The organism is Microbacterium sp. Root280D1 (assembly GCF_001428975.1).
GTDB lineage: Bacteria > Actinomycetota > Actinomycetes > Actinomycetales > Microbacteriaceae > Microbacterium.
In genome coordinates this window covers 1,069,773-1,182,250 of sequence record NZ_LMJK01000002.1, presented here as the reverse complement: position 1 = coordinate 1,182,250, position 112,478 = coordinate 1,069,773, and the positions used below count along the sequence as shown (strand labels likewise).

At 67.7% G+C, this 112,478-nt stretch carries 108 protein-coding genes and 3 tRNA genes (2 of these 111 cut by a window edge); 81 read left to right on the top strand and 30 right to left on the bottom strand.

Features of this window, described 5'->3' with window-relative positions:
• Positions 1–176, top strand: partial view of a cytochrome c oxidase subunit 4 gene (locus ASE34_RS11950; protein WP_053096714.1) — the 3' portion only. It extends 259 nt beyond the left edge of the window; 176 of the gene's 435 nt are visible here — the last part of the coding sequence; its start codon lies off the left edge, out of view; the stop codon is at positions 174–176.
• 58 nt (positions 177–234) lie between these two features.
• Here ASE34_RS11950 and ASE34_RS11945 read toward each other — a convergent pair whose 3' ends face one another.
• The 7 genes from ASE34_RS11945 to ASE34_RS11915 form a co-directional block, all read right to left on the bottom strand.
• Positions 235–654, bottom strand: coding sequence for a rhodanese-like domain-containing protein (locus ASE34_RS11945; RefSeq protein ID WP_056278949.1), 420 nt, complete (start codon positions 652–654; stop codon positions 235–237).
• A gap of 85 nt (positions 655–739) precedes the next feature.
• On the bottom strand, positions 740–1,243 hold the full coding sequence (locus ASE34_RS11940; RefSeq protein ID WP_056278948.1) for a GNAT family N-acetyltransferase: 504 nt from the start codon (positions 1,241–1,243) through the stop codon (positions 740–742).
• Positions 1,240–1,653, bottom strand: a complete 414-nt coding sequence (locus tag ASE34_RS11935; protein WP_056278947.1) for a RidA family protein — start codon at positions 1,651–1,653, stop codon at positions 1,240–1,242. The genes ASE34_RS11940 and ASE34_RS11935 overlap by 4 nt, the downstream gene beginning before the upstream one ends.
• A gap of 94 nt (positions 1,654–1,747) precedes the next feature.
• Complete coding sequence (locus ASE34_RS11930) at positions 1,748–3,562, bottom strand: cytochrome b (protein ID WP_053096706.1); 1,815 nt, start codon at positions 3,560–3,562, stop codon at positions 1,748–1,750.
• Positions 3,559–4,635 carry a ubiquinol-cytochrome c reductase iron-sulfur subunit gene (locus ASE34_RS11925; protein ID WP_042538395.1) on the bottom strand — a complete coding sequence of 359 codons (1,077 nt, stop codon included), beginning with the start codon at positions 4,633–4,635 and terminating at the stop codon, positions 3,559–3,561. Before ASE34_RS11925 ends, ASE34_RS11930 begins: the two co-directional genes overlap by 4 nt.
• 36 nt (positions 4,636–4,671) lie before the next feature.
• On the bottom strand, positions 4,672–5,475 hold the full coding sequence (locus tag ASE34_RS11920) for a c-type cytochrome (RefSeq protein WP_053096702.1): 804 nt from the start codon (positions 5,473–5,475) through the stop codon (positions 4,672–4,674).
• Positions 5,476–5,495: 20 nt separating this feature from the next.
• On the bottom strand, positions 5,496–6,152 hold the full coding sequence (locus ASE34_RS11915; protein ID WP_053096700.1) for a heme-copper oxidase subunit III: 657 nt from the start codon (positions 6,150–6,152) through the stop codon (positions 5,496–5,498).
• 189 nt (positions 6,153–6,341) lie between these two features.
• Here ASE34_RS11915 and trpD point away from each other — a divergent pair, with 189 nt between their 5' ends.
• Both trpD and ASE34_RS11905 read left to right on the top strand, forming a co-directional pair.
• Positions 6,342–7,406 (top strand): anthranilate phosphoribosyltransferase, encoded by a 1,065-nt coding sequence (trpD, locus tag ASE34_RS11910; RefSeq protein WP_053096699.1) that lies wholly within the window; start codon positions 6,342–6,344, stop codon positions 7,404–7,406.
• 8 nt (positions 7,407–7,414) lie between these two features.
• Positions 7,415–8,401 (top strand): PHP domain-containing protein, encoded by a 987-nt coding sequence (locus ASE34_RS11905; RefSeq protein ID WP_056278946.1) that lies wholly within the window; start codon positions 7,415–7,417, stop codon positions 8,399–8,401.
• Between the two features lies 1 nt (position 8,402).
• On the opposite strand, the gene ASE34_RS11900 is transcribed toward ASE34_RS11905, so the two are convergent.
• Entirely contained in the window at positions 8,403–9,338 is a 936-nt protein-coding gene (locus tag ASE34_RS11900) for a 5'-3' exonuclease (RefSeq protein WP_056278945.1), read from the bottom strand.
• A gap of 203 nt (positions 9,339–9,541) precedes the next feature.
• Between ASE34_RS11900 and rpsA the strand changes: the two genes are divergently transcribed.
• The 12 genes from rpsA to ASE34_RS11840 all read left to right on the top strand — a co-directional run bounded on the left by rpsA (position 9,542) and on the right by ASE34_RS11840 (position 22,949).
• The gene (rpsA, locus tag ASE34_RS11895; RefSeq protein ID WP_053096692.1) at positions 9,542–10,996 is read left to right on the top strand and encodes a 30S ribosomal protein S1; all 1,455 of its coding nucleotides are present in this window, start codon (positions 9,542–9,544) and stop codon (positions 10,994–10,996) included.
• A gap of 133 nt (positions 10,997–11,129) precedes the next feature.
• Positions 11,130–11,981: an ABC transporter ATP-binding protein gene (locus tag ASE34_RS11890; RefSeq protein WP_056278944.1), complete on the top strand. Its 852-nt coding sequence runs from the start codon at positions 11,130–11,132 to the stop codon at positions 11,979–11,981.
• Positions 11,978–13,024: an aliphatic sulfonate ABC transporter substrate-binding protein gene (locus ASE34_RS11885; RefSeq protein WP_056278943.1), complete on the top strand. Its 1,047-nt coding sequence runs from the start codon at positions 11,978–11,980 to the stop codon at positions 13,022–13,024. Before ASE34_RS11890 ends, ASE34_RS11885 begins: the two co-directional genes overlap by 4 nt.
• Positions 13,021–13,881, top strand: a complete 861-nt coding sequence (locus ASE34_RS11880) for an ABC transporter permease (RefSeq protein WP_150115086.1) — start codon at positions 13,021–13,023, stop codon at positions 13,879–13,881. The genes ASE34_RS11885 and ASE34_RS11880 overlap by 4 nt, the downstream gene beginning before the upstream one ends.
• Before the next feature lie 2 nt (positions 13,882–13,883).
• Positions 13,884–15,884, top strand: coding sequence for an acetate--CoA ligase (acs, locus tag ASE34_RS11875; RefSeq protein ID WP_056278942.1), 2,001 nt, complete (start codon positions 13,884–13,886; stop codon positions 15,882–15,884).
• Positions 15,881–17,185, top strand: coding sequence for an O-acetylhomoserine aminocarboxypropyltransferase/cysteine synthase family protein (locus ASE34_RS11870; RefSeq protein WP_056278941.1), 1,305 nt, complete (start codon positions 15,881–15,883; stop codon positions 17,183–17,185). The genes acs and ASE34_RS11870 overlap by 4 nt, the downstream gene beginning before the upstream one ends.
• Positions 17,182–17,766 (top strand): CoA-binding protein, encoded by a 585-nt coding sequence (locus ASE34_RS11865; RefSeq protein ID WP_082586608.1) that lies wholly within the window; start codon positions 17,182–17,184, stop codon positions 17,764–17,766. The genes ASE34_RS11870 and ASE34_RS11865 overlap by 4 nt, the downstream gene beginning before the upstream one ends.
• A gap of 32 nt (positions 17,767–17,798) precedes the next feature.
• On the top strand, positions 17,799–18,398 hold the full coding sequence (coaE, locus tag ASE34_RS11860) for a dephospho-CoA kinase (RefSeq protein ID WP_056278940.1): 600 nt from the start codon (positions 17,799–17,801) through the stop codon (positions 18,396–18,398).
• Positions 18,395–19,606, top strand: a complete 1,212-nt coding sequence (locus ASE34_RS11855; RefSeq protein WP_082586632.1) for an MFS transporter — start codon at positions 18,395–18,397, stop codon at positions 19,604–19,606. Before coaE ends, ASE34_RS11855 begins: the two co-directional genes overlap by 4 nt.
• Before the next feature lie 67 nt (positions 19,607–19,673).
• Positions 19,674–20,459 carry a GNAT family N-acetyltransferase gene (locus ASE34_RS11850; protein ID WP_056279123.1) on the top strand — a complete coding sequence of 262 codons (786 nt, stop codon included), beginning with the start codon at positions 19,674–19,676 and terminating at the stop codon, positions 20,457–20,459.
• 65 nt (positions 20,460–20,524) lie between these two features.
• Positions 20,525–22,597 carry an excinuclease ABC subunit UvrB gene (gene uvrB, locus ASE34_RS11845; protein ID WP_053096678.1) on the top strand — a complete coding sequence of 691 codons (2,073 nt, stop codon included), beginning with the start codon at positions 20,525–20,527 and terminating at the stop codon, positions 22,595–22,597.
• 19 nt (positions 22,598–22,616) lie between these two features.
• Positions 22,617–22,949 carry a TfoX/Sxy family protein gene (locus ASE34_RS11840; protein ID WP_230100727.1) on the top strand — a complete coding sequence of 111 codons (333 nt, stop codon included), beginning with the start codon at positions 22,617–22,619 and terminating at the stop codon, positions 22,947–22,949.
• A gap of 59 nt (positions 22,950–23,008) precedes the next feature.
• Here ASE34_RS11840 and ASE34_RS18165 read toward each other — a convergent pair whose 3' ends face one another.
• Positions 23,009–23,251, bottom strand: a complete 243-nt coding sequence (locus ASE34_RS18165) for a hypothetical protein (protein WP_053096676.1) — start codon at positions 23,249–23,251, stop codon at positions 23,009–23,011.
• Between the two features lie 45 nt (positions 23,252–23,296).
• On the opposite strand from ASE34_RS18165, the gene ASE34_RS11835 reads away from it, so the two are divergent.
• From ASE34_RS11835 to ASE34_RS11760, 16 genes are all read left to right on the top strand, one after another.
• Entirely contained in the window at positions 23,297–23,740 is a 444-nt protein-coding gene (locus ASE34_RS11835; protein ID WP_053096674.1) for a MarR family winged helix-turn-helix transcriptional regulator, read from the top strand.
• Between the two features lie 20 nt (positions 23,741–23,760).
• Complete coding sequence (locus ASE34_RS11830) at positions 23,761–24,492, top strand: DUF4129 domain-containing protein (protein WP_082586607.1); 732 nt, start codon at positions 23,761–23,763, stop codon at positions 24,490–24,492.
• The gene (locus ASE34_RS11825; RefSeq protein WP_157538214.1) at positions 24,489–25,016 is read left to right on the top strand and encodes a hypothetical protein; all 528 of its coding nucleotides are present in this window, start codon (positions 24,489–24,491) and stop codon (positions 25,014–25,016) included. The genes ASE34_RS11830 and ASE34_RS11825 overlap by 4 nt, the downstream gene beginning before the upstream one ends.
• A gap of 10 nt (positions 25,017–25,026) precedes the next feature.
• Positions 25,027–25,992 carry an AAA family ATPase gene (locus tag ASE34_RS11820; RefSeq protein WP_056278936.1) on the top strand — a complete coding sequence of 322 codons (966 nt, stop codon included), beginning with the start codon at positions 25,027–25,029 and terminating at the stop codon, positions 25,990–25,992.
• Positions 25,989–27,248, top strand: a complete 1,260-nt coding sequence (locus ASE34_RS11815) for a DUF58 domain-containing protein (protein ID WP_056278935.1) — start codon at positions 25,989–25,991, stop codon at positions 27,246–27,248. The genes ASE34_RS11820 and ASE34_RS11815 overlap by 4 nt, the downstream gene beginning before the upstream one ends.
• Entirely contained in the window at positions 27,245–27,775 is a 531-nt protein-coding gene (locus ASE34_RS11810) for a hypothetical protein (protein ID WP_157538213.1), read from the top strand. The genes ASE34_RS11815 and ASE34_RS11810 overlap by 4 nt, the downstream gene beginning before the upstream one ends.
• A gap of 58 nt (positions 27,776–27,833) precedes the next feature.
• Positions 27,834–30,722, top strand: coding sequence for an excinuclease ABC subunit UvrA (gene uvrA, locus ASE34_RS11805; RefSeq protein WP_053096663.1), 2,889 nt, complete (start codon positions 27,834–27,836; stop codon positions 30,720–30,722).
• Positions 30,722–32,635, top strand: coding sequence for an excinuclease ABC subunit UvrC (gene uvrC, locus ASE34_RS11800; RefSeq protein WP_056278933.1), 1,914 nt, complete (start codon positions 30,722–30,724; stop codon positions 32,633–32,635). Before uvrA ends, uvrC begins: the two co-directional genes overlap by 1 nt.
• A gap of 31 nt (positions 32,636–32,666) precedes the next feature.
• Complete coding sequence (gene rapZ / locus ASE34_RS11795; protein WP_053096659.1) at positions 32,667–33,539, top strand: RNase adapter RapZ; 873 nt, start codon at positions 32,667–32,669, stop codon at positions 33,537–33,539.
• Between the two features lie 68 nt (positions 33,540–33,607).
• The gene (whiA, locus tag ASE34_RS11790; protein ID WP_056278932.1) at positions 33,608–34,585 is read left to right on the top strand and encodes a DNA-binding protein WhiA; all 978 of its coding nucleotides are present in this window, start codon (positions 33,608–33,610) and stop codon (positions 34,583–34,585) included.
• A 187-nt stretch (positions 34,586–34,772) separates the two neighbouring features.
• Entirely contained in the window at positions 34,773–35,399 is a 627-nt protein-coding gene (locus ASE34_RS11785) for a superoxide dismutase (RefSeq protein ID WP_042540783.1), read from the top strand.
• Between the two features lie 115 nt (positions 35,400–35,514).
• Positions 35,515–36,525, top strand: a complete 1,011-nt coding sequence (gene gap, locus ASE34_RS11780) for a type I glyceraldehyde-3-phosphate dehydrogenase (protein WP_053096657.1) — start codon at positions 35,515–35,517, stop codon at positions 36,523–36,525.
• 10 nt (positions 36,526–36,535) lie between these two features.
• Entirely contained in the window at positions 36,536–37,750 is a 1,215-nt protein-coding gene (locus ASE34_RS11775) for a phosphoglycerate kinase (protein ID WP_056278931.1), read from the top strand.
• Entirely contained in the window at positions 37,741–38,532 is a 792-nt protein-coding gene (tpiA, locus tag ASE34_RS11770) for a triose-phosphate isomerase (protein WP_053096653.1), read from the top strand. Before ASE34_RS11775 ends, tpiA begins: the two co-directional genes overlap by 10 nt.
• An 81-nt stretch (positions 38,533–38,613) precedes the next feature.
• Positions 38,614–38,862 carry a preprotein translocase subunit SecG gene (gene secG / locus ASE34_RS11765; RefSeq protein ID WP_053096652.1) on the top strand — a complete coding sequence of 83 codons (249 nt, stop codon included), beginning with the start codon at positions 38,614–38,616 and terminating at the stop codon, positions 38,860–38,862.
• A complete protein-coding gene (locus ASE34_RS11760; RefSeq protein ID WP_042540778.1) occupies positions 38,862–39,215 on the top strand; it encodes an RNA polymerase-binding protein RbpA in 354 nt (117 codons plus the stop codon). Before secG ends, ASE34_RS11760 begins: the two co-directional genes overlap by 1 nt.
• A gap of 73 nt (positions 39,216–39,288) precedes the next feature.
• Here ASE34_RS11760 and ASE34_RS11755 read toward each other — a convergent pair whose 3' ends face one another.
• Positions 39,289–40,491 carry a hypothetical protein gene (locus ASE34_RS11755; protein WP_056278930.1) on the bottom strand — a complete coding sequence of 401 codons (1,203 nt, stop codon included), beginning with the start codon at positions 40,489–40,491 and terminating at the stop codon, positions 39,289–39,291.
• A gap of 113 nt (positions 40,492–40,604) precedes the next feature.
• Positions 40,605–40,678, bottom strand: a tRNA-Gly gene (locus ASE34_RS11750).
• A gap of 109 nt (positions 40,679–40,787) precedes the next feature.
• On the opposite strand from ASE34_RS11750, the gene ASE34_RS11745 reads away from it, so the two are divergent.
• From ASE34_RS11745 to ASE34_RS11690, 12 genes are all read left to right on the top strand, one after another.
• Positions 40,788–40,861: transfer RNA gene (locus tag ASE34_RS11745), tRNA-Pro, on the top strand.
• Positions 40,862–40,923: 62 nt separating this feature from the next.
• The gene (gene tig, locus ASE34_RS11740) at positions 40,924–42,444 is read left to right on the top strand and encodes a trigger factor (RefSeq protein ID WP_056278929.1); all 1,521 of its coding nucleotides are present in this window, start codon (positions 40,924–40,926) and stop codon (positions 42,442–42,444) included.
• A gap of 82 nt (positions 42,445–42,526) precedes the next feature.
• Positions 42,527–43,021: a tetratricopeptide repeat protein gene (locus ASE34_RS11735; protein ID WP_056279120.1), complete on the top strand. Its 495-nt coding sequence runs from the start codon at positions 42,527–42,529 to the stop codon at positions 43,019–43,021.
• Between the two features lie 81 nt (positions 43,022–43,102).
• Complete coding sequence (locus tag ASE34_RS11730; protein ID WP_053096644.1) at positions 43,103–43,699, top strand: ATP-dependent Clp protease proteolytic subunit; 597 nt, start codon at positions 43,103–43,105, stop codon at positions 43,697–43,699.
• Between the two features lie 20 nt (positions 43,700–43,719).
• Positions 43,720–44,361 (top strand): ATP-dependent Clp protease proteolytic subunit, encoded by a 642-nt coding sequence (locus tag ASE34_RS11725; protein ID WP_042540774.1) that lies wholly within the window; start codon positions 43,720–43,722, stop codon positions 44,359–44,361.
• 157 nt (positions 44,362–44,518) lie between these two features.
• Positions 44,519–45,454: a sugar-binding transcriptional regulator gene (locus ASE34_RS11720; RefSeq protein WP_056278928.1), complete on the top strand. Its 936-nt coding sequence runs from the start codon at positions 44,519–44,521 to the stop codon at positions 45,452–45,454.
• The gene (deoC, locus tag ASE34_RS11715; RefSeq protein WP_056278927.1) at positions 45,451–46,452 is read left to right on the top strand and encodes a deoxyribose-phosphate aldolase; all 1,002 of its coding nucleotides are present in this window, start codon (positions 45,451–45,453) and stop codon (positions 46,450–46,452) included. Before ASE34_RS11720 ends, deoC begins: the two co-directional genes overlap by 4 nt.
• Before the next feature lie 10 nt (positions 46,453–46,462).
• Positions 46,463–47,905, top strand: a complete 1,443-nt coding sequence (locus ASE34_RS11710; protein ID WP_053096638.1) for an aldehyde dehydrogenase family protein — start codon at positions 46,463–46,465, stop codon at positions 47,903–47,905.
• A complete protein-coding gene (locus ASE34_RS11705) occupies positions 47,902–48,753 on the top strand; it encodes an aldehyde dehydrogenase family protein (RefSeq protein ID WP_053096636.1) in 852 nt (283 codons plus the stop codon). The genes ASE34_RS11710 and ASE34_RS11705 overlap by 4 nt, the downstream gene beginning before the upstream one ends.
• 50 nt (positions 48,754–48,803) lie before the next feature.
• Complete coding sequence (locus ASE34_RS11700) at positions 48,804–49,238, top strand: DUF4304 domain-containing protein (RefSeq protein WP_056278926.1); 435 nt, start codon at positions 48,804–48,806, stop codon at positions 49,236–49,238.
• Between the two features lie 561 nt (positions 49,239–49,799).
• Positions 49,800–51,068 carry an ATP-dependent Clp protease ATP-binding subunit ClpX gene (clpX, locus tag ASE34_RS11695; RefSeq protein WP_053096617.1) on the top strand — a complete coding sequence of 423 codons (1,269 nt, stop codon included), beginning with the start codon at positions 49,800–49,802 and terminating at the stop codon, positions 51,066–51,068.
• Complete coding sequence (locus tag ASE34_RS11690) at positions 51,065–51,601, top strand: NUDIX hydrolase (RefSeq protein ID WP_056278925.1); 537 nt, start codon at positions 51,065–51,067, stop codon at positions 51,599–51,601. Before clpX ends, ASE34_RS11690 begins: the two co-directional genes overlap by 4 nt.
• A 22-nt stretch (positions 51,602–51,623) precedes the next feature.
• On the opposite strand, the gene ASE34_RS11685 is transcribed toward ASE34_RS11690, so the two are convergent.
• Entirely contained in the window at positions 51,624–53,675 is a 2,052-nt protein-coding gene (locus tag ASE34_RS11685; RefSeq protein ID WP_056278924.1) for a M3 family metallopeptidase, read from the bottom strand.
• A gap of 155 nt (positions 53,676–53,830) precedes the next feature.
• Here ASE34_RS11685 and ASE34_RS11680 point away from each other — a divergent pair, with 155 nt between their 5' ends.
• Both ASE34_RS11680 and ASE34_RS11675 read left to right on the top strand, forming a co-directional pair.
• Complete coding sequence (locus ASE34_RS11680) at positions 53,831–54,454, top strand: ArsR/SmtB family transcription factor (RefSeq protein WP_053096611.1); 624 nt, start codon at positions 53,831–53,833, stop codon at positions 54,452–54,454.
• Positions 54,451–54,669, top strand: coding sequence for a hypothetical protein (locus ASE34_RS11675; RefSeq protein ID WP_056278923.1), 219 nt, complete (start codon positions 54,451–54,453; stop codon positions 54,667–54,669). The genes ASE34_RS11680 and ASE34_RS11675 overlap by 4 nt, the downstream gene beginning before the upstream one ends.
• Before the next feature lie 66 nt (positions 54,670–54,735).
• Here the strand turns inward: ASE34_RS11675 and ASE34_RS11670 are convergent, their stop codons facing one another.
• Positions 54,736–54,951, bottom strand: a complete 216-nt coding sequence (locus ASE34_RS11670; protein ID WP_056279118.1) for a hypothetical protein — start codon at positions 54,949–54,951, stop codon at positions 54,736–54,738.
• The gene (gene valS / locus ASE34_RS11665) at positions 54,951–57,545 is read right to left on the bottom strand and encodes a valine--tRNA ligase (protein ID WP_056278922.1); all 2,595 of its coding nucleotides are present in this window, start codon (positions 57,543–57,545) and stop codon (positions 54,951–54,953) included. Before valS ends, ASE34_RS11670 begins: the two co-directional genes overlap by 1 nt.
• A 201-nt stretch (positions 57,546–57,746) precedes the next feature.
• On the opposite strand from valS, the gene ASE34_RS11660 reads away from it, so the two are divergent.
• From ASE34_RS11660 to ASE34_RS11645, 4 genes are all read left to right on the top strand, one after another.
• Positions 57,747–59,357 carry an ABC transporter substrate-binding protein gene (locus tag ASE34_RS11660; protein WP_056278921.1) on the top strand — a complete coding sequence of 537 codons (1,611 nt, stop codon included), beginning with the start codon at positions 57,747–57,749 and terminating at the stop codon, positions 59,355–59,357.
• 103 nt (positions 59,358–59,460) lie between these two features.
• On the top strand, positions 59,461–60,402 hold the full coding sequence (locus ASE34_RS11655; RefSeq protein WP_056278920.1) for an ABC transporter permease: 942 nt from the start codon (positions 59,461–59,463) through the stop codon (positions 60,400–60,402).
• Positions 60,399–61,211: an ABC transporter permease gene (locus ASE34_RS11650; RefSeq protein WP_056278919.1), complete on the top strand. Its 813-nt coding sequence runs from the start codon at positions 60,399–60,401 to the stop codon at positions 61,209–61,211. The genes ASE34_RS11655 and ASE34_RS11650 overlap by 4 nt, the downstream gene beginning before the upstream one ends.
• The gene (locus tag ASE34_RS11645; RefSeq protein WP_056278918.1) at positions 61,208–62,716 is read left to right on the top strand and encodes an ATP-binding cassette domain-containing protein; all 1,509 of its coding nucleotides are present in this window, start codon (positions 61,208–61,210) and stop codon (positions 62,714–62,716) included. Before ASE34_RS11650 ends, ASE34_RS11645 begins: the two co-directional genes overlap by 4 nt.
• Here the strand turns inward: ASE34_RS11645 and ASE34_RS11640 are convergent.
• Positions 62,706–63,356 (bottom strand): pentapeptide repeat-containing protein, encoded by a 651-nt coding sequence (locus ASE34_RS11640; protein ID WP_056278917.1) that lies wholly within the window; start codon positions 63,354–63,356, stop codon positions 62,706–62,708. The genes ASE34_RS11645 and ASE34_RS11640 overlap by 11 nt on opposite strands.
• Before the next feature lie 334 nt (positions 63,357–63,690).
• Between ASE34_RS11640 and ASE34_RS11635 the strand changes: the two genes are divergently transcribed.
• The 5 genes from ASE34_RS11635 (at position 63,691) to ndk (ending at position 70,463) form a co-directional block, all read left to right on the top strand.
• Positions 63,691–64,500 carry an endonuclease domain-containing protein gene (locus ASE34_RS11635; protein ID WP_056278916.1) on the top strand — a complete coding sequence of 270 codons (810 nt, stop codon included), beginning with the start codon at positions 63,691–63,693 and terminating at the stop codon, positions 64,498–64,500.
• Positions 64,501–64,920: 420 nt separating this feature from the next.
• On the top strand, positions 64,921–68,286 hold the full coding sequence (ileS, locus tag ASE34_RS11630; protein ID WP_056278915.1) for an isoleucine--tRNA ligase: 3,366 nt from the start codon (positions 64,921–64,923) through the stop codon (positions 68,284–68,286).
• Entirely contained in the window at positions 68,283–69,635 is a 1,353-nt protein-coding gene (locus ASE34_RS11625; protein ID WP_056278914.1) for a bifunctional folylpolyglutamate synthase/dihydrofolate synthase, read from the top strand. The genes ileS and ASE34_RS11625 overlap by 4 nt, the downstream gene beginning before the upstream one ends.
• Entirely contained in the window at positions 69,623–70,045 is a 423-nt protein-coding gene (locus tag ASE34_RS11620; protein WP_053096593.1) for a DUF4233 domain-containing protein, read from the top strand. Before ASE34_RS11625 ends, ASE34_RS11620 begins: the two co-directional genes overlap by 13 nt.
• A gap of 1 nt (position 70,046) precedes the next feature.
• Positions 70,047–70,463 (top strand): nucleoside-diphosphate kinase, encoded by a 417-nt coding sequence (gene ndk / locus ASE34_RS11615; protein ID WP_029261664.1) that lies wholly within the window; start codon positions 70,047–70,049, stop codon positions 70,461–70,463.
• Between the two features lie 67 nt (positions 70,464–70,530).
• Here ndk and ASE34_RS11610 read toward each other — a convergent pair whose 3' ends face one another.
• Positions 70,531–71,148, bottom strand: a complete 618-nt coding sequence (locus ASE34_RS11610; protein WP_053096588.1) for a vitamin K epoxide reductase family protein — start codon at positions 71,146–71,148, stop codon at positions 70,531–70,533.
• A gap of 281 nt (positions 71,149–71,429) precedes the next feature.
• Here ASE34_RS11610 and ASE34_RS11605 point away from each other — a divergent pair, with 281 nt between their 5' ends.
• Positions 71,430–73,967 (top strand): Rne/Rng family ribonuclease, encoded by a 2,538-nt coding sequence (locus tag ASE34_RS11605; protein ID WP_056278913.1) that lies wholly within the window; start codon positions 71,430–71,432, stop codon positions 73,965–73,967.
• Here ASE34_RS11605 and ASE34_RS11600 read toward each other — a convergent pair.
• Positions 73,932–74,198, bottom strand: coding sequence for a DUF4031 domain-containing protein (locus tag ASE34_RS11600; protein WP_053096584.1), 267 nt, complete (start codon positions 74,196–74,198; stop codon positions 73,932–73,934). The two genes, ASE34_RS11605 and ASE34_RS11600, sit on opposite strands and share 36 nt — an antisense overlap.
• Before the next feature lie 211 nt (positions 74,199–74,409).
• Between ASE34_RS11600 and rplU the strand changes: the two genes are divergently transcribed.
• The 11 genes from rplU to ASE34_RS11545 all read left to right on the top strand — a co-directional run bounded on the left by rplU (position 74,410) and on the right by ASE34_RS11545 (position 82,199).
• Positions 74,410–74,718, top strand: coding sequence for a 50S ribosomal protein L21 (gene rplU, locus ASE34_RS11595; protein WP_072591411.1), 309 nt, complete (start codon positions 74,410–74,412; stop codon positions 74,716–74,718).
• A 19-nt stretch (positions 74,719–74,737) separates the two neighbouring features.
• Entirely contained in the window at positions 74,738–74,995 is a 258-nt protein-coding gene (gene rpmA, locus ASE34_RS11590; protein WP_028501603.1) for a 50S ribosomal protein L27, read from the top strand.
• A gap of 107 nt (positions 74,996–75,102) precedes the next feature.
• The gene (gene obgE / locus ASE34_RS11585; protein WP_053096582.1) at positions 75,103–76,605 is read left to right on the top strand and encodes a GTPase ObgE; all 1,503 of its coding nucleotides are present in this window, start codon (positions 75,103–75,105) and stop codon (positions 76,603–76,605) included.
• A complete protein-coding gene (gene proB / locus ASE34_RS11580; protein WP_053096581.1) occupies positions 76,602–77,387 on the top strand; it encodes a glutamate 5-kinase in 786 nt (261 codons plus the stop codon). The genes obgE and proB overlap by 4 nt, the downstream gene beginning before the upstream one ends.
• Before the next feature lie 9 nt (positions 77,388–77,396).
• On the top strand, positions 77,397–78,650 hold the full coding sequence (locus ASE34_RS11575) for a glutamate-5-semialdehyde dehydrogenase (protein ID WP_056278912.1): 1,254 nt from the start codon (positions 77,397–77,399) through the stop codon (positions 78,648–78,650).
• 66 nt (positions 78,651–78,716) lie between these two features.
• Positions 78,717–78,941, top strand: coding sequence for a hypothetical protein (locus ASE34_RS11570; protein ID WP_053096577.1), 225 nt, complete (start codon positions 78,717–78,719; stop codon positions 78,939–78,941).
• A 6-nt stretch (positions 78,942–78,947) separates the two neighbouring features.
• Positions 78,948–79,550 (top strand): nicotinate-nucleotide adenylyltransferase, encoded by a 603-nt coding sequence (gene nadD, locus ASE34_RS11565; RefSeq protein WP_053096575.1) that lies wholly within the window; start codon positions 78,948–78,950, stop codon positions 79,548–79,550.
• Positions 79,547–80,743, top strand: coding sequence for a hypothetical protein (locus ASE34_RS11560; protein ID WP_056278911.1), 1,197 nt, complete (start codon positions 79,547–79,549; stop codon positions 80,741–80,743). The genes nadD and ASE34_RS11560 overlap by 4 nt, the downstream gene beginning before the upstream one ends.
• Positions 80,743–81,126: a ribosome silencing factor gene (rsfS, locus tag ASE34_RS11555; protein ID WP_042537705.1), complete on the top strand. Its 384-nt coding sequence runs from the start codon at positions 80,743–80,745 to the stop codon at positions 81,124–81,126. The genes ASE34_RS11560 and rsfS overlap by 1 nt, the downstream gene beginning before the upstream one ends.
• Position 81,127: 1 nt before the next feature.
• Positions 81,128–81,817: an SDR family oxidoreductase gene (locus tag ASE34_RS11550; protein WP_056278910.1), complete on the top strand. Its 690-nt coding sequence runs from the start codon at positions 81,128–81,130 to the stop codon at positions 81,815–81,817.
• Between the two features lie 97 nt (positions 81,818–81,914).
• A complete protein-coding gene (locus ASE34_RS11545) occupies positions 81,915–82,199 on the top strand; it encodes a hypothetical protein (protein WP_053096570.1) in 285 nt (94 codons plus the stop codon).
• A 61-nt stretch (positions 82,200–82,260) separates the two neighbouring features.
• On the opposite strand, the gene ASE34_RS11540 is transcribed toward ASE34_RS11545, so the two are convergent.
• From ASE34_RS11540 to ASE34_RS11530, 3 genes are all read right to left on the bottom strand, one after another.
• Positions 82,261–82,443, bottom strand: coding sequence for a hypothetical protein (locus ASE34_RS11540; protein WP_053099155.1), 183 nt, complete (start codon positions 82,441–82,443; stop codon positions 82,261–82,263).
• A 133-nt stretch (positions 82,444–82,576) separates the two neighbouring features.
• Positions 82,577–83,659, bottom strand: a complete 1,083-nt coding sequence (locus ASE34_RS11535) for an AI-2E family transporter (RefSeq protein WP_230100734.1) — start codon at positions 83,657–83,659, stop codon at positions 82,577–82,579.
• A gap of 261 nt (positions 83,660–83,920) precedes the next feature.
• Positions 83,921–83,993, bottom strand: a tRNA-Ala gene (locus ASE34_RS11530).
• 107 nt (positions 83,994–84,100) lie between these two features.
• Between ASE34_RS11530 and ASE34_RS18285 the strand changes: the two genes are divergently transcribed.
• From ASE34_RS18285 to ASE34_RS11510, 5 genes are read left to right on the top strand one after another with little or no spacing between them, the layout of a single operon-like run.
• Positions 84,101–84,232 (top strand): hypothetical protein, encoded by a 132-nt coding sequence (locus tag ASE34_RS18285; RefSeq protein ID WP_268778161.1) that lies wholly within the window; start codon positions 84,101–84,103, stop codon positions 84,230–84,232.
• A gap of 9 nt (positions 84,233–84,241) precedes the next feature.
• Complete coding sequence (locus ASE34_RS18160) at positions 84,242–84,541, top strand: GNAT family N-acetyltransferase (protein ID WP_268778169.1); 300 nt, start codon at positions 84,242–84,244, stop codon at positions 84,539–84,541.
• 41 nt (positions 84,542–84,582) lie between these two features.
• Positions 84,583–85,647, top strand: coding sequence for a flavin-containing monooxygenase (locus ASE34_RS11520; RefSeq protein WP_056279114.1), 1,065 nt, complete (start codon positions 84,583–84,585; stop codon positions 85,645–85,647).
• Between the two features lie 57 nt (positions 85,648–85,704).
• Positions 85,705–86,361 (top strand): SDR family oxidoreductase, encoded by a 657-nt coding sequence (locus ASE34_RS11515; RefSeq protein WP_056278909.1) that lies wholly within the window; start codon positions 85,705–85,707, stop codon positions 86,359–86,361.
• A gap of 4 nt (positions 86,362–86,365) precedes the next feature.
• Positions 86,366–87,553, top strand: a complete 1,188-nt coding sequence (locus ASE34_RS11510; protein WP_056278908.1) for a glycoside hydrolase family 3 N-terminal domain-containing protein — start codon at positions 86,366–86,368, stop codon at positions 87,551–87,553.
• 22 nt (positions 87,554–87,575) lie between these two features.
• Here the strand turns inward: ASE34_RS11510 and ASE34_RS11505 are convergent, their stop codons facing one another.
• From ASE34_RS11505 to ASE34_RS11495, 3 genes are read right to left on the bottom strand one after another with little or no spacing between them, the layout of a single operon-like run.
• Positions 87,576–88,445, bottom strand: coding sequence for a hypothetical protein (locus ASE34_RS11505; protein WP_053096562.1), 870 nt, complete (start codon positions 88,443–88,445; stop codon positions 87,576–87,578).
• A gap of 7 nt (positions 88,446–88,452) precedes the next feature.
• On the bottom strand, positions 88,453–89,478 hold the full coding sequence (locus tag ASE34_RS11500) for an App1 family protein (RefSeq protein WP_056278907.1): 1,026 nt from the start codon (positions 89,476–89,478) through the stop codon (positions 88,453–88,455).
• 4 nt (positions 89,479–89,482) lie between these two features.
• Positions 89,483–90,154, bottom strand: a complete 672-nt coding sequence (locus ASE34_RS11495) for a DedA family protein (protein WP_056278906.1) — start codon at positions 90,152–90,154, stop codon at positions 89,483–89,485.
• 41 nt (positions 90,155–90,195) lie between these two features.
• Between ASE34_RS11495 and ASE34_RS11490 the strand changes: the two genes are divergently transcribed.
• From ASE34_RS11490 to ASE34_RS11480, 3 genes are all read left to right on the top strand, one after another.
• On the top strand, positions 90,196–91,521 hold the full coding sequence (locus ASE34_RS11490) for an anthranilate synthase component I family protein (protein WP_056278905.1): 1,326 nt from the start codon (positions 90,196–90,198) through the stop codon (positions 91,519–91,521).
• A gap of 33 nt (positions 91,522–91,554) precedes the next feature.
• On the top strand, positions 91,555–94,131 hold the full coding sequence (gene leuS, locus ASE34_RS11485) for a leucine--tRNA ligase (RefSeq protein WP_053099152.1): 2,577 nt from the start codon (positions 91,555–91,557) through the stop codon (positions 94,129–94,131).
• 107 nt (positions 94,132–94,238) lie between these two features.
• Entirely contained in the window at positions 94,239–94,844 is a 606-nt protein-coding gene (locus tag ASE34_RS11480) for a ComEA family DNA-binding protein (protein ID WP_056278904.1), read from the top strand.
• 48 nt (positions 94,845–94,892) lie between these two features.
• On the opposite strand, the gene ASE34_RS11475 is transcribed toward ASE34_RS11480, so the two are convergent.
• Complete coding sequence (locus ASE34_RS11475) at positions 94,893–96,167, bottom strand: FAD-dependent oxidoreductase (protein ID WP_056278903.1); 1,275 nt, start codon at positions 96,165–96,167, stop codon at positions 94,893–94,895.
• 360 nt (positions 96,168–96,527) lie between these two features.
• On the opposite strand from ASE34_RS11475, the gene ASE34_RS11470 reads away from it, so the two are divergent.
• Together ASE34_RS11470 and holA are read left to right on the top strand one after the other, a co-directional pair.
• Positions 96,528–98,819 (top strand): ComEC/Rec2 family competence protein, encoded by a 2,292-nt coding sequence (locus tag ASE34_RS11470; RefSeq protein WP_056278902.1) that lies wholly within the window; start codon positions 96,528–96,530, stop codon positions 98,817–98,819.
• A 40-nt stretch (positions 98,820–98,859) separates the two neighbouring features.
• Positions 98,860–99,897, top strand: coding sequence for a DNA polymerase III subunit delta (gene holA / locus ASE34_RS11465; protein ID WP_053096547.1), 1,038 nt, complete (start codon positions 98,860–98,862; stop codon positions 99,895–99,897).
• 127 nt (positions 99,898–100,024) lie between these two features.
• Here holA and rpsT read toward each other — a convergent pair whose 3' ends face one another.
• The gene (rpsT, locus tag ASE34_RS11460) at positions 100,025–100,285 is read right to left on the bottom strand and encodes a 30S ribosomal protein S20 (RefSeq protein WP_053096545.1); all 261 of its coding nucleotides are present in this window, start codon (positions 100,283–100,285) and stop codon (positions 100,025–100,027) included.
• 236 nt (positions 100,286–100,521) lie between these two features.
• On the opposite strand from rpsT, the gene ASE34_RS11455 reads away from it, so the two are divergent.
• Positions 100,522–101,787, top strand: coding sequence for an MFS transporter (locus ASE34_RS11455; RefSeq protein WP_056278901.1), 1,266 nt, complete (start codon positions 100,522–100,524; stop codon positions 101,785–101,787).
• On the opposite strand, the gene ASE34_RS11450 is transcribed toward ASE34_RS11455, so the two are convergent.
• The 5 genes from ASE34_RS11450 to ASE34_RS11430 form a co-directional block, all read right to left on the bottom strand.
• Complete coding sequence (locus ASE34_RS11450) at positions 101,738–102,505, bottom strand: alpha/beta fold hydrolase (protein WP_056278900.1); 768 nt, start codon at positions 102,503–102,505, stop codon at positions 101,738–101,740. The two genes, ASE34_RS11455 and ASE34_RS11450, sit on opposite strands and share 50 nt — an antisense overlap.
• A gap of 83 nt (positions 102,506–102,588) precedes the next feature.
• A complete protein-coding gene (locus tag ASE34_RS11445) occupies positions 102,589–104,301 on the bottom strand; it encodes an ABC transporter family substrate-binding protein (RefSeq protein ID WP_053096539.1) in 1,713 nt (570 codons plus the stop codon).
• Between the two features lie 117 nt (positions 104,302–104,418).
• Positions 104,419–106,350 (bottom strand): ABC transporter ATP-binding protein, encoded by a 1,932-nt coding sequence (locus ASE34_RS11440; protein ID WP_053096537.1) that lies wholly within the window; start codon positions 106,348–106,350, stop codon positions 104,419–104,421.
• Positions 106,347–107,270: an ABC transporter permease gene (locus ASE34_RS11435; protein ID WP_053096534.1), complete on the bottom strand. Its 924-nt coding sequence runs from the start codon at positions 107,268–107,270 to the stop codon at positions 106,347–106,349. Before ASE34_RS11435 ends, ASE34_RS11440 begins: the two co-directional genes overlap by 4 nt.
• The gene (locus ASE34_RS11430) at positions 107,270–108,253 is read right to left on the bottom strand and encodes an ABC transporter permease (RefSeq protein WP_053096532.1); all 984 of its coding nucleotides are present in this window, start codon (positions 108,251–108,253) and stop codon (positions 107,270–107,272) included. The genes ASE34_RS11435 and ASE34_RS11430 overlap by 1 nt, the downstream gene beginning before the upstream one ends.
• Before the next feature lie 240 nt (positions 108,254–108,493).
• On the opposite strand from ASE34_RS11430, the gene lepA reads away from it, so the two are divergent.
• From lepA to hrcA, 4 genes are all read left to right on the top strand, one after another.
• Complete coding sequence (gene lepA, locus ASE34_RS11425) at positions 108,494–110,347, top strand: translation elongation factor 4 (protein ID WP_053096530.1); 1,854 nt, start codon at positions 108,494–108,496, stop codon at positions 110,345–110,347.
• Positions 110,348–110,416: 69 nt separating this feature from the next.
• Positions 110,417–111,070 (top strand): DUF1990 family protein, encoded by a 654-nt coding sequence (locus ASE34_RS11420; protein WP_053096528.1) that lies wholly within the window; start codon positions 110,417–110,419, stop codon positions 111,068–111,070.
• 16 nt (positions 111,071–111,086) lie between these two features.
• Positions 111,087–112,304 (top strand): radical SAM family heme chaperone HemW, encoded by a 1,218-nt coding sequence (gene hemW, locus ASE34_RS11415; RefSeq protein WP_056278899.1) that lies wholly within the window; start codon positions 111,087–111,089, stop codon positions 112,302–112,304.
• 106 nt (positions 112,305–112,410) lie between these two features.
• Positions 112,411–112,478, top strand: partial view of a heat-inducible transcriptional repressor HrcA gene (gene hrcA, locus ASE34_RS11410; protein ID WP_053096524.1) — the beginning only. It continues 964 nt past the right edge of the window; only the first 68 of its 1,032 coding nucleotides appear in the window; the start codon lies at positions 112,411–112,413; its stop codon lies beyond the right edge, outside the window.

The window sequence follows — 112,478 nt, the reverse complement described above, 5'->3', positions numbered from 1 at the left end:
AGCTCGGCGAGTTCAGCCCCTGGTCCTGGTGGCCGATCGTCCTCGCGGGTTCCGCTGCCGTCTTCGTCGTGGGACTGGCCGTCGGACACTTCCTGCTTCCGATCGGCCTGGCGATCTTCGTCGTCGCGATCGTCGGCTGGGTCTACGAGTACTACCGCGGGAACTTCGCCCGCTGATCTGCATGCAAAAAGCCCCTGGGATCTCCATCCCAGGGGCTTTCTGCATGTCCTGTCGCTACGCGCGGCTGCGGACACGGGCGATGCCCGTCAGCGGGTCGACAGGCCGACGGTGGACGCCGTCGGCGTCCTCCACGGGATAGCCCTCCCTGACCCAATACTCGAACCCGCCGATCATCTCGCGAACGGCGTAGCCGAGCTTCGCGAGCTCCAGAGCGCCCTTCGCGCCGGCGTTGCACCCCGGGCTCCAGCAGTAGACGACGACGGCGGCGTCGAGGGGGATCTCGGCAGGAGCGCGGCTCGCGATCTCGCTGTAGTGCATCTGTGTCGCTCCAGCGACGCGTCCCTGCGCCCACGCTTCCTCTGAGCGGACATCGATGATGACGATGTCGTCTTCGGAGCGGAGAGCGGCATACACATCGCTCGCATCGGTCTCGTAGGTGAGCTTGGCGGCGTAGTAGTCAGCGCGATCGATCATGCGCTCAGCCTAGGCAACGGCGCGAGGTCCCGCCGTCATCATCCGGACGGCGGCGCACTGGAATCCGCCAATGTGGACTGCAGGCTCAGAGCTCCACTGTCATCTGGACGCGGCGTCCGTATCGGTCGAGGCCGAGGGAGGCCTCGGTCTCCACCAGGCCGCGCTGGAACGGCGTCTCGGGGATGCTCTCGAGGAACCCGCACGACGAGTAGAAGGGCGCGTTCCACGGGATCTCGGCATAGGTCCGCAAGGTCATGCGCGTGTAGCCGCGATCCCGCGCCTCATCGAGTGCAGCGCTCACAAGGCGGCGACCGAATCCCTGTCGTCCCACGGTGGGGAGGACAGACAGCTGTTCGAGGTGCGCATGACCGTCGGAGTCCAGGACATGGACGAAACCCACAGGGGAGGAGCCCTCTGACTCTTCCAGAACGAGAACGAATCCCGGCTCGGCGAGGCGTTCGGCACCGTTCGCAGCGGGAGGCCAGACTGGCGCCCCCAGGCTGTCGATCAGGAGAGCGTCAGCCTGGGCCTCGATGGCGGTCAGGAGCTCCGCATCCTCGGACGTGGCGGGCCTGATCGCAGCGCTCATCGGTTCGCCTCCGCGATCGCAGCGACCGCTTCGATCTCCACCAGCTGGTCGTCGTACCCCAGCACGGTGACGCCCATGAGGGTGCTCGGTACGTCGTGCTCCGCGAAGGCCTCGTGAACGACGTTCCATGCCGTGACCAGATCAGCCTGAGACGACGACGCCACGAGGACCCGCGTGCTGATGACGTCGGCGATCGTGGCGCCACTGGCGCGCAGCGCGAGATCGAGGGTCTCCAGGCAACGTGACGCTTGCGCGGCGTAGTCGCCGGGGGCCGTGGTGGTTCCGTCGTCCTCGAGCGGGCAGGCGCCCGCGAGGAAGATGAGTCGGGAGCCCGCCGGAGCAGTGGCGGCGTAGGCATAGGGGGCGGCAGCGAGATCGGCGGATCGGATGAGTTGGACTGCGGAGGTCATGGCACGATCCTTCCACGTTCATTTGAGAGCCTCCCGGACATGAAGAAGGCCCTGTCCGAAACGGACAGGGCCTTCTTGCGGGGGAGCGGCGATGTTACTCGTCGTCCTCGGACTTCTTCTTGCGAGGCTTCTTCACCGGCTCGGTCGCGATGACCGTGCTGGGAGTGTTCGCCGTCTCGTCGACGTGCGTCTCGCTGACGGTGATCGGAGCGTCGGGGACGCCGGCGCGCTCATGGGCGCCCTGGATCTCCGCCGCCTCGGTCTCATCGTTCTGAGCCGTGACGTGGTGCTGGTGAGCGTCCGCAGCTTCGATCTCCGCCTGCGTGAGCGGCGCGAGCCGGTCCTCGAAGAACCACCGTGAGATGGAAGAACGGAGGTTCTCCGTCCACGAGATTCGTCCCTTCGCGTTCGGACGCACGACCAGAGGCTCGTAGTTGTCCACATCGATGAGCTTCCAGCGGTCGTACGTGTCGACCGGCTGGTGCACCTCGATGAACTCGCCGCCGGGAAGGCGGACGATGCGTCCGGACTCGAAACCGTGCAGCACGATCTCGCGGTCCTTCTTCTGCAGCGCGAGGGCGATCCGCTTGGCGATGAAGTAGCCGAGGACCGGTCCGACGAACAGCAGCGCCTGGAGCGCGTGGATCACGCCCTCCATGGTCAGCATGAAGTGCGTCGCGATGAGGTCGGAGGATGCTGCAGCCCACAGGACGGCGTAGAAGATCACGCCGGCGACGCCGATCGCGGTGCGGGTCGCCGCGTTGCGCGGACGCTGAGCGATGTGGTGCTCGCGCTTGTCTCCCGTGATCCACGCCTCGATGAAGGGGTAGATCGCGACGAGCACGATGAAGAGCCCGAGGACGACCAGCGGCAGCAGGATTCCGAACGACCAGGTGCGATCGAGGAAGACCACGTCGAGGTTGGACGGAGCGAGGCGCAGGGCGCCGTCCGCGAATCCGATGTACCAGTCAGGCTGAGTACCGGCGGAAACGGGGGAGGGGTCGTACGGGCCGTAGTTCCAGATCGGGTTGATCTGGAAGAACGTCGCGATCAGCACGATCGTGCCGAAGACGATGAACAGGTAGCCGCCCATCTTCGACATGTACACCGGCATCATCGGGTAGCCGACGACGTTGTCGTTCGTACGGCCGGGGCCGGCGAACTGCGTGTGCTTGTTGACGATCATCAGCATGAGGTGCACGGCGATGAGACCGATCACCAGCAACGGCAGCAGCAGGATGTGCAGCGTGTACAGGCGTCCGACGATGTCCGTACCCGGGAACTCGCCGCCGAAGAGGAGGAACGAGGTCCAGGTGCCGATCAGCGGGATGCCCTTGATCATGCCGTCGATGATGCGGAGGCCGTTGCCCGAGAGCAGGTCGTCGGGAAGCGAGTATCCGGTGAAGCCCTCGGCCATCGCCAGGACGAACAGCACGAAGCCGATCACCCAGTTGAGCTCGCGGGGCTTGCGGAACGCGCCGGTGAAGAACACGCGCAGCATGTGCACGCCGATTCCCGCGACGAAGACGAGTGCGGCCCAGTGGTGGATCTGGCGAACCAGGAGACCACCGCGGAGGTCGAACGAGATGTGCAGCGACGACTCGAGTGCCGCCGACATCTCGATGCCGCGCATCGGAGCATAGGCGCCCGTGTAGTGCGTCTCGACCATGGAGGCCTGGAAGAAGAACGTCAGGAAGGTTCCGGACAGGAACACGACCACGAAGCTCCACAGCGCGATCTCGCCGAGCATGAACGACCAGTGGTCGGGGAAGATCTTGCGGCCGAGCTCCTTGACGAAGCCGGAGATGCTGGTGCGCTCATCGATGTAGTTCGACGCGGCGCCGACGAATCGGCCGCCGAGAGGCGCCTTGTTGTCCTTGTCCTCTTTGGACAGCGTTGCGGTGCTCAATGGCGCTCCCAGAAGCTCGGGCCGACGGGCTCGGTGAAGTCACTGCGTGCGACGAGGTAGCCCTCGTCGTCGACGGTGATGGGCAGCTGCGGCAGCGGACGCGCGGCAGGTCCGAAGATGACCTTGGCGTGATCCGTGACGTCGAACTGCGACTGGTGGCAGGGGCAGAGGAGGTGGTGCGTCTGCTGCTCGTAGAGTGCCACCGGGCATCCGACGTGCGTGCAGACCTTCGAGTACGCGACGATGCCGTCGTACGACCAGTCCTTGCGGTCTTCGGCCTCGATGAGCTGCTCGGGGCGCAGGCGCATCATCAGCACGATGGCCTTGGCCTTCTCCTCGAGGTAGCCGTCGTGGTGGCTGAGCTCTGCGAGATCCTCGGGGATCACGTGGAATGCGGATCCGAGGGTCACATCCGCTGCGCGGATCGGGGTGCCGTCGGGGTCGCGCACGAGACGCTGGCCCTTCTCCCACATGGTGTGCTTCAGCAGCGTGACCGGATCGCCCGCGGTGGGGTCGTCGGGTGTGCTGTGCGGAGCGAGACCGCGGAAGAGCGTGACACCGGGGATGATCGAGGCCACGATCGCCGCGAACAGCGAGTTGCGGATCATCGTCCGTCGTCCGAAACCGGACTCCTCGTTGGCCGTGGCGAACGCCTCGACGACGGCCTCTCGCGTCGAGTCCTTGCCCCGGGTGGGGTGACGGTGCTCGATGTGCTCCTTGTCGCTCATCAGCGCCTTGGACCAGTGGATCGCGCCGATGCCGATCGAGAGCAGCGCGAGTGCGATGCCCAGACCGATGAAGAGGTTGTTCTGACGGATGTCGATGAGCGCGCCGCTCTCGATGGGGAAGAGCATGTAGGCGGCGACCGCCCAGATGCTTCCTGCCAGTGAGAGATAGAACAGCGTGTAGACCGTGCGCTCTGCAGCCTTCTCAGCGCGCGGGTCCTTGTCGGTCATCCGCGCGCGGTGCGGCGGCAGCCCCGGGTTCTGCACGGGATCGCTGACTGCGACACCCAGCCCCGGAGAGGGCTGGTAGGCCCTGTCAAGAGCCTGCGAGTCGTCGTCGTGTGCCATGGTGCTCCTCGTACGTTCCTCTTCGATGAATAAGCGTCAGTTGGACTTCGCCGTGATCCACACGGTGATGGCGACGAGCGCGCCGATGCCGAAGATCCAGACGAACAGGCCCTCGGAGACGGGACCGAGCGAACCGAGCGAGAAACCGCCGATCTGCACGGACTGCTGCTGGTAGAGCAGAGCCGAGATGATGTCGCGCTTGTCTTCGTCCGACAGGTTCATGTCGCCGAAGACGGGCATGTTCTGGGGGCCGGTGACCATGGCTGCGTACATGTGCAGCGCGCTGGTCTCGGTCAGTGCGGGGGCGTACTTGCCCTCGGTGAGTGCTCCTCCGGCGGCCGCCACGTTGTGGCACATCGCGCAGTTGACGCGGAACAGCTCCGCGCCGTTGGCGACGTCGCCTTCACCGTCGAGGATGTGGTCCTCGGGGAAGGTGGGGCCGGGAGCCGACTCCTGCACGAAGGAGGAGATCGCGAGGATCTGCTCCTCGGTGAACTGCGGCTCCTTCTGCGGCGCCTGGGGCCCCTGCATCTGCAGCGGCATGCGGCCGGTCGACATCTGGAACTCGACCGCGAGCTCGCCGACGCCGTAGAGGCTCGGTCCGTTCGCCGTGCCCTGCAGATCGAGACCGTGGCAGGTGGCGCAGTTGGCCGTGAACAGCTTCTCGCCGTCCTCGACGGTGAGCGTGCTCGCCGCGGTGGTCTGGGTGTCGGTCGCAGCGAAGGCTGCGGACGTTCCGGCGTACACGGCGCCGGTGATCATGAGGCCTGCTCCGATGAGGGCTGCCGCAGCCAGGGGACTGCGACGGCCATTCGAACGGCGCTTCTTCTCTCGTGCCATCTCGGGGATCAGCTCCGCTCTTATTTCAGGAAGTAAATGACGACGAACAGCACGATCCAGACGACGTCGACGAAGTGCCAGTAGTAGGACACCACGATCGAGGAGGTCGCCTCCTTGTGCCGGAAATTCTTGACGGCGTACGCACGGCCGATGACGAGGAGGAAGGCGATCAGACCGCCGGTGACGTGCAGGGCGTGGAAGCCGGTCGTCAGGTAGAACGCGGATGCGTAGGAGTCAGCGCTGATCGGCATGCCTTCTGCGACGAGCTGCGCGTACTCCCAGACCTGCCCGGAGACGAAGATCGCGCCGAGGGCGAAGGTGAGGAAGAACCACTCGACCATGCCCCAGCCGAACAGGCGACGGCGGCCGGCGCCGTTCTTCTGTCCCTTGGCGATGCGGTACGGCTGCAGGTCCTCGGCCGCGAACACGCCCATCTGGCACGTGAACGAGGAGAGCACGAGGATCGCCGTGTTCACGAACGCGAACGGGACGTTCAGCAGTTCGGTGCGGTCGGCCCAGAGCTCGGGGGAGGTGCTGCGGAGCGTGAAGTAGATCGCGAAGAGTCCCGCGAAGAACATCACCTCGCTGCCGAGCCACACAATGGTGCCGACAGCTACCGGGTTGGGGCGCTTGATCGTTCTTGCCGCCGGGGCATACGTCGCTGAGGTCGTCACCATTCCATTATGGCCGATCTCCGGGCGTGATTCTCGCACCGGAGGCCCTCGTTTCGCCCGCGAACGACTTAGGGGACCCTAAGAAAACGCTGCGAATCCTCGGTGAATACGCGGGAAACGAGGGATGATCGACGCCCGGCGCCCGTTCTGCAAGAGTCTGCACGTTTTCCCTGCGCCGATAGGATCGCACACATGGCTGATTCCCTGACCTGGTCCGACGTGCTCACCACTCTTCTGGAGCGTCGCGACCTCAGCGTCTGGGAATCGACGTGGGCGATGCGTCAGATCATGCGCGGCGACGTAACACAGGCGCAGCTCGCCGGTTTCCTCGTCGCCCTCCGCGCCAAGGGAGAGACGATCGATGAGATCGTCGGATTCCGTGATGCGATCCTCGAGGCGGCGGTCCCGCTGCCCGTGTCGCCCGACGTCCTCGACATCGTCGGCACCGGCGGTGACCGTGTCGGCACGGTCAACGTGTCGACCACCGCGGCGGTCATCATCGGGGCGACCGGCATTCCGGTGGTCAAGCACGGCAACCGCGCAGCCAGCTCCGCCTCCGGCTCATCCGACGTGCTGAGCGCGCTCGGGCTGGAGCTCACCCTCGATCCCGCGGCGGTGTCGTCGATCCTCGACCGCACGGGCATCACGTTCGCCTGGGCGGGCGCCTTCCACCCCGGGTTCAAGCACGCGGGCGCCGTCCGTGCCGAACTCGGCGTCCCCACCGTCTTCAACATGCTCGGCCCCCTCTGCAACCCGGCTCGGGCCGAGGCGAACGCCGTCGGGGTGGCGCAGCTCGAGCGCGTCCCCCTCATCACGGGAGTGTTCCGGACGCGGGGCGCCACGGCCCTGGTGTTCCGCGGAGACGACGGACTCGACGAGCTGACGACCACGGGGCACAGCCGCATCTGGGAGGTCACGCGCGGTGACATCCACGAGCACGATCTCGATCCTCGAGATCTCGGGATCCCGATCGCGGACCTCGCGGATCTGATCGGCGGAACGCCCGACCACAACGCGGCGGTGCTGCGCCGGACGCTCGAGGGGGAGACGGGCGCGGTGCGAGACATCGTGCTCCTCAACGCGGCGGCCGGGATCGTCGCCTTCGAGCTGTCCCAGGACGCGACTCAGGTACAGCGACCGATCCTCGAGCGTCTCCGCGAGGGCTACGAGCGGGCAGCCGCGGCGGTCGACGACGGTCGCGCCATAGCGAAGCTCGACGAATGGATCGGCGTCAGCCGCGAGCTGGCATCCGCATAGGAGATGTGATGGACCCGATCGCCGCCCTGCTCGAGATCGCCTCGCTGCTGGAGCGGGAACGCGCGTCGCGGTACCGGGCGAAGGCCTTCCGTCAGGCAGCTGCGACCCTGCAGCACCTGCCGGAGGACGTGCGCTCGGATCCGACGAGGCTGCGCGCGGCGAAAGGGATCGGCGAATCGACCTTCGGAGTCATCCGACAGGCGCAGAGCGGAGAGGTTCCCGACTATCTCGTGGAGCTCCGAGGCGACGTGGAGCCCGAGCGCGTGTCGGCCCTGAGAGCGAAGCTCCGAGGGGACCTGCACGCGCACACCGACTGGTCGGACGGAACCACGCCTATCGGCGTGATGGCGTCAGCGGCGCGGGCTCTCGGTCACGAGTATCAGGCGATCACAGATCATTCCCCGCGTCTGCGGGTCGCCCGCGGACTCTCCGCGGAGCGGCTGCGCGAGCAGATGCCGCTCGTGAGGGCGGAATCGGGTGACGGGTTCACGCTGCTGGCGGGGATCGAGGTCGACATCCTCGAAGACGGCGCGCTGGATCAGGAGGACGCCCTCCTCGGGGAGCTCGACATCGTGGTCGCATCCGTCCATTCGAAGCTGCGGATGGACGCCCGGCCCATGACCGCACGGATGATCGCCGCCGTGAGCCACCCGCGCGTGAACGTGCTCGGGCATTGCACCGGACGGCTGGTGCAGGGGGACCGAGGCACTCGTCCGGAATCGCAGTTCGATGCCCGTGCCGTCTTCTCCGCATGCGCCGAGAACGGCGTCGCGGTCGAGATCAACTCCCGGCCGGAGCGTCAGGACCCGCCCGACGATCTGATCGCGTTCGCCCTCGAGGCCGGCTGCCTCTTCTCGATCGACTCGGATGCGCACGCACCGGGTCAGCTCTCGCTCCTCGATCACGGTGCCGAGCGTGCCGAGAAGGCGGGGGTGCCTGCCTCCCGCATCATCACGACCTGGGGTCTCGACCGACTGCTGGCCTGGGCGAGCTGAGTCAGGCGTCGATCGTCGCGATCGCGGCGACGGCCCTGGTCATCGAGCCGCCCAGGTTCCACCGCTCAGCCAGTGCGGTCGCAGCATCAGCCTCGGACGGGTCGAGCGGACGCAGCGGGTCGCTCGGCGAGGTGATCGGGAGGTCGGTCGCGACGGCGACGACGGTGGGGGCGACCTCGAGGTACGTCGCGGCGGCGAGCACCTTCGCCCGGACCCCGGCGCTCATCCCCTCACCCGCCTCGGCAGCCGCGCGGATGCCGGCGAGATCGCCATGGGCCTGCAGGAGCGTGGCCGCGGTCTTCTCGCCGACGCCGGCCACGCCGGGAAGTCCGTCCGATGCGTCGCCGCGCATCGTCGCGAAGTCGGCGTACTGGCTCGGCAGCACGCCGTACTTCGCGACGACCACGGCATCCGTGACGATCTCGAGATTGCTCATGCCTCGTGCGGTATAGATGACGCGCACGTTCCTCGCGTCGTCGACGAGCTGGAACAGGTCTCTATCGCCCGTGACGATGTCGACCGGCATGGTGGCGTGCGTCGCGAGCGTGCCGATCACGTCGTCCGCTTCGTGCTCCGCGACGCCGATGATCGGGATGCCGAGCAGGGCGAGAGTCTCGCGGATGAGGGGGATCTGCGCCTCGAGGGGGTCGGGGACCTCCTCGACGTCGGGCCCCGCGGGCACGACCTCGACGACACGGTGCGCCTTGTAGCTGGGGATCAGGTCGACTCGCCACTGGGGTCGCCAGTCGTCGTCCCAGCACGCGACCACATGGGTCGGCTCGTACAGCGTCACCAGCTTCGCGATGATGTCGAGGAGTCCTCGTGCGGCGTTGATCGGGGAGCCGTCCGGCGCCGTGACCTTGTCGGGCACCCCGTAGAACGCACGGAAGTAGAGGCTTGCGGTGTCGAGCAGGAGGAGCTTGTCGGCGCGGGGCATGCAGACAGTCTGTCAGCGCGCCGAACGCGGATGGTATCGAGTCCGTCATATCGTCTCGGGATCTGATAACCTTGACTGTCACTCGTGGCGTGCCTATGCATGCCCGGGAGGCAGAAACCAATCAATCGCTGCAGAGCTCATGATCGGCCGTGCGCGGCCGGAGCCCTCAGCCCGAGTCTCCATTCACAAGGACAACCCACTACATGACTACCGCAACGACCGCCCCGGCCACCAAGCAGGTCGCCATCAACGACATCGGATCTGCTGAGGACTTCCTGGCCGCGGTCGAGAAGACCCTGAAGTTCTTCAACGACGGCGACATCATCGAAGGCACGATCGTCAAGATCGACCGCGATGAGGTCCTCCTCGATGTCGGATACAAGACCGAGGGCGTCATCCCCTCGCGCGAGCTCTCGATCAAGCACGACGTCGACCCGAACGAGGTCGTCAAGGTCGGCGACGAGGTCGAGGCCCTGGTTCTCCAGAAGGAGGACAAGGAAGGCCGTCTGATCCTCTCCAAGAAGCGTGCTCAGTACGAGCGTGCCTGGGGAGACGTCGAGAAGATCAAGGAGAACGACGGCGTCGTCACCGGTACGGTCATCGAGGTCGTCAAGGGTGGACTCATCGTCGACATCGGCCTCCGCGGCTTCCTGCCGGCCTCGCTCATCGAGCTGCGCCGCGTCCGCGACCTCACGCCGTACCTCGGCCAGGAGATCGAGGCCAAGATCCTCGAGCTCGACAAGAACCGCAACAACGTCGTGCTCAGCCGCCGTGCGCTGCTCGAGCAGACGCAGTCGGAGTCGCGCACCACGTTCCTGAACAACCTGCACAAGGGTCAGGTCCGCAAGGGTGTCGTGTCGTCGATCGTCAACTTCGGTGCATTCGTCGACCTGGGCGGCGTGGACGGCCTCGTGCACGTCTCCGAGCTGTCCTGGAAGCACATCGAGCACGCCTCCGAGGTCGTCGAGGTTGGCCAGGAGGTCACCGTCGAGATCCTCGAGGTCGACCTCGACCGCGAGCGCGTCTCCCTGTCGCTGAAGGCTACGCAGGAGGACCCGTGGCAGGTCTTCGCCCGTACCCACGCGATCGGACAGGTCACGCCGGGTAAGGTCACCAAGCTCGTTCCGTTCGGTGCGTTCGTTCGCGTCGCAGACGGCATCGAGGGCCTCGTCCACATCTCCGAGCTCTCCAGCAAGCACGTCGAGCTGGCCGAGCAGGTCGTGTCGGTCGGCGAAGAGGTCTTCGTCAAGGTCATCGACATCGACCTCGAGCGTCGTCGCATCTCGCTCTCGCTGAAGCAGGCGAACGAGGCAGTCGACGTCAACGGCACCGAGTTCGACCCGGCGCTCTACGGAATGCTCGCCGAGTACGACGAGGCCGGCGAGTACAAGTACCCGGAGGGCTTCGACCCCGAGACCGGTGCGTGGAAGGAAGGCTTCGACACCCAGCGCGAGGCATGGGAGCAGGAGTACGCTGCAGCCCAGGCTCGCTGGGAGGCGCACAAGGCTCAGGTTGCCAAGGCAGCCGAGGCCGAGGCGGCCGCTGGAGACGACTTCGGTGGTCAGGTCTTCTCGAGCGAGGCCGCAGGCGCGGGCACGCTCGCGGATGACGAGGCTCTCGCGGCTCTCCGCGAGAAGCTCTCGGGCGGCAACGCTTAAGCATCACGCTCTGAACGGGCCGTCATCCTTCGGGATGGCGGCCCGTTCTGCGTCTCGACGCGTCCTCGGATCTCCATGACCGATCATTACGCTCGCATTCGTCACATTCCGGCGGGTTGGACAGCATGGGGACATGACCTCTCTGCTCTCGGCGCCCTCGACGGCCGGCGCGTCGGCGATCGCCGGCACCGCACAGCCGGTGCGCCTGCAGGGGGTGGAGCGCAGCTTCACGCTCTCCCGCGGCCGGCGCGACGTCCTCCGCGCGGTCGACGTCGACGTCGCCGCCGGTGAGATCATCGCCATCGTCGGTCCCTCCGGGTGCGGCAAGTCGACGTTGCTGCGGCTCGTCGGGGGACTGGATGCGCCGACCGGCGGCAGCATCCGCATCCAGGACACGCGCGTGGCCGACGTCGACGAGCGCACCGCCGTCGCGTTCCAGGAGCCCCGCCTGCTGCCATGGCGGACCATCGCCCAGAACATCGAACTCGGTCTGCCCCGTGGCACCGCGCGCCGCGAAGGCCGGGAACGTGTGCGGGAGCTCATCGAGCTCGTCGGCCTCGAGAAGGCCGCTGATCAGCGGCCACGCGAAGTGTCGGGTGGCATGGCGCAGCGCGCCTCGCTCGCACGCGCCCTCGCTCGCAATCCCGGCGTGCTGCTGCTCGACGAGCCGTTCGGTGCGCTCGATGCGCTCACCCGCCTGCGGATGCACGATCTGCTCCTCAAGATCCATGCGGCTGAGCCGACCACCGTGCTCCTCGTCACGCACGATGTCGAAGAAGCCCTCTATCTCGCCGATCGTGTGCTGCTGCTGCGCACGCTCGGCGACGCCGACACGGAAGCGCCGTCCATCGTGCGCGCGATCACCGTCCCCGGCATCCGACCCCGGGACCGCGCCGATCGCGGTCTCGCCGACCTCCGCGCAGAGCTCCTCGAAGGACTCGGCGTGGACACCCACCACCGCACCGCCACCGAGGAGACCCGATGAGCACCATCACCCGACGAATCATCCCCGCGATCACGATCGCAGGGACGATGATGCTCGTCGCCACCGGCTGCGTCGCCGGTGAGAACGCCACCGCCTCGGACTCGTCGTCCGACGACGCGGCAGCCTCGGGGGAGTGGTCGGCGGACACTCTGTCCATCGACTTCGCGACCTACAACCCGCTCAGCCTCGTGATCCGCGACCAGGGGATCCTCGAGGAGATCCTCGGCGACGACGTCGAGGTCGAGTGGGTGCAGTCCGCGGGATCCAACAAGGCGAACGAGCTGCTGCGCTCCGGCTCGATCGACGTCGGCTCCACGGCCGGCTCGGCGGCACTGTTCGCCCGATCGAACGGCTCACCGATCCAGGTCATCGACATCTTCTCGCAGCCCGAATGGTCGGCGATCGTCGTCGGCCCCGACAGCGACATCACCTCGGTCGAGGACCTCGCGGGCAAGTCGGTCGCGGCGACGAAGGGAACGGACCCCTATTTCTTCCTGCTCCAGTCTCTTGAGGAAGCAGGCCTCTCGGTCGACGACGTCGAGGTCCAGAACCTCCAGCACGCCGACGGCCGTGCCGCTCTCGACAGCGGCTCGGTAGACGCGTGGGCGGGCCTCGATCCCATCATGGCCGCGGCCGAGGTGGAATCGGGCGATGAGCTCATCTACCGCAACGTGGACTTCAACACCTACGGCTTCCTCAACGCCACCGAGGACTTCATCGAGAACCACGCGGACCTCGCGCAGGCGGTCGTCGACGCATACGAGCAGGCGCGCGAGTGGGCCCTCGAGAACCCCGACGAGACCGCGGCGCTGCTCGCCGAGGTCGCAGGGATCGACCCCGCGGTCGCGACGACCGTCATCGAGGAGCGGTCGAACCTCGACGTCAGCGGCATCCCCGGTGAGGCGCAGATCGCCGTGCTCGAGAAGATCGCGCCGGTGCTGGTCGAATCCGGAGATGTCCAGGGTGGCGAGGCTTCGGTCGAGAAGGCTCTCGACTCCCTCATCAACGCCACCTTCGCCGAGAAGGCGGTCGGCGGCGAGTGATCACTCCCGACCAGCGCGTGGTGGTGCCCGCGGATGCGCAGGATGCGATCGACGCGGCGCGCGGAGTCCGGCGTCGTGACGAGGCCGGTGCCCGTCATGCCTGGGATCGACCCGCGGTGCGTCTCGTCGGCGGACTGCTGCTTCCGCTCATCATCGTCGGTGCCTGGCAGCTGGTCACGACCACCGGGCTCGTCGCGCCCTACCTGCTCCCTTCGCCGGCATCCGTCTTCACCGCGGGGGTCGAGCTGGCCGAGCGCGGCACGCTGTGGACGCACGTCGCCATCTCGGTGCAACGGGTCCTGCTCGGGTTCGCGGTCGGTTCTGTCATCGGACTCGCGGTGGCCGGCATCGTCGGTCTGTCACGGGTCGGCGACGTGCTGCTCAGTCCGACGCTCTCCGCGATCCGAGCGGTGCCGTCGCTCGCCTGGGTGCCGCTGCTGATCCTGTGGATGCAGATCGGCGAGGAATCCAAGGTGACGCTGATCGCCATCGGCGCGTTCTTCCCGGTCTACACGACTGTCGCGTCCGCACTCCGCCACGTCGACCCGCAGCTGGTAGAGGCGGGACGCTCGTTCAGTCTTCGCGGATGGTCTCTCTTCCGCACGGTGCAGCTGCCGGCCGTCGTGCCGTCGGTCGCCGCGGGGCTCCGGCTGGCGCTCGCGCAGGCGTGGCTGTTCCTCGTCGCCGCCGAGCTGATCGCGTCGTCGATGGGACTCGGCTTCCTGCTGACCGACTCGCAGAACAGCGGCCGCGTCGATCGGATCATCCTCTCGATCGTCCTGCTGGCGCTGCTCGGCACGATCACCAATGCGATCCTCGTGGTGGTCGAGAAGTACCTGCTCCGTCGGTGGATGTGACGATGACCGAGGCGCGCCTGCACGAGACCCGTGCGTACCCGGCCCCTGCTGCGTTCGCCGCTCAGGCGAACGTCGCCGATGAGGCGTATGCGAGGGCCGCCGCGGATCCCACGGCCTTCTGGGAGCAGGCCGCGTCCCGACTCGACTGGGCAGAGCACTGGCACACGGCCCACGAGTGGGATCCGCCTGCGGGCGATGCCGTCCCGGCGGCGCGCTGGTTCGTGGGCGGGCGCCTCAACGTGGCGTACAACTGCGTCGAGCGTCATGTCGACGCCGGGCGCGGGGACAAGATCGCCCTCCACTTCGAAGGAGAGCCGGGGGACAGGGCTTCGGTCACGTACGCGGACCTCCAGCGTCGCGTCTCGCAGGCGGCGAACGCGCTGACCGCGCTCGGCATCGAACCGGGCGACCGGGTGGTCGTCTACCTGCCCGTGCTGATCGAGACGGTCGTGATCACGCTCGCATGCGCACGGATCGGCGCCGTGCACTCACTGGTGTTCGGCGGCTTCTCGGCCGAAGCGGTGCGCTTCCGTCTGATCGACACCGGCGCCAAGCTGCTCGTCACGAGCGACGGGCAGTTCCGCCGCGGCACCGCGACCGAGGTGAAGTCGACGGCCGACATCGCCGCAGCGGATCTGCCGGACCTCGAGCATGTGCTGGTCCTGCGGCGCACCGGCCAGGACGTGCCGTGGACCGACGGCAGAGACGTCTGGTGGCACGACACGGTCGGCACAGCCTCGTCCGACCACATCGCGCAGGCGTTCGACTCCGAGCATCCGCTGTTCATCATCTACACATCGGGGACCACCGGAAAGCCCAAGGGCCTCGTGCACACCTCCGGTGGCTACCTGACGCATGCGAGCTGGGCACACTGGGCGCACTTCGACGCGAAGCCCGACGACGTGCACTGGTGCACGGCGGATCTCGCGTGGGTGACCGCTCACACCTACGAGATCTACGGGCCTCTCTCCAACGGGCTGACCCAGGTGATCTACGAGGGAACGCCGGACACCCCCGATCGCGAACGTCATCTCGAGATCATCGAGCGGTACGGCGTGACGGTGTACTACACGGCGCCGACGCTGATCCGCACCTTCATGACCTGGTTCGGGCCCGAACTCCCGTCGGGTCACGATCTCTCGACCCTCCGTCTGCTCGGGACCGTCGGCGAGGCGATCAATCCGGAGGCCTGGATCTGGTTCCGCCGGAACTTCGGGCGCGATGAGCTGCCGGTCATCGACACCTGGTGGCAATCCGAGACCGGGGCGGCGATGATCGCGCCGCTGCCCGGGGTCACGACCCTCAAGCCGGGGTCCGCGTCCGTGCCGCTGCCCGGCATCGATGCGACGGTCGTCGACGCGGACGGCCACGAGGTCGCTCCCGGCCGGTCGGGCACGCTCGTGGTGCGCCGCCCGTGGCCGGGTATGGCGAGGACGGTGTGGGGCGACCCTCAGCGCTACCGCGATGCGTATTGGTCCGCCTACGCCGGGCACGGCGAACACGGCGGCTACTACGTGGCGGGCGACGGTGCGACGAGAGACGCCGACGGCTACATCTGGATCCTGGGGCGGCTCGATGACGTGGTGAACGTGTCGGGCCACCGGCTGTCCACGATCGAGATCGAGTCGGCGCTGGTGGCGCACGAGACGGTGGGCGAAGCGGGAACGGCCGGCGTCGCAGACCCCATCACAGGCCAGGCGGTGGTCGCCTTCGTGACTCCCTCCGGACGATCCGAGGTGTCGGTCGCCGCGCTGCGGTCGCAGGTGGCGGCTGCCATAGGTCCTGTCGCCAAGCCGAAGCACATCGTCGTGGTCGCCGACCTGCCGAAGACCCGCTCGGGAAAGATCATGCGCCGACTTCTCGCCCAGCTGTGGGAGGCCGAGCAGGATCGTCGCTCGGGACGAGCCCCAGCTCCGCTGGGAGACACGACATCGCTGCAGAATCCGTGGGCCGTCGGCGAGATCGCCGCCGTGCTCGAGAACGCTGAACTGAGGACATCATGACGGAAGAACATCGCTTCGGGTTTCGCACGAGGGCGCTGCATGCCGGCGGGACTCCCGACGCAGCGACCGGCGCCAGGGCCGTGCCGATCTACCAGACGACGTCGTTCGTGTTCGACGACGCGGCGGACGCCGGCAACCTCTTCGCCCTCCAGAAGTACGGGAACATCTACTCGCGCATCGGCAACCCCACCGTCGCCGCGCTCGAGGAACGCCTGGCCTCGCTCGAGGGCGGCATCGGCGCGGTCGCGACCGCCTCGGGGATGAGCGCGGAGTTCATCACGTTCGCGGCGCTCGTCGGAGCGGGCGACCATGTGGTCGCCGCGGCGCAGCTGTACGGGGGCACGGTGACCCAGCTCGACGTGACCCTGCGTCGTTTCGGCGTGGAGACGACGTTCGTCGCGTCGACCGATCCCGCCGACTATGCCGCCGCCATCCGTCCGGAGACCAAGGTCGTCTACGTGGAGATGATCGGCAATCCCTCGGGTGAGATCGCCGACATCGAGGGGCTGGCCGAGGTCGCTCACGCCGCAGGTGTGCCGCTGGTCGTGGACGCCACGCTCGCCACCCCGTACCTCGCGCGCCCTCTGGAGCACGGCGCGGACATCGTCATCCATTCGGTCACCAAGTTCCTGGGCGGACACGGGACGACGCTCGGCGGCGTCGTCATCGAGAAGGGCACCTTCGACTGGGGCAACGGCCGGTTCCCGCAGATGACAGAGCCGGTCGAGTCGTACGGCGGCATCAAGTGGTGGGACAACTTCGGCGAATACGGCTTCCTCACCAAGCTCCGCACCGAGCAGCTGCGTGACATCGGCCCGGCGCTGAGCGCGCAGTCGGCGTTCAACCTCCTCCAGGGAGTCGAGACGCTGCCGCAGCGGATCGATGCGCACCTTGCGAACGCGCGGATCGTGGCCGAATGGCTCGACTCCGACCCCCGGGTGGAGTATGTGACGTGGGCGGGTCTCGAGCATCATCCGCACCACGAGCGCGCAGCGAAGTATCTGCCGCTCGGTCCTGGTTCGGTGTTCGCGTTCGGGGTCAAGGCCGACGACGGTCGCTCGGCGGGCGAGACGCTCATCGAGAATCTTCAGCTGGCATCGCACCTCGCGAACATCGGGGACGCGCGCACGCTCGTCATCCACCCGGCATCGACGACCCACCGTCAGCTCACGGAATCGCAGCTCGTCGCGGCGGGCGTGCGACCTGACCTCATCCGCATCTCGGTGGGCCTCGAGGACGCAGAAGACATCATCTGGGATCTTGACCAGGCCCTCACGACAGCGACAGGAGCCACTCGATGAGCGGAATCGAGACCACCGGCGCCGACGCCTGCGCGCTGCCGACCGCCCAGGATTCTGCGGCCTGCGCCCTGCCCGCATCCGCGCCGGCGCACCCGGATCGGACCTGGGAGGGCCCCAGCCAGCAGCAGCGCTTCGGCATATTGCGACGCGCGAAGTCGGTCGCCATCGTCGGCGCGTCGAACAATCCCGCGCGCGCCTCGTACTTCGTCGCGACGTACCTGCTCTCCAGCACCGCATACGACGTCTATCTCGTCAACCCGCGGGAATCGGAGATCCTCGGTCAGCCGGTCTACTCCTCACTGTCCGACCTGCCCGTGGTTCCGGACATCGTCGACGTCTTCCGCCGCCATGACGACCTGCCCGGCGTCGCCCAGGAGGCGATCGAAGCCGGGGCGCAGACCCTGTGGCTGCAGCTGGGATCGTGGAATGAGGATGCCGCGGCGATCGCCGAAGGCTCAGGGCTCTCCGTGGTGATGGATCGCTGCATCAAGATCGAGCACGCCCGGTTCCACGGAGGCCTCCACCTGGCCGGTTTCGACACCGGCGTCATCAGCTCGCGACGGCAGCTGCTGGCCCGCTGATCCACGATCTCAGCCCCGTTTAGACTGGCGAGATGCCTCTCATCGCGCTCACCGGCGGCATCGCCTCGGGCAAGTCGACCATCGCACGACGACTCGCAGAGCTCGGCGCGGTGGTCGTCGACGCCGATCAGATCGTCCGCGACGTGCAGTCGCCCGGCTCCGAGGTTCTGGCTCGGATCGAGGATGCCTTCGGCGCGGACGTCATCTCGGCGGACGGCGCACTCGACCGCGCCGCCCTGGGGGCCAAGGTCTTCGCCGATCCGGAGCAGCTGGCACGACTGAACGCGATCGTGCATCCGGCCGTCCGTGCCGAGTCGCAGCGACGATTCGAGGCGGCAGCGGCCGCCGAACCGGGCGGTGTGGTCGTGTACGATGTGCCCCTTCTGGTCGAGGCGCGCGTCGATGACCCCTGGGACCTGATCGTCGTCGCCCATGCGCCTGCCCAGGAGCGCAGACGGAGGCTCGTGGAATTGCGCGGCATGGCGGAACAGGCTGCGCAGGAGCGGATCGATGCGCAGGTCTCGGACGAGCGTCGGCTGGCGATCGCCGATGAGGTCGTCGACACATCCGGATCCCTGGAGCAGACGATGCTGCAGACCGATGCCCTGTGGGAGCGGATCCGCTCGTCGTGACCTTCACCGGTCACGCACCCGGATCCCCTGCCTATCGGCGTCTCATCGTCGGGCTCTTCTTCGCCGGCATCGCGACATTCGCCCAGCTCTATTCGCCGCAGGCCGTTCTGCCGCAGCTCTCGTCCGATCTCGGGATCACGCCTGCCACCGCGGCACTCGCTGTATCGGCCGCGACGCTCGGTCTCGCGGCGGCGGTGATCCCGTGGTCGATGGTCGCGGATCGCATCGGCCGAGTGCCGGCGATGGGGACCGGCATCCTCGCCGCTACCGTTCTGGGTCTGGTCGCTCCGCTCAGCACCGGCATGGAGATGCTGCTGGCGCTGCGCCTGCTCGAGGGCATCGCACTCGGCGCCGTGCCGGCCGTAGCGCTCGCGTACCTCAGCGAGGAGGTGAGTGCGCGGCATGCCGCGGCGGCCGCGGGGAGCTACATCGCCGGGACGACCGTGGGTGGTCTGCTCGGTCGCGTCGTGTCCGGATTGGCGGGCGAGCAGTGGGGGTGGCGTGCGGGAATCTGGGTCGTGGCCGGTGTCTGCGCGATGGCGGCCGCTCTCTTCCTCTGGCTGACGCCGAAGGCCCGGGGGTTCGTGCCCGGTCGGCTTCGCCAGGGTGCGACAAGCGGGATGCTCGCGCGTCTCGTGTCGCCGATGCGCTCCGCACCGCAACTCGCCCTCTACGCGCAGGGCTTCCTTCTCATGGGGGCGTTCGTCGCGGTGTACAACTACCTCGGATTCCACCTCATCGACGCGCCGTTCTCTCTTCCGAGCTGGCTGGTGACCCTGCTCTTCCTCGCCTACCTCGCGGGCACCGTCTCGTCACCGACCGCCGGTGCTCTCGCATCTCGCTTCGGTCGGTACCCGGTGCTGCTGTGCTCGATCGCGATGATGGGCATCGGAGCGCTCGCCATGCTCAGCCAGGCCGCGCTGCCGGTGGTCCTCGGACTGCTGCTCTTCACGGGCGGCTTCTTCGGCGCACATGCGGTTGCGTCGGGGTGGGCTCCGGCCGCTGCCACGCCGGACAGTCGTGCGCAGGCATCGTCGCTCTACTACTTCGGCTACTACGCGGGCTCGAGCCTGTTCGGATGGGCGCTGGGAATCGTGTTCGGCAGGGCGGACTGGGCGTGGTTCGTGGGCGCGATCATCACGATGTGCGCGGTGTCGGCGGCACTCGCGGCGCGCGCGCTCCGGTCGTCGCCGACTGGACGCATATGATCGCGAGGCGGCACCGCCGCGCAGCCGCTCGTCGGCGCGACCGACCCGAAGGACCAGCACCATGCGCATGAGGCATCTTGCAGCGTACGACCACGAGCTGCGCACGGATGCGGAAGTGGTGCATGCCCTCGATGTGGCGACGCACGGACCGCTGCGTCTCGCCGCCTTTCCGGGCGGGCGCGGGTTCGTGTCCTACGCCGATCTCGGCGGGGTCGATCAGGGCGGCATCGAGGCGCTCGTCGATGCCGCGCTCGCGCACTTCGGGAGGCGGAGCGACATCGACTCGATCGAGTGGAAGACGCGCGGGCATGACCGGGCACCGGGGCTCGGCGGGACTCTCGAAAGCCGAGGCTTCGTGCCGGAGGAGACGGAGTCGGTGATGATCGGCGAGGCGGAGCTGCTCGCCCAGCCGGTGTCGCTCCCCGCCGGAGTCGAGCTTCGGCGCGCGCGAACGGAGACCGAGGTGTTCGCGATGGAGGAGATGCAGGGCAGGGTGTTCGGCGATCCCCGGTGGCGGGTGCGGGTCGAGACGACGCTGCAGCGCATCCGCGAGGACGACACGGTGGAGCTGTGGACCGCCGTCGCCGGAGACGAGGTGATCAGCGCTGGACGGCTCGAACCGGTCACGGGCACGCGATTCGCCGGTCTGTGGGGAGGTGCGACGCTGCCCGAGTGGCGGGGCCGCGGCGTCTATCGGGCTCTGACGGCCCAGCGGGCGCGATCCGCCCTCGCCCTCGGCAAGGTGTATCTGCACTCGGATTCCACGGAGTTCTCGCGGCCGATCCTCGAGCGGGCCGGGCTCGTCACGGTCACGACCACCACTCCCTACGTGTGGACGCGGTCGACTGACTGACGGGCAGGGATTCCGCTGGGGGCTCTCGTGGCCCCGATGTCGGTGGCCCGGCATACGCTGGAGGTATGCAAACCACGCGCAGCGTCCGTCCTTTCGAGGTCATCAGCGAATACGCGCCCGCCGGCGACCAGCCGAAGGCCATCGCCGAGCTCGCGTCGCGCATCAACGCCGGCGAGACAGACATCGTCCTGCTCGGTGCCACGGGTACCGGAAAGTCCGCGACGACCGCCTGGCTGGTCGAGCAGGTGCAGCGTCCGACGCTCGTCCTCGCGCACAACAAGACTCTCGCCGCGCAGCTCGCCAACGAGTTCCGCGAGCTGATGCCGAACAACGCCGTCGAGTACTTCGTCTCCTACTACGACTACTACCAGCCGGAGGCGTACGTCCCGCAGACGGACACCTTCATCGAGAAGGACTCGTCGATCAACTCCGAGGTCGAGCGTCTTCGCCACTCGACGACCAACTCGCTGCTGAGCCGTCGGGATGTGATCGTGGTCTCGACGGTCTCCTGCATCTACGGTCTGGGTGCGCCGGAGGAGTACCTCCGGGCGATGGTCGCGCTCCAGGTGGGGGAGCGCTACGACCGGGACGCGCTGATCCGACAGTTCATCTCGATGCAGTACAACCGGAATGACGTCGACTTCTCCCGAGGCAACTTCCGCGTGCGGGGAGACACCATCGAGATCATCCCCGTATACGAGGAGCACGCGATCCGCATCGAGCTGTTCGGCGATGAGATCGAAGCGCTCTATTCGCTGCATCCGCTCACCGGAGAGGTGATCGAGAAGCTCGACTCCGTGCCGATCTTCCCCGCCTCGCACTACGTCGCCGGCACCGACGTGATCCAGCGCTCCATCGGCACGATCGAGCACGAGCTCGAAGAGCGGCTCAAGGAGTTCGAGCGTCAGGGAAAGCTCCTCGAGGCCCAGCGCCTGAGGATGCGCACCACGTTCGACCTCGAGATGCTGCAGCAGCTCGGGTTCTGCTCGGGCATCGAGAACTACTCCCGGCACATGGACGGGCGCCAGCCCGGCGAGCCGCCGCACACGCTGCTCGACTTCTTCCCTGACGACTTCATGCTCGTGATCGACGAGTCGCACGTGACGGTGCCGCAGATCGGTGCGATGTACGAGGGCGACGCCTCCCGCAAGCGCACGCTCGTCGAGCACGGCTTCCGGCTTCCGAGCGCGATGGACAACCGGCCGCTGCGCTGGGACGAGTTCAAGAACCGAATCGGACAGACCGTCTATCTCTCTGCGACACCGGGCAAGTACGAGATGGGGATCGCCGACGGCGTGGTCGAGCAGATCATCCGCCCGACCGGACTCGTCGACCCGCACATCATCGTGAAGCCGTCGAAGGGGCAGATCGACGACCTCCTCGAGGAGATCCGGCTTCGGGTCGAGCGTGACGAGCGTGTGCTCGTCACGACACTCACGAAGAAGATGTCCGAGGAGCTCACGGACTTCCTCGGCGAGCACGGCGTACGCGTGCGATACCTGCACTCGGACGTGGACACTCTGCGACGGGTCGAGCTGCTCAGCGAACTGCGTGCCGGGGTGTACGACGTCCTCGTGGGAATCAACCTGCTCCGAGAGGGGCTCGACCTGCCTGAGGTGTCCCTCGTCGCGATTCTCGACGCCGACAAGGAAGGCTTCCTCCGGTCAGGCACCTCGCTCATCCAGACGATCGGTCGCGCGGCGCGAAACGTCTCCGGCGAAGTGCACATGTACGCCGACAAGATCACCGACTCGATGGCGAAGGCGATCGAAGAGACCGATCGCCGCCGCGAGAAGCAGGTCGCGTACAACCTCGAGAACGGTATCGACCCCCAGCCGCTGCGTAAACGGATCGCCGACATCACCGAGGTGCTCGCGCGTGAGGGCGCCGACACCGCTGAGATGATGTCCGGGCGCGGGAGAGCGACCGGCAAGGGCAAGTCGCCGACGCCGAACCTGCGGCGCACCGGCATCGCCGCAGAAGGAGCTCAGCAGCTCGAAGCGGTGATCCAGGACCTCTCGGATCAGATGCTCGCGGCTGCCGCCGAGCTCAAGTTCGAGCTCGCCGGGCGGTTGCGCGACGAGGTGCAGGACATGAAGAAGGAACTGCGCGCGATGGAGAAGGCCGGCCACGCCTGAGAAGCTCGGAGGCACCAGGATGGATGCAGCGGGCGAGGAGCTCGCCGATCGAGTGCGAGCGCTCCTCACACTCGATGAGAACGTCGAGGAGAAGCGCATGTTCGGCACGCGCGCCTTCCTCCTCGATGGGCACATCCTCGTCGGAGCGCGCGCGGGCGGGGTTCTGCTCGTCCGGGTCGATGGCGAGCACGGTGACTCGCTGATCACCCGCCCCGGGGTGGCGGTCGCGGTCATGGGTGCGCGGACGATGGGCACCAGCTGGCTCGATGTATCGCCGAGCGTGCTCGTCGACGACGACGATCTCGCCTCGTGGCTCGACGTCGCACGCCAAGACGCGCAGCGCGACGACTGAGAGCGAGAGTCTCCGCTGACGCGCGAGGGCGAGTCTCAGCCGACGGGTGAGAGCCTGTGTCAGGGGCAGTGAACGAGGGTCTTCGGACCTGAACGGTCGATCTCGTGCTCGCTCATCGGCGCACCGCACAACGGGCAGGCGCGCTCCGCCCGCTCGGACGGGCTCGGCGGGGGAGTCTTTTCGTAAGGGCCGACGGAGGCGGGGCCCGCGAAGCGGATCAGATTCGAGTTGATCCACGCGTACAGTCCTCCGGCCTCGCGAATCCGAGTGCGGAGCGGAGGTCGATCGTCAGAACTGGCCATGTTGCTTAGTGTACTAACTATTAGGGTCAATGTATATTCGAAGCCGTGACCGCATCGGACGACCTGCTCAAACTCGACAATCAGCTCTGCTTCGCCCTGGTGACCGCAGCGCGCAACGTCGTGGCGATCTACCGGCCGATCCTCGAGCCGCTCGGGCTCACGCATCCGCAGTATCTCGTGATGCTGGCGCTCTGGGAGCGTGCTCCGCGTCCCTTGAACGATCTTGCGGCTGACCTCGCTCTCGAGCCGGCGACGGCGTCTCCCCTGGTGAAGCGTCTGGAAGCCGATGGGCTGGTCGCCAGACAACGCAGCGTCGAGGACGAGCGCCGTCTCGACATCACCCTCACGGACACGGGTCGAGCTCTGCGAGATCGCGCTCTCGACGTTCCTCGACAGGTGATGGCCGCCGTGGGGATGGATCTCGAGCAGGTAGCCACACTGCGCGACGGGTTGTCGGCATTCGCGGGTCGCCGCCCCGCCATGGAGTGACCGCACCGTAGGGTGTGGGCATGCCGAGCGAACCCCAGACGCGTCTTGCGCGCCGGAGCGTCGATCGCATGGTCCTCTCGACTCTCGTCGTGGGACTCTTCGTCGTGGCCATGATCGCTGCGGCGATCCAGGGCGCGCCGACGTTCCGCCCCGCCGCGCCGATTCCTCGGGGGACAGCGGAGCCGCTGCCATCCAGTGATCCGGGTGCCACCGGGGTTCCCGAGCCGATGGAGATCGACTCCACCGCCGCCGCGGTCGTTCAGACGCTCGCCGTGATCCTCATGGCGCTGGTCGCTGCGGGGCTCATCGAGCTCCTCGTGATCGCCGCGAGAGCCCTGCTGCGAGCGTGGCGGGATCGCCCGCTGGGCCGTCGTGACGCGGCGGCGGTCGCATCCGAGGTCGATCACCTCACCTCGGCGCCGGAACCCGAGATCGCCGTCGCTGTGATGCAGCGCGGGATCGCCGGGGCGCTCATGCAGATAGACGAGCGCGCCCGAGCGTCTGATGCCATCGTCGCCGCGTGGATCGGCCTCGAAGAGAGTGCCGCAGACGCAGGGGTGAAGCGAGCGGCGACCGAGACTCCCGGCGAGTTCGTGGTGCGGATCATCACTCTGCGGCCCGGGGTGGCCGGCGACGCCGCGTCGCTGCTGCGTCTCTACGAGAGCGTCCGATTCGGAGCCGGGTCGGCCGACGAGGGCGACCGGGCCTCGGCGAGAGAGGCCCTGCGACGCATCGAGGAGGTGTGGCGGTGACTGTCCGCAGAACGCTGGTCGCAGCGGGGGCGGCGGTCCTCGTCGCTCTGGCGCTCCTCGGCTTCGGCTTCACCTGGCCGTTCGTGATCGCATGGGGTCTCCTGATCGGTGCGGTCGGTCTGCTCGCGCAGCTCGCGATGCCGCTCGAGCCGGGGTTCGACGCGCCGCGCATAGACGTGGAGCCGGATCGACGACCTACCGAGATCTCTCGCATGGCGTGGGCACTGAACACACACACCGGCATCGCGGGAGCGCAGATCACGCGCCGTGTCGGGGTGATCCTGCGTCAGCGGCTGATGCGCCACGGAGTGGATCCGGATGACCCTGCCCACCGCGACCGACTCCCGCGGCTGATCGACCCGGGAGTCTGGGAGCGCCTGACGGGACCGGAGACGACGATCGTCGACGTCGAGAGGGCGCTGGACGCGATCGATCGACTGGATCCCACCTCGCCGGACGAACCGTCACCCCGGTTGCACGTACCGACCCCCGACCACGGGCGGCCCTCGCCGCCGCGTCGATGAAGGAGATGCCATGACGAGCCCCGCAGAGATCGCCGCCACCGGAGCCCGGATCCTGGCTGCCGTGCGAACAGTCGTCGTGGGCATGGACGACCCGGTCGAGATCGCTCTGGCCTCGATCCTCGCCGGCGGTCACGTGCTGTTCGAGGATGTGCCGGGCCTGGGGAAGACGCTCGCCGCGCGCAGCCTCGCCTCGGCGCTGGGGCTGTCGTTCCGGCGCTTGCAGTGCACTCCGGACATGCTCCCCGGCGATGTCACGGGGTCGTACGTCTACGCTCCGGACTCGGGGGACTTCGTCTTCCGGCCGGGGCCGATCTTCACCGGACTGCTGCTCGCCGACGAGATCAACAGGACCACGCCGAAGACGCAGTCGGCGATGCTCGAGGCGATGGCGGAGCGTCAGGTGACCGTCGAGGGCAACAGCTTCGCGCTGCCCGCGCCGTTCCATGTGATCGCGACGTCGAATCCGATCGAGTACGAGGGCACGTACGCGCTGCCCGAGGCACAGCTCGACAGGTTCATGGTGCGGCTGTCCGTCGGCTATCCGGCGGCGGAGAGCGAGGCCCGCATCCTGGAGAACCGCGTGAGCAGGCGCCAGGAGGCTGCTCACATCGCTCCGGTCATCGACGCCGCTCAGCTCATCTCCCTGCAGGAGGCCGTCGAGGCCATCCACGTCGACCCGGACATCTCGCGCTACTGCGTCGAGATCGCACGCGCCACCCGGACCGCGGCCAACGTCGAGGTCGGTGCGTCGCCGCGCGGTTCTCTGGGGCTGCTGCTGCTGGGACGAGCGCTCGCGGCTCTGGATGGCCGCGACTTCGTCCGTCCGGACGACATCAAGCGGATCGCCGTGCCCGTGCTGGCGCATCGTCTCACGCTCACACCTCAGGCGTGGGCCCAGGGCGCGTCGGCATCCGATGTGGTGCGCTCGGTCGTCGGACAGGTGGCTGTTCCGCCGACCGTCGGAGTGCTCGGATGACGGACGGACCCGACGCGGGGCGTCGCGGTCCTGTGTTGTCCGTGGCGATCGGAGGCGCTGCCCTGCTCGCCGCGGTCGGCCTTCTCGCGGGAAGACCCGACGTGGTGGCGATGGGGCTTCCTCTGGCCATCTGGAGCGGTCTCGCGATCGCGCGGGGCACATCCGGCGCGGTGGCGAAGATCGCGATCGACCCGGTGCCCGGGCGCGATGGCGAGCTGCTCACATCGATCGCGGTGGACAGCGATGCGGATGCCGTCGAGGTGGTGGTCGTGCAGTCGGAGCGTCGCAGCAGACGCGTGATCGTGCCCGGCGGTGGCTTCACATTCACTGCGCGGAGCAAGGTCCTGCACTCCGGTCCGACGATCCCGGTCCAGGCGGCAGCGAGGGGGTTCTCCTTCGAGGGAGCGGCGCTCTCGTCGACGTCGGACCTCGCCGCCATCAGGCGTCAGGTGGCCCCGCCCCGCCGATCACTCGACGCGCTCCCGCTGCCGCGACGACTGACGGGGTCGCACGGCGCGCACGAGGGGCGTCGGGCGGGTCAGGGCGGCGACTTCCGGGACATCCACCCCTTCGCGCCCGGCGACGAACTCCGCCGCGTGGACTGGCGGGCGACGGCGCGGATGTCCCGTCGGCCAGGCGATCTGATGGTCCGTCGGACCAATACGCTCAGCGACTCGTCGGTCGTGGTCGCCATGGACACGTCTGAGGATCTGGGTGAGGTCGTCGCCTCGTGGGGGAGCGGCGACCGCGAACGCAGCGGCGTGACCTCCCTCGACCTCGTGAGGGAGGCTGCGCGAGCCATCGCCGACTCGGCCATAGGCGAGGGCGACCGCGTCGCACTTCACGTGCTCGTGCACGGCGGCCGGTCGTTGAGGAGCGGCGGCGGCTCGAGGCACCTGGCACGGGTCATGGCGGCCATCGCCGCGACGGGCCAGGCGAGAGACGACGCGACTTTCCGTCGCACTCCTCCCGTGCCGCACGGCTCGGTGGTCTTCGTGCTGTCGACCTTCTTCGAGGGCGCCGCCGCTCGGACCGCGCTGATGTGGAGGGCCAGCGGCCACAGAGTCGTCGCCGTCGATGTCCTCCCTCCGCTCGACCGTGCTCGGCTCACCCGTGCGCAGCTGATCGGCTTGCGCACCGTGCTCGCAGAGAGGGGGAACGTGTTCGCGGATCTCCACGGCGCCGGAGTCGACGTGGTCTCGTGGGCCTCGGACCCGTCCTCGGCGATGCGTGCGATCGCGAGGGCCGGGCGATGAGAGCGAACGACACGCTACGGACGGGTCCTTCCGTCCCGGGACTCGTCGTGAGGGGCGCGCTCGTCGTCGCCGTCGCCGCGGGTGCTGCGATGCTGTGCCCGTTGCTCGGATGGCAGGTGGCGGCAGTCGTCCTGGCGATCATCGCCGCCGCTCTTCCGCAGACCTTCGCGGCCTGGGGGTCGATCGGATGCCTCGTGATCGGGATGCTGATCTCGGAGCCCGACGTCGGGCGCGCGATGATCGCTGTGCTCGCGGTGCAGGTGATCCATGTCCTCATGTCGCTCTCCCTCGTGATCCCGGCCGGCTCCCGCGTGATCGTGACCGTCCTCCGTCCGAGCCTGGTGAGGCTGATCGTCGTGCAGGCGATCGCCCAGCCGATCACCGTGGCCGTCATGGTGGTCATGCGCATCGACACCCCCGCGTCGCTGCCGACAGTGCCCTGGGCCGCTGTCGTCGGGGCCGGAGCCGTGGTCGCACTCGTCGCGACCCTGCTCACGCGGGCGAACCGCGGTACTCGAGAGCACTGATCGCTTCCCTGTGAGCCCTCACGGAGCCAATGTCGGTGGCCACTCGTAGACTTGATCAGTGCCTATCGTCCCGGTTGCAACCCCAGGAAAACTCAGTGTCCGCGGTGCCCGCGTACACAATCTCAAGAACGTCGACATCGACATCCCACGCGACTCCCTCGTCGTGTTCACCGGCCTGTCCGGATCGGGAAAGTCCAGTCTGGCCTTCGACACGATCTTCGCTGAAGGACAGCGTCGCTACGTCGAGTCGCTGAGCGCCTACGCGCGTCAGTTCCTCGGTCAGGTCGACCGACCGGACGTCGACTTCATCGAGGGCCTCAGCCCTGCGGTGTCGATCGACCAGAAGTCGACCAACCGCAACCCGCGGTCCACGGTCGGAACCATCACCGAGATCTACGACTACATGCGTCTGCTGTGGGCGCGGATCGGGATTCCGCACTGCCCCGAGTGCGGTGCGCGCATCCAACGTCAGACCGTCCAGCAGATCGCCGACCAGCTCATGGAGCTGCCCGAGCGCACCCGCTACCAGATCGTCGCGCCCATCGTCTCGCAGAAGAAGGGCGAGTTCGTCGACCTGTTCCGCGAGCTGGGGGCCAAGGGCTACTCGCGCGCGATCGTCGACGGCGACCTCATCCAGCTCGCCGAGCCGCCCACGCTCAAGAAGAGCTACAAGCATGACATCGCCGTCGTCGTCGACCGCCTCGTCGCGGCAGACGACATCCTCGGTCGAGTCACGGACTCGGTCGAGACGGCGCTCGGGCTCGCCGGCGGCGTGGTGCAGATCAACTACGTCGACGCAGAGGGCGACGACGCGTGGCAGTCCTTCTCCGAGAAGCTCGCCTGCCCGAACGGCCACGCGCTCACCCTCACCGAGATCGAACCACGCACGTTCTCGTTCAACGCGCCCTTCGGTGCCTGTCCGGCCTGCTCGGGTCTCGGCACCCGCATGTCCGTCGACATCGACCTGATGCTCGGCGACGAGGAGCTCTCCATCCGCGAGGGCGCGATCATCCCGTGGACCACTCAGGGCAAGGGACTCTTCCAGTACTACGAGCGGCTGCTCGAGGGATTGGCCGACGACCTCAACTTCTCTCTCGACACCCCGTGGCAGGATCTGCGCGTCGACGTTCAGGACGCGATCCTGCGCGGCGACAACTACAAGGTCACCGTCAAGTTCAAGAACCGCTATGGGCGCGAGATGCGCTATGCATCGGGGTTCGAAGGCGTCGTGCCGTACATCGAGCGGCAGTACGCCCAGGCCGAGTCCGACACGCAGCGCTCGCGCTGGGGCGAGTACCTCCGCGAGGTCCCCTGCCCGGTGTGCGACGGCAACCGACTCAAGCCCGAGGTGCTCGCGGTGCAGGTGCACGGGCATTCGATCGCCGAGGTGTCGCACCTGAGCCTTGCCGACGCGCGGTCGTTCATGGAGACCCTCACCCTCACCGATCGTGAGGCGAAGATCGCGGCTCAGGTGCTGCGTGAGATCCGCCTGCGACTCGACTTCCTCCTGCAGGTCGGGCTCTCCTACCTCAACCTCAGCCGGTCCGCCGGGTCGCTCTCCGGTGGAGAAGCGCAGCGCATCCGGCTGGCGACGCAGATCGGCTCCGGGCTCACCGGCGTCCTCTACGTCCTCGACGAGCCGTCGATCGGTCTGCACCAGCGTGACAACCGTCGTCTGATCGACACCCTTCTGAAACTTCGCGACCTCGGGAACACGCTCATCGTCGTCGAGCACGACGAAGAGACGATCGAAGCCGCTGACTGGGTCGTCGACATCGGACCGGGTGCCGGCGTGAACGGTGGAGAGGTCGTGCATTCCGGTCCGTATTCGGCTCTGTTGAACGAGCCGAACTCGATGACGGGCGAATACCTCTCGGGTGCGCGCGAGATCCCCACTCCGGCGAAGCGTCGCAAGCTCGACAAGAAGCGCATGCTGAGCGTGGTCGGCGCCCGCGAGAACAACCTCAAGAACGTCAGCGTGAACTTCCCGCTGGGCGTTCTCACGGCGGTGACCGGCGTGTCGGGTTCGGGCAAGTCGTCGCTCGTCAACGACATCCTGTACCAGGTGCTGGCCTCGCGGCTCAACGGCGCCCGCACGGTTCCCGGAAAGCACACGCGTGTGTCAGGGCTCGACAACCTCGACAAGGTCGTGCACGTCGATCAGGCACCGATCGGCCGCACGCCGCGGTCCAACCCGGCCACCTACACCGGCGTGTTCGACCGCATCCGCTCGCTGTTCAGCGAGACCCCCGAGGCGAAGGTCCGTGGCTATCAGCCAGGGCGATTCAGCTTCAACGTCAAGGGCGGCCGCTGCGAGGCGTGCTCGGGCGACGGCACGATCAAGATCGAGATGAACTTCCTGCCCGACGTGTACGTCGACTGCGAGGTCTGCCACGGCAAGCGCTACAACCGCGACACGCTGTCGGTGCACTACAAGGGCAAGAACATCGCCGAGGTCCTCGAGATGCCGATCGCGGAAGCGGCCGAGTTCTTCGAGCCCATTCAGGCGATCCACCGCTACATGAAGACCCTCGTCGACGTCGGGCTCGGGTATGTGCGCCTCGGTCAGTCGGCGACGACTCTCTCCGGCGGCGAGGCTCAGCGCGTCAAGTTGGCCACCGAGCTCCAGCGGCGCAGCAACGGTCGCAGCATCTACGTCCTCGACGAGCCGACCACCGGTCTGCACTTCGAGGACGTGCGCAAGCTCCTCGAGGTACTGAACGGACTCGTCGACAAGGGCAACACGGTGATCGTCATCGAGCACAACCTCGATGTGATCAAGTCCGCGGACTGGGTGATCGACCTCGGGCCCGAGGGCGGCTCGGGCGGCGGCGAGATCCTGGCGACCGGCACTCCCGAGCAGATCGCGCGAGTCGAGGACAGCCACACGGGTCAGTTCCTCGCCGAGATCCTGGGTGAGGGGCGCTCTGCGCGGAAGGCCAGCTGATGGCCGACGTCCTGCCGTACAAGCCGCGGGCTGGTGAGATCCCCACGAACCCCGGCGTGTACCGCTTCCGCGATGCTGATGGACGCGTGCTGTACGTCGGCAAGGCCAAGAACCTGCGCCAGCGACTGTCGAACTACTTCGCTCCGCTGCGCACGCTCCACGAACGCACGCGGCGGATGGTCACCACGGCGTCGTCCGTCGAGTGGACCGTCGTCTCGACGGACGTGGACTCGCTTCAGCTGGAGTACATGTGGATCAAGGAGTTCGATCCGCCCTTCAACGTCCGCTACAAGGACGACAAGTCCTACCCGTTCATGGCCGTGACCCTGGGTGATGAGGCGCCGCGCGTGATCGTGACCAGGAACCGCAAGATTCCCGGTGCCCGCTATTTCGGTCCTTATCCCAAGGTCTGGGCGGTGCACGAGACGATCGACCTGATGGTCAAGGCATTCCCGATCCGCACCTGCAGCGACTCCAGCTACAAACGCGCGATGCAGACCGGCCGGCCGTGCTTTCCCGGGCAGATCGGCAAGTGCGGCGGGCCGTGCTCGATGACGGTGACGATCGAGGAGCACCGTGCCATGGTCGACGACTTCGTCGCCTTCATGGCGGGCGGCGATGAGCGCTTCACCCGAGAGCTGACCAAACGGATGCTGGCGGCGTCGGCCGCGATGGATTACGAGGCCGCCGCCAGATACCGTGACAAGCTCACCGCGATCGAGGCCGTGCTCGGCAAGAGCGCGCTCGTGCTCGCGACCGACGAGGATGCCGACCTCTTCGGCATCGCGGAAGACGAGCTGGCTGCCGCCGTGCAGCACTTCGTGATCCGCGGCGGGCGCGTCCGCGGTGTTCGCGCGATGACGATCGAGAAGGAGATCGACATCTCGACAGCCGATCTCGTCGACCAGGTGCTGCAGCGCGCGTACGGCGATGCGCAGGATGTGCCCCGGCGGATCATCGTGCCGACCCTTCCCGACGACGCGGCCGAGCTCGAGGTCTGGCTGCGCGAGCGGCGAGGCAAGAAGGTCGAGATCGCCATCGCCCAACGGGGGCAACGCGCTGATCTCATGCGCACGGCGACCCTCAACGCGCAGCAGGCCCTGATCAGGTACAAGACCCGTCGTACGAGCGACTACGTCGCACGAACCCAGGCTCTGACCGATCTGCAGGAGGCGTTGGGGATGTCGGAGGCGCCGCTTCGCATCGAGTGCTTCGACATCTCGCACCTCGGTGGCACGAACGTCGTCGCCTCGATGGTGGTCTTCGAAGACGGACTTCCCCGCAAAGACCAGTACCGGTCGTTCAACATCGCCGAGACCACCGACGATACGGACTCGATGTACCAGGTGCTGCGTCGTCGACTCGCCTACCTCGATCGTCCGGAAGAGATCGATGAGCCCGCATCTGCAGCGGTCCCCGTGGAGGCGGGAGACGAGTCCGATGACGTCGTCGTGGAGGTCAAGCGCAAACCGCGCTTCGCCTATCCGCCGCAGCTGCTGCTGGTCGACGGCGGACAGCCCCAGGTCGAAGCGGCGGCACGGGCACTGCGAGACGCCGGGCACACCGAGATCGCCGTGTGCGGCATCGCCAAACGGCTCGAGGAGATCTGGCTCCCGGGGGAGGACTTCCCGGTGATCCTGCCGCGCACCAGCGAGTCGCTCTACCTGCTGCAGCGGCTGAGAGACGAGGCCCACCGGTTCGCGATCACGCACCAGCGCAAACGACGCAAGAATGACATCACATCGATCCTGGCCGAGGTGCCAGGCCTCGGCTCCTCGAGGATCAAGGTCCTCCTGAAGCACTTCGGCTCCGTCACCGCGCTGCGCTCCGCACCTCTGGAGGCGATCCAGGAGGTGCAGGGGATCGGTCCTGTCCTCGCACAGAACATCCATACGCATCTCTCCACTCGCTAGGCTGGAGCCAGCGGGGGGAGAAGGAGTAACCATGACTGACGGGGACAAAGGCGAGTTCCTCATCGTCACGGGCATGTCGGGCGCAGGGCGCACGACGGTAGCCAACGCACTCGAGGACCTCGGCTGGTACGTGGTCGACAACCTGCCGCCGCAGATCCTCCGACCGCTGCTCGACCTCACGGACATGGGCGGTGACGCTCTGCCGAAGGTCGCAGCGGTGGTCGACGTTCGCGGGCGCAACCTCTTCGACGACTTCCCGGGCGTCGCGAGGGCGCTGAGATCGCGTGGTTCCGTCCGCGTGCTGTTCCTGGACGCGTCGGACGATGTGCTCGTGCGTCGGTTCGAGGCGGTTCGCCGACCCCACCCGCTGCAGGGGGACGGCACTCTGCTCGACGGCATCCGCGTCGAGCGCCAGCGACTGGCGCCGATCCGCGAATCGGCCGATCTCGTGGTCGACACCTCCGCACTCAACATCCATCAGCTCGCCACCCAGGTCTCCGACCTCTTCTCGGAAGCGGGCGCAGCGAGGCATCGTGTGACGCTCATGAGCTTCGGTTTCAAGTACGGTCTCCCGACCGACGTCGACCTGGTCGCGGATATGCGCTTCCTCCCGAACCCGTTCTGGAACGAAGAGCTGCGGGGCCTGACCGGTCAGGACGAGTCCGTCAGGGACTACGTGCTGTCACGCGAGGGCGCCGCCGAGTTCCTCGATTCGTATTCGGCGGCACTCACTCCGGTGCTCGAGGGGTATCAGCGCGAGAACAAGAGCCATTCGACCGTCGCGATCGGCTGCACCGGCGGAAAGCACCGCTCCGTGGCCATGGCGGAGGAGCTGGCCCGTCGGCTCGCCTCCGTGCCGGGAGTGGCCGTCAACGTGCGTCACCGGGACCTCGGCAGGGAATAGCAAGAGCCTCCGTCAGAGTAGGCTGGAGGTTTGCGCCGCGATCCGGCGCGTGAGCGTAGAGGAGTGTCGTGGCACTAACGACCGACGTCAAGGCTGAGCTGGTCAGCATCCGTAATGCACCCCCGACGGTGCGTGTCGCGGAGGTCACCTCGATCCTCCGGTTCGCCGGCGGACTGCACTCCATCGCCGGGCGGGTCGCCGTCGAGGCGGAGGTGGATGCCGAGATCCTCGCGCAGCGTGTCGCGCGAGACCTCGCCGAGATCTACGGGGTCCGACCGGAGATCGCACAGGTGCAGTCGAGCACGGTGAATGACGGCGCGCGATGGGCTGTCCGGGTCATCGCCTCGGGGGAGACCCTCGCACGCCAGACCGGTCTGCTCGACCAGCGTCGGCGTCCGGTCCGCGGACTCCCCAACCGTCTCACCACTGGCTCTCGCGCTGAAGTGGCCGGTCTCTGGCGGGGTGCGTTCCTCGCCGCGGGAACGCTGAGCGAACCCGGCCGATCGGCCATGCTCGAGGTCGCCTGCCCGTCATCCGAGGCCGCCATGGCACTCGTGGGCGCGGCGCATCGCCTGGGTGTCGCCGCCAAGGCGCGCGAGGTGCGAGGCATGCCGCGCGTCGTCGTGCGTGAGGGCGAGGCGATCCGCACCATCCTCAGCGAGATGGGTGCTCAGAAGACCGCGGTCGCCTGGGAGGAGATGCGCCAGCGTCGCGAGGTGCGTGCGGGCGTCAACCGTCTCGTCAACTTCGACGATGCCAACCTCCGTCGCTCCGCGCAGGCCGCCGTCGCCGCCTGCGCGCGCGTCGAGCGGGCCCTGGAGATCCTCGCCGACGAGGTGCCCGACCACCTCAAGGTCGCGGGTGAGCTGCGTCTCGCGCACCGCGACGCGAGCCTCGACGAGCTGGGTCACCACGCCGATCCGCCCATGACCAAGGACGCCGTCGCCGGCCGCATCCGCCGTCTTCTGGCGATGGCGGACAAGCGTGCCCAGCAGGAGGGCATCCCGGGAACGGAAGCAGCCGTGCCCGCGGGTCTCGACGTCTGACCACAGCGAACGACATCAGCGAGGCGATCCCTGTCAAGGGGTCGCCTCGCTTCGTCATATGGGGGAAGGATCAGGGTCGGCGACGCGTTGTCGTCACTAGGATGAGTTACGTCCGCTCTACGTCGCACATCGGCGGCGCAGAGGATCGGCAAGCGCCGCGGCGCGGCGCGGATTGGATGAAAGCGACATGGCGACCTACACGCTCCCCGACCTTCCCTACGACTTCGCAGCCCTCGAGCCGCACATCAGCGGCAAGATCATGGAGCTGCACCATGACAAGCACCACGCGACCTACGTCGCCGGCGCCAACACCGCCCTCGAGCAGCTCGCCGAGGCGCGCGACAGCGGCAACCTGGCGAACGTGAACAAGCTCGAGAAGGACCTCGCGTTCAACCTCGGCGGTCACGTCAACCACTCCATCTTCTGGACCAACCTCTCGCCGACCGGCGGCGGACAGCCCGAGGGCGAGCTCAAGGCAGCCATCGACGAGTTCTTCGGTTCCTTCGAGAAGTTCCAGGCGCACTTCACCGCGAACGCCCTCGGAATCCAGGGCTCCGGATGGTCCGTCCTCAGCTGGGACTCGATCGGCCAGCGCCTGATCATCCAGCAGCTGTTCGACCAGCAGTCGAACACGGCACAGGGCACCGTGCCGCTGTTCCAGCTCGACATGTGGGAGCACGCCTTCTACCTCGACTACCTCAACGTCAAGGCCGACTACGTGAAGGCCGCGTGGAACATCGCCAACTGGGAGAACGTCGCCCAGCGCTTCGAGGTCGCCCGCGAGAAGACGAACGGCCTGCTGGTACTGTCGTAATCGGGTCGCGTCCCGACGGGCCAAGTCTCGTCGGGACGCCATCTCAGCCAAAAACCCCCGCGCACCGCGCACGCACGATTGCTGCGCACAGCGCACGAGAAACAGGGAGACCTGAGTGTCTGTCAAGATCGGTATCAACGGCTTCGGCCGTATCGGACGCAACTACTTCCGCGCGGCTCTCGCGCAGGGAGCGGACATCGAGATCGTCGCTGTCAACGACCTCACCGACAACAAGACCCTTGCCCACCTTCTGAAGTACGACTCCGTGGGCGGCGTCCTCGATGCTGACATCAGCTACGACGACGAGAGCATCACGGTCAACGGCAAGGCCATCAAGGCGTTCGCCGAGCGCGACCCCGCCGGCCTCCCGTGGGGCGAGCTGGGCGTCGACATCGTCATCGAGTCGACCGGCTTCTTCACCAAGGCCGAGCTGGCCAAGAAGCACATCGAGGCAGGGGCCAAGAAGGTCCTCATCTCGGCTCCCGGCACCGGCGTCGACGGCACGTTCGTCATGGGCGTGAACGAGGACACGTACAACCCGGAGACGGATCACATCATCTCCAACGCCTCCTGCACGACCAACTGCCTCGCCCCGCTGGCCCAGGTCTTCAACGACGCCTTCGGCATCGACCGTGGCTTCATGATGACGGCTCACGCCTACACGGCAGACCAGAACCTGCAGGACGGTCCGCACAGCGACCTGCGTCGCGCACGCGCCGCAGCGATCAACATCACCCCGGCGTCGACCGGTGCCGCGAAGGCGATCGGCGAGGTTCTGCCCGAGCTCCAGGGCAAGCTGAGCGGCTCGTCGTACCGCGTTCCGGTTCCCACCGGCTCGATCGTCGACCTCACGCTGATCACCGACCGCGAGAACCTCACGGTCGAAGAGGTCAACGAGGCGTACAAGAAGGCTGCTGCCGACGGACGCCTCGCCGGTTTCCTGCAGTACAACGAAGACCAGATCGTGTCGAGCGACATCGTGCACAACCCGCACTCGTCGATCTTCGACGCCACGCTGACCAACGTCAGCGGCAACCTGGTCAAGGTCTCCAGCTGGTACGACAACGAGTGGGGTTACTCCAACCGTCTCGTCGACCTGACCGAGTACGTGGCAGAGCGTCTCTGAGACATCTCCCATGACTCTGCGCACCCTGGATTCACTGGGTTCGCTCGAGGGCAAGCGCGTCATCGTCCGTTGTGATCTCAACGTCCCCCTGCGGGATGGGATCATCACGGACGATGGCCGTGTCCGCGCCTCGTTGCCTACCCTCAACGCACTGATCAACGCGGGCGCCCGCGTCATCGTGTGCTCGCACCTCGGCCGCCCCGACGGTGCGCCCGACCCGCAGTACAGTCTCGCGCCGGTCGCCCAGCGGCTGTCCGAGCTGCTCGGCAAGCCGGTGGCGTTCGCTCGCGACACCGTCGGCGAGTCGGCGCAGGAGGCCGTGGCCTCGCTCGAGGACGGCGGCATCGTCGTCATCGAGAACCTGCGGTTCAACCCGGGGGAGACCTCGAAGGGCGACGCCGAGCGCGGCGCCTTCGCGGCTCAGCTGGCAGAGCTCGGAGACGTCCTCGTCTCCGACGGCTTCGGTGTCGTGCACCGCAAGCAGGCGAGCGTCTACGACCTCGCCGAGCTGCTGCCGTCGGCCGCCGGTCTACTCATCGCAGCCGAGCTGGACGTGCTCGACCGTCTCACCGAGAACCCCGAGCGCCCGTACGCGGTCGTCCTCGGCGGGTCGAAGGTCAGCGACAAGCTCGGAGTCATCTCGCACCTGCTGCCGCGCGTGGATCGCATCCTCGTGGGCGGCGGCATGCTGTTCACCTTCCTGAAGGCGCAGGGCCACGCGGTGGCGTCCAGCCTCCTCGAAGAGGACCAGCTCGAGACGGTCCGCGGCTACATCGCCGAGGCCGAGAAGCGCGGTGTGGAGCTGGTGCTCCCGACCGATGTCGTCGTCGCATCCTCGTTCTCCGCTGATGCGGAGCACGAGGTCACCGCCGCCGACGCCATCGAGAGCACCGCGTTCGGCTCCTCCGGCATCGGCCTGGACATCGGCCCGGAGACGGCTGCGCGGTTCGCGGAGGTCATCCGTGGGTCGAAGACGGTGTTCTGGAACGGCCCGATGGGCGTGTTCGAGTTCCCGGCCTTCGCCGGCGGCACCAAGGCCGTTGCGCAGGCGCTCACCGAGGTCGACGGCCTCAGCGTCGTCGGCGGCGGAGACTCGGCCGCGGCCGTGCGTCAGCTCGGCTTCACCGACGACCAGTTCGGTCACATCTCGACCGGCGGCGGCGCAAGCCTCGAGTTCCTCGAGGGCAAGAAACTACCCGGCCTGGAGGTGCTCGGATGGGTGTGAACACCCGTACCCCGCTGATCGCGGGAAACTGGAAGATGAATCTCGACCACCTGCAGGCGGTCGCCTTCGTGCAGAAGCTGCACTGGACGCTCAAGGACGCCAAGCACGAGGACGGCTCGGTCGAGGTTGCGGTCTTCCCGCCCTTCACCGACATCCGCAGCGTGCAGACGCTCATCGACGCCGACAAGATCCCGTTCGCCCTCGGCGCGCAGGACCTCTCGGCTCACGACTCCGGCGCCTACACCGGCGAGATCTCGGGAGCCTTCCTGGCGAAGCTCGATGCGAAGTACGTGATCATCGGTCACTCGGAGCGCCGTGAATACCACGCGGAGTCCGATGACGTCGTCGCGGCCAAGACGAAGGCCGCGCTGAAGCACGGTCTGTCGCCCGTCATCTGCGTCGGGGAGACGGCTGAGGACCTCGAGAAGTTCGGGGCCAGCGCAGTGCCCGCGGGGCAGCTCGAGGCCGCTCTCCAGGGTCTGTCGAAGGATGCGGACATCGTCGTGGCGTACGAGCCGGTCTGGGCCATCGGCTCCGGGCAGGCGGCGACGCCGCAGCAGGCGCAGGATGTCTGCGCTGCGCTGCGCACGGTGATCGCCAAGGTTCTCGGTGACGACGCTGCGGCGCGTACCCGGATCCTGTACGGCGGATCGGTCAAGGCGGCCAACATCGCCAGCTTCATGCGCGAGCCTGATGTCGATGGCGCACTCGTCGGAGGCGCGAGCCTCGTGGTCGACGAGTTCGCGGCGATCATCCGCTTCGAGAAGCACGTCGGCGTGTGAGTGTGGCGGGGCTCCGGCCCCGCCGCACCGTATACTTGACCGTTACCGGGGCAATCCTGCCCCAGCGAAAGGCTCTTCCTCGTGGAAATTCTCGAGTTCGTCCTGCAGGTGGTGCTGGGCATAACCAGCGTCCTGCTGACTCTCCTCATCCTCCTCCACAAGGGTCGCGGTGGCGGCCTCTCCGACATGTTCGGTGGAGGCATGACGTCAGCTGTCGGCTCGTCGGGTCTCGCTGAGCGCAATCTCAATCGCTTCACGGTCATCCTCGCTCTGGCGTGGTTCGTGTCGATCGTGGCGCTCGGTCTCATCACGAAGTTCGAGGTGATCTGATGGCTACCGGCGGCAACGCGATCCGAGGGACCCGAGTGGGTTCCGGCCCCATGGGCGAGCAGGACCACGGCTACCACGCCGACCGCATCGCGGTCTCGTACTGGGACGGTCTCGGCAACGAGACGGTCCGCTACTTCGCCGCGGGGCTCCCTGAAGAGGAGATCCCCGAGACGATCGACCACCCGCAGTCCGGTCTTCCGGCGGGTCGCGACAAGGCCAACCCGCCTGCCCTCGCGAAGCCGGAGCCCTACAAGACGCATCTCGCGTATGTGAAGGAGCGTCGCACCGACGCAGAAGCCGTCCAGCTTCTCGAAGATGCGCTCACCCAGCTGCGTGAGCGTCGGGGTCAGTGACCTCGATCTGATCTCCTGACAGAAGCCGCCGCGATCCGATCGCGGCGGCTTCTCTCGTACCAGGCGGACGTGCTCACCGGCACCCGTACGCGGCGTCGATGTAGGACTGAGGCGGGTAGCCGTACGCCCAGACGCCGTTGGCATCGTCGGTGAAGCCCATGCTGATCGCCCACGCCGTGGCCCATTTCTCGATGCTGTCCTGCGTCGACGAGTCGTACATGTCCTCGCACTTCACGCTGATCGCGTGGCCGACCTCGTGGGCGATGAGAGCCTTGCTCCGGTCCGCCGGCCACTGCTCGGCGACCGAGTTCGACAGCTCGATGGCGGCGCGGTCGGGATCGTCCCACCACCAGGTCGTGAGGCCTCCCATGCTGCCGTTGGAACCGGCGTTGTTGACGATCTGGTTCCAGTCGAACTCGAGCAGCACCCCGGGTGCGAGCGACCGGGCGAAGGCCTCGATCTCGAGGCGATCGCCCTGCAGCGGTCCCGCCTTCTCGGCGAGTTCGGCCTGTTCGGTCGCCACGACCTGTCCTGCGGCGTCCTGCATGGACACCAGTGATTCGACCGCCGTCACATCGAGGAGCATGGTGTCGGGTACTCGCGACGCCGCATCGCGCAGGGCGATGACGGCGTCGTTCTTGGCCGAGAGGTGTGCCGACTCGAAAGCCGGGGCTGCGTCGGCCGCCGAGCGCAGGAGGGCCACGCCGGCCTCGGTCACTTCGGCACTGGCGGCGGTCATCGCAGGTGTCGCCGCGTTGAGGTCGGCAGCCAGCTCGTCCAGGTCGCCGGCGTCGACGGCGAGCTGATCGGATGCTGCGAAGAGCTCCCAGAACGCCGACGGCTTGGAATCCGCCGAAGGCAGCGGTTCGGTGAGCAGTTCCTCCGCCGGGCCGGCTGCTTCATCGGCATCCGTCGACGCCGTCGTGAGCGCGTCCCTCGCGGAGGGCACGGTGAGGACGCCGGTATCGGCCGTCTTCAGCAGATCAGCGACATCGGTAACGGATGTGAGCGTGTCGAGCTCCTGCTGGACCGTCGTCGCGCTGTCGCGAGCCGAGGCCGCCGCTGCGTCGAACTCGGCGCGTGCCGCGTCGTATCCGAGGCTGGCGGTGACCTGGAGCACGCCGACGGCCGCCGCGACCAGGACTCCCGCAGCGCCCAGCATGAACCCGATGCGCCGTCCTCGGCGCTTCGGCGCTGCGTCGTCGGTGCTGGCGAAGTGCGGGGGGAGTGCGTGGCCTCCGGCGGGGGAGGTGGCCACGTCGACGGATGCAGTCATGCGGGGGGACCTCCGTGGGGAACCGGCTCATGATGACTCTAATCAGTGAGCCGTCCGGTGCGAGAACCCCCGGGGACGAGAAAGGCCCCCGCATCGCGGGGGCCTTTCTCGAGTGGAGGGGCTGACGAGAATCGAACTCGCATCATCTGTTTGGAAGACAGAGGCTTTACCACTAAGCTACAGCCCCGTTGTCAGCTGCATCCGGGAGGACTGTGCCGACTCATCGATCATAGCGGACTGACGGAGGTGCTCGTGTCCGTTAGACTCGGTGGGGCTGAATCTGCATGCGGATTCCCCGGGGCGTAGCTCAGTTTGGTAGAGCGCCCGCTTTGGGAGCGGGAGGTCGCAGGTTCAACTCCTGTCGCCCCGACATGGCTTCAACGGCCTGACAGCCGCGATTCAGCGCGGAAATCACAAGGAGAGCACACCAGAATGGCGAACAGCACCGTCGAGAAGCTGACCCCGACCCGGGTCAAGCTCAGCATCACGGTCACCCCTGACGACCTCAAGCCCAGCATCGCGCACGCCTACGAGCACATCGCTCAGGACGTCCAGATCCCCGGCTTCCGCAAGGGCAAGGTCCCCGCTCCGATCATCGATCAGCGCATCGGTCGTGGCGCGGTCATCGAGCACGCGGTCAACGAGGGCCTCGACAAGTTCTTCCGCGACGCGACCGTCGAGCACAAGCTCCGCGTCGTCGGACGTCCGGCCGCCGACATCACCCAGTGGCCGAACGAGAAGGACTTCTCGGGCGACCTCCTGGTCGACATCGAGGTGGACGTGCGTCCCGAGATCGAGGTCCCGGCATTCGACGGCATCACCCTGACGGTCGACGCCGTCGAGGCCGACGACGCCGCGCTCGACGCAGAGCTCGAGAACCTGCGCGCGCGCTTCGGAACGCTCGTTCCCGTCGACCGTCCCGCCGCGAAGGGCGACTTCGTCGAGCTCGACCTGGTCGCCACGATCGACGGTGCGGAGATCGACCGCGCCGAGGGCGTCTCCTACGAGGTCGGCTCGGGTGAGCTGCTCGAGGGCATCGACGACGCGATCGAATCCCTCACCGCCGGTGAGGACACCACGTTCCGCTCTGCGCTCGTGGGCGGCGACCACGCCGGCTCCGAGGCGGAGGTCTCCGTCACCGTCAAGGCGGTCAAGGAGCGCGAGCTCCCCGAGGCCGATGACGACTTCGCGCAGATCGCGAGCGAGTTCGACACGATCGCCGAGCTCCGCGCGAGCCTCGCCGAGCGCGTCTCGCAGCAGGGCGTCTTCACTCAGGGTTCCGCGGCTCGCGACAAGCTCGTCGAGACGCTGCTCGAGCAGATCGAGATCCCCGTGCCGCCGAAGCTCATCGAGGACGAGGTGCACAACCACCTCGAGGGTGAGAACCGCCTCGAGGACGACGTGCACCGCGCCGAGGTCACCGAGGCCAGCGAGAAGCAGTTCCGCACGCAGGTTCTGCTCGACACGATCGCCGAGCAGGCTGACGTGCAGGTCTCGCAGGAGGAGCTCTCGCAGTACCTCATCCAGTCCGCCTCGCAGTACGGCATGGCTCCCCAGGAGTTCGTCGAGGCTCTGCAGTCGTCGAACCAGCTTCCGGCGCTCGTCGGAGAGGTCGCCCGCAACAAGGCCCTCGCGATCGCCCTGGGCAAGGTCAAGGTCGTCGACACGAACGGCAAGCCCGTCGATCTGTCCGACTTCGTCGTGACCGACGACGAGGCCGAGTCCGAGACGGCTGCCGACGAGAAGCCGGCCAAGAAGGCTCCCGCGAAGAAGGCTGCCGCGAAGAAGGCCGACGACGCCGACGCCGCTGAGAAGCCGGCCGCGAAGAAGCCCGCTGCGAAGAAGGCGCCCGCGAAGAAGGCCGACGACGCGGAGGCCGCTGAGAAGCCCGCCGCGAAGAAGCCCGCAGCCAAGAAGGCTCCGGCCAAGAAGGCTGCCGACAAGGCGGAGTGATCGGACACGATCTCATGAGGGGCGGATGCTGCGGCATCCGCCCCTTTCGCGTCAGCGGGGAGAGCAGATGAACGAGGAGACCATGAAGACCTGGGACGAACGCATCGACGAGGTGTGGGACGACGCGTCCGGCGAAGAGGTCGGAGACCAGACGATCGCCCGGATCGACGCGCTGGCCGCCGAGCGCGGCGTCGATGACGCCCGCGCGGAGTTCGAGCGCGCCGGGGCACGTGATTCGGCCGGCCGCCCCGCCGAGGCAGTCGAACTCTACCGGCGTGCGCTCGCACTGGGTCTCGACGACGAGCACCGCCCGCAGTGCGTGATCCAGCTGGCGAGTTCACTGCGCAATCTGGGCGAGTACGACGATGCCCTCGCCGTCATCCGTGCGGAGGAGGAGCTCTCGGCGGACGGCCCCTACCGGGATGCCGTGGCGACGGTCCACGCGCTGATCCTGGCGAGTTCCGGACGCCCGGCGCGGGGCCTGTCGGTCGCTCTCCTCGCACTCGTGCCGCACCTGCCGCGGTACCACCGCTCGATGACCGCGTACGCACACGAGATCGCGGAACTCGACGCCTGATATGCCGACGGCGAACACGGCCTGAGCGCTGCGTTGTCGCCGGTAGATTCGAATCACTGAAACACGGAATCAGGAGCTGACATGGCTGCAGAACCCCTCCTCGCTACGAGCGTCTTCGACCGACTGTTGAAAGACCGCATCATCTGGCTGGGATCGGAGGTGCGCGACGACAATGCGAACGAGATCTGCGCGAAGATCCTCCTTCTCGCCGCAGAGGACTCCGAGAAGGACATCTACCTCTACATCAACTCGCCCGGTGGATCGATCACCGCGGGCATGGCGATCTACGACACGATGCAGTTCGTCCCGAACGACATCGTCACCGTGGGCATCGGCATGGCCGCATCGATGGGTCAGCTGCTGCTGACCGCGGGCACGAAGGGCAAGCGCTACATCACGCCCAACGCCCGCGTGCTGCTGCACCAGCCGCACGGTGGCTTCGGCGGAACGTCGAGCGACATCCAGACGCAGGCGCAGCTGATCACCTCGATGAAGAACCGCCTCGCCGAGATCACCGCGGCGCAGACCGGCAAGTCGGTCGAGCAGATCAATGAAGACGGTGACCGCGACCGCTGGTTCACCGCCGACGAGGCGCTCGAGTACGGCTTCGTCGATCACATCCGCGACTCGGCCACCGACGTCATCGGTGGCGGCGGAACCGACCAGGACATCAAGTAACGGAAAGCGAAAGGACTCTCATGTACGCACCCACCTTCCGCTCTGCCGGCGACCTGCCCTCCAGCCGCTACGTGCTTCCTCAGTTCGAGGAGCGCACGGCATACGGCTTCAAGCGCCAGGACCCCTACAACAAGCTGTTCGAAGATCGAGTGATCTTCCTCGGCGTCCAGGTCGACGATGCGTCGGCCGACGACGTGATGGCGCAGCTGCTCGTTCTCGAGAGCCAGGACTCCGAGCGTGACATCACCATGTACATCAACTCGCCCGGTGGTTCGTTCACCGCGATGACGGCGATCTACGACACGATGCAGTACGTCGCGCCGCAGATCCAGACCGTGGTGCTCGGCCAGGCGGCTTCGGCCGCATCGGTGCTGCTCGCAGGCGGTCACCCCGGCAAGCGCCTGGCTCTGCCCAACGCCCGTGTGCTCATGCACCAGCCGGCGATGGGCGAGGCGGGGCACGGGCAGGCATCCGACATCGAGATCCAGGCGGCCGAGATCCTGCGCATGCGCACCTGGCTCGAGGAGACCATGGCTCGTCACACGGGCAAGTCGGTTGAGCAGGTCAACCGCGACATCGACCGTGACAAGATCCTGTCCGCGGCTGAGGCGCTGGACTACGGCATCGTCGACCAGGTGCTCACCTCGCGCAAGCGCATGTGATCGCATCTCCATGGTGAGAGGACGTCGGCCCTTCAGGGTCGGCGTCCTTTCGTCGTCTCCGGCGAATGTGCGACCACTGGAAGCGTCAATGCTCATATGAGCATCAGGGTGCGCGAACGGTGCTACGGACGTATGCTGGAGACGGAAGGAGGATGCCATGGAAGAAGAACTGATCATGGTCCGCGTCGCCGAGCTGTACTACGACGAGGACAAGACGCAGGACGAGATCGGCGCCCTCCTCAAGCTGTCCCGCTGGAAGGTGGGGCGCCTTCTCACACAGGCCAGAGAGCGTGGCATCGTCCGCATCGAGATCGTGCACCCGCGTGCGCGCCGACTCGGACTCGAGCGCCAGCTCGTCGAACGCCATGGCCTCACGGCTGCCGTCGTCGTTCCCTCCCCGGACGGCGATGACGGGACCCTCGAGCGGGTCGCCCAGGCCGCGGCCGACTACCTCACTGCGATGCGGCCGGTGCCCCGCACGCTCGGCGTCAGCTGGGGGCGTACGTTGCGCGCCGTCGCAGAGTCGCTGCCCGAAGGATGGGCGACCGGCGTCACCGTCGTGCAGCTCAACGGGGGAGTGAGCCTCAACCGCCGTTCGGGCGGAGCCGCGGGCCTCGCCGTCACCATCGCCCAGCGTGCATCCGGACACGTGTCCCTCCTGCCGAGCCCGGCGATCCTCGAACGCGTCGAGACCAAGCAGGCGATCGAAGCCGACCGCACCGTCGCGGCCGTCCTCGTCGAAGCGGCCGAGGCGCAGGCGTTCCTGTTCACCGCGGGGCCCTGCGATGCGACCTCCGCGCATGTCGAGAACGGCTACCTCTCGGCATCCGATGTCGAAGAGCTCGCGCGCCGTGGTGCCGTAGGCGACGTCCTCGGGCGGTACATCGACGCCGACGGCAACATCGTCGACCCGCAGCTCGACGCCCGGACGGTCGGAGTCGACCTCGGGCGCCTGCGCGCCGCGAAGCGCTCGATCTTCGTCACCGCCGGTGACGCCAAGCATGACATCGCGCGCACAGTCGTGACCAGCGGCCTGTGCAGCGTTCTGGTGACAGATGAGACCACAGCACGAGCATTGTTGGAGGAACGATGACGACCCAAGAACTCAGCCGCAGATCGGCGGTGGACGTTCTCGGCGGTGAGCCGGATGACGCCACGCTCCGCCGGTTCCTGCACGGACTCCCGGGTGTCGACACCGTCGGCCTGGAGCAGCGCGCGGCCGCACTCGGCACGCGTTCGATCAAGACCACGTCGAAGGCCTGGGCACTCGACACGATCATCAAGCTGATCGACCTCACCACCCTCGAAGGCTCCGACACCCCCGGCAAGGTGCGCTCGCTGGTCGCCAAGGCGAAGAACCCGGATGCCGCCGACCCGACGACCCCCCGGGTCGCCGCCGTCTGCGTGTACGGCGACATGGTCGGCGACGCGGTCGAGGCGCTCGGCGCTCTGCACGGCGATCCGGATGACGGACTCATCTCGGTCGCCGCGGTCGCCACCGCGTTCCCCAGCGGACGTTCTTCGCTGGCCATCAAGCTGGCCGACACCGCCGAAGCGGTCGCGGCCGGCGCCGACGAGATCGACATGGTCATCGACCGAGGAGCGTTCCTCTCGGGCCGATACGGACTCGTGTACGACCAGATCGCCCAGGTGAAAGAGGCATGCCGTCGTGCCGACGGTTCATACGCCTCGCTCAAGGTGATCCTCGAGACCGGCGAGCTCAACACCTACGACAACATCAAGCGCGCATCGTGGCTCGGCATCCTCGCCGGTGGCGACTTCATCAAGACCTCCACCGGGAAGGTGCAGCCGGCGGCGACGCTGCCGACGACGCTGCTCATGCTCGAAACGGTGCGCGACTGGCACCGGGGTACGGGAGAGCGCATCGGCGTCAAGCCCGCCGGCGGGATCCGCGCGTCGAAGGATGCGGTGAAGTACCTCGTGACGGTCGCCGAGACCGTGGGGGAGGAATGGCTCCAGCCGCACCTGTTCCGCTTCGGCGCCTCGAGCCTGCTGAACGACGTGCTGCTGCAGCGCCAGAAGCTCACCACCGGCCACTACTCCGGCCCCGACTACGTCACGATCGACTAGGAGCCCGCATATGTCATTCCTGGAATACGCTCCGGCACCGGAGTCGAAAGCAGTACTCAACCTCAAGGACAGCTACGGACTGTTCATCGACGGCGAGTTCGTCGACGGATCGGGCTCGAGCTTCGCGACGATCTCGCCGGCTGACGAGAGCCACATCGCCGAGATCGCCTCGGCGAGCGACGCGGACGTCGACCGGGCGGTCGCCGCCGCGCGTCGCGCCTACGAGAAGACCTGGTCGAAGATGAGCGGCCGCGATCGCGGCAAGTACCTCTTCCGCATCGCACGTCTCGTGCAGGAGCGGGCTCGCGAGCTCGCGGTCGCCGAGAGCCTCGACAACGGGAAGCCGATCAAGGAGAGCCGCGATGTCGACGTGCCTCTCGTCGCCTCCTGGTTCTTCTACTACGCGGGGTGGGCTGACAAGCTCGACTACGCCGGACTCGGCGCCAACCCGCGTGCGCTCGGCGTGGCCGGGCAGATCATCCCCTGGAACTTCCCGCTGCTGATGCTCGCGTGGAAGCTCGCTCCTGCTCTGGCGGCAGGCAACACCGTGGTGCTCAAGCCTGCGGAGACCACGCCGCTGACGGCGCTGATCTTCGCAGAGATCCTGCAGCAGGCGGATCTGCCGGCCGGTGTCGTCAACATCATCACGGGTGCCGGTTCCACGGGGGCCACGCTCGTGCGTCACCCCGACGTCGACAAGGTCGCCTTCACGGGGTCGACCGGTGTCGGCCGCGACATCGCACGGGCCGTCGCGGGGACCGACAAGAAGGTCACGCTCGAGCTCGGCGGCAAGGCCGCCAACATCGTGTTCGATGACGCGCCGATCGACCAGGCCGTCGAGGGCATCGTGAACGGCATCTTCTTCAATCAGGGGCATGTGTGCTGCGCCGGAAGCCGACTGCTCGTGCAGGAGTCGATCCATGACGAGGTCATCGATCGCCTGAAGAGCCGCCTGTCGACGCTGCGCCTCGGCGACCCGCTCGACAAGAACACCGACATCGGCGCGATCAACTCGGCGGCACAGCTCGCCCGCATCCGTGAGCTGAGCGACATCGGCGAGGCCGAGGGCGCAGAGCGCTGGACCGCGGACTGCGCGATCCCCGACAAGGGGTTCTGGTTCGCTCCGACGATCTTCACCGGTGTCGAGGCGTCGCATCGCATCGCCCGCGACGAGGTCTTCGGGCCCGTCCTGTCGGTGCTGACGTTCCGTACGCCGGCCGAGGCGATCGCCAAGGCGAACAACACGCCGTACGGCCTCTCCGCCGGCATCTGGTCGGACAAGGGCTCGCGCATCCTCGCGGTCGCCGACCGTCTGCGTGCCGGTGTCATCTGGGCGAACACGTTCAACCGATTCGACCCGTCGAGTCCGTTCGGCGGCTACAAGGAGTCCGGATACGGCCGTGAAGGCGGACGTCAGGGTCTCACCGCATACCTGAAGGGGGCCTCCGCATGAGCAAGCGATTGACCGTTCCGAAGACTTACAAGCTGGCGATCGGCGGCGCCTTCCCGCGCAGCGAGTCCGGCCGCACCTACGAGGTGCTGTCGGCGAAGGGGGCATTCCTCGCGAACGCCGCCCAGGGCTCGCGCAAGGACGCACGGGATGCCGTCGTGGCCGCACGTGCCGCCGTGAAGGGGTGGTCCGGCGCCACCGCATACAACCGCGGGCAGGTGCTGTACCGGGTCGCCGAGGTCCTCGAGGGTCGCCGCGCGCAGTTCATCGACGAGATCGCCGCGCAGGAGGGCGTCTCCACGTCCGCCGCCGCCGCGCAGGTCGACGAAGCTATCGACCTCTGGGTCTGGTACGCCGGCTGGTGCGACAAGTACGCGCAGGTCGCGGGCAACGCGAACCCGGTCTCGGGTCCGTACTTCAACATCTCGGTGCCGGAGCCGACCGGCGTGGTCGCGATCGTCGCACCGCAGGACTCCGCGCTGCTCGGTCTTGTCTCGGTCGTGGCTCCTGCGCTCGTCGCAGGCAACACGGTCGTCGTGATCGCGAGCGAGCGGTTCCCGCTGTCGGCCATCAGCCTCGCTGAGGTGCTCGCCACGAGCGATGTGCCCGGGGGCGTCGTCAACGTGCTCACCGGGTCTCCCGCCGAGATGGCGCCCTGGCTCGCCTCGCACCAGGACGTCAATGCGCTCGATCTGGCCGGTGCCGGCGATCTCGAGTGGATCGACATGCAGATCGCCGCCGCCGAGACGCTCAAGCGCGTGCTGACTCCCGGCGCGGTCACCGCGTCTCCGGAGCGCATCGGCGCCTTCACCGAGGTCAAGACCGTCTGGCACACCAAGAGCCTCGTCTGATTTGAGTCGTGACCTCAGCGACGGTTACTGCGCAAGAGCAGCTGCGTTCGATGCTGCGAGAAGATGTCGCGCCGATTCTGCGGGCGGCGGGATTTCGAGGTACGGAGCGGACGTTCGTGTTCCCCGATGCCGACTGGTTCGCTCAGGTCGGTATTCAGACGTCGGCTGCGAGTACGAGCAGTCGGTCGAGGTTGACGATCAACGCGCAGGTGATCCCGAAAGCCTTCTGGAACCAGGTGCGCGCGGAGCGACACTATCCGGCGAAGCCGTCGCCGAACGTCGGATACGGGCGCATAGGAGAGTTCTGGGAGGTGCGAGCAGGGCAACTCATCGACGGCCAGGACCGTTGGTGGTCGCTCGATGCGAGCGGGAGGGGGCGCCGAGAGCTCGCGGTCGAGATCGCTGACCTGATCGTCGACGTCGTGCTTCCGGCGATGCAGCTCTGCATGGCCACGGGTGACCTGACCGAGCCTGGAAACACGTAGACCGTCTGGCACACCAAGAGCCTGGTCTAGCGTCGGCGGAATCCGCCCCCCGCGCGCACGAGAGCCCCGCAGCATCAGCTACGGGGCTCTCAGCATTCGGCATCGTTCGAGTGGACCGGCACTGCCGATCAGAGACCCGGCAACTCCTGATCGTGCGATGACGGCATGGTGCGGGAACCCCTGCGAGCTGGCCGCCAAGCCGCTGGCGACGTCGCGTTCTCTCTCGAGACCGATGATTTCGAGCAGCAGCACGCGCGCATGCTGGCCCACGGCATTCGGTTCCGGGAGGACCCGCGTCGCCACGGACAGTGGCCAGGTCCTTGCCGTCGAGACGCACTACATCGCACAGGGTCGCACTGATATCCCTTCGCCTTCGGTGACGGGCTATTTCGCCTGGCGCAGATAACGTGCCCGCCGATGCTCTGCGCGGAGTCTGGGCGGAGCAGACGCGGACGGGCGATACGGACTCGAGATGTACGACGCCGCGCCAATGCGTCCCGGTGTCGGATGCAGCGGTTAGGCTCAGTAGACGATCTCAGGATCCCCCCTAGGAGGACGCGCATGGCCCGTATCGGCGAAAGCGCTGACCTGTTCAAGTGCTCGTTCTGCGGAAAGAGCCAGAAGCAGGTGCAGCAGCTCATCGCAGGACCCGGTGTGTACATCTGCGACGAGTGCGTCGAGCTGTGCAACGAGATCATCGAGGAGCGGATGGCCGAGTCCTCCGCCGACGGCACGGCGGACTTCGAACTCCCCAAGCCGCGCGAGATCTTCTCTTTCCTCGAGGAGTACGTCGTCGGACAGGAGCCAGCCAAGAAGGCACTGGCCGTCGCGGTGTACAACCACTACAAGCGGATCCGCGCGCACGGCACCCTCCAGACGGCCGAGCAGAAGGCCGAGAGCGTCGAGATCGCGAAGAGCAACATCCTGCTCATCGGGCCGACCGGATGCGGCAAGACCTACCTCGCCCAGACCCTCGCGAAGAAGCTCAACGTGCCGTTCGCTGTCGCGGACGCCACGGCGCTCACCGAGGCCGGCTACGTCGGCGAGGATGTCGAGAACATCCTGCTCAAGCTCATCCAGGCGGCGGACTACGACGTCAAGCGCGCAGAGCAGGGCATCATCTACATCGACGAGGTCGACAAGATCGCCCGCAAGGCGGAGAACCCCTCGATCACCCGCGATGTCTCAGGTGAGGGCGTCCAGCAGGCCCTGCTGAAGATCATCGAGGGAACGGTCGCATCGGTGCCCCCGCAGGGCGGGCGCAAGCACCCGCACCAGGAGTTCCTCCAGATCGACACGTCCAACGTGCTGTTCATCGTCGCGGGCGCTTTCGCGGGCCTCGAGGACATCGTGTCGGCACGCGTCGGCAAGCACGGAATCGGCTTCGGTGCTCCGCTGCACGACAAGGGCAAGGACCTCGACCTGTTCAGCGAGGTGCTTCCGGAGGACCTGCACAAGTTCGGTCTGATTCCCGAGTTCATCGGTCGTCTTCCGGTCGTGACATCGGTGTCTCCGCTCGACCAGGATGCGCTCATCGACATCCTCACGGGTCCGCGCAACGCACTCGTCAAGCAGTACCAGCGCATGTTCGAACTCGACGGCGTTCAGCTCGAATTCGAAGAGGGCGCGCTCCGTTCGATCGCCGACCTCGCCGTCGAGCGCAAGACCGGCGCTCGCGGACTGCGGGCCATCCTCGAAGACGTGCTCGGTCCGATCATGTTCGAGATCCCCTCGGCCGAAGACGTCGCCAAGGTCATCGTCACCCAGGCGGCCGTCGACGAGGGCGCTCCGCCGACGATCGTGATGGAGCGCAAGCGCAAGAGCGCGTGAGTTCCGCTCCCTCGCCCTGGCGGGTGGTCGACAGCAAGCTGGTGCATGCAGACCGCTGGATCCGCGTGCGCGCGGATGACTGCGTCGACGAGCGAGGACACTCGATCGCTCCGTACTACGTGCTCGAATACGGCGACTGGATCTCGGTGCTCGCCGTCGATCGGGATGGCCACGCGATCGTCGTCGACGAGTATCGCCATGGTGCAGGAATCGTCGCGGTCGGGACGATCGGTGGCGGTCTGGAGGCCGGCGAGTCACCGGAAGCGGCCGCCATCCGCGAGCTGCGCGAGGAGACCGGGTACGAGCCCGACGAGATGATCGACCTCGGTCCCACCTGGGCCAACTTCGGCAGCCACACCAACCGGGTGCATCACTTCCTCGCGCGGGGCTGCGTGCGAGTCACCGAGCAGTCGCTCGATGAGAGCGAGGCGATCGCCGTGCACGTCGTGTCTCTCGACGGCCTCGGCGATCACCTCGCGCAGAGCTACCACCAGCTCACCTGGTACAAGGCGATGGAGCTGCTCGACCGCTGAGGTCACGCGGCGTGCGACCTGATCACGCCTCGAGTCCGCGCCGCTTCAGGAGCGGTGCGATCTCTGCATCGCGCCCGCGGAAATCGCGGTAGGCGTCGAGCGGATCCTTGGACCCTCCGACGCCGAGGAGACGGGAGCGGAACCGGTCGCCGTTCTCGCGGGTGAGTCCGCCGTTCTCGCGGAACCACTCGACGGTGTCCGCGTCGAGAACCTCACTCCAGATGTAGGAGTAGTAGCCGGCGCTGTATCCGCCCGAGAAGACGTGTGCGAAATAGGTCGACGAGTAGCGGGTCGGCACGGCAGGATCGTCGAGTCCGATGTCGGCGAGGGCGGCGGCCTCGAAGTCGGCCACGTCGAGGATCTCCGTCTGCGTGCTCACGCGATGCCATGCCTGGTCAAGCCAGGCGGCTGCGAGGTATTCGCTCGTGTCGTGGCCCTGGTTGAACGTCTCTGTCGCGCGCAGTCGTTCGACGATCGCGGGGTCGAGCGGCTCTCCCGTCTCATGATGCCGGGCATAGTTGTCGAGGACCTCGGGCCACAGGATCCACATCTCGTTCACCTGACTCGGGAACTCCACGAAGTCGCGGAAGACGTTCGTTCCGGCGAAGTGCGGGTAGGTGACGACGGCGAAAAGGCCATGCAGAGCGTGGCCGAACTCGTGGAAGAGCGTCGTGACCTCGTCGAGGGTGAGCAGCGTGGGCTCTCCCTCTCCGGGGAGCGCCACGTTGAGGTTGTTGACCACCACGGGCAGCGTCCCGCGCAGGCGCGACTGGCTCACGATCGGATTCATCCAGGCGCCACCGCGCTTCGAGTCGCGGGTGTAGAGATCGAGCACGTACAGTCCGACCGCGCTCCCGTCCGCGTCCCTCACCTCGAACACACTTGCACCCGGGTGGTAGGCCCGGAGGTCCCGGCGCTCTGTGAACGTCACCCCGTAGAGCTTCGTCGCAGCGAAGAACACGCCGTCCTTCAGGACCCGCTCGGCCTCGAACCACGGACGGAGCGCGCTCGTGTCGATCGCGTATCGGGCGGTCCGCACCTTCTCCGTGTAGAAAGCCCAGTCGTGCGCCTCGACCGCGAAGGGCGTCGCCTCGGTCTCGTCGACGATCGCCTGCAGGGCTTCCTTCTCGGCTCGTGCGTTGCGTGCAGATGGCGCCGCGAGATCGCGCAGCATCCGCTCGACCGCGTCCGGCGTGCCGGCCGTCTCGTCTGCCGTCACGTACGCGGCGTGCGAGGCATAGCCGAGCAGTGCCGCGCGCTCGGCGCGGAGGCGCACGATCTCGGCGAGCACGGGACGATTGTCGTTCCCGTTGTTACGCGACGCGCGCGACTGCGAGGCCGCCAGGATGCGGCGACGCGACTCGCGATCGCGGAGCTGCGCCAGGTACGGATGCCCGGTGAACAGCGGGAGGGAGATGACGAAGCGTCCGTCGAGGCCGCGATCCGCCGCCGAGCGAGCCGCTGCGGAGAGCTCACCGCTGCTGAGGCCCGCGAGCTCCTCCGGCGAGTCGAACACCACCGCGAGGTCGTTCGTGTCGTTGAGGAGGTTGCGCTCGAAGGTGTTGTTCAGCGTCGACAGCTGCTGGTTCAGGGCGGTGAGTCTGCTCTTCGCCTCGTCGCCGAGGGCCGCGCCCGCGTGGGTCATCTCGCGGTGGTGCCGTTCGACGAGGTACCGCTGCTCATCATCGAGCTCGAGATCGTCGAGGTGCGAGTGCACCTGCTGGACGCGCCAGTACAGCGCAGCGTCGAGAGTGATGGCATCCTGATGGGCCGCCATGAGAGGAGCGAGCTGTTCGTCGATCTCCTGGATCTCCGGCGTCGCATCGGCCGAGGTCACGGTGTAGAACGCATGCGCGACGCGGTCGAGCAGCTCTCCTGAGCGCTCCAGCGCCTCGATCGTGTTCTCGAAGGTGGGCATCGAGCGCACCATCGTGATCCGGGCGATCTCTCGGAGGTGCTCGTCGAACGCGGCCTGGAATGCCGGCAGGTAGTGCTCGGGCCTGATGGCAGCGAAGTCGGGAAGACCGTAGGGGAGCGTGGACGGCTGAAGCAGGGGATTCGCGACGTCGGTCATCCTCTGAGCCTAGCCATCACCCGCTACAGGGACTCGCTTCCCGGCGGCGGCGTCCGTGACGGCACGGGCTCTGGCCGTATGACGCAGACGCGTGCAAAGGTTAATTTGCAAAGATTAGCTTGCAAAGAAGTCTTTGCAAGAGTACCGTCGACGGTATGGAAGACGAACTGCAGTTGCGACGCCTCGACGCGGGGGCGCTCAAAGCCCTCGCTCACCCGCTGCGTGTGAGGATCTTCGACCTGCTCAGCACTCACGGGCCGCAGACGGCGAGTTCGCTCGCCTCGATGCTGGGCGAGACGTCCGGGTCGACCAGCTATCACCTGCGAACGCTCTCGGCGCACGACCTCATCCACGAGGTCGAGGGCCGCGGCACGGCCCGAGAGCGCTGGTGGGAGCTTCCCGAAGGACGCATCGACATCCCCGGTCCCAGTCAGAGCATGTCACCGGCGAATCGAGCCGCGGCGCAGATCGTCTCGTCCGAGTTCTTCCGACTTCGCCACGAGACCCTGATGTCCTACGTGAATCGGCCGGACACGGACGTGCCCGAGGGCTGGAAGGACACCGGGTTGATCGCCACGACTCTGCTCGAGATGACCCCCTCGCAGATGGCGGGTCTCAAGGATGAGCTCATGGCGGTGGTCGACAGCGCGGTCGAGCGATTCCGCGGCCAGACCGGGCCGGATGTGCGCCGGGTGTCGCTGCGCACCGAGCTCTTCGACCTGCCGGCCTCCGGTGCTGTGCTCGCGGATGCCGCCGACTCGAAGACGGAGGAATCATGACCAGCGCGACCATCCGACTCGTCGCCCCGACGCGCACTGAGCGCAGGCTGCTCGGCCTCGCCGGGCTGCTCACGGCCTTCGTGGAACATCGCATCGAACGTCGGGCCGAGAGGCGGACGCTCGCGCTGGATCTCCTGCGCGAGCAGCAGACCAGACGCCAGGATCCCCACGCCGTCGACCACATGCTCGCGCAGCTCGGCCTGCCGCGTCGATGACATCGCCACACGCAGCGAAGCCCCCTGTCTGGAGTTCCGGACAGGGGGCTTTCTGATCAGAGTTCGTCAGTCCTCGAACGGGCGGGCGATCACGTCGCCGGCCCCGGTCTGCACGACCTCCCAGCCCGCATCGAGCTCGGCGATCGCACGGCCCTCGAGCCATGTGAGCGTCCAGTGTCCGGTGAGGCCGCGGGATTCGACCTCGGCGATCGCCGGCCGGAGCGCGGCGGGAACGGATGCCGGCGGCTCCGAGCCGGTGGCCCACCGCGTACCCAGCTGCATCATGCCCCCTCGACCGGAGTGAGCTCGATCGCGGTGACCGCGAACTCGTCGGCCTCGGTGAACTCGAGGTCGGCGATGCGGCCGACGGCCTTGAGATCTTCGGCTGCGGCGCGGAGTGCGTCGAGCTTGGCGGCGGGCGCCGCGATCGCGGCACGAGATACCGGAGTCTTCTGCGATGCCTTCGCCTCGGTCTTGGCGCGGCGGATGCCGATCAGTGCCTCACTCGCGGCCGACAGCACCGCCGTGTCACCGTCGATGCCGAGAGGTTCCGGCCACGCGGCGGTGTGGACCGAGCCTTCTTCGAACCACGACCACACCTCTTCGGTCGCGAACGAGAGGATCGGCGCGAGAAGGCGCAGCAGCGTGGACAGCGCCAGGCGCAGTGCGAGTGCCGCGGAGGCCTGGCCCACGTCGTTCTGGTTGTAGGCGCGCTCCTTGACGAGCTCGAGGTAGTCGTCGCAGAACGTCCAGAAGAACGCCTCGGTGACCTCCAGCGCCTTGGCCTGGTCGTAGTTCTCGAACGCCTTGGTCGCCTCGGCGATCACGGCGTCGAGGCCTGTCAGCATCGAGGCGTCGAGGGCGTGCGTCACCTGGGCGCCTTCGGGCACCGGGAACGACAGCACGAACTTCGCCGCGTTGAGCACCTTGATCGACAGTCGGCGGCCGATCTTGACCTGCGTCGGGTTCTGCGGGTCGAAGGCGGCATCCATTCCCAGGCGGCTGGAGGCGGCCCAGTAGCGCACCGCGTCCGATCCGTGGGTCTCGAGGATGTCCGCCGGCGTGACGACGTTGCCCTTCGACTTCGACATCTTCTTGCGGTCGGGGTCGACGATGAAGCCCGAGATCGCGGCGTTGCGCCACGGCGAGCGCCCGTCTTCGAGGGTCGAGCGCAGCATGGTCGAGAAGAGCCAGGTGCGGATGATGTCCTGTCCCTGCGGGCGCAGGTCGAACGGTGCCGTGAGCTGCCACAGCTCCTCGTCGCGCTGCCATCCACCGGCGAGCTGCGGAGTGAGCGACGAGGTGGCCCAGGTGTCGAGGATGTCGGCCTCGGCTTCGAAACCACCGGCCACGCCGCGCTGATCCTCGGTGTATCCCTCCGGCACGTCGGTCGTCGGGTCGATGGGGAGACTGGCGTGATCGGGAGCGATCACGCGGTCGTAGTCGCGCTCGCCGTTCTCGTCGAGGCCGTACCAGAGCGGGATCGGCACGCCGAAGAAGCGCTGACGCGACACCAGCCAGTCTCCGGTCAGACCTCCGACCCAGTTCTCGTAGCGAACCCGCATGAAGTCCGGGTGCCACGCCAGCTGCGTGCCGCGCTCGAGCAGCTCGTCGCGCAGGTTCGCGTCGCGTGCGCCGTTGCGGATGTACCACTGGCGGGTCGAGACGATCTCGAGAGGGCGGTCACCCTTCTCGAAGAACTTCACGGCGTGGTTGAACGGCTTGCCGACGGCCGTCATGTCTCCGGTCTCCTGCAGCTTCTCGACGATCGCCTTGCGCGCGGAGAACACCGTCTTGCCCGCGAGTTCGGCGGTGTACCAGTCGATCGCGTCGGCGTCGGCGACGATCGACGGCGCCGTCGGGAGGAAGCGTCCGTCGAGGCCGATCGTGGTCATGTTCGGGAGGTGGTCGCCCGCCGCCGTGCGCAGCTCGCGCCACCAGATGATGTCGGTCACATCGCCGAAGGTGCAGACCATCGCGGCGCCGGTGCCCTTGTCGGGCTGTGCGAGGTGGTGGCCGTGGATCTCGATCTCGGCGCCGAAGAAGGGCGTGCGCACCTTCGTGCCGATCAGGTGCTTGTGCGGGCCCTCGGGGTGGGTCACGATCGCGATGCACGCGGGAAGCAGCTCGGGGCGGGTGGTCTCGATCGTGATCGAGCCGGATCCGTCGGCGAACGGGAAGTCGATGGTGTGGTACGCGGCCTGCTGGTCGCGATCCTCGAGTTCGGCCTGGGCGATCGCCGAGCGGAAGTCGATGTCCCACAGCGTCGGAGCGAGCGACTGATAGGCCTCGCCGCGCTCGAGGTTGCGCAGGAATGCGAGCTGGCTCTGACGGATCGTGTCGTCGGAGATGGTGCGGTAGGTCTGCGTCCAGTCGACCGAGAGGCCGAGCTGGCGGAACAGCGCCTCGAACTGCTTCTCGTCCTCGATCGTCAGACGTTCGCAGAGCTCGATGAAGTTGCGGCGGCTGATGGGCACCTGGTCGGCAGCGCGGCTGGACTTGTTGTCGCCGCCTTCGAACGGCGGGGTGAAGTCGCTCTGGTAGGGGAGCGTCGGGTCGCACCGCACGCCGTAGTAGTTCTGCACGCGGCGCTCGGTGGGCAGTCCATTGTCGTCCCACCCCATCGGGTAGAACACGTTCTTGCCGCGCATGCGCTCGAAGCGCGCCTTGACATCGGTGTGCGTGTACGAGAAGACGTGCCCGATGTGCAGGCTTCCGGATGCGGTCGGCGGGGGAGTGTCGATGGAGTAGACGCCCTCGCGGCCGGACTCCGCGGCGCGGATGCGGTCGAACAGGTACGTGCCCCGCTCGGACCAGGTCTCACCCCACTTCGCTTCGAGACCTTCGAGTGCGGGCTTGTCGGGAATAGCGGACATGAAGGTTCTCCTCGAGCGATGTATGCGGCACTGTGTGAGCGTGCCTGAGTGTGGATTGTGTCCCACAGTCTAATCGCCCGCGGCAGTGCAGAGTTCCGGTCCTGCCGCGCAGCGCCGGGGGTGAAGAGGACGCTCTAGAATTGGATCCAGTCCAACAAACGACGCGTCCGCGTCCCTTCGCCTTCCCTCCCGAGGAACAGCATGCCCACCACCTTCCTGCGCCGCGCGATCCCGCTCGGTGCCACCGTCGCCGTGAGCGCCCTCCTGCTCAGCTCCTGCGCCGCGCCGTCCTCCGAGTCCGACGGCGGAGAGCTCGTCTGGTCGATCGAGGGCGCGAACCTCTCTGCCGGGCACATGGATCCGCAGGTGAGCCAGCTCGACGTCTCCGGCATGGTGCAGCGGGCAGTGCTCGACTCGCTGGTCTTCCAGGAGGACGACGGCTCGTTCAGCCCCTGGCTGGCGAAGGAGTGGACCGTCTCCGACGACAGCACGGAGTACACCTTCGTCCTCCGTGACGACGTGACGTTCACCGACGGCGAGGTCTTCGACGCCGAGGCGGTCAAGGCGAACTTCGACCGCATCGTCGACCCCGAGACGGAGTCGGCGCAGGCGGCGTCGATGCTCGGAGCAGACTTCTACGCGGGTACGGAGGTTGTCGACGAGCACACCGTCACGGTCAGCTTCACCCAGCCGTACGCGCCGTTCCTGCAGGCGGCCAGCACGCCGCAGCTCGGGTTCTACTCACCGGCCGTGCTGGCGGAGTCCGCCGACCAGCTGAAGGCCGGAGGGCCCGATGTCACGGTCGGCACCGGTCCGTTCGTGCTCACCGAGTACACGCCCGATCAGGAGCTGGTGTACACCCGGAACGATGACTACGCCTGGGGGCCGCACGGCGAGGATGCGGCGGAGGTCGAGACGCTGCGCGTCGAGATCCAGCCGGAGGCCTCCGTGCGCACGGGCGTCGTGCAGAGCGGCGAGGCGGACCTCGCGAGCAACATCCCCCCGAACCTCGCGGGAGATCTCGGCGACGGCATCACCGTGGACTCGGTCGAGTACCCCGGCCTGCCGTACTCGCTGTACCTCAACGAGAAGTACGGTGTCTTCGCCGACGAGAAGGTGCGCCAGGCATTCGCTCGGGGCATCGACGTCGACGCCGCCGTCGAGGAGATCTTCTTCGGGCAGTTCCCACGAGCATGGAGCGTGCTCGGCTCGACGACTCCCGGGTACGACGCCTCCCTCGAGGACAGCTGGCCTTTCGATGCAGCAGCGGCGAACGCTCTCCTCGACGAGGCCGGCTGGACGGAGCGCGACAGCGACGGCATCCGCATGAAGGACGGTAAGCGCCTGTCTGCGCGGTGGATCGCATGGACCCCGGTGCCGGACGACCGGGCCGCCCTGGCGAACGCCATCCAGTCGGATCTCAAGGGGATCGGGTTCGAGGTCGTGCGCGAGGTGCTGGAGCCCGGCGCCTACAACGAGCAGTACGGTCCGAAGACCTTCGACCTGACGGACTGGGGATTCTCCGGCGTCGACCCCGACTTCCTCCGTGCGCACCTGCACACAGAGGGGTTCCAGAACGCCTCCCAGGTCACCGATCCGGAGATCGACGCTCTGCTCGACCAGGCCGTCGCCTCCAGCGATCAGGACGAGCGCAACAGCATCTACACGCAGCTGCAGGAGTGGAATGCGGAGTACACGGCCATCGTCCCGCTCTACAGCCCCTCGGCGATCACCGCCGTCGGCGAGCGGGTCAGCGGTCTCGACTACGACCTGTACGGACGTCCGCTGTTCTACGACGTGAGCGTCGGCTGACCGCTGAGTCGTCGAGCCCCCTTGGGCATATCGCTGCGGTATCGTTCGTGAGCGAGCGCCGCGTGCCGAAGGGTGCTCAGAGATCGTCGAGAGGGCGCCAACGGTGAAGGCAGCGCTCATCCGGATCGCCGGTCTCGCGGCATCCGTCGTGATCGTGCTCTGGGGCGCGGCGACACTCGTCTTCCTGGCGTTCCGCGTCATCCCGGGCGATCCGGTCTCGGTGATGCTCGGGCCGCAGGCTCAGGTGAGCGAGGCGGTCAAGGACGGCATCCGTGCGGAGCTCGGCCTCGATCGACCCCCGCTCGAGCAGTATCTGACCTTCATCGGTCAGCTCGCCCGGGGAGACCTGGGCGAGTCGTATCAGCTGCGGATGCCGGTGACCGAGGTCATCGGCCGTCAGCTCGGATCGACGCTGCAGCTCTCGGCGCTGGCTCTCGTGATCGCCGTACTGCTCGCGCTCGCCGTCGCCCTGCTGGTGCGAGGCCAGGCAGGACGAGCCGTCGCCGCGGGCATCGAGCTCGTCATCCTGTCGTCGCCCGTGTTCTGGATCGGACTGATCCTGCTCAGCGTCTTCGCATTCGGACTGGGGTGGTTCCCTGTCTCGGGTGCCCGCAATCCGGCGACGATCGTGCTGCCGGCCATCACGCTCGCGCTTCCCGTGGCGGCGCTGCTCAGCCAGGTGCTGCGGGATGGACTCGTGCAGGCCGAGCGGATGCCGTTCGCCGAGACCGTGCGGGCGCGGGGTGCGAGCCCATCCTGGTTCACGCTGCGTCACGGGCTGAGACACGGTGCCGCGAATGCCGTGACCCTGGCGGCCTACCTGACCGGATCGGTGCTCGGAGGAGCGGTGCTCGTAGAGACCGTGTTCGCCAGGGCGGGCCTCGGCCGGGTCACCCTCGCGGCCATCACGAACCGCGATCTGCCGGTGATCACCGGGATCATCCTGCTCAGTGCCATCGTCTTCGTGATCGTGAACCTCGTGATCGAGCTGCTGCATCCGCTCATCGATCCTCGGCTGCGCACCGGGCGGGGAGGAAGGCGATGAAGCGCGCGCAGACCGTGCTGCTCTGGTGCGCCGTGGCCGTGCTGCTGGTGCTCGCATTCGCTGCGGCCTTCCCCGCTGTCCTCGCCACGCACGACCCTCTTCAGACCGACGTGCGCGCATCGCTTCTGCCGCCCAGCGCCGAGCATCTGTTCGGCACCGATCAGAGCGGGCGTGACGTCTACTCGCGCGTGCTCTACGGGGCCGGGCGCTCGATCGGCATCGGCCTGCTCGCCACGGGCATCGCGCTCGCCGTGGGGCTGCTCATCGGTGCGCTCGCCGGCCTCGCCCCGCGGGGAGTCGACGCGGCACTCATGCGGGTGAACGATGTGCTCATGGCCTTCCCCGAGTTCCTGGTCGCGCTCGTGGTCGTGGCGGTGCTCGGGCCCGGACCGGTCAACATGGCGATCGCCGTGACGCTCGCCGCCGTCCCCGTCTACATCCGGTTGGCGAGGGTGCAGACCCGCACCCTCCGCAGCGCCGAGCACGTCGAGGCCGCCCGGATCCTCGGCGTCCCCCCTGTGCCCGCGTTCGTCCGGCATGTCGTGCCGGGTGTGCTCGGGTCGCTGAGCGTGCTCGCGACGATCGGCATCGGCTCGAGCATCCTCGCGGCCGCCGGACTCAGCTTCCTCGGTCTCGGCCCATCGGAGCCGACTCCCGAGTGGGGCCTCATGCTCGCCGGAGGACGCAACGTGCTCGGACAGGCCTGGTGGATCGCCGTGTTCCCCGGCATCGCGATCACCGTCACCGTGATCGCGGCGACGATCGTCGGCCGCGTGCTGCGTGCCAGAGCAGAGGGGCGGACGTCGTGACGGAAGCGCTCGAGCTGCAGGGGTTGCGCATCGACTTCGGTGGGACGCCCGTCGTCGACGGGGTGTCGCTGTCGGTGGCGCGAGGGGAGTGCGTCGCCATCGTCGGTGAGTCGGGCGCGGGCAAGTCGCTCACCGCGCGGGCACTTCTCGGACTGACGCCCGCAGACGCACGGGTGCGGTTCGAACGGTTCATCATCGACGGGACGGATGTCGCGCGGTTCGGCGAGCGGCGTTGGCGGTCTCTGCGCGCCGCGGGCATCGCGCTCGTCTCGCAGGATGCCCTCGTCTCGCTCGATCCGCTGCAACGGGTGGGATCGGAGATCGCCGAACCCCTGCGTCTCCACGGCCTCAGGTCCGGACGAGCGGCGCTGCGCGAAAGAGTGCAGGAGCTGCTGCACCGCGTCTGGATGCCGGACGCCGCCCGCCGAGCGCGGCAGTACCCGCACGAGCTCTCCGGCGGACTCAGGCAGCGGGCACTGATCGCCTCGGCCATCGCGGCCGAACCCGCGATCCTCGTCGCGGACGAGCCGACCACGGCTCTCGATGCGACGGTGCAGGCGAGGATCCTCGGACTCCTCCGCGACATCGCCGACGCCGGCACCGCGATCGTGTTCATCAGCCACGACTTCGCGGCCGTCCGTCGCATCGCCGATCGCGTGCTGGTGATGCGCAACGGCGTGGTCGTCGAGTCCGGGCCCGTCGGCGAGGTTCTCGAGAAGCCGCAGCACGCGTACACCCGACAGCTGATCGCCGCGACGATGCACGAGCCGCGTGTGACCTCTACCGACGACGTGACACCCGTGCTCGTCGCCACAGGCGTCACCAGGACATACGAGGAGATCGCCGCCGTGAACGACGCGTCGTTCGCCGTGCATCAGGGACGCACACTCGGCATCGTCGGGGAATCGGGGTCGGGCAAGACGACGCTCGCCCGGATGATCGTCGGCGTCGAGCAGCCGGACGACGGCGGCCTGCGCTGGATCGGCGAGCACCGCGTGCAGCTCGTGCACCAGAATCCGCTCGGCGCATTCGATCCCCGATGGAGCATCGGGCGGTCGCTGAGGGAGGCGCTCGCCGCGGGCGGCGTGCCTCGGGCGCTGCGGGCCGCGCGGGTGTCCGAGCTTCTCGCCGAGGTCGACCTCGACCCCGTATTGGCGACCCGGCGGCCGTCCGCGCTGTCGGGTGGGCAGCGACAGCGTGCCGCCATCGCTCGGGCACTGGCTGCCGAGCCCGAGGTGCTCGTGCTGGACGAGCCGGTGTCGGCTCTGGATCCGTCGGTGCGTGAGCGCGTGATCCAGCTGCTGCTGAGGCTGCAGCGCGAGCGTCGGCTGACCATGATCTTCGTGTCGCACGATCTCGATGTCGTCGGGGCGGTCGCCGACGACGTGCTGGTGATGCAGGACGGCGTCATCGTCGAACAGGGTGCAGTCACGGACGTGTTCGAATCGCCGCAGCATCCGTTCACTCAGGAGCTGCTCGACGCGAACCGGCCCGTCAGTCCCTGACCTGGATGCCGATCCCCGCCGCGAGTACCGGTGCGAGCTGTTGCACCTGGAAGCTGCTCAGGGTCGTGCCGCGGAGGCTGTTCGCATCGAGGAACGCCGAGGCGTCGAGCCCGCGCAGGTCGACGTGCGTGGCGCGCATGCCGCGGGAGTCCACCTCGTCGCAGCGCGTGTCGGTGAAGCGCACGCGGGTGAGCTCGGCCTGGGGCATGTCGATCGTCCGGATGCTGCACGCGGTGATCTCGATGTCCGTGGCCTTCGACGCCCCCAGGTTCAGATAGTCGATCCGCACGTCGCGGAGCTCCAGCTCGTCGATTCGGGCGCTGCTCAGATCGAGCGTGCCGATGCGTCCGCCGCTGATGCGCACGCGACGGATGCCGGCATCCCGCATCTTGAGCGAGGCGATGCGGACACCCGTCATGTCGACGTCGATGAGGGTGGCTCCGGTCAGATCGACACTGTCGGCGTCGGCCGTGATCGTGCACTGCTCGAGTGAGGCGTGGGCGAGATCGGCTGCGACCTCGAGATCGAGCTGTGCCGCCAGCAGGTCGGCGCTGCGCCGAGCCGTCGCCGACTCGAACTCGAGGGGAAGGTCGGGAGGCGAAACGCGGGGAGCCGCAGGGGATTCGGGGGAGCGGGCCATGCTTCGAGGGTAGGGGGTGGGTGAGACACTCCTCGGTTCGGCTGCTCCTTCCTCGGTTCAGCTGCTCCTTCCTCGGTTCGGCCGCGCCTTCCTCGGCCGGATGCGCTTCACTCGGCCTATCGCGCGGAATCGGACCGAGGGAGGTGGATTCGGCCGAGCGAGAGTGGGAGCACGAGAGTGGCGAGCGAGCGACGTCTGCGGACGCCTCGACCGCTCCTGCACAGAACGCCACGAGACGCCGTTGTGCGCACAAGCCTGGAACGGGGGGCGACGCGCACGCGATACGTCCCACACTGGCTGGGTGCGGAGAACGTCAGAGGACTTGCTTGCGACGATGACGGAGCTCGGCGGCGTCGTGCGTGTCACCGTCATCCAAGAGCGCGGATTCGCTCGGAGCCTGGTCGCGTCGGCGGTCGAAGGCGGTGTGCTGATCCGGCCGCGACGAGGATGGCTCGCGGTGCCTTCCGCCGACGGGATGCTGATCAGCGCGGCGCGCCGAGGCGTCGTGCTGACCTGCCGTACTCAAGCCGCTCGGCTCGGTCTCTGGCTGCACGACGATTCGGGCAAGCCACACGTCGCCGTCGGGCCGAACGCCGCGGGGAGGCGACGTGTCGACGCGCAGGTGCACTGGGGCAGTCCGATCGTGCCGCGTCATCCGGATGTGCTCGTCGATCCGATCGAGAATGTGCTGGCGTACATCGCTGAGTGCGAGCCTTTCGAGCGGGCGCTCGCGACCTGGGAGTCAGCGCTCAACAAGTCGCTCGTCACGATGGAAGCTCTGCGCGGATACTCGTGGAAGCCGGCGGCGCGGCTGATTCTCGAACGGGCCACTCCTTTCGCCGATGCGGGGCTGGAGACCTACCTTCGTGCGCGACTGCGGTGGTTGAGAGAGCCGATCCGCGTGCAGATCTGGATCGCGGGCCACCGCGTCGACGCTCTGATCGGCGACCGATTCGTCGTACAGATCGACGGGGCCCACCACGTCGGTGCGCAGCGATCCGAAGACATCCGGCACGATGCCGAACTGCGGCTGATGGGGTATCACGTGATGCGCGTGTCGTACACGCACGTCATGTTCGACTGGCACATCGTGCAGGACCTGATCATGCGCGCGGTCGCGCAGGGACTGCACCGCGCGGGGTGAGTGACCCGCCGTTCAGACGCTTCGCACCGTCGGACAGATGGTCGTACCTCGGCCGAATTCCCGGAGACTGGCCGACGGAGGTGCATTCGGCCGACGGGGGCGCGGGCCCCGAAGACAGAACCGACGTCGGAAGCGCGCACGGACTTCGGCCGCGCTCAGGAGGCAGGAGGCGCACGCGCCGCACCGCGCGTACAATGGGAGACAAGAGCTGTGATCCGGACATCACCGGGGAGCTCTCGGAAGAACGGTCGGCTCGCGAGGGCGGACTCAGTAGAACCGAGCGGGGCAGGCCCGTCACAGCCGCAGTGAGAGTGGCTCCGCCGTGAGGCGCGGCACGCGAGGTGGTACCGCGGTCCCCGGAACGACAAGCCGGACGGATCGTCCTCGCAGCAGCATCCGCCACGACTCCTGCGAGACGACATGACCTACCCGCGTTCCTCCTTCGGCCCCGCCGCCGACCAGGCTGCCTCCGTCGCCCCGAGCCCTCGGTTCCCTCAGATCGAGCGCGAGGTGCTCGACTTCTGGGAGACCGATCAGACCTTCCGCGCCTCGATCGAGCAGCGCGAGGGCGAAGACGAGTGGGTCTTCTACGACGGCCCGCCGTTCGCCAACGGCCTGCCGCACTACGGGCACCTGCTCACGGGCTACGCCAAGGACGTCTTCCCGCGATTCCAGACCATGATCGGCAAGAAGGTCGATCGTGTCTTCGGCTGGGACACCCACGGTCTGCCCGCCGAGCTCGAGGCCATGAAGCAGCTCGGCATCACCGAGAAGAGCCAGATCGAGGAGATGGGCATCGACGTCTTCAACGCGAAGGCGAAGGACTCGGTGCTCAAGTACACACATGAGTGGCAGGACTACGTCACTCGTCAGGCTCGCTGGGTCGACTTCGAGCGCGGATACAAGACGCTCGACCTCGGTTACATGGAGAGCGTGCTCTGGGCGTTCAAGACCCTGTTCGACAAGGGACTCGCCTACGAGGGATACCGCGTGCTGCCGTACTGCTGGCGCGACGAGACCCCGTTGTCGGCGCACGAGCTGCGCATGGACGACGACGTGTACCAGAACCGTCAGGACCCGTCGGTCACCGTCACGTTCCCGCTGACCGGTGCGAAGGCTGAGGCCCTCGGTCTCACCGCCGTGCGGGCACTCGCCTGGACGACCACACCCTGGACCCTGCCCACCAACCTCGCGCTCGCCGTCGGCCCCGACATCGAGTACGTCGTGCTGCCCGCCGGTCCCGGAGGAGCTGCCGACGTGCACCAGGTCGCGGGAACGACGGATGCCGCCGTCGAGGCCTCGGCCCACCGCTACCTTCTGGCGCGTGAGTTGCTCGGCGGCTACGTCAAGGAGCTCGGATACGAGAGCCTCGACGAGGCGCTCGCCGCGGTCGACGCGACGGTGCGCGGAGCCGAGCTCGAGGGCGTCACCTACGACCGGCTCTTCGACTACTACGCCGACGCCGAGACCTACGGCACGGAGAACGCCTGGCGCATCCTCGTCGACGACTACGTCACGGTCAGCGACGGCACCGGCATCGTCCACCAGGCTCCTGCCTACGGTGAGGACGACCAGCGGGTGGCCGGTGCTGCCGGCATCCCGACGATCCTGTCGCTCGACGATGGCGGACGATTCCTGCCGAACGTCACCGACGTCGCCGGGCAGCTGTGGATGGACGCGAACACGCCGCTCATCCGCCTGCTGCGCACCGAGGGGCGCCTCCTGCGCGAGCAGAGCTACGTGCACTCGTACCCGCACTGCTGGCGGTGCCGGAATCCCCTGATCTACAAGGCCGTGTCCAGCTGGTTCATCCGCGTCACCGACATCAAGGACGACCTGCTCGCGAACAACGAGCAGATCACCTGGGTGCCCGAGAACGTGAAGCACGGCCAGTTCGGCAAGTGGCTCGAAGGCGCGCGCGACTGGTCGATCAGCCGCAACCGCTACTGGGGCTCGCCGATCCCGATCTGGAAGAGCGACGACCCCGAGTACCCGCGCGTCGACGCCTACGGCTCGCTCGAGGAGATGGAGCGCGACTTCGGCACGCTCCCGCGCAACCCCGAGGGTGAGATCGATCTGCACCGCCCATACATCGACGACCTCACCCGTCCGAACCCCGATGACCCGACCGGCCGGAGCACGATGCGCCGCATCGAGGACGTCTTCGACGTGTGGTTCGACTCCGGCTCGATGCCGTACGCCCAGGTGCACTATCCGTTCGAGAACCAGGAGTGGTTCGACACGCATGCGCCCGCCGACTTCATCGTCGAGTACATCGGGCAGACGCGTGGCTGGTTCTACGTCATGCACGTGCTCTCGACGGCGCTGTTCGATCGACCGGCGTTCACGGGCGTCAGCTGCCACGGCATCGTCCTGGGCAACGACGGCTACAAGATGTCGAAGTCGCTGCGCAACTATCCGGACGTCTCCGAGGTGCTCGACCGCGACGGCTCCGACGCGATGCGCTGGTTCCTCATGTCGAGCTCGGTGCTGCGCGGCGGCAACCTCGCAGTGACCGAAGAGGGCATCCGCTCGGGCGTGCGCGAGTTCCTGCTCCCGCTGTGGAACTCGTGGTACTTCTTCGCGACGTACGCCAACGCGGCGAAGCCCGGCGGATACGAGGCGACCTGGCGCACTGATTCGACTGACGTCCTCGACCGCTACATCCTCGCTCGTCTCGGCGACCTGGTGCGCGAGGTGCGAGCGGACCTCGAGGGTCTCGACTCCACGACCGCGTCCGCGCGTCTGCGCGACTTCGCCGAGGTGCTCACCAACTGGTACATCCGTCGCTCGCGCGACCGGTTCTGGGAGGGGTCGAGCACAGACGCCTTCGACACGCTCTACACGGTGCTCGAGACGCTGACCCGGGTCGCCGCGCCTCTCGTGCCGCTCATCAGCGAGCGCGTGTGGCAGGGGCTCACGGGCGGACGCAGCGTGCACCTGCAGGACTGGCCGGATGACACCGCGTTCCCCGCGGCGGACGAGATCCGCGACGCGATGGATGCGGTTCGCGAGCTGTCGAGCGTCGGCAACGCCCTGCGCAAGAAGGAGAAGCTCCGTGTGCGGCTGCCACTCGCACGCCTCACGGTGGTGTCACCTCTGGCGGCCACGCTCGGCCAGTTCGAGGACATCCTGCGCGAGGAACTCAACGTCAAGTCGGTCGAGCTCGTCCAGCAGTCGGACACGACCGCCGGCGGATACGGGATCAGCCACCGGCTGAGCGTGAACGCCCGTGCGGCGGGTCCGCGCCTGGGCAAGAACGTGCAGACGGTGATCAAGGCCGCGAAGTCCGGCGACTGGTCGGAGGTCGACGGCGTCGTGACCGCGGGTGGCATCGTGCTCGAGCCGAGCGAGTACGACCTCGTGCTCGAGACCACCGGCCGGCCCGAGGGGGAGGCGCTCGCGATCGTGCCGAGCGGCGGATTCGTGCTGCTCGACACGACGACCACTCCTGAGCTCGAAGCCGAGGGACTGGCGAGAGACGCCATCCGCGTCGTGCAGGAGGCCCGCAAGAATGCGGACCTCGATGTGAGCGACCGCATCGTTCTGGCACTGAACGTGGGCCCGGCCGATGCGGAGGCGCTGCAGGCGCATGCGGACCTGATCGCGGGGGAGACCCTGGCCGTCGCGTTCGCGGTGCAGGCGACCGACGACATGGACACCCTCGTGCAGGAGGTCACCAGCCCCGGCGACGGCGTCTTCCGCAGTGGTGCGACCGCCCTGGGCGCCGACAAACGCCCGATCATCGTCACGATCGACGTCACGACGAAGGAGCCCGCCGAATGAGCGCACGCGACAAGGCCGATGCCGTCTACGACAAGCTGCTGAGTCGTGCGGGGGAGCGCTGGGTGCAGCCGCGCAAGGAGCGCACAGCGCGCATCCTCGCGTATCTCGACGATCCGCAGCGCACGTATCGCGTCGTGCACATCACGGGTACGAACGGCAAGACCTCGACCGCTCGCATGATCGAGACCCTGCTGCGCGCGCACGGGCTGCGCACGGGCCTCTTCACCAGTCCGCACCTCGAGCGCTTCACCGAGCGCATCGTGATCGATGGAGAGCCGATCGAGGATGCCGCCGTCGTCGACGCCTGGAACGAGATCGAACCGTTCGTCGAGATCGTCGACGCCGAGCTCGAGGCAGCGGGTGAGGAGCCGCTCACGTTCTTCGAGCTGCTCACCGTGCTCGCCTTCGTGGCGGTGGCGGATGCCCCGGTCGACGTGCTCGTCCTCGAAGTGGGAATGGGCGGCGAGTGGGACTCGACCAACACGGCCGACGGTGATGTGGCGGTGTTCGCGCCCATCGACATCGACCACGCCGATCGTCTCGGCGGCACGATCGCCGAGATCGCGACCGTGAAGGCGGGAATCATCAAGGAGGGCGCTGCCGTCGTGTCGGCCCAGCAGCCCGCGGAGGCCGCCGAGGTGCTGCGCCGTGTCGCTGCCGAGAGGAATGCCACGATCGCCTTCGAAGGGGAGGAGTTCGGACTCGCCGAGCAGAAGCTCGCCGTCGGCGGACAGCTGCTGACCATCCGCGGTCTCGCCGGAGCGTATGTCGAGGAGTACCTGCCCCAGTACGGAGCGCACCAGGGACACAACGCGGCTCTCGCGGTCGCAGCCGTGGAGTCGCTCATCGGCGGGGCGCAGCAGCCGATCGCCGCCGACATCATCTCGGAGGGCCTGCAGGGCTCGACTTCGCCGGGGCGACTTCAGCTGTTGGGCGTCGCTCCCACGGTGATCGTGGATGCTGCGCACAACCCGCACGGCGCAGCCGCGCTCGTGCAGGCGATGGATGACAGCTTCGACTTCGACGAGTGGGGTGTGGTGCTCGGCGTGCTCGCTGACAAGGATGCCGCCGGTATCGTCTCGAAGCTCGCACCCGCGGCGGCCCATGTGTTCGTCACGGCGCCCGAGTCCGACCGTGCGAGCGACGCGGATCTCATCGCCGATCTCGTCGAGTCGACGGGACAGCGCGCGACGGTGCACCCGACGCTCGCCGAGGCAGCGGACGCCGCGCGCGAGTGGGCGGCGTCATCGGATCGCCGGGCCGTCGTGATCGCCGGCTCGGTCGTGCTCGCCGGTGAGGCGATCGCTCTCGCCGAGGAAGAGGACTGGAAGTCGGGATGGCGCGCGTGACCGCTGCATCCCGCCCGGCCCGTCCGCCACGTCCCCCACGCACTCTGGTGCAGAAGCTGGCGCCGATCGTGCTCGGTTTCGAGTCCATCGTCGTCTTCCTCGCGGGGCTCACGGTCTTCGGTCTGAAGACGCTGCCCGCAGGCATCCCGCAATGGTGGGGGATCGTCGGCGGTGCCGTCGTCGGGCTCGCCTGCCTCGCCCTCGCCGGCATGATCACGAAGCCGTGGGCGATCACGGCGGGCTGGGTCCTGCAGGTCGTCATCGCTCTGGCAGCTATCCTGGTCCCCGCGATCCTGCTCGTCGTCGTGGTTTTCGGCGGCATGTGGGGGTATGCGACGATCATGGGGGCCCGATTGGACGCACGACGTCCCGACGGGCCCACGACTGAGACTCAGACAGAGAGTGAATGACATGGCCACCGAAGAAACCCTCGTCCTCGTCAAGCCCGATGGTGTCGCCCGCGGCCTCACCGGCACGATCCTGGCGCGCATCGAAGCGAAGGGCTACGCCCTCGTCGACATCCGCCTGGTCGAGCCCGACCGCGACCTGCTCGCCGAGCACTACGCGGAGCATGAGGGCAAGCCCTTCTACGAGCCGCTCCTGGAGTTCATGCTCTCGGGCCCGTCGGTCGCCATCCGCCTCGCCGGCAACCGTGTGATCGAGGGCTTCCGCTCGCTCGCCGGCACGACCGACCCCACCACCGCCGCGCCCGGCACGATCCGTGGCGACTTCGGCCGCGACTGGGGTCTCAAAGTGCAGCAGAACCTCGTGCACGGCTCGGACAGCCCCGAGTCGGCCGCACGCGAGCTCGGCATCTGGTTCGACTGACCGATCCGCACACGATGAAGCCCGCCGCACGAGATCGTGCGGCGGGCTTCGTCATGTCCGGGCGGGGTCAGAAGATGATGCGCGCCATCTCGCCGAGGAAGTCCAGGCCCTGCAGCTGCGCCATCATGATGATGACCGCGTAGGCCAGGATGGTGGCCAGCGGAACCCATACCATCAGCTTGTCGGCGCGTTCCCGGGTCTTCTCGTTCCGTGTGAAGGTGCCGTTGCGGGTCAGATGCAGCATCGTCGCGAAGAAGGTCGGGATGGTCACTGCCCACGTCACCATGCACCACGGGCACAGAACCCCGAGGTTCGCGGCGTAAAGGCTCTGGCCGATGAGCCAGCAGACGAGTCCGAAGGCGAAGGTGATCCCCGCGCCGAAGGCCGCCCAGAACCACCGCGGGAACCTCGCCCCGGCGAGGATCGCGACGCCGATCACCAACGGGGCCATCCACCCGGTCAGTCCGAGCAGCGGGTTGGGGAAGCCGAAGATCTCACCCTGCCAGGACCCCAGGTTCTTGCTGCACTGGATGAAGGGGCTCACATCGCAGGCGAGCGCATCGGTCGGGTTCTCCAGAAGCACGAACTTCTCGACCGTCAGCTGGAAGGCGGCGAACCAGCCGATGACGCTCGCGATGATCAACCACACGGCATAGACGACGGGGCGGGTGCGCTGCTCGCTCATGTGTGGATTCTCTCAGCGATCGCTATGTATCGGGCGTGAGCGCGCCGGAGAAAACGACCCGGAGTCGCGAGGATGCCGCGAACCGGGGCACTTGGTGCGATAATGGCCTGTGATGCATCGCTCGACCCCGTCGTGGCGCGCATCGACGCAGACTTCGGGGCCGTATGCCCCTCGTGATCAGAGCCATGGGCCGGTCGCACACCGAATGAGTTCGCGACACCTGCGGGTGTCGCATGAGAGTTAGCGGAACACGAAGTGTCCGCGCGAGGAGCAAGCCAGAGATGGCCGATGAGAACAATGACTACGACGCCCCTACCCTCGACTTCACTGCGGATGCTGACGCGCCCGCAGAGGTAGTCGCCGACGCTCCGGAGGCTGAAGCATCCGACGCTCCGGCCGACGGCGAGGGTTCGACGAGCGAGACCGCCTCGGCCGAGGAGACTCCTGCGGAGGAGGCTCCTGCTGAGGATGCTCCTGCTGAGGAGGCTCCTGCTGAGGATGCTCCTGCTGAGGAGGCTCCTGCTGAGGATGCCGCTGCTGCGGAGGCTCCGTCGCAGGACGCGCCCGACGCCTCTGCAGAGCAGCCCGCTGTCGAAGCCGCACCCGAGCAGCCCGCTGCCGAGAAGCCCGCTGCCGAGAAGCCCGCTGCCGAGACCGCACCCGAGAAGCCGGAGGAGCCCAAGCCCCTCACCGCCGTCTCGCTGGGGCTGCTCCCCGAGGTCTTCGTCTCGCAGGTCTCGACCCAGCTGCACTTCTACGCACCCGAGGTCCTGCCGCTTCCTGCGCGCACGGGTCGTGAGCGTGTGTTCGACCGCATCGCCGACCGCGAGCAGGACGAGCCGGCCGGTCGCCGCGGCCGTCGTCGTCGCGGCGGTTCGGACGACCTCGACACTCGCGATCAGCGTGAGCCGCGGGAGCAGCGCGATGAACCGCGCCAGCCCCGTCAGCGCGTCGTGGAGTACATCACCGAGCCGAAGGCCATCAAGGGCTCCACGCGCCTGGAGGCGAAGAAGCAGCGCCGCCGCGACGGACGTGACGCAGGTCGTCGTCGCCCGGTCGTGACCGAGGCGGAGTTCCTCGCACGTCGCGAGTCGGTCGACCGCAAGATGGTCGTCCGCTCCAAGAACGGCCGCACGCAGATCGGCGTCCTCGAAGACGGCGTGCTCGTCGAGCACTACGTCGCTCGCAACCAGGACGCATCGCTGATCGGCAACGTCTACCTCGGTCGCGTGCAGAACGTGCTGCCGAGCATGGAGGCGGCGTTCGTCGACATCGGCCGCGGCCGCAACGCCGTGCTGTACTCCGGTGAGGTCGACTGGGACGGCGTCGAGACCGGCAACCAGCCGCGTCGCATCGAGCTCGCGCTGAAGGCGGGCGACCGCGTCCTCGTGCAGGTCACCAAGGATCCGGTGGGCCACAAGGGCGCGCGTCTGACCAGCCAGATCTCGCTCCCGGGCCGCTACCTCGTGTACGTGCCGGGCGGATCGATGAACGGCATCAGCCGCAAGCTTCCCGACAACGAGCGCACGCGCCTGAAGCGCATCCTCAAGGAGGTCCTGCCCGAGTCCTCCGGCGTGATCGTCCGCACGGCGGCCGAAGGCGCCACCGAGGACCAGCTCACGCGTGACGTCCAGCGGCTCACCAGCCAGTGGGAGCACATCCGCAAGCAGGTCGAGAACCAGCAGGCACCCGCACTGCTGCACGCCGAGCCCGACCTCCTCGTCAAGATCGTCCGCGACGTCTTCAACGAGGACTTCACGAAGATGCTCATCCAGGGCGAGGACGCGCAGCGCACGATCCGCGCCTACCTCGAGAGCGTCGCACCCGACCTCCTCGAGCGCGTCGAGTCGTATGAGGACGAGACCGACCCGTTCGACGCTTTCCGGATTACGGAGCAGATCGAGAAGGCGCTCGACCGCAAGGTGTGGCTGCCCTCGGGCGGTTCGCTGGTCATCGACCGCACCGAGGCGATGACCGTCGTCGACGTGAACACCGGCAAGTTCGTCGGCTCGGGCGGAAACCTCGAGGAGACCGTCACCAAGAACAACCTCGAGGCGGCCGAGGAGATCGTCCGCCAGCTGAGGCTGCGTGACATCGGCGGCATCATCGTCGTCGACTTCATCGACATGGTGCTCGAGTCCAATCGCGACCTGGTTCTGCGTCGCCTGATCGAGTGCCTCAGCCGGGACCGGACGAAGCACCAGGTCGCCGAGGTCACCTCGCTCGGCCTCGTGCAGATGACCCGCAAGAAGCTGGGCCTCGGCCTGCTCGAGACGTTCAGCGAGGCGTGCGACGTATGCGCCGGCCGCGGCGTCATCGTCCACCACGACCCCGTCGTCAAGCACCGCTCCAGCAGCAACGGGAACGGCAACGGCAACGGGAACGGCAGCTCTCAGTCCAACCGTCGCCAGCGCGGCGGCAACGGTCAGTCGCAGAGCGCTGCTCCGGCCGCGGTGACGACGCACAGCATCCCCGAGGGAGCGAAGTCGGCACTCGCGCAGATCGCAGCCTCGACGCGCACTCCGAATGCCGACGAGCCGGCAGAGGCCGTCGCTCCCGTGGCTGAGCCGACGGAAGCGACCGCACCGCAGGAGCGCGCCAAGAAGCCTCGCAAGAAGCGTGGATCCGACCGCAAGTCGTCGCCGAAGTCCCCGGCGGAGGCGCTGCTCGATTCGGTGCTCGATGCTCTTCCCGAGCCGAAGGCGCCCGGTCAGGGTCGCGGTCGTCGCCGCGTCTCGACGGCTGCCCTCACAGGCACGCCCGTCTCGGTGAACTCCGAGCCGTCAGCGCCGGTCGCGAGCGGGGATTCGCAGTCCTGAGGCGATCAGCCGCCTGACCAGCTCCTTGCCGCCGACATGCTGTGCGCCGGCGGCGAGGAGCCGGGGGATGATCTCTTCCGGAACGTCGTAGTGGTCGAGATCGAACGCGCGCGCGGGCACGTCATGCGCCCTCGCGAAGTCGTGCAACTCCTGCAGGGTGTCATCGCTGACGAGATGAGCCCACAGGCGCCCGTGCGCAGGCCACAGGGGGTCATCGACGAGAACGGTCATCCCTTCAGCCTATGACCGGACACACCGGGCGGCACGTTTTGCCACAGTGTCCCGCATCCGGTAAAGTAGTCCCTTGGTGCGTATGCCGCGTCGTCCTGGACGGTCGGAGCGGAGAGTCTTGCGTTCGTGCCCGTCGCCCCGCGATGCATGCAAGCAACAGTCTTCCCGTGAGATCTCGGAGCCGCGAGCTCCCCAACGAAACAGGTATGAAGTGGTTTACGCAGTAGTGCGCGCCGGTGGGCGGCAGGAGAAGGTCGAGGTCGGCACGATCGTTCAGCTCGACCGTGTCAAGGCTGCACAGGGCGAGAAGATCGAGCTGGCCGCAGTGCTGCTCGTCGACGGCGCCTCGGTGACCACCGACGCTGATTCGCTGGCGAAGGTCAAGGTCACGGCAGAGGTCATCGGCAACCTCCGCGGCCCGAAGATCATCATCCAGAAGTACAAGAACAAGACCGGCTACAAGAAGCGTCAGGGCCACCGCCAGGAGCTCACGCGCGTCAAGATCACCGGCATCAAGTAAAGACCGAGGAGACCAGGACATGGCACATAAAAAGGGCGCAAGCTCCACCCGTAACGGTCGTGACTCCAACGCTCAGCGACTTGGCGTCAAGCGCTTCGGTGGACAGCAGGTTCTCGCCGGCGAGATCATCGTCCGCCAGCGCGGCACGCACTTCCACCCCGGCGTGAACGTCGGCCGTGGTGGCGACGACACTCTGTTCGCTCTGGCCGCCGGTGCGGTCCAGTTCGGCGCGAAGGGCGGCCGCAAGGTCGTCAACATCGTCGCCGCTGCTGAGTGATCACAGCACGACACTAGTCATCCGATTCGGGGCGGGCTTCGGCCCGTCCCGAATCTGCGTTTCCGGCCGAGTCCACATCTCAGGCCGCATCAATTGAGGAGAGAGACATGGTCAGCTTCGTCGACACCGTGACGCTGCATCTGCGCGCGGGCAAGGGCGGCAACGGCTGTGTCTCGGTGCACCGCGAGAAGTTCAAGCCGCTCGGCGGCCCGGACGGCGGCAACGGCGGTGACGGCGGCGACGTCGTGCTCGTCGCCGACACCCAGACGGGAACGCTCCTCTCGTACCACCACTCTCCGCATCGCAGCTCCGGAAACGGCGGCCCCGGAATGGGCGACCACCGTGCGGGGTTCATGGGCGAGGATCTCGAGCTTCCCGTTCCCGTCGGCACCGTGGTGAAGAACCCGGCCGGCGAGGTGCTCATCGACATGATCGAGCCCGGTGAGCGCTACGTCGTCGCCAAGGGCGGGCATGGCGGACTCGGCAACGCCGCACTCGCCACCCCGAAGCGCAAGGCTCCCGGGTTCGCGCTGCTCGGGACCCCCGGGTACGAGGGCGATGTCATCCTCGAGCTCAAGACCGTGGCAGACGTCGCTCTGGTCGGCTACCCCTCGGCGGGCAAGTCCAGCCTGATCGGCGCGATCTCGGCCGCACGCCCCAAGATCGCCGACTACCCCTTCACCACGCTGCACCCCAATCTCGGTGTCGTGCAGGCAGGGGACTCGCGATACACGGTCGCTGACGTCCCCGGACTCATCGAAGGAGCGAGCGAGGGACGCGGTCTCGGACTGGAGTTCCTCCGTCACGTCGAGCGCTGCACCGCACTGCTGCACGTGCTCGACTGCGCAACGCTCGAGCCCGGTCGTGACCCGATCTCCGACCTCGATGTCATCCTGGGAGAGCTCGCCGCATACGAGGTTCCCGAGGGGCAGACCCCTCTGCTCGAGCGCCCGCAGCTCATCGCCCTGAACAAGATCGACGTGCCGGAGGCCCGCGACCTCGCAGACCTCGTGCGCCCCGACCTCGAGGCTCGCGGATTCCGTGTCTTCGACATCTCCACGATCTCGCACGAGGGTCTGCGCCCGCTGACCTACGCGCTCGGCGAGATCGTCGACCAGCACCGTGCCGAGCTCGCCGCGACCGAGGTCCCGCGTGAGCGCGTCATCCTTCGCCCGCGTGGCCCGAAGAAGGGCTTCGAGATCCGCGTCGAGGGCGGCAGCTACGGCAACGTCTACCGCATCCTCGGCGAGAAGCCGGTGCGCTGGGTCCAGCAGACCGATTTCCAGAACGAAGAGGCGGTGGGCTACCTCGCCGACCGTCTCGAGAAGCTGGGCGTCGAGGACGAGCTCTTCCGCCTCGGTGCCGTGCAGGGGTCGACGGTCGTCATCGGCGAGGGCGACAGCATCGTCTTCGACTGGGAGCCCACCATGACGTCTGCGGCCGAGCTGATGACCGCACCCCGTGGCACCGACCCGCGTCTCGCCCCCAACGGGCGTCGCACCACCTCCGAGCGTCGTGAGAACTACTACGAGCGCATGGATGCCAAGGCCGAGGCTCGCGCCGAGGTCGAGGCTCAGCGGCTCGCGGCCTACCGCGAGGACGGGGAGTGACCGCCCGCACGAGGGCGGATCTCGCCACAGCCTCACGGATCGTCGTCAAGGTCGGGTCTTCCTCGATCAGCGGGGAGTCCTCCTGGCGCATCCCCGTTCTGGTGGAGGCACTGGCGGCAGCGCACGCGCGCGGGGCCGAGGTGATCCTCGTCTCCTCCGGAGCGATCGCCACGGGCATCCCGTTCCTGCGTCTCGATGCTCGCCCCACGGACCTGGCCACTCAGCAGGCCGCAGCCGCCGTCGGACAGAACATCCTCGTGTACCGCTACCAGGAGTCGCTGCGTCCTTTCGACATCGTCGCGGGACAGGTGCTGCTCACGACCGGTGATCTCGAGAATCCGACCTCGCGCAGCAACGCGCGACGGGCGATGGAGCGACTTCTCGGTCTTCGCATCCTGCCGATCGTGAACGAGAACGACACGGTCGCGACGCAGGAGATCCGATTCGGCGACAACGACCGCCTCGGCGCGCTCGTGGCCCAGCTGATCGAGGCGGATGCGCTCGTGCTGCTCAGCGACATCGAGTCGCTGTACACCAAGCCGCCGTCCGACCCGACCGCTGAGCCCATCGACGTCGTCGCTCCGGACGCCGATCTCTCAGGCCTCGAGTTCGGCTCGACGGTCGTCAACAGTGTCGGCACCGGGGGAGCGGCGACGAAGGTGTCCGCCGCCCGACTGGCGGCCGCGTCCGGGATCGGTGTGCTCGTGACCAGCGCCGACCTCGTCGACAAGGCCCTCGCGGGCGCCGACATAGGGACCTGGTTCGAGCCCGCGCTCTCCTAGACTGGGCGGATGACCGACCAGACCCCGCAGGTGCGGCTCGAGCGTGCCAAAGAGGCGTCCCGCGCCACGGCCAGACTGACCAGCGACGACAAGTCCCGCGCGCTCGAAGCCATCGCGGTGGCTCTCGAGGGGAATGCGGCCGCGATCATCGAGGCCAACGGCCGAGACATCGAGCGCGGTCGATCTGACGGCATCGGCGAGTCGCTCATCGACCGACTGCGCCTCGATGAGAAGCGCGTCGCCTCCCTCGCCGCTGCGGTCCGTCAGGTGGCGGCTCTTCCCGACCCTGTCGGTCGTGTCGTCGGAGGGCACCGGATGCCGAACGGCGTCGCTCTCGAGCAGGTGCGGGTGCCGTTCGGGGTAGTCGGGGCGATCTACGAGGCGCGCCCCAATGTCACGGTCGACATCGCGGCGCTCGCGCTGCGCTCGGGGAACGCCGTGGTCCTGCGCGGTGGCAGCGCCGCACGAGACTCCAACGCGGTGCTCGTCGAGATCATGCGCCAGGCACTCGAGGAGGCAGGCGTCACCGCGGAAGCGGTGCAGACCGTCGACGACTTCGGTCGCGACGGCGCCACCGCCCTCATGCACGGACGGGGTTACATCGACGTGCTGGTGCCTCGCGGCAGTGCGGGGCTGATCGGGACCGTCGTGACCGAGGCGACCGTGCCCGTGATCGAGACCGGCGCCGGCAACGTGCACATCGTCCTCGACGAGAGCGCCCCTGACGACTGGGCGCAGGACATCGTCGTGAACGCGAAGGTGCAGCGCCCCAGCGTCTGCAATGCGGTCGAGACGGTCCTCGTGCTCCGTCAGGCCGCGCCACGGCTCGTCCCGCTGGTCGCGAGTGCGCTGCAGAGCGAGGGCGTGGCCATTCACGGCGACGACATGGTGGTCGGCCTCGTCTCGAACGTGATCCCCGCGACCGAGGAGGACTGGGCGACGGAGTATCTGAGCCTCGACATCGCGATCAAGGTCGTCGACACGCTCGATGACGCTCTCGACCACATCCGTCGCTACAGCACCGGCCATACGGAGTCGATCATCACGACGGATTCGCGCAACGCGGAGCGGTTCCTGGCCGAGGTCGACTCGGCGGTCGTGATGGTGAACACCTCCACGCGGTTCACCGACGGCGGGGAGTTCGGGTTCGGTGCCGAGGTCGGGATCTCGACGCAGAAGCTGCACGCGAGGGGCCCGATGGGGCTTTCCGAGCTGACCAGCACGAAATGGCTGGCGCGTGGGGCAGGGCAGACGCGCGGCTGAGGGCTAGACTAGGGGGCGCTGTGGCTCTTCGTGAGCCACGCCCGCCAGCCACGAAACGGAGTCAGGATGAACCTCGTCGCACAGATCGCGATGGTCGCTGCCGAAACCGAGCACCACGGCAATGTCCAGCTCGAGACGCTGATCTTCGGCGTCATCGCGATCATCGTCTTCGCCTTCCTCGGCCTGGTCACGCTGTCATACAAGAACGTCGCCAACCGTCACTCCGCCAAGGCTGACGCCTGGGCCGCGAGGCACGGCAAGGACGGCCACGAGGCAGGGCACGGCCACTAGGCCCATATGAACGACACGACCTCGCGTCCGGCGCGCATCGGTGTGATGGGCGGCACGTTCGACCCCATCCACCACGGGCACCTGGTCGCTGCGAGCGAGGTCGCGCACTCCTTCGATCTCGACGAGGTCGTCTTCGTGCCCACCGGACACCCGTGGCAGAAGTCGGATGTCACCCCCAGTGAGCACCGCTACCTGATGACCGTGATCGCGACGGCGTCCAACCCGCAGTTCACGGTGAGCAGAGTCGATATCGACCGTGAAGGGCCGACGTACACGATCGACACCCTCCGCGACCTGAAGGAGAAGCGGCCCGACGCCGAGCTGTTCTTCATCACGGGTGCCGATGCCGTGGCGCAAATTCTCAGTTGGAGGGACCATGATGAACTGTGGGAGTTGGCCCACTTCGTCGCGGTCTCACGTCCAGGACACGTCCTGAGCACTGACGGCCTCCCGAGCGACAACGTCAGCCAACTGGAGGTGCCGGCGCTGTCCATCTCGTCGACGGCCTGCCGGGCGCGGGTCCGTGACGACGAGCCGGTCTGGTACCTCGTCCCCGACGGAGTCGTTCAATACATCGCGAAGCATCATCTGTATCGGAGCAAGGCATGAGTACATCGGATCGGCAGGAACAGGGTCCGCTGACGCGAAAGCAGTTGCGTGAGATCCGGTTGACCGGCTCCACACCGGTCATCTCGGCGGAGGAGGCTGCTGCTGCCGCTGCGGTCGCGACTCCGCCCGCCGCAACGCCGCCCGAGGAGCAGGACGCCGCCGAGACCGAACCCGCTGCACCGTCGGCACCGGCCGTCCGCGGCGAGACCGAGCCGGGGAACACGCCGCTGACGCGTCGCCAGGTTCGCGAGCGCGAACGCTCCATGACCGGATCCGTTCCCGTCGGCGACGCTGACGAGTCCGACGCGCCGGACAGTGCGGATGATGCGGACTCGACCGACGAGGTTCCGCCCGTCGAGGTCCCCGCGGCTGAGGCAGCCGACGCTCCCGACTCCGACGTCCACGACTCCGACGTCCACGACTCCGATGTCCACGACTCCGATGTCGTTGACGACGATGACCAGGAAGACGAGGACTCGGCTGCGGCGGACCTGCCCGCACCGGTCAGCGCCTCGACGAACCTCGACACGACGGACGACGACCGCGAGCCGGTCACCTCCGGCGCGGGCGACACGAGTGCCGCCGTCGCGGAGCTCGGAATCGATGCAGAAGCGACCGACGAGGTCGACGCAGGCGACGTTCTGGCGGATGTGGACGACGCCGACGACGACATCGCGGACGGGGAGCGCCCCGTCGTCAACTCCGCCTTCGGTCAGGATCTGCTCAGCGACGACGCGGAGACACGGAAGCCCTTCTCGCCGTCTTTCGACGAGCTGCTGACCGTCGGCGACTCGACCGGTTCTCAGCATCTCGCTCCGAACACCCTCATCTTCAACCCCTCCCCGGGAGAGGGGTCGCTCTCAGGCCCCGTCGCCTCCACGGGAGAGATCCTCGTGACCGGTTCCTACGAACTTCCCAAGGGACTCGGTTCGCAGGGCCACGCGCACGGCACCACGGACGGCAAGGACGTGGACGCCGTGCTCATCGACGGCGAGCTGCCCCCGGCATCCTCGCCCACGCCGATCGCCGCCAGCGCGGCCGTCAGCACCATCAAGCCCGCCGGCGAGGTCATCCGCCCGCCCGCCCCCGAAAAGGGCAACAAACTCATGCTCATCCTCGCGATCGTGGCGGGTGGTCTCGCGCTCGCGCTGGGCGTGTCCCTGATCGTCGCCTTCACCACGAATGTGTTCTGATGCAGTCACCTGAAACCGCCGAAGAGATGCTCCAGCTCGCGGCCGACGCCGCCGTCTCGAAGGGCGGTGAGGATCTCGTCGCGCTCAACGTCTCGGAGCCTCTGCCGCTCGTCGACATCTTCCTGCTCGTCACCGGAAACAGCGAGCGCAACGTCGCCGCCATCGCCGATGAGATCGAGGACAAGCTCATCGAAGCCGGTCACAAGCGGGTCCGCCGCGAAGGTCGCGCGGAGGCACGATGGGTTCTCCTCGACTTCGGCGATCTGATCGTCCACGTCTTCCACCAGGAAGAGCGCGTCTACTACGGCCTCGAGCGTCTGTGGAAGGACTGCCCCGTCGTGCCGTTCGAGCTCGCAGACTCCGCCGCAGCAGACCGCGACTGACGTGACCGTCCACCTGATCACCGGCGCCGGATCCGGCATCGGCGCGGTCGTCGCGCGCCGCCTCCTCGATCGGGGCGATCAGGTCGTGGTGCTCGCCCGCGATGCCGGGCGCGCCAAGGAGATCACCGCGGCGCTGCCTGGAGCCTCGGCCGTCGTCGGCGACCTCGCGCAACCCGGCAGGCTGTCGTGGGCACTGTCGAAGCAGGCGCTCCCCGAGCGCATCGACTCGCTGGTGCACACGGCGGGCGTCGTCGACCTCGGACCCGTGGCCGACCTTCCGGCGAATCTCTGGGAGCGCCAGCTCGCGGTCAACCTCGTGGGGCCTGCCGAGCTCACCCGTCTGCTCCTCCCTGTGCTGCGCGTCTCTCGCGCTCGGATCGTGTTCGTCAACTCTGGTGCGGGATTGCACGCGCACGCCGGATGGTCGGCGTATGCCGCCTCGAAGCACGGACTCAAGGCTCTCGCCGACGCATTGCGGGCCGAGGAGAGCGAGCATGGTGTGCGGGTCACATCGATCTACCCCGGACGCACCGCGACCCCCATGCAGGAGCGAGTGCACCAGCAGGAAGGGCGGGATTACGACCCGGAGCGGTTCATCACGGCGGATTCCGTCGCGACGACGATCCTCACCGCGCTCGACCTGCCGGACGACGCCGCTCTCACCGATCTGACCATCCGCCCTCGGGCGTGACCCCCCTGAAGTCTCTCGTCTCAGCTGTCAAGCCCCTGTGACCTTTCGGTCGGAGCGGGGATGATCTGAGTGGGGAGAGAGTCTTGGAGGGAATCACATGTCCGGAGATCCAGATCCTAGATACGTGCTGCATCGCGTCACACCGTCGGAGTGGGTGATCAACGACCGACGATACGAGACGAACGATCCGCGGCACGTGGTGGCATGCGTCTACGAGTACGCGGACACCGAGGTCGAGGTCGTGTGGCTTCGCGACCTGCCTCTGGCAGTGCGGTACACGACCGCTTACGAAGTTCTCGAAGAGGTGACGCGAGTGCAGGATTCGAGCCGGGCGACGAGGCCCATCGCGATCCCGCACCTGCCCCCTCTTCTCGCGACCTGAACAGGCTGCGCGGCAGGACCCGGGGAGGGGCCTGCCGCGCAGGGGCGTGCTGGGCGAGGACTCAGGAGTCCTCGCCCAGCGGCTTCTCCGACGCCAGGCGGTCGGCCGCGGCGCCGTCGACCTGGTCGGCATCCGCATCCGTGTCGAGAACGGGCTCGCCGTCGACGTCGCGGTGAGGCACGCCGTCGATCTCTCCTTCGTCGTCCGGGCGGGGGACCAGCGGCGGTATCGGGTTGTTGGTCATCATCGACTCCTCTCGTGAGATGTGCGCGCCACGATAGGTCGCGCGTGCACCGACAGGGAGTGGGTTGACGACCGAGGTCCGGAGGAGTATCCGGCGGTGCGACGATTCTGCGGCACTCGACGTGTCGGCGGTGTCACACCGTTTCGGGGCGCTTCTTGCGGAACGGCTTCGCGGGGGTGTGCGGGCCGTCCCACACCGTGATGATGCCCCAGGCGACAGCGGCGATCGGCACCGATAGCACCGCGCCGACGATGCCGCCGAGGATGGTGCCCGTGGTCAGGGCGAGGAGGATCACGAGAGCGTGGAGCTTGAGGGAGCGGGCCATCACGACCGGCTGAAGGAAGTTGCCCTCGAGCTGATTCACGAGCACGACGATGCCGACGACGATGAGGGCTGCCACCGGGCCGTGCGTGACGAGCGCCACGAGAGCCGCGAGGATCCCGGCGGCGGTTGCGCCGACCAGCGGGATGAACGCCGTCAGGAAGACGATCACGGCGAGGGGGAGTGCAAGAGGGATCTGCAGGATCGCCAAGCCGATGCCGATGCCGAGAGCATCGGCGGCGGCGACGATCGACGTGCCGCGGATGTAGCCTCCGAAGACGTCGACGGTCTTGTCGCCGATGCGGCGCGCACGCTCATAGCTGTTCCCGGTGAAGGGACGGAGCAGGAACTCCCAGATGCGCGGTCCGTCCTTGAGGAAGAAGAACAGCACGACGATCATCAGGGCGAGGCCGGTGAAGAAGCTCGCAGTGGCCGAGACCCCCGCGAGAGCGCCGCGTCCGAACGAGGCGCTGGTCAGGAAGTCGCCGACTCCTGCCCACACCTCGTCGAGATCGATCGATGCGATGTCGAAAGGCAGGGTGTCGAGCCAGGCCGTCACCTGCGTCACGCCGTCGGTGGCCGACTCGATCAGATCGTCCCACTGGGAACGGACCGTCAGCACGATCACCCAGACGATGCCGCCGAGGATCGCGAGGATGCCGATCAGCGCGATCCAGGTGGCGAGGATCGACGGCACTCCGCGACGCCGCATGAACGCGACGAGCGGGTGGATGGCCGAGGCGAGGATCAGCGCGATCGTCACGGGGATGAACACGAGAGAGAGCTGCGTGATCACCAGCACGCCGATGGCGACCAGGGCGAGCACCGAGAGGGTCTGCAGACTCCGTGTGGCGGCGAGGCCGAATCCCCGCGACCACAGCCGCGTCTCCGTCATCGGGGTCGACGTGTCTGACAGAGACGATGACATGGTCTCCGGTCGTCGGAACAGTCCCAGCACGTGCGTCCTCCACCTCGTCGAAGACCGTCTCGGTGACGAAGACGGCCTGGCCTTTCTATCCGGCGCAGCGGACGATGGCAAGTCCCTGGCGCTCTGCCATGGGCGGCCCTTCGCCGATGACGAGGGCGCCCGCGCGCGCCGGTGTGTCGGATGAACGAGAAGAAGGCCCCGCGATCTCTCGCGGGGCCTTCTATCGGGTGGACCTGGGGGGACTCGAACCCCCGACCCCCTGCATGCCATGCAGGTGCGCTACCAGCTGCGCCACAGGCCCAGAACTGCTTCGTCACTGCTCGAAGCAACTTGAACAGAGTACTACACGGATCGCGCGCAACACCAATCGGCGCGGGGCCCCCGGGCGCGTCGCATTAGGCTGACCGCATGACGACGATCACCGCCACCGTAGAGGCCGACTTCGACGAATGGGCCGGTCTGTGGCGCGGGTATCTGACCTTCTACGGCGCGGAGCTCCCTGACGAGATCACGACAGAGTCGTTTCGGCGGATCGTCTAGGGGCGGGATCTGCACGGAGCGGTCGCGCGCGACGGCGACGGGCGCGCGATCGGCATCGTGCACTGGCTCACGCACCCGGCGACGTGGAGCACGTCGCCCTACTGCTACCTCGAGGACCTCTATGTCGACGGCGAGTCCCGAGGCTCCGGGGTAGGGCGGCTGCTGATCGCTCACGTGCGTGCCTGGGCTGTCGAGAACGGGTGCGAGAAGGTCTACTGGCTGACGCAGGAGACCAACATGACAGCCCGCGCGCTCTACGACAGCGTGGCGACGCACACCGGGTACACGCACTACCAGATCGCCCTCTGACGCCCCGGAACAACCGCGTGATCGCGGGTGTTGTCATCATCGTGAGCATCCTGGACAGCGTCGTGATCGGCGCCGGTCAGGCCGGTCTGTCGGCCTCCTTTCATCTGACCCGTCTGGGCATCGGTCATGTCGTGCTCGACTCGGACTCCGAGCCCGGGGGCGCATGGCGGCACCGGTGGGATGCTCTGACGATGCGCGACGTGCACGGAGTGGCGGAGCTGCCGGGGGATTCTCCACCGCCGCGAGACGGGCAGCGCGCCAATATGGCCGTGCCGGCATACTTCGCGGCGTATGAGCGCGCTCATCGCCTGCCGGTGATCCGGCCCGTGGGAGTCGACCGGGTGGTCGACGAGGACGGCCTCCTGGTCGTGCGCGCGGGGGAACAGGAATGGCGCAGTCGGACGCTCGTCAACGCGACCGGGACCTGGACGCATCCGTTCCTGCCGCACTACCCGGGGATGGAGACTTTCGTCGGCGAGCAGATGCACACGGTCGACTATCCGGGACCAGAGCACTTCGTGGGCAAGCGCGTCCTCGTCGTCGGCGGGGGCGCGTCGGCTGTCCAGTTCCTCGGAGCTCTGGCGCCGATCACCGACACACTCTGGGTGACGCGGCGTGAGCCGGTGTGGCGCAGCGACGACTTCACCCCCGAAGCAGGAGCAGCCGCCGTCGCGCTCGTCGAGCGACGGGTCGCCCAGGGGCTGCCTCCCGAGAGCGTGGTGAGCGTCACAGGGCTCATGCTGCGGCCGCAGGAACGGGAGGCGGAGAGGCTCGGCGCCTACGCTGCTCGCCGCCCGATGTTCTCGCGCATCGAGCCGGACAGCGTCCGCTGGGCCGACGGCACCTTCGAGCGGGTCGACGTCATCCTCTGGGCGACGGGGTTCCGCCCGGCGATCGCGCACCTCGCGCCGCTGCACCTCCGCAGCGCGGCCGGGGGCATCCAGCTCGACCGCGGCGGGCGGGGGACGACCGCGGTGCAGGACCCGCGGATCCAGCTCGTCGGCTACGGTCCGTCGGCGAGCACGATCGGTGCGAACAGGGCGGGACGCTCAGCGGCGAAGGGCGTCCAGCGGGCGCTGGCCGTCGCATCGGTCCGGAGCCCCTGAGCGATCTCGGCCCGTTCGTCCCGAGCCGACGTCGGCGAGGGCGCGTAGGGTGAAGACATGTCGCGAATCATCGTCTTCGGCGGCCACGGCCGCATCGCACTGCTTCTCGCTCCTCTTCTCGTCGACCGGGGTGACGAGGTGACCTCGGTCATCCGCAACCCCGACCACGTCTCGGAGGTCGAGGCGACAGGGGCGCATGCGCTGGTCGCCGACGTCGAGACCCTCGACACGTCTGAACTCGCGGAGATCATCCGCGGTCACGATGCCGTCGTCTGGTCGGCCGGGGCCGGTGGGGGTTCCGCGGATCGCACGTACGCCGTCGATCGTGACGCGGCGATGCGCACCATGGATGCCGCAGAGGCGGCGGGTGTCATGCGCTATGTCATGGTCTCGTGGATCGGTTCGAAGGCCGATCACGGAGTGGCTGAGGACGACGGGTTCTTCGCCTACGCGGATGCGAAGTGGGCGGCGGACGAGCACCTGCGATCGACGGACCTCGACGGTACGATCCTCGGCCCCGGCACGCTCACGTTCGATGAGCCGACGGGCCGCATCCTGCTCGACCCGGACGGCAAGGGCGAGGTCGCGCGCGCCGATGTGGCGGCTGTGATCGCAGAATCGCTCGGCAACCCCTCGACGTTCGGCCGCACCATCCGATTCGGAAACGGCACGGCCGACTCCGGCGTGCCCATCGCCGACGCTCTCACCACCTGACTTCATGCTGCGACGTCGCTTCGGAGCGGTCAGTGCCGCGGCGTTCGTCGCCCTCGCGACGGCGGCCGGACCGGCCTCTGCCGCGGCTGTCGGCTCGGTGCAGGGCGGTCTCGCCCATGCGCAGATCTCCTCACCAGCGATCGGCGAGCACGCCGAGGCTCTCGTCGCCGAGATGACGACGGTCGAGCGGGCGGCGAGCGTTGTGATGGGGCACATCCCGACGACGGATGCCGGAGCGCTCCGCGCCTACATGCAGCAGGGCCTGGGCGGTTTCATCCTGATGGGAGCGAACATCCCGGCGACCGACGACGAGCTCCAGACCCTCACGTCTGCTCTCACGGTCGACCCCGCGCTGCCTCCGCTCGTGGCGGTCGATCAGGAGGGCGGGATCGTGTCGCGCCTCGTCGGCGATGGTTTCCCCGCCTCGACCGTCTTGAAATCGCAGCCGGTCTCCGACACGTCGTCGGCCTTCTCCGCCCGCGCGGCGCTGGTGGCGAGAGCGGGGATCACCGTGAACTTCGGCACGGTCGCAGACGTGACGTCCGACCCGTCGTCATTCATCTACGGCAGGGCACTCGGCACCGACCCCCAGACAGCCGCCGAGCGAGTCGCTGCCGCCACCACGGCGCAAGAGCAGATCATCGCCTCCACGCTGAAGCACTTCCCCGGTCATGGGGCGGCGCCGGGCGACTCCCACAGTGCTGTCCCTGCCACAGCCGAGACCATCGATGAGTGGCGTTCCACGGACGCGGTGCCTTTCGTTGCAGGTATCGAGGCCGGTGCCTCTCTGCTGATGTTCGGCCACCTGGCCTACACCTCGATCGATCCTGCTCCCGCGTCTCTGTCGGCGCGCTGGCACGAGATCGCCCGTGAACAACTGGGATTCGACGGCGTGATCGTGACCGATGACCTCGGGATGCTGCAGTCCTCGGGGATACCCGAGTACGCCGACCCCGTGACGAACGCCGTGTCGGCGGTCGTCGCCGGGAGCGACCTCGTGCTGATGATCGCCGGTTCGACTCCCGACACCGCCGGCCAGATCGTCCGCGGGCTCGCGGATGCGGTCGATGCGGGGGTGCTGCCCGCCGATCGGCTCGCCGACGCGGCCACCCGCGTGATGACGTTGCGCCTGCAGTCGACGTCGGCGACCACCGACTGGGCACCGTGCCCGGAGTGCGAGCCGGCGGACTGATCGTTCAGCCCGCTCACGCCGGTCAGCCCGCGAGCGTGACGGCGGTGGTGGAGCCGAGCCAGGCATGCAGCAGCTCGCCGCGCAGATGCCCACCGCGCTCTGCGAACACGCGCTGCCGGCGGACGTACTCCGCCTTGCCCTCGGTCGTCTCGATCGGTACGGGCTCGACACCCCACGGTGCCAGGTCGTACGGCGCGGCCTGCATGTCGAGGAGGCGGATGTCTCTTGCGAGCTCGAACGTGTCGAGCAGAAGTTCGCCGGGCACGAGGGGGCCCAGCTTGACCGCCCATTTGTACAGGTCCATGCCGGCATGAAGGCATCCGGGCTGCTCGAACAGGGGCTGCTCGTCGCGGGTCAGTTCCGTGCGGTTGCGAGGCACGGCCGCGGGTGTGAAGAACCGGAAGGCATCGAAGTGGGTGCATCTGAGGTCATGGCTCTCGACGACCAGATCCGTTGCGTCCTGCCCGAGACGCAGGGGCACCGCGTGTCTGTGCTCATCCGCTCGATAGACCATCGCCCACTCATGCAGTCCGAAGCATCCGAACTGCCCGGGTCGAGAGGCGGTGCGACGCAGCATCCGCTCGATGAGGCCAACGAGGTCTGCCTTCTCGCGCGCGAAGGCAGCGGCATCCGGCACCGCACCGGCTCTGGTCGCGCCGGGGGAGTACCACCGCCAGGTCAGCCGCTCGTCGGCCTCCTCGAGCTCGACCCCGGCGCCGGGGTGCCACCGACGCAGCTGCGCGGGCTTGTAGCTGTAATAGGTGAACAGGAAGTCCCATACCGGGTGCTTCTCGCCCCGCGCGGCTCGTTCCCGATGCTCAGCCGTGAGGGCGTCGGCTCTCGTCTGGTGCGCTCGTTCGCGTTCCAGCCAGTCGGTCCGCGCCAGCGTCATGGTCACCTCAGCGGAGGATGCCGGCTTTGCCGAGCAGGTCACGGAGCCCCGCGCCGTCCTCGGCACTGACCCAGGGGGCGACGTCGTCGGAGTGCGGCTCGTGGCCCGCGCGACCACCGGCGAGCACGGCCTCGGCCGGGAGCAGCCGACGGATGGCGACGCCGGCGACGGAGTCCGGGTGCTCATCCATGAACTCGGAGTAGATCGCCTCGTCGTGCTGGCCGTCGTCGCCGATCAGCAGCCATTTCACGTGCGGGAACTCCGTGGCCAGGCGACGCAGGTTGGTGAGCTTGTGCTCGCGCCCGCTGCGGAACCATCGGTCATGCGTGGGGCCCCAGTCGGTGAGGAGCATGGAGCCTGCGGGGAACAGGTGGCGCCCGAGGAACCGGCGGAGAGTCGGGGCGACGTTCCAGGCTCCGGTCGAGAGGTAGACCATGGGAGCACCGGGATATTCGCGGAGCACCTGATCGAGCAGCACGGCCATGCCCGGCACGGGGATGCGCGCGTGCTCGTCGACGACGAAAGAGTTCCAGGCGGCGATGAAAGGTCGGGGGAGGGCGGTGACCATCACGGTGTCGTCGACGTCGGAGACGACCCCGAAGTGGGTCGACTCGGCCACGATGAACGCGGTCGTCTCGACCGGGTCCTGACCCTCGACAGAGAACGTGAAGGTCTGCCATCCTGGCTCGAGCTCGGCGTGCACGACCGAATCGATCACACCGCCCCGGTCGGCGACGACATAGTGCACCGAGTCGCCGATCTGCACGGCGACCTTCGCGAAGCTCACGGGGATGCCGACGAAGCTCCGCCAGCCGCGGACGCTGGCCGGTTCGCCGTCCTTCGTGCTCCGTGCGGGAGGGACGATGAGAACGCGACCGACGACACGCACCCAGCCGGGCCCGCCGTAACCGGGGAAGGGGAGGATGGTCGCGGTGCGGCCGCGACGGCGCGCTCGCCCCTCGCGCCACACGTGGAGGCGGTGTTCGAGGCGCGCGAACCAGTGGATCCGGGGCGCCGGAGGTGACGAAGCCATTGCTTCAGTCTTTCACGTCGGTCGAGTCCTTCGCGTCGGAGATGTCGAGATGGCGCGCCTCGAGGCGCGAGATCACCTTCTTGCCCACGAACACGGCGACGAGGAAGAGGGCGATGATGCCGACGAAGATGTATCCCGCGTAGTGCACCCGGTCGGCGAGCTCATCGAAGCTGCCGGCGGCGAGCGAGGTGATGCTCACGTAGGCCGTCGCCCAGAGCAGGCAGGCCGGCGCCGTCCACGCGAGGAAGCGCCGATAGGAGTAATGGCTCATCCCCACGGTCAGCGGCACGAGGGAGTGCAGCACCGGCAGGAACCGCGAGAGGAAGATGGCGATGCCGCCGCGGCGGGCGAGGTAACGCTCCGCCCGCACCCAGTTCTCCTCGCCGACGCGTCGGCCGACCCAGGAGGCACGGATGTGCGGGCCGACCCACCGCCCGAGCCAGAAGCCGATGCTCTCGCCGATCAGCGCGCCGACGACGACCGAGACGACCATCGCTACGGCCTGAGGGAGGCTGGTGATGCCGATGGAGGCGACGAGCACGACAGTGTCACCGGGGAATACGAGCCCGATCAAGACGCTCGTCTCCAACATCACGGCGAGCCCCGCGACGAGCGTGCGAGTGATCGGGTCGATGGACCGCATGAAGTCGATCAGCCACGGCACCAAGTCGTCCACCCCTTGAGAATACGGGAGTGCACGCCGCCTAGGCTGAGAACGTGCCCGAACCTCTGAGCGCCCGCGTCCTGCCCGATCGGGTGACGCCTGACGCGCTCTTCCTCGCCCTCGAACGGTCGTGCGCCGACCTGTTCTGGCTCGACGCCGGGGCGGATGCGACGGAGGGATGGAGCTTCGTCGGGACGGGCGATCCGGCGTCGTTCCCCGGTGAAGTGCGGATGGATGCCCGCACGGCTGCCGCGCATCCCGGTCCTCCGCTGCGGGGCGGGTGGGTCGGCTGGTACGACTACGAGACGGGCGCCCGAGCAGCGGGAGCACCCGTATCGGAAGCCGCTGACGAGCCCGGCGACGCCTGGTTGCGGGTCTCCCGGCTCGCGGCGTTCGATCATGCGACCGGCACCATCTGGGTTGCCGCAGCCCATGCCGATCTCGACGAGTGGAGCGCCGTCGTCGCTCGCGTCACCCCCTCCGCCGTGCCGCGCGGGGAGACGGTGTTCAGTGCTGCCTCGTCCGTACGTAGCGAGGCGCGACACACTCCGACGGAGTACGCAGGACTCATCGAGCGCTGCCGCGAGCTCATCAGAGCGGGGATCGCCTACCAGCTCTGTCTCACCACCCGGTTCACCGTGCCGGGGGAGCACGACGGAGTCGCGGTGTACCGACGCCTCCGTGCCGCAACTCCCGCTCACCATGGCGGCTTCATCCGGATCGGCGGCCGCTCCTTGCTCAGTGCGAGCCCCGAGCAGTTCCTCCATGCTGACGGCGGCATCATCCGCACGCGGCCGATCAAGGGGACGCGGCCCCGCGGCGTAGACGCCGCGCACGATGCCGAGCTCGCCGCCGAGCTTGCGGCGGACCCGAAAGAACGGGCTGAGAACGTCATGATCGTCGATCTGATGCGCAACGATCTGTCGAGGGTGTGCCGACCCGGGTCGATCCGGGTCGAGGCGCTGTGGGCCGTGGAGACGTATCCGGCGGTGCACCAGCTCGTCAGTACCGTCAGCGGCACGGCGGCCGCGGGAACGACGGCGAGCGAACTTCTCGCAGCGACCTTCCCGGCGGGCAGCATGACAGGCGCGCCGAAGCTCTCGGCGATGACGCGCCTGCATGAGCTGGAGGGAGGGCCGCGCGGTATCTACGCCGGGTGCTTCGGTTACATCGGCGATGAGGGGTCGCTCGACCTCGCGATGGTCATCCGCAGCATCGTGATCGACGGTGCGGGCGCTGTGGTCGGCGCAGGCGGGGGGATCACCTGGCGATCGGTCGCCGCCTCGGAGGTCGCCGAGGTCGCGACGAAGGCTCGGGCGCCGCTCGCTGCGCTGGGAGTGGAAATGCCCGCGGCCTGGGCTTCCGATATCCTGAACTGATCCCCTTTTCTCTTCAGATTGGTCGTGCGTTCGTTGTCTGAGAACCTGTCCACCTCTCCCGTCGCCGAGGAGACCTCCTCGGCGCACGCTATCCAGGCCAAGTGGCAGAAGTACTGGGCGGAGAACGAGACGTTCCTCACCGGCGGCGACGATGACAAGCGGCCCCGCCGCTACGTGCTGGCGATGTTCCCCTACCCCTCCGGCGACCTGCACATGGGGCACGCGGAGAACTACCTGTATTCGGACATCGTGGCCCGGTTCTGGCGCCACCGCGGGCACAACGTGCTCAACCCGATCGGCTGGGACTCCTTCGGACTGCCTGCGGAGAACGCGGCGATCCGTCAGGGTGCGGATCCCCGTGAGTGGACCTACCAGAACATCGCTCAGCAGAAGCAGGCGTTCCAGAACTACGGCGTCTCGTTCGACTGGTCGCGAGTGCTGCACACCTCCGACCCCGAGTACTACCGCTGGAACCAGTGGCTGTTCCTGAAGCTGCACGAGCGAGGTCTGGCGTACCGCAAGAAGAGCGCGGTCAACTGGTGCCCGAACGACCAGACCGTGCTCGCGAACGAGCAGGTCGTCGACGGCCGTTGCGATCGCTGCGGTGCCGAGGTCGTGAAGAAGAAGCTGACTCAGTGGTACTTCAAGATCACGGACTACGCCGACCGGCTGCTCGATGATCTGAACCAGCTCGAGGGCTTCTGGCCGCACAAGGTGCTGCAGATGCAGCGCAACTGGATCGGACGCTCGATCGGCGCCGACGTCGACTTCCGCATCGAGGGGCGCGACGAGCCCGTCACCGTGTTCTCGACGCGTCCTGACACCCTGCACGGAGCGACGTTCTTCGTCGTCGCCCCCGATTCCGACCTGGCTTCGGAGCTCGCAGCGGATGCTCCGGCCGACGTGCGCGAGCGATTCCAGAAGTACCTGGCCGATGTGCAGAAGACCACCGACGTCGACCGACAGGCCACCGATCGCCCGAAGACCGGGGTCTTCCTCGAGCGGTACGCGATCAACCCGGTCAACGGCGAGAAGCTGCCGGTCTGGGCGGCGGACTACGTGCTGGCCGATTACGGTCACGGAGCGGTCATGGCCGTGCCGGCGCACGACCAGCGAGACCTGGACTTCGCCCGCGCCTTCGACCTGCCCGTGAAGGTCGTCGTCGACACGACGGCGCCGGTCACCGGTGCGATGCCGGTCATCGAGGTCGATGAAGAGGGCGTGCCGATCGACACCGGCGCGGCGCTCGACGAGCAGAACCCCGCCTCCACCGGCATCGCTCTGACGGGAGAGGGCCGGATGATCAACTCCGGACCGCTCAACGGTCTGTCCAAGCGCAATGCGATCGCCCGTGCGATCGAGCAGCTCGAGGCGTCCGGCACCGGGCGCGCCGCCAAGAACTACCGTCTGCGCGATTGGCTGATCTCGCGTCAGCGCTTCTGGGGCACGCCGATCCCGATGCTGCACGCGGAGGACGGCCGGATCATCCCCGTGCCCGAAGAGCAGCTGCCGGTGAAGCTGCCCAGCGTCGAGGGGCTCGACCTCAAGCCCAAGGGATCGTCGCCGCTCGGCGCCGCTGAGAGCTGGGTCCGCACGGTGGATGCCGCCAGCGGTGACCCCGTTCTGCGGGATCCGGACACGATGGACACGTTCGTCGACAGCTCGTGGTACTTCCTGCGATTCTTGTCGCCGAACAGCGACACGGTCGCGTTCGACCCGGCTCAGGCCGCCCGCTGGTCGCCGGTCGACTCTTACATCGGCGGCGTCGAGCACGCCATCCTGCACCTGCTGTACGCGCGATTCATCACCAAGGTGCTGTTCGACATGGGGCTGATCGACTTCACCGAGCCCTTCTCGAACCTCATCAACCAGGGCATGGTCCTGCTCGACGGCGCCAAGATGTCGAAGAGCAAGGGCAACCTGGTGCTCTTCGAAGAGGAGCTCGACGCCTACGGCGCCGATGCGCTGCGCGTGGGTCTCGCGTTCGCCGGACCGGTCGAAGACGACAAGGACTGGGCCGACGTCTCGACGACCGGTGCGCAGAAGTTCCTGGCCCGCGCGTTGCGCATCGCCCACGAGGTGTCCTCTCCTGTCGACGTCGTGTTCGCGGGCGGAGATGCGGCGCTGCGTCGAGCCACGCACAAGCTGCTGGCAGATGCTCCTGGGCTCGTCGAGCAGACGAAGTTCAACGTCCTGGTCGCGCGTCTGATGGAGCTGGTCAACGTCACCCGCAAGACGATCGACGGTGCCGCAGGCGCCGCTGATCCGGCGGTGCGTGAGGCGGCCGAGACCGTCGCCGTGATGCTCGATCTGATCGCCCCGCACACCGCGGAGGAGATGTGGGAGATCCTCGGACACGAGCCGTCCGTCGGGCTCGTCACCTGGCGCTCCGCCGACCCGGCGCTGCTCGTCGAGGACACCGTGACCGCCGTCGTGCAGGTGGGCGGCAAGGTCCGCGCTCAGCTCGAGGTGCCCGCGCGCATCGGCGAGGCCGAGCTCGAATCGCTCGCCCGTGCCGACGAGCGGGTCATTCGCTCGATCGGCGACCGCGAGATCGTCAAGGTCGTCGTGCGCGCCCCGAAGATCGTCAGCATCGTCGTGAAGGGCTGACCGACCGCGTCGCCAGCCGCTCTGCACATCCGGCCGCCCACGGGGGTTCTCCCCGACGGGCGGCCGGACGCATGAGAGGCGTCCGTTCGCTGGCATAGCGTTGCGGGATGCCCGAATCCGCCGCTTCCTCACCGGCGCCCCGCCGGTCGCGGCTGGGGGTCGGCGCCGCCGTCGTGCTGGCGCTCGTCGTGCTGTCCGCGGCCGTCGGGCTCGGGCTGATGCGGGGGCAGGCCGTGCCGACCGAATCGGTGCCGTTGGCCACCGAGGCCGCCGAGAGCGGCGGATCGACGGGAGAGCTGTACGTGCACGTGCTGGGCGCGGTCGAGCATCCGGGACTCTATGTCCTCGATCTCGACTCCCGGCTGGTCGATGCGGTGGCGGCGGCCGGCGGGACCACTGACGATGCCGACCTGACCGCGGTCAATCTCGCCCGCGTGCTCTCGGACGGCGAACAGATCAGCGTGCCGGTCGTGGGTGCCGCAGCCGCGGAGGGGCCGCCGGGAGCAGGCGCGCCCGCGGACGATCTGGTGGATCTCAACACCGCAGATCAGGCGGCGCTCGAGACTCTGCCGCGCATCGGCCCCGCCCTGGCCGAGCGGATCATCGCCTGGCGTGACGAGAACGGTCGGTTCACATCGGTCGATGACCTGCTGTCGGTCCCCGGCATCGGAGAGAAGCTGCTCGCCGGCATCCGCGACGGTGTGCGGGTGTGATGCGCGGTCTGCGGGCGCTGTCTCTCTCTCGCCTGAGTCCGAGCGTCGTCAGCTGTGCAGCGACGTGCCGCTTCTCGACGCCCCCGAGTCGGTCAGGACGGCACGTGCGGCACGCTCGCCGGAAGCGAGGGCGCCTTGGATCGACGCGGTGTCTCTGTGATCCCCGGCTGCATACAGCCGCTCGGCGTAGCGCGGCGATCGCGGTGGGCCGAGCGGTGCCGGTTGGGCAGGCAACGCGTCGACGATGTCGTCGCGCCGGATCAGCTGCCACGCGCTGATGTCCGTATCCCAGACCTCTTCGAGGTGGCGGCGCACGTCGAACTCGTCGGCGGATGCGCCGCCACGCGGCAGCAGGCAGGTCGCGGCGATGAGGTGACGTCCGGCCGGCGCATACGAGGGCACGGTGTGCGTCATCACGACGGTGTTCACGACGGGGCCTCCACCTCGGCCGTCGACGGTGAGCAGTGCGGATCTGCTGGGAGGTTCAGTGGCGGCGAACCACCACGTCTGCAGACCTCTCGTGACCGGACGGGCGAGACCGGTGAGGTCGCTGACGGCATCGGCGCCGACTGCGACCACCGCCCGAGCCGCTCGCACGGAGTCGCCGTCGCTCAGCCCCACCGTGATCTCCTCTCCTCCTGCTGAGATGCCTCCCGCGCGCGCGCCGAGACGGATGTCAGTACCCGCCGCGCGCGCGTGCGCGGCGAGCTGCTCGGGGACAGCGGCGATCCCCTGTGCGGGAAGCCCGGGTCGGCCGAGCGCGAAGTAGCGTACGAGCAGTCGCGCGAAGGCGTTCGATGTCTCGCCGCCTCTCTCCGCCAGAACCCCGGCGAGAAACGGCTCGAGTACAGCGGTGCGAAGCGGGCCACGAAGCCCCGCGGCATCCCATCCCTCGCGCATGGTGGCATCGTTCCGAGCCAGATGCGAGAGCGGACGCACCAGTGCCGGCGCGGCCCAGCGTGCCAGCGCGACGGCATCCCGACCGCTCACCAGGTCGCTGCGCAGAGACGTGACGATCGACAGCGGATGCCGAAGCGGATGCCGCAGCTCGGCCACCCCGTCCGTCGTGCGCACCCGCACGCCCACAGGGAAGCTCCCGAGCGCGAGTGCGTCGAGATCGACGCTGCGCCGAAGTGCCGGGTAGGCCGGGTTGAGGACCTGGAACCCGCGGTCCAGCCGGAAGCCGTCGATGATGTCGGTGCGCTGGCGTCCGCCGACCGCATCCGCGGCCTCGAGGACGACGACGTCGAGTCCGTGAGCGGAGAGCAGTCCCGCGCAGCGGAGCCCTGCGAGGCCGGCGCCGATCACGATCACGTCATGCATTCGCGATGACCTCTGCTCGGCGCGCCAGAAAGTTCCGCACCAGAGTCAGGTGACTGGGCTGGTGCTCTGCGATGTCGCGTACGTCGACCATTCCCCGAGTATGCCTGAGTCGCTCGGTGTGGTGGACGGTGTCGGCTGTCGGAACGGCCCGCGGTCGGTGAATCGAAGTGCCCGCGGTCCTCACGCAGAGATCATCGCTTCGCATTCGGCGCTCCTGCACGCCGCGTCGGCATCGATGTGTTGTCCACCGACCGGGGCGCGGTTGCGCTGCGAGGTGGTCGCACGCCGCTACGTTGTCCTGATGCACCGGCTGCCGATGAGATGCGACCCGCGGGTTCGACCGCGCGATGACGCGCGGGTATGAGCCGGGATCTGCGTCTGCTGCCGATCGCGGGCGGAGTGTGGGCGTTCGCCCTGGTCTGCGTGTTCGTGCCTCCAGCTGCGCAGTGGTGCCTTCTCGGTGGCGTGCTGGGGGCGGCGGCGTCGCTGTTGTGGATGCTGCGGCGGTCGTCCGCCGCGGCGTCCATGGCCGGGGTGGTGCTCGTGATGCTCGCCGCGATCGCCGCTGTCTCCGTCACTGCTCTTGCCGCGACACCGGCGCGCGAGGGCGCCGCGTCGTGGGACGGTCGTGTGGTCGAGGTGACGGGGGAGGTCAGCACCTCGGCGTCGGTCGGTCGGGATGGGCGCCTGTGGATGGAGGTGCAGCTCACGGGCATCGGGTCGCCGGGGTCGGTGCGGGCGGCATCGGCTCCGGTGCGGATCGGCATCGACCCGGCCGACGGGTTCGATCTCGGTGCCACGGTCCGGGTGAAGGGCGAGGCAGCGGCGACGGATCCGGGGGAGAGGGCAGCGCTCGTCGTGTTCGCGAGCGAGGCGTCGGTCGAGGAGCCGGCATCCGGGGTCTTCGCGGTCGCGGCCGGATTGCGCAGCGCTTTCATCGACCGGGCGCAGCGACTTCCCGAGCCCGGAGCGGGCCTGCTTCCCGGACTCGCAGTCGGCGACACCCGCGCGGTGTCGACCGAGCTGAACGATGACATGCGCACCAGCGGTCTCAGCCACCTGACGGCGGTCTCCGGAGCGAACTGCGCCATCGTCGTCGGGGCGGTGTTCTGGCTGGCTGCGCTGTGCGGCGCCGGACGGGGGACTCGAGTCGTCGCGGCCGCTCTCGGTCTCACGGGCTTCGTCGTCCTCGTGACGCCGGAACCCAGCGTGATCAGGGCGGCGGTCATGGCGGGTGTCGCGATGCTGTCACTGCTTCTCGGGCGGCCGAGCGCGGGTGCGGGGATGCTGGCGCTCAGCGCGAGCGGCATCCTGATCGCCGACCCGTGGCTGGCCTCGACTGCGGGATTCGCGCTCTCGGTCGCCGCATCGGGTGCGCTGATCCTGCTCTCGCCGTCGCTCACCCGCGGACTCGCGCGATTCATGCCGCAGCCTCTCGCTCTCGCGATCGCCGTGCCGACGTCCGCACAGCTCGTGTGCGGCCCCGTCATCGCCCTCTTCGCAGAGCAGCAGTCTCTCGTGGGGCTCGTGGCGAACCTGCTGGCTGCGCCCGCGGCGCCGATCGCCACTGTCATCGGCCTCCTCGCGTGCCTCGCCGCTCCGGTGGGTGTTCTCGCCGACCTTCTGGCGGCGTCGGCATGGTTGCCCGCCGCGTGGATCGCGCAAACGGCCAACATCACGGCCAGGCTGCCGTTCGCTCAGATCGCCATGGTGCCCGGCATCGCCAGCGCAGTGCTGGTCGGCGTCGTGAGCGCGGCGATCGGGGTGACTCTCGCCGATGGGTACCGCGCGGTGCCGGTCGTCAGGGGTGTCGCAGCGGCCGTGCTGGCGGTCGCGCTCGCCCTGGGCGGTGCGCATGTGGTGCTCAACGGTCCGCTGGCGACCGCGACCACTCCGGACGAATGGTCGGTCGCCGCCTGCGATGTGGGCCAGGGAGACGCACTCGTCGTGCGCTCCGAGGGGGCGATCGCACTGATCGATACCGGGCCGGAACCGGAGCCGCTCGCCTCGTGTCTGCGCGAACTCGGTGTCGAACGCGTGGATCTGCTCGTGCTCACGCACTTCGATCTGGATCACGTCGGCGGGGTCGAGGCTGTTCAGGGGAGAGTCGAGGCGGTGCTGCACGGGCCACCGGGGGAGAGCGGTGACGAGCGGATGCTGCAGCACCTCGCCGGCGGCGGTGCGACGGTCGGTCAGGCGGCAGCGGGCATGCGGGGTGACCTGGGCGCGGCGTCCTGGCAGGTGCTGTGGCCGCAGCGTGGGTCGGAGGCGTTCCCGCCGGGCAACGACCAGAGCGTGGTTCTGGAGATAGGTGGCGGCGGCGTGCCCCGCTCGCTCTTCCTGGGCGACCTGTCGGGGGAGGCGCAGCGGATGCTGGAACGCACCGCGCATCTCCGAGGCGGCTACGCGGTGGTCAAAGTCGCCCATCACGGCAGCGCCGACCAGGACTTCCCGCTCTATCAGGACCTGCACCCGAGTGTCGCGCTGTTCAGCGCAGGCGTTGACAACGACTACGGGCATCCGCGAGCGGAGACTCTGGCATCGCTCGAAGCTGCCGGTGCGCGAGTGCTGCGGACCGACCAGCAGGGCCGTCTCCTCGTGGGCCTCGCGGGGGACGAGCTTCAGCTGTGGGCCGAGAAGCAGCCACCCTGACGACGGGGTCGACGTCTGTGGCCCCCGGTAGTCTGGAGACATGGCTGCTTCTCGTACTCCTTCCCGCGGTGGGACCAAGGCAGCCAAGGTCCCGCAGGTGTCGTGGCGCGATCCGCGTCCGGCGCCGGTGGTGCTCGTGTTCGGCCCGGAGGAGGTCTGCGCAGAGCGCGCGATCGCCGGAGTCCGCGACTACCTCCGCACCGAAGACCCCGCGCTCGAGGTGACCGATGTCCGCGCTGATGACTACGCGCCCGGGACTCTCCTCGCGCTGACCTCGCCGTCGTTGTTCGGGGAACCCCGGCTGGTGCGCGTGTCGGGGGTGGAGAAGTGCTCGGATGCCTTCTTGCAGGAGGCTGTGTCCTACCTCGACCACCCGCAGGAGGGTGCGACAGTGATCCTGCGCCACACCGGGGCCAGCGTCCGCGGCAAGAAGCTGCTCGATGCGGTGCGCGCCGGGACGGGCGACGGCATCGAGATCCCGTGCCCTGCGATCAAGCGCGACGGCGACCGCGTCGACTTCGCTGCCGGCGAGTTCTCTGCGGCGAAGAAGCGGATCGCCCCGCCTGCGTTGCGCGCTCTGGTCTCGGCCTTCGCCGATGACCTCACCGAGCTCGCGGCGGCATGCCAGCAGCTGATCGGCGACGTCGAGGGCGATGTCACCGAAGAAGTCGTCACCAAGTACTACGGCGGGCGGGTCGAAGTCTCTGCCTTCGTCGTCGCTGACACGGCGATCGCCGGACGCTATGGCGAGGCTCTCGTGGCCCTGCGCCATGCCCTCGCCTCCGGCGCCGACCCCGTGCCGATGGTCGCGGCATTCGCCATGAAGCTGCGCACCATGGCGCGCGTCGCCGGAAACCGCGAGCCGAGCCGTCAGCTCGCGCAGCGACTGGGAATGAAGGACTGGCAGGTCGACCGTGCGCGACGCGACCTCGCCGGATGGAACGAGCGTTCGCTGGGAATGGCCATCCAGGCGACGGCGCGCGCCGATGCCGAAGTCAAGGGTGCCGCCCGCGACCCGATCTTCGCTCTCGAGCGGATGCTCACCGTCATCGCCACCCGCCAGCCGTTCGGCGAGTGAGCGCGGTCTGACGCGCGGCAGCTGCCTCGTCCGTCGAGATCGCTGGCACACACGGTTCCGAGCACGCGAAAGAGCCCGCCCCGCGAACGGGACGGGCTCTTGTCACACCGTCAGGCGTGGAATCGGCTCAGAGAGCGGAGACCTGCTTGGCGATGGAGGACTTGCGGTTCGCAGCCTGGTTCTGGTGGATGACACCCTTGCTGACGGCCTTGTCGAGCTTGCGGGAGGCAGCCTTCAGAGCAGCCTCGGCTGCAGCCTTGTCACCGGAGACGACAGCGGCGCGGGTCGCGCGGATGTGCGTCTTCAGCTCGCTCTTCACGGCCTTGTTGCGCTCGTGAGCCTTGTCGTTGGTCTTGTTGCGCTTGATCTGCGACTTGATGTTTGCCACGTGTGGACGCTTTCTGTACGGAGTTGTTAGGAAATGCCGGCAGAAGAAGAGGGCTTCCACTCGGCGGTCGTGAGGGAAGAACCCACACGCAAGCCAAGAACCAACTCTACCAGCATCCGGGCGGTTCACCCTAAACGAGCGAGGTGTCCTCGTCACTGATGCGGTGTCGGTGCGTGTGGGTGCACAATCATCAGTATCCCGACACTCGCGTCGCGACCCCGACGTCAAGGAGCGACATGAGCCCCGCCCTCCCATCCGGATCGCCGGTGTCCGCTCTGCGGAGAGTCGGACCGCCATGGATGACCGTCTTCACGCTCGCCTGGCTGGCGATCTGGACGGTGCAGCTCACTCCGGTCCAGTTGCTCCTCCCCTTGCAGTTGAACACGTCTGAGAAGGACTGGATACCCGGCGTCATCTCGTCCGGGCTGGTGCTCGGCATCGGCGGTCTCGCAGGGATCGTCGCGGGCCCGTTGGCCGGGGCGCTGTCGGATCGCGCGGCCGTCGGACGGCGGCGTCGGCGACCATGGGCGATCGGTGGCGTGCTCGTCACCGCGCTGTTCCTCGTGGTGACCGGTTTCAGTGAGGGGCCCTGGGCCGTGGGAGGAGCCTGGGTCGGTGTGTCGATCGGCGTCGCGGTGTCGTCGGCCGCCTTCACCGCACTGATAGCGGACCAGCTTCCTCCGACGCAGCGTGGCGCCGCATCCGCCGCCGTGGGCTCCAGTCAGGCGGTGGGCATCGTGCTCGGCGTCGGGCTCGTGGTGCTCCTCGGGCTCGGCATCCGTGAGGGGTACCTGCTGCTCGCCGGGATCATCGCGACGGTGGGAATCGGTGCAGCGCTGCTTCTGCCCGATCCGCCCGCGGCCGTCGACGCGACTCCGGTGACGCGTGATCGTCATCTGCTGGCATCGCTGCGCGATCGGGATTTCGCCTGGATGCTGTCGGGCCGGCTCGTGACCAACATCGGCAACGCGCTCGGCACCGCACTGTTCCTCTTCTTCCTGCTCCATGGTCTGCACCAGGAGACGACGGTGGCGCAGGACAACCTGCTGCTCCTGATCGTGGTCTACACGCTGTTCGTGGTGCTCGCATCGGTGTTCACCGGTGTGCTCTCCGATCGCACGGGCAACCGGCGTTCCCTCACGATCCTGGCGACCCTGGTGCAGGCGGCCTCCGGCGTCGTGATCGCCGTCGTGCCGACCTTCGAGGCGACGATGGTCGCCGCCGCGCTCATGGGGCTCGGCTACGGCGCGTTCTCGACCGTCGGGCTCGCCTTCGCCGCCGACCTGCTGCCCGGCGAGAGGGACCACGCCCGTGACCTCGGCATCGTCTACGTCACGGCGGCACTCGGCCAGCTGATCGGCCCGGTGCTCGGGGCGGGGCTCGTCGCGCTCGTCGGGGGATTCTGGCTGGTGTTCGCAGCAGCCGCCGTGCTGTCGCTCGTGGGCGGTGCGCTCACGGCTCTGGCGAGGCAGCCGGCGCGGGAGCCGCGGCCTCACCCGTAGCATCGGATTCGATGGTCGCGACGGCCAACCGCAGGACGGCGTTGAAGATCTGCGGACGCATCGCCGTGACGAGGTGCGTGGTGCGCGGCACGACGATGAGCTCTGCGTGAGGCGCGAGCCGTCGGAAGAGGGCCTCGTTGACTCGCAGCTGATCCCACTGTCCGTTCACGAACCACAGCGGCACGCGGATGCGGGCGACCGCTGTCGCGAGATCGAGCGTGGCGAGATTTCGCAGTGCCGTGTCCTGGGTGTCCAGCGCATAGCCGCCGGCGGCGAAATCGGAGCGCGTCTCTTCGGGGATCGTCGCTTCGAGGATGCGTTTCGTGATCCACATCCCGCGATCGGGCAGCCGATCGACGGCGCGCGCGATCGCGCGATACGCCGCGAGACCGGCGCCTCGGGGGAGCGACGTGCACGACGCGGCGACGAGCCCCGCGACCCTCGGTGCCTCCGCTCCGCCGACGTAGGCGAGTGTCAGCAGGCCGCCCATCGAGTGCCCGACGAGCAGCACGGGACCTCGCGTCGCTGCGTCGCGCACCGCGACGTCGATGGTGTGGAGCGCCTCGTGCAGGGTGAAGTCCTCCTCCATCCGGGTGCCATGCCCGGGAAGGTCGACAGCGACGGCCCCGATGCCCTGCTCCTCGAGGAAGGCGAGTTGCGACCGCCACATCGTCGCGGACGTACGGATGCCGTGCACGAAGACGATCTGGACGCTCACGCGTTCGGCATAGAGAAAAGCGGGGCCGGTGGATGGACCACCGACCCCGCTGCGAAGCTCTGACGAGTCAGGCTCCGAATGGATTACTTCTCGTATCCCACGTTCTCCACCGGCGTGATGCCGAAGAGGTCGAGACCCACGTAGGGCTCGGGCGTGAGGTTGGCGAGGCCTTCCTTGACGGTCCAGATCTCCGGGCCGTTGAGGACCGGGATGATGCCCCAGGTCTTCGCGAAGATCTCGGACTCCATCTCCATGGCCTTCTTGGTCTGCTCGACCGGGTCGGAGATCGTCTCGAGCTCCTCGTGGATCATCGTGTCGATCTCCTCGGTGCCGGTGCCCGACAGGTTCAGGCCGCTGTCCGAGCAGTACAGCTGGCAGAACCAGGCGGCACCGAACGGGTCGGACGAGGTGAAGTTGAGGAAGAAGATGTCACCGTTCTGCGTGGTGTAGTCCTCGGCGAAGTCGGCGGACGGACGGGTGTCGATCGTCACCTCGACGCCGACCTCCTTCAGCTGCGCCTGAACGGCGAGCGAACGCGCGCGCGCGGTCTCGGTGTCGGAGTGCACGGGGAAGACGAGCGACAGGCGCTGGCCGTCCTTCTCGCGGATGCCGTCGGCACCGGCGACCCAGCCGGCCTCATCGAGGAGCTTGTTGGCACCCTCGGTGTCGCCGTCCTTGCGGCCGGCCTCCTCCAGCGCGTTGACATAGTCAGGCTGGAACGAGAAGAGGGTCAGGGACCCTGCGGGCTCCTCGGTGTAGTTCAGACCGTTGAAGACGATGTCCTTGACCTGCTCGATGCTGATCGCCTCGAACACGGCCTTGCGGACCTCGAGGTCGGACAGCACCGGGTTGGTCGAGTTCAGCGTGAAGATCGCGTTCGCGGTCGCCTGACCCTTGTAGGTCTTGACGCCTTCGAGACCCTCGACCTGTGCGAGCAGCTCGGCGCTGCCGGTCTCGGCCATGTCGACCTCGCCGTTGCGCAGTGCGTTGACCGCCGCGGTCGGCTCCATCTGGATGAAGGAGACCTTGTCGAGCAGCGGGGCGTTGCCCCACCACTTCTCATTCGGGACGAGCGTGACGACGCCGCCGGTCTTGTCGAAGTTGTCGACCGTGTAGGGGCCTGCGGCCCATTCCGGGTGCCAGTCGCCGAGGAACGCCGTGTTGAACAGCTCAGGCGTGTTGACGGCCGGGTGCAGCAGCTGCGAGTAGACCATCTCGGGCCAGGCGAACTCGCCCTTGAAGGTCACGATGACGTCGCGGTCGTTCTCGCCGGCCTCGACGGACTCGATCTCCTTCCAGCCGTCGGTCGCGTTGGGCTGGTACTCCTCGTTCTCGCCGCTCTGGGCTTCCCAGGTGGCCTTGAACGCGGTGACGTCGATGGGCGTGCCGTCGTTCCAGACAGCCTTCTCGTTGACCTTGAAGTGCAGGACGGTCTTGCCGTCTTCGACACCGAAGGAGTAGTCGTCGAGGTATGCGTCGTTCTTCTTGACGGTGCCGTCAGGATCCATCAGCAGGATCTGGGGGCGGAACCACGTCCCGATCTGGGTGACGCGGGCGTCACCGTCGCTGTGGAAGTAGTTCAGCTGCTCGGCGATGTTCGAGACGGGGATGCGGAGTTCGCCGCCCTCTGCGAGGTTCTCACGGGGCTGCGGGTTGTAGTCCGCGCCCTCGACCGTCTGAGCTTCGCCTTCACCGCTGTTGCCGCCGCCGTTGCCTGCCGGTGCGCACCCGCTCATGACGAGGGCGAAGGCGGCGCCGAGAGCAGCGATGCCCATCAGCTTCTGATGCCGTTTCATGGTACTCCTTAGTGCCTGTCGGCCTTACTTGGGATAGGGGCAGACTAACCCCGCAACTCTCGGGCGAAACCCCAGTGACACGGAACCGTTATCGGACTGTGCACATCGGTACACAGGTCAGCTGACGGCGATGGCCTCTGCGTCGAAACCCTCGACGGGAAGGATGATCCGCTCGCGCGTGCGCTCGATGTCGGGGTCGGGGATCGGGATCGCCGAGAGCAGCGCCTTCGTGTAGGGGTGCTGCGGATCGTCGAACACCTGATCGACGTCTCCGTGCTCGACGAACGAGCCCTTGTACATCACTGCGACCCGGTCGGCGATGTGGCGTACGACGGCGAGGTCGTGCGCCACGAACAGGTAGGACAGCCCGAGCTTGGCCTTCAGCTCGTCGAGCAGGTTGATCACGCCGGCCTGGATCGAGACGTCGAGAGCCGAGACGGGCTCGTCGAGCACCACGATCTTCGGGTTGGTCGACAGTGCTCGTGCGATGCCGATGCGCTGACGCTGACCACCCGAGAACGCCTGGGGGAAGCGGTCGCTGTGCGCCGGGTCGAGACCCACGAGACCCATGAGCTCCTCGACGCGATCGAACACGTCGTCCTTGCTCATGCCGATCGCGAGCATCGGCTCGGCGATGATGTCCCAGACCGTCATGCGAGGGTCGAGCGCCCCCATCGGGTCCTGGAAGACGATCTGAAGATCACGACGGAGCTTTCGCTCCTCCGCTCGGTTCTTGATGTCAGCGACGCTCGTGCCGCCGATGCGGATGTCGCCGTCCTCCTGGGCGACGAGATCCATGATCTGGAGGAGCGTCGTCGTCTTCCCGCTGCCCGACTCGCCGACGATCGCGAGGGTCTCGCCCTGGCGGATGTCGAAGCTGATCCCCTTGACGGCGTGCACCTCGCCGACCTTGCGCTTGAAGAGCGCACCCTTCATGAGGGGGAAGGTCTTGTTGAGGTTGACCGCCTCGAGGGTGATGGGACGATCCTCGCGGGGCACCTTCGCCAGCCCGCTCTCGGGGATCTCCGGGATGGGGAAGACGGGGAGCCCGCCGATGCGTCCGTCGTCGTCGATGTCGTTCGCGCGGATGCAGGCGACGGAGTGGTCGGAGTGACCCTCGGTGGAGATGGGGAGCAGATCGGGCTCGCGCTGCAGGCACGCGTCGATCGCGATGGGGCATCGCGCCGCGAACGGGCACGCATCCGGCAGATTGATCAGGAGTGGGGGGTTGCCCTTGATCGGGATCAGCGGCACCTTCTCGGTCTTGTCCACCCGCGGGATGGCACCCAGAAGGCCGATCGAGTACGGCATCCGGGTGCGGTAGAACAGCTCGCGCACCGGGGCCTGCTCGACGGGCTTGCCGGCGTACATCACCAGCACGTCGTCGGCGGTCTTGGCGACCACCCCCATGTCGTGCGTGATGATGATCATCGCGGCGCCGGTCTCCTGCTGCGCCTTCTCCATGAGCTCGAGGATCTGCGCCTGGATGGTGACGTCCAGTGCGGTCGTCGGCTCGTCCGCGATGATGAGCTTGGGATTGTTGGCCATCGCGATCGCGATCACGACACGCTGACGCATGCCGCCGGAGAACTCGTGCGGGAAGGCCTTCATGCGGCGCTCCGCCTCGGGGATCCCGACGAGCTTCAGCAACTCGACGGACCGATCCCAGGCGTCCTTCTTCGACAGCCGACGATGCACCGTGAGAGCCTCGATCAGCTGGTCGCCGATCGTGAACACGGGCGTGAGCGACGTCAGCGGGTCCTGGAAGACCATGGCCATCCCGTTGCCGCGGATCACCGAGAGCTGCTTGTCGGACTTGCCGAGCAGTTCCTGGCCGTCATAGATGATCGACCCGGTGACCTTGGCGTTGTCGTCGAGCAGGCCCATGATCGCGAGCGAGGTGACGGACTTGCCCGAACCGGATTCGCCGACGATGCCGAGGGTGCGACCCTCTTCGAGGTCGAACGAGACGCCGCGCACGGCATCGACTCGACCGGCTTCCGACGGGAAGCTGACCTTGAGGTCTCGGACGGAAAGGACAGTACTCATGCGCGACCTCCAGCCGCAGAGGTCGGATCCAGGGCGTCGCGCAGACCGTCGGCGATGAGAGCCATCGAGACGGTGAGCAGGGTGAGCGCCGCTGCAGGGAAGTAGAAGAGCCACGGTGCGCTCACCAGAGTGCTGGAGCCGTAGCCGATCAGGGCGCCGAGCGAGACGTCGGGCAGCTTCACACCGAAGCCGAGGAACGAGAGCGCGGTCTCGGTGAGGACGGCCGACACGACGCCGAGCGTGAAGTTGATCACCAGCAGCGACCCGATGTTCGGGAGCATGTGACGCAGGACGATCCGCATCCCCGAGAGCCCGGCGTAGCGAGCGGCATGCACGTACTCGCGCTCGCGGATCGACAGCGACAGGGTCCAGATGATCCGGGCAGGGAAGAACCAGCCGACGACGAAGATCATGACGAGCGAGATCACCAGCCAGTTCCCGCCGGCGTCGTTCGAGATCATCGCGAGGATCAGGAAGTTCGGGACCACCATCATGAAGTGGATGATCGCGAGCATGATCCGCTCGTACCGGCCGCCGAAGTAGGCGGCGGTGGCACCGATGAGTGCAGAGACGACCGTGGTGCCGATGGCCACGAGGGCAGCGATCATCATGGAGCGCTGAAGACCGACGGCGACCTGGGCGAAGTTGTCGTTGCCCGAACCGTTCGTCCCGAACCAGTGCTCGGCCGAGGGAGCCTGGCGCAGTGCGAGGAAGTCGAGGTCGGTGTGCGAGTACGGAGCGATGAGCGGTCCCACGATCGCGAACACCACCAGAAGCGCGAGGATGACGACGCCGATCAAGGCACCGCGGTTGCGCAGGAACCGACGCGTGTACAGCGTCAGCATCGAGGTGCGCTTGCGGTTCTTCGGCTTCTCCGGCTCGGCGATCTCGGGGGACACCCCGATGGCTTCCAGGGACATCAGCTCACCCGCACTCTCGGATCGAGGACGACCACGGCGACGTCAGCGAGGATCGCGCCGATCGCCGTCATCAGGGCGCCGAACGCCGCGACTGCGACCACGCCGTGAATGTCGTTGTTGTTCAGGGTCTGGATGAAGTACCGACCCATTCCGTTCCAGTTGAAGATCGTCTCGGTCAGCACCGCTCCGGTGAAGACCGCGGGGATCGTGAACGCGACCTGCGTCGTGACGGGGATCAGCGACGTCCGCAGCGCGTGCTTGCGGATGGCCTGCTGCTTGGTGAGTCCCTTGGCACGGGCGGTGCGAACGTAGTCCGCCTTGATGTTGTCGAGCAGCAGCGAGCGCTGCAGGAAGTGGATGGACGCGTAGCCCGTGAGCACCAGGCCGAGTGTGGGGAGCGTCAGATGTTGGAGGACGTCTATGAGGACGGGGAAGAATCCCTCGACCCCCTGACTGGAGGATCCGACGACGTAGAAGACGGTCGTGCCGACCGCGTTGTTGAAGTTGATCGCGAGCAGAACCAGAGCGAATCCCGCAACGACCGTGGGGATGTTCATCGTGATGATGCTCGTGCCCTGACCGATGCGGTCGGCCAGTTTGTACTGACGGGATGCCGTGTAGACACCGAGGGCGATGCCCAGGATGGTCGTGATGATCGTCGCCCCGAGCACGAGCTCGGCGCTGATCCAGACGCGGTATGCGACCTGCTCGTTGACGGACTCGCCTGTGGGGCCGACTCCCCAGTCCCAGCGGAAGAGGATGCTGGAGAACCAGGTCCACCATCGTTCGATCAGGGGGACCGATTCGCTGAGGTTGCGAGGCTTCAGCAGCGCATCGATCTGATCGGGCGAAAGCGGAGGTCGACGTCCGACGTAGTTGTTCTCGGGATCGAGATACAGCCACGCGAGGAAGTAGGTGATGTTCGTCGCGATGACGATCATCAGCACCCATCCCAGCAGGCGGCGCAACAGATACTTGATCAAGGTGATGATTCTTTCTCTTTTACAGACGCGCGCGGGATCCGCCGACGCAACGCTGAGCCGGGAAGACAGTCAATCACCATCAGCCGATCTGCGCGACACGACGCCTGCACTTGGTCTGTGACGGAGTCTTATCGCTCACGGGATCCGGTGTCACGGATGGCTCCCGGGCAACCTCGGCAGAATATCACCGGATCGCACGAAGCGGGCATAAGCCTCACCTCACCGTAGAATCGTCAGGACATGTCACCACGCGCTCTCACTCCGCTTCAGCCTGCCGCGACGCCTTCGGCGCAGATCCGCAACTTCTGCATCATCGCGCACATCGACCACGGCAAGTCGACCCTCGCCGACCGCATGCTCCAGATCACCGGCGTGGTCTCGGATCGCGACATGCGCGCGCAGTACCTCGACCGCATGGACATCGAGCGTGAGCGCGGCATCACCATCAAGAGCCAGGCCGTGCGGATGCCGTGGGAGATCGACGGCGAGACCTTCGCGCTCAACATGATCGACACCCCGGGGCACGTCGACTTCACCTACGAGGTGTCCCGGTCTCTCGCCGCCTGCGAGGGCGCGATCCTGCTCGTCGACGCCGCCCAGGGCATCGAGGCCCAGACTCTGGCGAACCTCTACCTCGCGCTCGAGAACGACCTGCACATCATCCCGGTGCTGAACAAGATCGACCTGCCGGCGGCCGACCCCGACAAGTACGCCAAGGAGCTGGCATCGCTCATCGGCGGCAAGCCCGAGGACGTGCTCCGTGTCTCGGGCAAGACCGGTGTCGGCGTCGAGGAGCTGCTCGACCGACTGGTCAAGGAGATCCCCGCACCCGTCGGAGACGCCGATGCTCCGGCCCGCGCCATGATCTTCGACTCCGTCTACGACGCCTACCGCGGGGTCGTCACCTACGTCCGCATGGTGGACGGCAGCCTGTCGCCCCGCGAGCGCATTCAGATGATGTCGACGGGTGCCAACCACGAAGCGCTCGAGGTCGGCGTGTCGAGCCCCGAACCGGTGCCGTCCAAGGGGCTCGGCGTCGGCGAGGTCGGCTACCTCATCACCGGAGTGAAGGACGTCCGTCTGTCGAAGGTCGGTGACACGATCACGACGGCACGCAGGCCCTCGACCCAGGCTCTGCCGGGCTACACCGACCCGAAGCCGATGGTCTTCTCGGGGATCTACCCGATCGACGGCAGCGATTACGCGGAGCTCCGGGAGGCGCTCGACAAGCTCAAGCTCTCCGACGCCTCGCTGCAGTACGAGCCTGAGACCTCGGTCGCCCTCGGTTTCGGCTTCCGCTGCGGGTTCCTGGGACTCCTGCATCTCGAGATCATCACCGAGCGTCTCGAGCGAGAATTCGGCCTCGACCTCATCACCACCGCACCCAGCGTGATCTACGAGGTGCTCACGAGCGACACAGGCGAGACCGTGACGGTGACGAACCCGAGCGAGTACCCCGACGGTCGCATCGGCTCGGTGTCGGAGCCGATGGTGAAGACCGCGATCCTGCTGCCCAAGGACTACGTGGGCACGGTCATGGAGCTCTGCCAGTCTCGTCGCGGAGCGCTGCTGGGCATGGAGTACTTCTCCGAGGAGCGCGTGGAGCTCCGCTACATGATGCCGCTCGGTGAGATCGTCTTCGACTTCTTCGACCAGCTCAAGTCCAAGACCCAGGGCTATGCCTCGCTCGACTACGAACCCGCCGGACAGCAGGAGGCGGACCTGGTCAAGGTCGACATCCTGCTGCAGGGTGACAAGGTCGACGCGTTCAGCTCGATCGTGCACCGCGACAAGGCCTACGCCTACGGCACGCTGATGACGGAGCGACTGCGCAAGCTGATCCCTCGCCAGAACTTCGAGGTGCCGATCCAGGCCGCTATCGGCGCCAGGATCATCGCCCGCGAGACGATCAGGGCGCTGCGCAAGGACGTGCTCGCCAAATGCTACGGCGGTGACATCAGCCGCAAGCGCAAGCTCCTCGAGAAGCAGAAAGAGGGCAAGAAGCGCATGAAGATGGTCGGTCGTGTCGAAGTGCCGCAGGAGGCGTTCATCGCAGCGCTCTCCGGCGACGTCGAGGGCAAGGACAAGAAGTAGGACCTTCAGGCCGGGCTGTTCCCGGCGTGGAGGGTGATCGTCCAGGGAACGGGAAGTAGGCTGGAACGCATGCGGCGCGGGACTTTCCGAGACGACACGGTTGACTATGCGGCCGTGGGTGCGACCCACGCGCCCGATCTGATGCAGTACCCGCCGGAGCGCAGCATCCCGGCGGAGAACTCCTGGCGGATCGGCAGCGGTCATGACCGCTTCCAGTCCGCGGGCGAAGCTCTGCTGACCTGGACCGCGCAGCGCGCGGCGGGCCTCAGCATCGAGGATGTGCGTCCCGCGCCCGGTCCCGCCTACGCCGGTGTCAGCTTCGACGCCGAGGGCACGCCGATCGCACCGAGCAAAAACGACGTCGAACAGCGCTTCGACGCGGAAGGCACCCCGTTCGCCGGCCCGGGCATGACGTTGCGCCTGCATGGGCGGGTTGCCGGCATGCGGGCGGATGCCGAGCTGCGCGTGATCTCCGTGACCGAGGAGAAGCGCCGGATCGGATTCGTGCTGGGCACGGTCGGAGGCTCGGTGGTGCGCGGTGAGGAGTCCTTCGACATCGACTGGCGTGAGGACAACGACGAGGTGTGGTTCTCCGTCCGTGCCTTCGACGCGCCGAACTCCCTGCTCTACCGCGTCGTCCCGCCGCTGGTGAAGCGCCGTCGCCGGGAACTGTTCGCACGCTATCTGCGGGCGATCTCGCCGCTGTACGCGACTCCGGTCTGATGGTCGCACCTCTCTGATGGCCGGTCCGCTTCCACTCGGCGATCCGGCACCGGCAGACGGACATCTGCCCTCCGATCTGCCGATCGATTCCTCCGTGCCCTTCTCCGCATATCTGCACGTCCCCTTCTGCCGGGTGCGGTGCGGCTACTGCGACTTCAACACCTACACCTCGGGAGAGCTCCGCGGCGCGAAGCAGGAGGACTACGCCTCGACGCTCATCACCGAGATCGCCCTGGCGAGGCGCGTTCTCGCGGATGCGGGCGCGCTGCGCCCGATGGACACCGTGTTCTTCGGCGGCGGCACGCCGACTCTCCTGCCCGCGGGAGATCTCGCCCGGATGCTCGGTGCGGCGACCGACGCGTTCGGCCTCGTCGACGGCGCCGAGATCACGGTCGAGGCGAACCCCGACACGGTGACGCCCGAGGTCGCGCGGACCCTCGCGGATGCCGGCGTCACGCGGCTGTCGATCGGCATGCAGTCGGCAGTGCCGCATGTGCTCGCCGCTCTCGACCGCACTCATCGCCCTGAGAATGTGACGACAGCGGTCGCCGCGGCGAAGGACGCTGGCCTCGCCGTGAGCGTGGACCTCATCTACGGCGCCCCCGGTGAGTCGATCGGTGATTGGGAGGCGTCGCTCGATGCGGCGCTCGCACTCGAGTCGGACCACATCTCGGCGTACGCGCTGATCATCGAGGACGGCACGAAGCTCGCGCGACAGATCCGCCGAGGCGAGGTGCCGGCGCCGGACGACGACCTGCAGGCCGACATGTACGAGCTCGCCGATGCGCGTCTCGCAGCGGCGGGCTTCGACTGGTACGAGATCAGCAACTGGTCTCGCTCGCCCGAGCAGCGTTCGCGGCACAATCTCGCCTACTGGCAGGGGAGCGACTGGTGGGGATTCGGTCCCGGCGCGCACAGTCACGTCGCCGGCCTGCGGTGGTGGAACGTCAAGCATCCGGCCGCGTATGCACAGCGGCTCGCCGCAGCGGAGTCTCCCGCCGCCGGCACGGAGCGGCCGGACGAGCAGTCGACGACGCTCGAGCGCATCCTGCTGCTGAGTCGCATCCGCGAGGGCATCGCCGTCAGCGACCTCGCCGCGGACAAGAGGACACGCGTCGCGGGTCTGATCGCGGATGGGCTCGTCGACCCGGCCGCTGCCGTTCGCGGACGCGTGCAGCTCACACTGCGGGGGCGCCTGCTCGCCGATGCCGTCGTGCGTGAGCTCACCGACTGATCGGCGACCGCTGAGTCCGGACATCGTGCCGGATCAGCACGTGGTCGGCGTCGGCGGGTAGAATTGGCACTCGTAGCCAGTGAGTGCCAAGAGGGAGGGAGTTGCGATGGTCAGCGAAAGAGGCCTCCAGGTTCTCCGCGCGATCGTGCAGGACTACGTCGAGACCCATGAACC

Excerpts from the sequence above, each read along its gene's own strand:
- ASE34_RS11945 (WP_056278949.1), bottom strand. The coding sequence starts at position 654 with ATGATCGATCGCGCTGACTACTACGCCGCCAAGCTCACCTACGAGACC.
- ASE34_RS11940 (WP_056278948.1), bottom strand. The coding sequence starts at position 1,243 with ATGAGCGCTGCGATCAGGCCCGCCACGTCCGAGGATGCGGAGCTCCTG.
- ASE34_RS11935 (WP_056278947.1), bottom strand. The coding sequence starts at position 1,653 with ATGACCTCCGCAGTCCAACTCATCCGATCCGCCGATCTCGCTGCCGCC.
- ASE34_RS11925 (WP_042538395.1), bottom strand. The coding sequence starts at position 4,635 with ATGGCACACGACGACGACTCGCAGGCTCTTGACAGGGCCTACCAGCCC.
- ASE34_RS11920 (WP_053096702.1), bottom strand. The coding sequence starts at position 5,475 with ATGGCACGAGAGAAGAAGCGCCGTTCGAATGGCCGTCGCAGTCCCCTG.
- ASE34_RS11915 (WP_053096700.1), bottom strand. The coding sequence starts at position 6,152 with ATGGTGACGACCTCAGCGACGTATGCCCCGGCGGCAAGAACGATCAAG.
- trpD (WP_053096699.1), top strand. The coding sequence starts at position 6,342 with ATGGCTGATTCCCTGACCTGGTCCGACGTGCTCACCACTCTTCTGGAG.
- ASE34_RS11905 (WP_056278946.1), top strand. The coding sequence starts at position 7,415 with ATGGACCCGATCGCCGCCCTGCTCGAGATCGCCTCGCTGCTGGAGCGG.
- ASE34_RS11900 (WP_056278945.1), bottom strand. The coding sequence starts at position 9,338 with ATGCCCCGCGCCGACAAGCTCCTCCTGCTCGACACCGCAAGCCTCTAC.
- rpsA (WP_053096692.1), top strand. The coding sequence starts at position 9,542 with ATGACTACCGCAACGACCGCCCCGGCCACCAAGCAGGTCGCCATCAAC.
- ASE34_RS11890 (WP_056278944.1), top strand. The coding sequence starts at position 11,130 with ATGACCTCTCTGCTCTCGGCGCCCTCGACGGCCGGCGCGTCGGCGATC.
- ASE34_RS11885 (WP_056278943.1), top strand. The coding sequence starts at position 11,978 with ATGAGCACCATCACCCGACGAATCATCCCCGCGATCACGATCGCAGGG.
- acs (WP_056278942.1), top strand. The coding sequence starts at position 13,884 with ATGACCGAGGCGCGCCTGCACGAGACCCGTGCGTACCCGGCCCCTGCT.
- ASE34_RS11870 (WP_056278941.1), top strand. The coding sequence starts at position 15,881 with ATGACGGAAGAACATCGCTTCGGGTTTCGCACGAGGGCGCTGCATGCC.
- ASE34_RS11865 (WP_082586608.1), top strand. The coding sequence starts at position 17,182 with ATGAGCGGAATCGAGACCACCGGCGCCGACGCCTGCGCGCTGCCGACC.
- coaE (WP_056278940.1), top strand. The coding sequence starts at position 17,799 with ATGCCTCTCATCGCGCTCACCGGCGGCATCGCCTCGGGCAAGTCGACC.
- ASE34_RS11850 (WP_056279123.1), top strand. The coding sequence starts at position 19,674 with ATGAGGCATCTTGCAGCGTACGACCACGAGCTGCGCACGGATGCGGAA.
- uvrB (WP_053096678.1), top strand. The coding sequence starts at position 20,525 with ATGCAAACCACGCGCAGCGTCCGTCCTTTCGAGGTCATCAGCGAATAC.
- ASE34_RS11840 (WP_230100727.1), top strand. The coding sequence starts at position 22,617 with ATGGATGCAGCGGGCGAGGAGCTCGCCGATCGAGTGCGAGCGCTCCTC.
- ASE34_RS18165 (WP_053096676.1), bottom strand. The coding sequence starts at position 23,251 with ATGGCCAGTTCTGACGATCGACCTCCGCTCCGCACTCGGATTCGCGAG.
- ASE34_RS11830 (WP_082586607.1), top strand. The coding sequence starts at position 23,761 with ATGCCGAGCGAACCCCAGACGCGTCTTGCGCGCCGGAGCGTCGATCGC.
- ASE34_RS11820 (WP_056278936.1), top strand. The coding sequence starts at position 25,027 with ATGACGAGCCCCGCAGAGATCGCCGCCACCGGAGCCCGGATCCTGGCT.
- ASE34_RS11815 (WP_056278935.1), top strand. The coding sequence starts at position 25,989 with ATGACGGACGGACCCGACGCGGGGCGTCGCGGTCCTGTGTTGTCCGTG.
- ASE34_RS11810 (WP_157538213.1), top strand. The coding sequence starts at position 27,245 with ATGAGAGCGAACGACACGCTACGGACGGGTCCTTCCGTCCCGGGACTC.
- uvrC (WP_056278933.1), top strand. The coding sequence starts at position 30,722 with ATGGCCGACGTCCTGCCGTACAAGCCGCGGGCTGGTGAGATCCCCACG.
- rapZ (WP_053096659.1), top strand. The coding sequence starts at position 32,667 with ATGACTGACGGGGACAAAGGCGAGTTCCTCATCGTCACGGGCATGTCG.
- ASE34_RS11785 (WP_042540783.1), top strand. The coding sequence starts at position 34,773 with ATGGCGACCTACACGCTCCCCGACCTTCCCTACGACTTCGCAGCCCTC.
- ASE34_RS11775 (WP_056278931.1), top strand. The coding sequence starts at position 36,536 with ATGACTCTGCGCACCCTGGATTCACTGGGTTCGCTCGAGGGCAAGCGC.
- tpiA (WP_053096653.1), top strand. The coding sequence starts at position 37,741 with ATGGGTGTGAACACCCGTACCCCGCTGATCGCGGGAAACTGGAAGATG.
- ASE34_RS11760 (WP_042540778.1), top strand. The coding sequence starts at position 38,862 with ATGGCTACCGGCGGCAACGCGATCCGAGGGACCCGAGTGGGTTCCGGC.
- ASE34_RS11755 (WP_056278930.1), bottom strand. The coding sequence starts at position 40,491 with ATGACTGCATCCGTCGACGTGGCCACCTCCCCCGCCGGAGGCCACGCA.
- tig (WP_056278929.1), top strand. The coding sequence starts at position 40,924 with ATGGCGAACAGCACCGTCGAGAAGCTGACCCCGACCCGGGTCAAGCTC.
- ASE34_RS11735 (WP_056279120.1), top strand. The coding sequence starts at position 42,527 with ATGAAGACCTGGGACGAACGCATCGACGAGGTGTGGGACGACGCGTCC.
- ASE34_RS11730 (WP_053096644.1), top strand. The coding sequence starts at position 43,103 with ATGGCTGCAGAACCCCTCCTCGCTACGAGCGTCTTCGACCGACTGTTG.
- ASE34_RS11725 (WP_042540774.1), top strand. The coding sequence starts at position 43,720 with ATGTACGCACCCACCTTCCGCTCTGCCGGCGACCTGCCCTCCAGCCGC.
- ASE34_RS11720 (WP_056278928.1), top strand. The coding sequence starts at position 44,519 with ATGGAAGAAGAACTGATCATGGTCCGCGTCGCCGAGCTGTACTACGAC.
- deoC (WP_056278927.1), top strand. The coding sequence starts at position 45,451 with ATGACGACCCAAGAACTCAGCCGCAGATCGGCGGTGGACGTTCTCGGC.
- ASE34_RS11710 (WP_053096638.1), top strand. The coding sequence starts at position 46,463 with ATGTCATTCCTGGAATACGCTCCGGCACCGGAGTCGAAAGCAGTACTC.
- ASE34_RS11705 (WP_053096636.1), top strand. The coding sequence starts at position 47,902 with ATGAGCAAGCGATTGACCGTTCCGAAGACTTACAAGCTGGCGATCGGC.
- ASE34_RS11700 (WP_056278926.1), top strand. The coding sequence starts at position 48,804 with ATGCTGCGAGAAGATGTCGCGCCGATTCTGCGGGCGGCGGGATTTCGA.
- clpX (WP_053096617.1), top strand. The coding sequence starts at position 49,800 with ATGGCCCGTATCGGCGAAAGCGCTGACCTGTTCAAGTGCTCGTTCTGC.
- ASE34_RS11685 (WP_056278924.1), bottom strand. The coding sequence starts at position 53,675 with ATGACCGACGTCGCGAATCCCCTGCTTCAGCCGTCCACGCTCCCCTAC.
- ASE34_RS11680 (WP_053096611.1), top strand. The coding sequence starts at position 53,831 with ATGGAAGACGAACTGCAGTTGCGACGCCTCGACGCGGGGGCGCTCAAA.
- ASE34_RS11675 (WP_056278923.1), top strand. The coding sequence starts at position 54,451 with ATGACCAGCGCGACCATCCGACTCGTCGCCCCGACGCGCACTGAGCGC.
- ASE34_RS11670 (WP_056279118.1), bottom strand. The coding sequence starts at position 54,951 with ATGCAGCTGGGTACGCGGTGGGCCACCGGCTCGGAGCCGCCGGCATCC.
- valS (WP_056278922.1), bottom strand. The coding sequence starts at position 57,545 with ATGTCCGCTATTCCCGACAAGCCCGCACTCGAAGGTCTCGAAGCGAAG.
- ASE34_RS11660 (WP_056278921.1), top strand. The coding sequence starts at position 57,747 with ATGCCCACCACCTTCCTGCGCCGCGCGATCCCGCTCGGTGCCACCGTC.
- ASE34_RS11650 (WP_056278919.1), top strand. The coding sequence starts at position 60,399 with ATGAAGCGCGCGCAGACCGTGCTGCTCTGGTGCGCCGTGGCCGTGCTG.
- ASE34_RS11640 (WP_056278917.1), bottom strand. The coding sequence starts at position 63,356 with ATGGCCCGCTCCCCCGAATCCCCTGCGGCTCCCCGCGTTTCGCCTCCC.
- ASE34_RS11635 (WP_056278916.1), top strand. The coding sequence starts at position 63,691 with ATGACGGAGCTCGGCGGCGTCGTGCGTGTCACCGTCATCCAAGAGCGC.
- ileS (WP_056278915.1), top strand. The coding sequence starts at position 64,921 with ATGACCTACCCGCGTTCCTCCTTCGGCCCCGCCGCCGACCAGGCTGCC.
- ASE34_RS11625 (WP_056278914.1), top strand. The coding sequence starts at position 68,283 with ATGAGCGCACGCGACAAGGCCGATGCCGTCTACGACAAGCTGCTGAGT.
- ASE34_RS11620 (WP_053096593.1), top strand. The coding sequence starts at position 69,623 with ATGGCGCGCGTGACCGCTGCATCCCGCCCGGCCCGTCCGCCACGTCCC.
- ndk (WP_029261664.1), top strand. The coding sequence starts at position 70,047 with ATGGCCACCGAAGAAACCCTCGTCCTCGTCAAGCCCGATGGTGTCGCC.
- ASE34_RS11610 (WP_053096588.1), bottom strand. The coding sequence starts at position 71,148 with ATGAGCGAGCAGCGCACCCGCCCCGTCGTCTATGCCGTGTGGTTGATC.
- ASE34_RS11605 (WP_056278913.1), top strand. The coding sequence starts at position 71,430 with ATGGCCGATGAGAACAATGACTACGACGCCCCTACCCTCGACTTCACT.
- ASE34_RS11600 (WP_053096584.1), bottom strand. The coding sequence starts at position 74,198 with ATGACCGTTCTCGTCGATGACCCCCTGTGGCCTGCGCACGGGCGCCTG.
- rpmA (WP_028501603.1), top strand. The coding sequence starts at position 74,738 with ATGGCACATAAAAAGGGCGCAAGCTCCACCCGTAACGGTCGTGACTCC.
- obgE (WP_053096582.1), top strand. The coding sequence starts at position 75,103 with ATGGTCAGCTTCGTCGACACCGTGACGCTGCATCTGCGCGCGGGCAAG.
- ASE34_RS11575 (WP_056278912.1), top strand. The coding sequence starts at position 77,397 with ATGACCGACCAGACCCCGCAGGTGCGGCTCGAGCGTGCCAAAGAGGCG.
- ASE34_RS11570 (WP_053096577.1), top strand. The coding sequence starts at position 78,717 with ATGAACCTCGTCGCACAGATCGCGATGGTCGCTGCCGAAACCGAGCAC.
- nadD (WP_053096575.1), top strand. The coding sequence starts at position 78,948 with ATGAACGACACGACCTCGCGTCCGGCGCGCATCGGTGTGATGGGCGGC.
- ASE34_RS11560 (WP_056278911.1), top strand. The coding sequence starts at position 79,547 with ATGAGTACATCGGATCGGCAGGAACAGGGTCCGCTGACGCGAAAGCAG.
- rsfS (WP_042537705.1), top strand. The coding sequence starts at position 80,743 with ATGCAGTCACCTGAAACCGCCGAAGAGATGCTCCAGCTCGCGGCCGAC.
- ASE34_RS11545 (WP_053096570.1), top strand. The coding sequence starts at position 81,915 with ATGTCCGGAGATCCAGATCCTAGATACGTGCTGCATCGCGTCACACCG.
- ASE34_RS11540 (WP_053099155.1), bottom strand. The coding sequence starts at position 82,443 with ATGACCAACAACCCGATACCGCCGCTGGTCCCCCGCCCGGACGACGAA.
- ASE34_RS11535 (WP_230100734.1), bottom strand. The coding sequence starts at position 83,659 with ATGACGGAGACGCGGCTGTGGTCGCGGGGATTCGGCCTCGCCGCCACA.
- ASE34_RS18285 (WP_268778161.1), top strand. The coding sequence starts at position 84,101 with ATGACGACGATCACCGCCACCGTAGAGGCCGACTTCGACGAATGGGCC.
- ASE34_RS11515 (WP_056278909.1), top strand. The coding sequence starts at position 85,705 with ATGTCGCGAATCATCGTCTTCGGCGGCCACGGCCGCATCGCACTGCTT.
- ASE34_RS11510 (WP_056278908.1), top strand. The coding sequence starts at position 86,366 with ATGCTGCGACGTCGCTTCGGAGCGGTCAGTGCCGCGGCGTTCGTCGCC.
- ASE34_RS11505 (WP_053096562.1), bottom strand. The coding sequence starts at position 88,445 with ATGACGCTGGCGCGGACCGACTGGCTGGAACGCGAACGAGCGCACCAG.
- ASE34_RS11500 (WP_056278907.1), bottom strand. The coding sequence starts at position 89,478 with ATGGCTTCGTCACCTCCGGCGCCCCGGATCCACTGGTTCGCGCGCCTC.
- ASE34_RS11480 (WP_056278904.1), top strand. The coding sequence starts at position 94,239 with ATGCCCGAATCCGCCGCTTCCTCACCGGCGCCCCGCCGGTCGCGGCTG.
- ASE34_RS11475 (WP_056278903.1), bottom strand. The coding sequence starts at position 96,167 with ATGCATGACGTGATCGTGATCGGCGCCGGCCTCGCAGGGCTCCGCTGC.
- ASE34_RS11470 (WP_056278902.1), top strand. The coding sequence starts at position 96,528 with ATGAGCCGGGATCTGCGTCTGCTGCCGATCGCGGGCGGAGTGTGGGCG.
- holA (WP_053096547.1), top strand. The coding sequence starts at position 98,860 with ATGGCTGCTTCTCGTACTCCTTCCCGCGGTGGGACCAAGGCAGCCAAG.
- ASE34_RS11455 (WP_056278901.1), top strand. The coding sequence starts at position 100,522 with ATGAGCCCCGCCCTCCCATCCGGATCGCCGGTGTCCGCTCTGCGGAGA.
- ASE34_RS11445 (WP_053096539.1), bottom strand. The coding sequence starts at position 104,301 with ATGAAACGGCATCAGAAGCTGATGGGCATCGCTGCTCTCGGCGCCGCC.
- ASE34_RS11440 (WP_053096537.1), bottom strand. The coding sequence starts at position 106,350 with ATGAGTACTGTCCTTTCCGTCCGAGACCTCAAGGTCAGCTTCCCGTCG.
- ASE34_RS11435 (WP_053096534.1), bottom strand. The coding sequence starts at position 107,270 with ATGTCCCTGGAAGCCATCGGGGTGTCCCCCGAGATCGCCGAGCCGGAG.
- lepA (WP_053096530.1), top strand. The coding sequence starts at position 108,494 with ATGTCACCACGCGCTCTCACTCCGCTTCAGCCTGCCGCGACGCCTTCG.
- ASE34_RS11420 (WP_053096528.1), top strand. The coding sequence starts at position 110,417 with ATGCGGCGCGGGACTTTCCGAGACGACACGGTTGACTATGCGGCCGTG.
- hemW (WP_056278899.1), top strand. The coding sequence starts at position 111,087 with ATGGCCGGTCCGCTTCCACTCGGCGATCCGGCACCGGCAGACGGACAT.